The following is a 107,438-nucleotide window of genomic DNA, read 5'->3' on the forward strand; positions in this document are numbered from 1 at the left end:
CGGCCGCCAGCAGGACGAGACCCACGGCGAAGGTCGCGACAGCGCCCAGGAGGTCTCGTCTCATCCCCCCATCTCACCATCGGTCGCAGGGGTGTCGATGGCACCTGGGGCTGGGCTGTGGATACGCCGAAGGTTGTACACAGGGTCATCGGAGCGGACTAGGCGGCGAATTGGTTCGAGGCATGGCTCCGGGTCCGCTATGCTTGCTTACGCAGCGAGCGGCCGTAGCTCAATGGATAGAGCATCTGACTACGGATTATCTCCCCTTAAGCAGCGTACGACAACCCGTTTGACCAGGTCCGGGTGAAGCAGCGTACGAACCGAATCAGACGCTTAATCTCTGATCAAGAAACCGGGCGAAAGTATAGAAAAACCCCCCACGAGTGTCGCTCGTGTGGGGGTTTCGGCAGATCAGTCCTCGTCGGGAGGCTCGGGGCCGACGAACGAGCCCAACCGTATCCGGGTGTACAGCAGCTCTTGTTCGCGGAGATTAGCGAACGCCTTTCTCACCGTATTTCTGGCGACGCCGAATTCCTGAGCAACGCTATTTTCGGAGAGAAAGTGACCGGGTGGATATTCGCCTTCCCTGATTCGTTTCCGAATCTCGTTGGAAATCTGGCGCCATACCTCCATGTCTTTGCGCCATTGAGGCTGTCCATCCCGGAAGTTGATCATGTGAACGAGCGTAGACGAGTGTGAACGTGCCCCCTCATCCCGCTACATGCACGCTGTAGCGCGCTACAGCACGCACAAGCGTGCACAAGCGCATGCATGCGTGAGCCAGGAACTGGGTATGCCGGTCGCATCGCGGTCGGTGCGGCGCCACCCGCGCCGCCCGCGGCCTACTGCCCGCCGTCGGACTGGAGCTTCTCGGCGGCGGCGGGCAGCACGTAGCTTCCCGTGCCCGGCTCCGTCTCCGTCAGGCCCGCATCGCGGAGAGCCCGGTGCACCTTCTGGGCGACCGTGTTGCTCATCTCGAACTCGACCATCAGCTCGTGCACGGTAGGCACGCGGTCGCCGGCGGCCAGCTCGCCGCTGCGGATCCGCTCCACGATGGCGGCGTACGCCTGACGCCATTTCGATCTACTCGGGTGCACCACGGACCAACGACATCAGGGCGTACCTGGGCAAACATAGGTACACCCTGATGCGCTGTAACACATGTAGGGATGGTTTAAGACACCTTGACGTGGCACACTCGGGGCAGGACTGCACATAGATCGGGCCCGGCAGGCGTGCAACCGCCTGGACCCGGGCCCTTGATCGCACGTGGAGGTGCGACCCGTGACCGAGCCTACGGCCGCCGACGTCGAGGAAGTGCCCGCCGACGATGCGCTGGAGCACCCTCTGGCCGATCTGATCATGTGGATGATCCCCGGCCGCTCAGTCGGGATCAGCATGCCGCGCCAGGAGTCATACGACTCGCCAGTGAAGCGGCGCCCCTAGACGCGCTGCAGCTTCACATGCAGCGCAGGGCGGCTGGACGGGGAGGGCCTGGACCAGCCGCCCACTTCCCCCAAGACAAGAAGCGGCCCCCGGTCGGCGACTGCAACGCCTCCCGAGGGCCTTGACCGGACTCTGGAGGTCCGACCCGTGAAGAACGATAAGCGCCAGAACGGCGATGTACCAGCGCCGAAGAAGAGGAAGCTGACGGCCGCCGAGAAGCTCGCCGCCGCCGCCCAGGCCGCCGCCGACGTCCGCGCCTACGACACCAACCCCGACGTCATCGCCTACCGCATCGAGCGGATGCGCGCCCGCGTCGACAGGCTCATGTGGGTCGGCGTCATCCTCGGCCTCGCGTTCACCGCGGCGAACGTGCAGCAGTTCGCCGCGGGGAACGCCGAGCCTTGGTCGATCCTGTGGTGCATCGCCTGGCTGCTTGACCCCAACGTGTCCCTCATCCTGCTCGGCACCCTGCTCGGAGAGCAGGTCATCGCCCGCCATCAGATCGTGGCCGGCCCATGGATCCGGCGCACCAAGTGGACCGCGCTCGCGCTGACATACGCGATGAACACGTGGGCGTCCTGGGTGGTTCTCGACCCGGCGGCGATCCTGCTCCACTCCGTGCCGCCCGCGATCGTGTTCTGCGGGGCGGAGGCGCTCACCACGCTCAAGCACCAGATCACCGAGGCCGTGCACAAGGCGTACGAGGCGGCCGCCGTACGGGCCGACGCCACCACGCCCGCGCCCGCCCGTACGGCTCCCGTACGGCGGGCCCTCGTGTTCCGTAGGGCGCCCCGTACGGACGAGCCGCGCACGGTCCGCCTTGCGCGGGTGATCTCCTTCCAGCCCGCGCCCCGTACGGAGCCCGTACGCGTCGTACGGCACGTACGGAGCTTCGCCTTCACCCGGGCGGCGGCCGCCCCCGTACGAGCCGTACGGAGGGTGTTCACCTACCGGCCCGGAACTGCCCGTACGGAGCCCGTACAGCCCGGCGCGACCCCGGCCGAGCGTGACGTGTTCGTGAAGGACTTGACGGCCGAGATCCTGGCCGCCGCCGAGCGGAATGAGAAGTGGGGGCCGGACTACGAGGCGCTGATGGGCCGTACGGGCCGCAAGCGGTCGTGGTGCGAGAAGGCCGTACGGGATGCCCGCAAGGCGGTCTTCGGTACGGGCGCCCGTACGGAACAGGCGGTCGCGTGACCCAGCACGACGAGCGCCCCCCGCTCCTCGCCGACGGCGAGGAGCGGGACGCCGAATCCATATACGAGGCCACCGAGATCGTCACCGACCGGCCCGTCGATCTCCCCGACGACGAAGACGACGACGACCCGGTGCAGGTGTACGCCACCATCACCGGCCGGCCCGACGAACGGCGCCCCATCCTGCCCGCATGGGCGCGCTCGCGCCGCGACCTCGAGGCCGCAGCCCGCTGGTGGGCCGGACACGCCTGGTACGTCTCGCGGTATCACGCGTGGCACTCGCCGAAGTACGCCGCCCGGGTCCTGAAGTGGACGCCCCGCGGCATGTGGATCGTCGTGCGCGAATCCTGGCGATGGGCCTTCGACGCCGAGCAGAAGCCGCTCCGCAAGGAGCAGATCGCCAAGGGCGACGTCGAGAAGTACCTGCAGCTCACCAAGGTGCGCGATGCGCACGTACGCCGCCGCCTCCCCGTCTTCCTCGGCAGCGCCGCGGCCACGCTGACCGCGTCGGCCAGCGCGGTGCTCGCGCTGCCGGGCCCCGGCCAGATGCTGCTCGGCAGCGGTCTCACCCTCGTGCTCGGCCGCGTCGGCCGACCCGCCGACCGGCCGATCGTCGGCCCCGCGGTCGTCACCACCAAGTACCGGCGGCTGACCGCGGAGATGGTGCGCGAGGCGCTGTGCTCGATCGGCGTGGCCGGCATCAAGGACCCCGAGAAGATCACATTCCCGTTGGAGATCCACCGCGACGGGCCCGGTCAGCTCGCCCGCGTCAACCTGCCTCCCGGCGTCGAGGCGGTGGCGGTGTGCGAGGCCCGCCGCAAGATCTCATCCGCGCTACGGCTCCCGCAGGACCAGGTGTGGCCGTCGGTCGGCCCCGACCACGAGGGGCAGCTCGACCTGTGGGTGGGCTATCTGCCCGCGTCCAAGATGAAGCAGCCGAAGTGGTCGCTGCTCGCCGACGGCGCCCGCACCTCGGTATTCGAGCCGGCCGAGTTCGGCGCGGACCAGCGGCAGCGGCCGGTCGCCGCCGAGCTGTTCGCCCGCAACTGGCTGATCGGAGGCGTCCCCGGTTCCGGCAAGTCGTACTTCGCCCGCGCCCTCGCCCTGGCCGCCTCCCTCGACCCCACCGCCGAGTTCAAGATTGCCGAGTTCAAGGGCACCGCGGACTTCGGCGACTTCGACGAGCACGGCCTCTGCTCGGAGTACTACTGCGGGGTCGACGACGAAGCCCTCGCGGGCGGCGCCAGCATCATCGCGTGGGGGCTGGCCGAGGCCGAGCGGCGCGGCAAGCGGATCCGCAAGTTCCGCGCCCAGGGCCTCGCCCCCGAAGGCAAGGTCACCCCCGAGCTCGCCGCGGCCGGCGTCGGCTTGCACCCCGTCGTCCTGCTCATCGACGAGGCGCACGAGCTGCTGCCCGACAAGGAGGTGGCCGCCGCGGCGGAGCGGCTGATCAAGCGCGGCCGAGCGCTCAACCTGATCGTCATCCTGGCCACGCAGATCCCGGACAAGAAGAGCGTGCCGCCGAACATCACCCGCTGCGTCACCATGCGCGCCTGCCTGGCCGTGCAGGACCACGTCGCCAACGACATGATCCTGGGCACCGGCGCCTACCGGGCCGGGATCACGGCCACCGGCTTCCGGCCCGGCATCGACGCCGGATGGGCCATGGTGACCGGCCTCGAACGGCCCACGGCGGTCCGCTCCCAGTTCCCGACCCAGGAGGGGGCGGCGAAGATCCTGGCCCGTGCCCGGCAGCTGCGTGGCGGCCAGCCGGTCGCGGGCGGCGAGGAGGAGCGGCAGCGCCTGGACGTGATCGTCGACGTCGAGCGCGTCTGGCCTGTCGGCCGGCCCGGGGTGCAGTGGCAGCGGCTGGCCGAGCTGCTCGCCGAGGCTCGCCCCGAGCTGTACGCCGGCATGACCGCCGAGACCATCAGCTCCCTGCTTCGCGGCTTGGGCGTGCCGAGCGTGGACGTGAAGGCCGACGGCAGGCCGCTCAAGGGCTGCCGCTGGGAGGCCGTCGAGGCGGTCCTGCAGCGGCGGGAGCTCGTCCGTGGGTAGCGGCAATCTCTCACCCTCGGCCCCCGCCAGCAGGCCCGTAGCAGCCTGCTGGCGGGGGCGCGCTACCCGCGACCTTTCAATATTTCCGCAGTCCAGACAGGTCGCGGGGCAGGGTCGCGGTGCCGCGACCTTCCTGGCGGCCGCGACCCCCGGAGGAACCCCGTGTCCGAGCTCGCCGCCGTACTCTTCGCCGCCGCCATCACCCTGGCCGTCCTCTACACGAGCAGCAGCCGGCACCCGCTCACCCGGTGCAAGCGGTGCCACGGGAACGGCATACTCCGGTCGGTCGTGCTGCCCTGGCGCTACCGGCCGTGCCCGCGGTGCGGGCGGTCAGGGGAGATCCGCGGCCGGTTCGGACGCAAGTAATGGGCAGGCCAGAGCGCGTCGCGCTGGCGTCCGCCCTGGCGTCGGTCACCGTGTACCGGCAGTACCAGGACGACCGCGAGCAGCGCGACAAGGTCATCCGCGACATCCTCCAGGACACGAGCAAGGAGGAGATCGTGGCCGGGCTCGCTGTGATCGCCCTCCTCCTCCTGCAGAACCTCGCCGACGCCCGGGGAACGCGGGCCGACGAGATTCTGCGGGAGCTCGGGTTGGCCATCGCGAAGGGCGGCGAGTGATGACGGCCGCCGCGGCGTGCTACTGCTCGTCGGCGAGGCGCTGCACGAGCGTGACGGCGCGCGCCGTCTCCCGCTGCAGGACGTCGAGCGCGCGGAGCGCCTCCTCGAGCGACGGCTCGGTGGCGGTGTCCGCCGCGATCCAGATCTGGTCGGCGATCCCTTCGGCCGCGTGCCGTACGGGGTGGAGCACGCTGACGAGGGCGACGCGGTCCTTGCCGTTCATGCAGGTCAGCCTACACCCACAGCTCGAATGATTGTTCGATATCCGGGAAAGGAGTCTGTCATGCCGAGCGCATATGTAACACGAGCATCATCAACCACGGATTTACCTGGAACGTCCCAAAACGCATCCTTACCCCACGCGGAGGCTCCGATGGCGCAACCCCCGTACGGCACACCCCCGCCAGGACCCCACCCGCAGCAGCACACGCAGCCCGGATACATCCCCCAGCAGTACCCGCCCCACGCTAGGCCCGGCTACGGGTACGCACCGCCGCCCCCGCCGCCGAGGAAGAGCAACGCGCCCATCGTCTTAACCGTCGTTGGCGTCGTGCTGCTGTTGCTGTTCGGCGGCTGCGCCGTCCTCGTCGTCAACCTCGGCGACGCCAAGCGGACCAGCACGTCGAAGGCCAGCGCGGGAGCGGTCGGCGAGCTGGTGCAGGACGGCGACTTGGCCTTCACGGTGATCAAGACGGAGCGCGCGGATCGTGTCGGCAGTCTCCGGTTCGGCGAGGAAGCCCAGGGCGTGTTTCTCCTCGTCCATCTTCGCGTGACGAACATGGGAGACAAGGCCGAGTCGTTCTTCGGCAGCCGGCAGAAGCTGATTGACCAGGCTGGCCGGGAGTATGAGGCGTCGACGAAGGCGGCCATCTACCTGCGCGACTCCAACAGCCTCTACGAGAAGATCAATCCGGGCAACACGGTCGAGGGCGTCGTCGTCTTCGACATCCCGACAAGCGCGACGCCGACGCTCGTCGAGCTGCACAGCTCGAGCTTCTCGCGGGGTGCCAAGGTGAAGCTCGACGGCTGACTCTGGACATGACGAAGAGGCCCCCGCCTCCTCCGCAGTGGGAGGAGACGGGGGCCTCTTCGCGTCGTGCTACAGGCCGCGCAGGTCGCGTCCGGCGTGCTCGCCCGGGTGGTAGCCCGCCGTACGCGACGCCGACGGCGCGCTGTACGAGGGTGCGGCCTTCCAGCCGAGCAGAACCCCGGCGCCCGGCCAGCGCGACTCCAGGAGCCGGGCGAGCGTGTAATAGCCGGAGACGAGCAGGGAACCGACGGCCAGGGTGCTGGCCTCGACGGGCAGCTCGATCCCGAATCCGGCGAGCCAGGCGGCGATGGTGGGGATCCAGGCGGCGACATTGGTGCGCAGCCAGGACACGATCCAGTCGGACAGAGACATGCTTCCTCCCGAGGAGGGGATGAGGATCCAGTCGCGTATGCGCTGGTCAGGCCCGGCCTGGTATTTCAGCCGGTATATCGTCGGGCTCTTTTCCCCGACAGGAGGTCAGGAGCTGGGCGTCGGCGACGGGGTCGCGGTCGGCGTCGGCTTGGCGCACGCGTAGGCCGGGACGCCGGCGGCCGCGTCGGCGCCGCGCGAGCAGAGCACCGTGGTGCCGTTGTACGAGAACTGCATCTTGGCGGGCATCGTGAAGGGCTTCGGCACGCCGTCGATGCCCGGCAGCAGCACGCGGCGCTCGGTCGCCTTGCACCGGCCGTACCGGGACGCCTGCAGATTCCGCGCCTCCAGGACGCGCACCGCGCCGGTCTTCGAGACGCACAGCCCGTACGTCTTCGCGGGCTCCTTGGCGGCGACGGACGCCGCGGCGACGCCGACGCCTCCCGCCAGGAGAAGACCGGTGGCGGCGATGGCGGACAGCTTCTTGAACACGGAATCTCCTGTGCTCGGGGACATGAAAAAGCCCAGCCACCTCGGGCTGGGACGACTCGGGATGGTGTGCGGGCTACCAGGCGGCCGCCCACGTTCGCGGCCCCACCACGCCGTCGACGGACAGCCCCTTGGCGCGCTGGAAGACTCGGGTGGTGGCCGACGAGGTGGGCCCGTAGATGCCGTCGGCGGCGATCGTGTAGCGCAGCTGCGCCAGCCGCCGCTGCCACGCCGTGACGTCCTGGCCGCGCTGCATCGGCGCTCCGTGCCGGTACTGCAGGTATCGGCCGGGCCAGCGCGGCGCGGACGGCTGCCGGGGGATCGGCGTGGTGTCGTCGTGGCCGGGGAGCGGCATGCCCTGCTGCAGCCACGCGTAGAGCACGGGCCCGGGGCAGGTGGTGGAGTAGCCGTCGCGGTGGCCGCGCACCTCCCGGCCGGCGCCGCGCGCCAGCAGGTAGGCGACCGCGTCGTGCAGGCCGCGCAGCATGGCCGCAGTGGGCTGGACGAGGCCGCGGTCGCCGAGCAGGGCGCAGATCGCGTAGTGGCCCGTGTTGAGGCCGGGCCCGTTGGCCGCCGAGAGGATGCGGGCGCCGCGCCCCTCGAACACGCGACCGTGCGGGCAGACGAGCAGGTTGTACGCGATGTCCGACCACCTGTTGGTGTCCTGGTGGTAGGCCTGGATGCCCTGGACCGTGTCCAAGCAGCGGGCGCAGGACTTGGCCAGGTCGGGCGACACGAACGAGCCGACGTAGTGGAGCTTCGTGCCGCGCGCCGACGGCAGCGCCGTGAGGTCGCCGCGCGGGGAGCGCGCCCGCCATTCGGCTCGAGTCACAAGGTCCATGGGGTGCCTCCTCGGTGGTCAGCGGACCAGGAACGAGACGAGCGTGATCACCGTGCTCACGGCCGCGAACATGAGCCCGATGACGGTGAGCAGCCGCCGGTTCCGCTCGGCCAGGTCCTCCCGTGTGACCGTGGTGCGTTCCAGCGTGTCCAGCCGCCCCTCCGTCTTCGTGTGGGTGACGGCCGCCGCCGCCCGGTCCTCATCGACCCGGCGGACCAGGTCGGCGTGCCGCGCGTCGACGTGGTCCAGGCGCTGAATGACGAGCGCCACCTGGCCGTCCAACCGAGCGAATCCGGTCTCGACGATGCCGCGCAGGGCGGCGAGGGCGACGTCGACCTGGCCGGTGCCGGGCTCGTTCACGGGCGCTCCGTTCATTGGTACGGCTCGCGCCGCGGTGGAAGGTCAGAAGCTGGAGATGAGGCCAGCGCCGCGCAGCGAATCGAGCAGCGCGATGAGCTTGTTGTGCTTCTCGTTGATCGCCGCTGACTGGGTGTCCGCGAAAGTGGAGTCGTAGCTGCCGGGCGCGTTGCCGACGACGAGAATGGGGTCGCTGACGGCGACACCGGAAGGCACATCGGGCGGGATCGCGCTGTAGTCGCTACCGTCCGATCCCCGCCAACGAAACTCGCTGCCAGAGGCGTACAGGTAGACGCCCGACGCCGGCGTGCTCCCGGCAGACTCCGGGATCTGAAAACCGCTGGAGGCCCGGGTGATGGGCACACCGCGCGCTTCCCGCACCTGCGCCTCGAGGGCTGCTACGCGCTGCGACAGCTCCTGCAGGATGCGGTTCGGGTCGCGGACGCCGGTCCCGCCGAACGGGTCCATCGGCATACTCATGACGCCACCTGGTGTTCGGTGATAAGGGTTAGCCGGTCCTTGCCGCGGCCGCGCTCGTTGGGTTCGAGAGACCAGCCGATCAGACGCATCGTCTTGTCGAAGGTGGCCTGGCCGTCGCGGATCGGGTAACGCGGGTTGTTGAGGGTGATGCGGGCGTAGTCGCCGAGCCCGTTCGGGTCGAAGCTGCTGCCCTTCCCGAGCAGCACCGTGGTGGAGAACACTCTGGGAGCTCCTGGGGTCCGGGACGCCCAGTAGGTGGCGTAGTCGTCGATCGTTGTCTGATCAGTGGAGTTACCTGGGTGGGTGATGCGCTTGTCGATCCACGGCCAGCCGGCGGCTCGGTGCGCGTCCGCGGTGAGGACACTGGAGCGGGTCGGCGACTGGGATTGTGTGGCGTCGGTCTGTTGCGGGGTGCCGCCGACAACTCGTAGCCGGGTGTGTCCGGACAGGGCGGAGATGGTGCGCGACCAGGTGACGATGTCGCCCCCCGTCCGCGACTCGACGAACTCATGCGTCACATTCGGGCGGTCGATCTTCGGGCTGCCCCACTCCCATGACCTCAGGATCGACCCGTCAACCAGCCGCGGGTTGATCACGTGCTCGAAACCGCCATCGGTTCTGGCGTAGTTGGCCAGGACCTGGCCGACGAACGCGTCGATGTCGCCGATGAGCGGCCGGTCGATGCTCGACAGGCCCGCCTGCAGGGTGAGCCCGAGGTCGGATCCCGGGTCGGCCTGCACCAGCTGCAGGAGCGCACGCGCGTTCGCGATCTGGTCGCCCTCGTTGAGGGTGATCGCCTCGAGCAGGGCGACGTGGTTGAGGTAGCCGTCGAGCGTGGTGGCCTGCAACTGCAGCTCGACGTTGCCGCGATCATTGCGCTGCTCGACCGCGGTGTGCAGCCAGTAGACGCCCCACAGCTGGTCGTCACGCCAGCAATGGATGACAGTCCGGCCAGGACCGGAGTGGAGGTCATCCTCGGCTTCGGGGATGATTTCCCGGATCTTGGCTGCCTCGAGGTCGGAGGGGAGCGGGATGGTGCCGGACAGGGCGCCCTGGTCGCCGATCCGCCGGTCGAAGGTAACCCTGGACAGGGTTGGCAGGTCGCCGCGGAACTCGCCGGTGAGCAGGTCCTGCGCCGTGTAGGTGACGCGGGCAAGGCCCTTGACGGGCGCGAATGGCGGGAAGGGGACGGGTGTCGGCGTTCCGCCGCCTTCGGCGGAGCTCGGGATGAGAATGGTCAGCGAGTGAGCCGGGCCCAGCTCGTTGGATCGCACCAGCGTGCGCGCGGGCAGCTGGGCGTTGGAGGCGTAGGTGCGGACCGCGATCGTCGCCGACGTGAAGGACCCCGACTGCAGGTCGAGACCCGAGTAGCCGGGCAGCTGCTCCCAGGTGACGGCCTCGCCCGCCCCGTTGGCGGCGCCGTACCGGATTTCCAGGCCGGACGCGGTGGACGGGGTGGCGGCCGGGCACGTGGTGTCCAAGGCGCTGGGTTCGACGACGATGCCGGAACGGGTGGCGCCGCGCACGGCGAGGATGATGACCGTTCCATCCGCTGACGAGTTCTGCCCGATCTCGTAAGCATCCGGCTCGCCCGCTGTGACGGTGCGGATCCACACCTTGGTGCCGGCGAACCCGTCGCCTGCCAGGCTGGTAAGCGGCTGCCAGCCGCCCTCAATGCTCATGTCTGGCAGGGCTCCGCTGTCGGCGGAATGGATCGCAAGCAGTACGTCGCCCGGCTGGGCGGTGTCGCGTTCAGCCGTGCCCGGCGTCCCTGAGATCGGCGTGGCGGCCACTGACCGGCTGGAGGCAGGCATCAGCTCACCTCCGATCGGTTACAGGTAGGCGTGCTTCCATAGGGCGACAGCTGGTGGGGCCGTGCCGCTGAGGGTCTCGTAGGCGATGGTGGAGATGCCCTTGCCGAACACCATGTCCGGGATGGAGACGGATGCGTTGGTGCGTGCCTGGGCTTGAGAAACGCCGCCGATCGACACGGTGCCCAGCTTGGTGTCGATGATCAGCGCCTGCCCGGCGGGAACCTCCAGGTCGTACTCGATGACGCGGATGTCCTCCGACCCGTCTGGCAGCATGCGGGCGATCTCCAGCAGCGGACGCTGGGCCGGGCCGGGGCAGCGCAGAATCGGGTAGGTGGTGGTGTTGCCGGCGTTGAGCACGTCGACATTGCCGCCGTCTGGGATGGTGGCCGACAGTAGCTCCCGCGAGTAGAAGCGGGGGTCGGCCATCGTGAACTGGGCTGAGGCGGGGACGAGGCCGAGCGGGGTGCGCTTCTCGACCGGGGCGTCCCGTTTGGTGCAGGCGCCGAACCCGATGTAGATGGTGTCGAGCACCTGCAGGGCGATCGGCAACTGCTCGTCAGCGTCCGGGACTGGCAGGCCCGCAAGGAAGGCGTTGGCGGCGTCTTCGACCTGCTCGCGCGGTGTCTTGATGAGCGTCTCGACGGTGAAGATGCGCGCCTGGCTGTGTTTCTGGCCGGGCAGTGATCCGTGCGCGCTCGGGTGGGGAACGTCGCCGTTGTCGAGCGCGGGCATGTCCCACGGGGTGCCGATCAGCCGCTGCAGGCTGTAGACGGTGCCGCCGCCCATCTTGAATCCGTTGTAGGAGATCTGCCCCTTGCCGTTGAGGTCGTCGCCGGGGTTGATCGGCACGAACACGTCCGGCATCGGCACGCTTGCGATCGCCGCGATGACAGGCGGCGTGGCGGACACGTTCTTCACCGTCGACACCGACGGTGTCGGGACGGACGCGCTGCCCTGGATCACTGTCGGCTGCACCGGTGTGACCGCGCCGCCGGTGAAGATGTCCGGGGTTGGGATGCTGCTGGTGGCGGTGATCAGATCTGTTTGGACGTTGGTGCCCAGCGAGATGCCGGGCGTGGGGATGCTGCTGGTGGCCGTGATCGTGTCGGCGAGGACCTCGACGGGGATTTCGCCCGGGATGAGCGGTGAGCGGCGGTGCTGGCGCCACGCCAGCGGCGGCCCGTCCTCGAACGTCGCCCCGGTGCCGCCCGACAGCGTTTGGGCGTTGCCGCTGTAGTCGATGGCTTCGCGGGTGAACGGGTGCCATCGCCGCAGGTTCGCCGTCCGGCGGGGCAGGTTGGACGCGTACTCGGCTTCGACCTCGGCTTGCGATAGTGCGACGCCGGACCAGTGCTTGAACGAGGCCATGGCCCCGTTGACGGGTTCGCCGCCGAACAGGTCGTTGCCTATGACCAGCGTGGCGTGGTCAGTGCCGCCGCTGTTCAACCCCGTCAGAGCTTCAACGGTGAAGGACGCGTCGTTGGGTGCACGGCTGATCAGCTGTCCTGTGGTGCCGTTGACTGACACGGCGACGAAGTACCAGGTGCCGGCGGTCAGCGTGCGACCAGTGACGCTGGCGCTGCTGCCGCCCTGCTGCTGGAACAGCAGCGACAGTCCGTCCGTACTCAGCCTCAGCCGCGAGAAGGTGGCGCCTTCGGCGTCTGTCAGTTGCCACAGGCAGCTGATCGCGTTGAGATCTACTGAGATCTTGAACCAGAAGGCGACCGTCCACGCGGAGACCGTGCCGAGGCTGATGGTGCGGGTGTACTGCTGGCCGTCCGCAGTGAACCTGACCGCCATGTCCTACCTCCTGTCAGTCGGAGTAGGCCAGCCGGACAGAGGAAAGAGCGGCGTCGTTGGCCAGCGTGTCGGCGGCGTTGTTGGCGACCCGACGCACCAGCAGCCAGCACTCGTCCCCAACCCCGACAGAGTCGAGGTTGGAGATGGTGATGGTCGCCTTGTGCAGCCGCTTGGAGGTGGTGCCCAGGTGGGTGTCGTCCACCGATTGGGCGGTGGCGAATGCCTTGGTTTCGACGTCCTGTGAGTCCGTCTCAGGGGTGATCGCCGCCAGGGCGACCTCCCATCGGACCACTCCGGTGGTGGCGTTGACCGCGTACCAGATCAGATCGCACGTGATGTTGCCTGATCCGTAGTTGACAGCCTCGAGCTTCCAGTAGGCGGTCTCGGCGGTGGAGGCGTCGTATAGGAGTCGCGATACCGGGAAGTTCGTGCCGTTGATCTTGTCGTAGGCGGGGAACGCTGAGCCGAGGAACTGCGCCTCTTCGGGCTGAAGGTAATGCTTGATCGTCGCCACGGCACCCCCTACGGCGTCAGATCGAGGCTGTAGATGCCGGACGGGTCGTGCGTGACGAGGAAGGTCCCGTCCTGGGTTTCCTCGAGGCTGCCGAACCAGGTGGCCCACAGGGCGCGGTCGGAGTGGGCGTCGTCGTAGCCGAGGTAGCCCTCAGCGGCGATCGTCGAGTTGGGGATGGAGATGTTGTTGGCGTCGAACACCGCCGAGCCCGAACCGGCCAGGAACGTCGTGGTGGTCAGCAGCACCCCGCCTGCGGTGTAACCCGCGCCGGAGGACTCGTTGGCCAGCAGCCAGGTGTTGGCGTTGTAGGCGGTGTCGGTGGTGAAGTTGGGCGTCACCCCGGCGCCGAAGAAGGCGGCCTTCAGGTCCGTCTCCGACGTCATGTCGGTGGCCAGCTGGGTGTCGTCCCACTTGTCGACGTAGGAGGCGACCATGATGCCGCTCGCAGTCCAGGCCATCAGTTGCCCCTCCCAACGCGGGTCCGCGCCTTGATCGTCTGAGGCGACACCTGGACCGACCCGTCCGGCAGCGGCTGGTCTGACGCGGTGGCAGCGCCTGCGGCCAGCTGCTCCATCGCGGCCAGAAGCGGACCGAATTCGCGCGGGATGCGCTCCAGGTCGGCTTCGGCGCGGGCCCGGATCGCTACCTTCTTCGGATCCGTCGCGCCGGCGTACTCCTGGACCTCGCGCTGGGCTTCCTCGAGGCGGGCTTTGGCGCGCAGCCAGGTGCGGGTTTCGGCGATGGACGCCATGGCTTGCCGCTTGGCCAGCCTGGACTCCGGTGTGCGCTGCTCGGCGTGCAGGTTCTTGGCGTCCTCCAGCGCGTCCATCTCGTCTTCGAGGGCGAGCTCCAACTCCAGCCGTGCCCGCTGCCGGGCTCGTGCTCTCACCACTGTCGTACTCCTCCCACGCCCTTGATCAGGGGCACGCGTACGGTGACGTCTTTGTGCTGGTCGTGCACCCGGTGGTATTCGCGGGTGAGTACGACCGCTCCCGAGTCGGTGAGCCGCCGGATGATCCGGATCCGGCGGCCGTTCACGATCGGCTCACGCCGGCGCACCGCGGTCCGGCCCGCGTTCGCCTGCACGCTTCGTAGCCGCGCCAGGTCGGCCGCGGTGTATCCCTGCAGCCCCATCAGGGCCTCCTTATGCGTTGGCTGGGGCCCGCAGGCCGTACTCGAATCCGAACTCGGCGCCCACCCGCTTCACGTCGGCCTCCTCGCGGATCACCGTGTCGTTCATGATCACGGTCACGCCGCTCGACGGCGGCGCGGCCTGGGCTGCAGGCTGGCCGTAGCCGTGCTGGGACACGTCGCCGACATCCCGCAGGCCGCCGCTGAACGATGTTCGGCTGGGGGCGAGCAGGTCGTCGGGCAGGGATCCCTTGGTGAGGGTGCCGCCGATGACTCCCTTCAGGGCGTCGGTGGCGGCGCCGGCCATGGACTGGACGCCGACGATCCATCCGGCGATGGTGTTGACGCCGATGTCGGCCATCACCTGCGACGGACTCTTGATCTTGAGTTCCTTCTTGATCGCCCGCACCAGAGCTTGGACGATCTTCGTCATCTCCGCGTCCAGCTTCTTCAAGCTGTCCTGCAGACCCTTGAGGTAGCCGTCACCGGCCCGCTTGCCGACGTCGTAGAGGGCGTCGGCGCCGGTCTTGCCCAGCTGCTTCGACATGTTGTCGATCTGCTTCTGAGCGGTGTTGATGGCCTTGATCTCGCTGCCTGGGGCGCCGACCAGCATGTCGGCGATCGACGCGCCCTTCTCGACACCCGCGTCGATGATCTGCCGCAACGTGGTCTTGTTCAGGCCACGCTCGGCCAGCCGCTTGATGTCGTTCGCGAAATCCTTGATCGCCTGCGCTCGATCCCTCAGCGAGCCCGAGAAGTCGCCCGCGTTGAGCTCTTCCTCGGACAGGCCAGTGATCGCCGCCCACTCCTGGGCCGACCCGGCGACCTTCTTCGCGTACTCCTTCGCGTCCGCCAGCCGCTTGACGAGGTCCTCACGCTGCTTGGCCAGAGAAGCCAGGGAGTCGTTGCCCTTGGTGATGAACGTGAGAAGGTGGTCAGCCACATCGGGCTTGGACCCAAAGGCGTCCTTGATCTTGGACACCATCTGTTCGGCTGCGGAGACAGCGTTGCCCTCTTCGTCTGCCAGGCCCTTGATGAGTCCCTTGACGGTCCAGCGGCCAACCTCGGCCATCACCGTGCTGGGGCTGTGGATGCCTAGGAAGTCCTTGGCTCCCTTGAGAGCTGCCGAGGCGAGACTCTTCGCCGCCGCGATGGCGTCGCCGATCATCGATCGGATACCGGCGGTCAGGCCGGACCCGAGATCCTGGCCGGCCTTGTGGGCCTGGCCCTTGAGGCCGTCGAGTCCGCTCGTGACCTTCTTGACCTCGGACACCGCCTGCTTGGTGTCGGCGTCGACCTTGACCTTCTTGTCCTTGACCTCGTCGGTCTTCTTCTTGGTGTCGGCGAGCCCGGTGAGCGCCTTCGCGGTGTCGGCGTCGATCTTGATCCGCTTGCCGTCCGGCAAGGTCACGACCGCCTTGCCGAACTTGTCGATGGCGATCTTGCCTTCGTCGGTCCGGCCGATGGTGACGCCCAGGCTGTTGCCGAGCCCGACGATCGCGTCCTTGGCGGCACCGTTCTTGCCTGCCAAGTCGGCCAACGTGGGCAGCTGACGGGCGAACGCGGCCGAGGCCTCCTCCGTCTTCCCCGTCCTCTCGTGCTCGGCCGTAGCTGCGTCCGCGAGAGCGTTCGTGACGTCCCGCACCGTCTTGAGCCGGTCGAGGTTGGTCAGCTTGCCTTCCTTGGCCGCTGCGGCAGCCTCGTGCAGCGCGTCCTTCAACCGGATTTCGGCGTTCAACGCCGCGCTGGCCGGGTCAAACAACTCCTCAAGGGAGTCGCTGAAGTTGCGCACGCCGGCCGCCGCGTCGTCGCCGGCGCCGCCCACGCCCTGCATCGCGGTGGCTGCGTTGGCCGCGGCCTCCTTCGCGCGGGCGAGCGCGGCCGGCAGATTCTCCATGTCCTGCTGGAGCTGCTCGGGGCTCGCCCCGAACATGGCCTCGAACAGCACGTTGCCCGCATTGCTCGCGTCGATCGGCAGGGTGAGCACGGCCTTGATCTCGTCAGCCCAGGCCAGCACGTCAGCGCCCACGCTCAGCAGCGCGGTGGCGTCCTCGACCAGGTCGGCAAGCATCTGCGGGTCTTCGTTGGCGATCTCGGCGAGCTTGTCGAGGGTGTCGGAGATGTTGTCGATGATCGCGGGCATGCGGTCGCCCAGCGCGCGCAGGACGGTGCCTGCGGCGTCGCCGAGCCGCTCCAAGGTCGGGCCGAGAGACCCGACGCCTTCGCCCACCTTCGCGATGAAGTGATCGACGTCGGGTACGAGGTCCGCGAAGATCCGCTTCAGGGACGGCTTGAGCCGGTCGAACGCCTTCTCGGCGACCTCGGCGGCGCGGATCGCACTGCCCTCGAAGGGCTTGGCCACGTCGGCCAGCTCGCGCTTGATCTCGTCCGCAGTCTCCGACCAGGCATGCCGCACAGCGTCGGAGGTAGCGGCCGCCTTGAAGCCGACGGCGGCCAGGCCGGCGCCGAGGGCGGCCACGATCCCGCCCGCCGCCACTGAGGCGATCAGGGGCAGCGCCTCGATCGCCGCCGCGGCGATGGCCACGTTGGCGGGCCCGGCCTTTCCGAGCACGGACATGCCGCCCTCGAACGCCTTGCCGGTCTTGTCCGCGGCCTCCTCTGCCCCATCCGCGAGCCCGTCGAACAGCTGCTTGCCTTCGGCGACGAACCGGCCACGCGCATCCCGCAGGCGTCCGTCAGCGCCGCGCACGAACCGTTCCCCGGCCTGCTCCCCGCTGTCCTCGGCCGCCTCCTCCAGAACGCCGAGAGCGGCGAGCGCCTGGGCGATGTCGGCGTCGATCTCGACCTCAAGCTCGCCGCGGCGGTGCTGGTCGAGGTCGTCGAACGCCTCATCCACCGCGCGCTCAAGCTCGGCGGCGAAACGGTCGGCGTCCTCCTCCATGTCCTTGAAGGCCTGTTCGAGGGAGGCTTCCAGCCGGTCCAGATCAGCGATGGCTGACGCGGGGTCGAGGCCGTCGGCGATCGCGCGCTGGATGTCTGCCAGCGACCGGACAACCGAGCCCTCCATGCCGGCCATTGAGCTGGACGTCTCGGACTGCAGGGATCGCAGGTCGGAAGCGATCTCACGGGTGCCACGCGTGAAGTCGGAGCGGTCGATCTGGGCGTAGGCGACGAGCTCGCCGACGGTCAACGCCATGAGGAGGTCACCCCCTCACGTCAGTAGTCGTCGAAGCTGGCCTCATCGAGCGGGCGGCCAGGGCCTTGTTGTTCTTCGCGGGCGCGGAAGACGCGGAACAGGCGGGTGCGCGGCTCGCTGAGCAGGCCGATGATGCGCACCCTCAGCCAGTGGCCGGTGCGCTCCTTCAGGAGGCCGGGCCTGCCCAGGTCGATGCCGTACAGCTGGTGGAGGTCAGCTTCTACGAGCGCCCAGCGGTCGAAGATGTCCGCCCACGTGATCCCCGCGCCCTCTTCGGGGTCGGGGTTGTACCACTCTCTGAGCCCGGTGACGGGGTCGATGGGGCCTCCGCCGGGATCTCCGTCGGCTCGGCCGTCTCCGACGTCGATCGTCGTTTTGGGATGCCGCCCTCCCAGATCTTCAGTGCGGCTTCCTCGCCGTACACGTGCCAGGACAGGGCGGTGAGGCCGCAGCGGCGGATCTGCTCCAGGCCAGCTCTGTCGGTCTTGAGCTGGTCCAAGACGGGGCCGAGGCAGTGCCCGTAGAGAGCCATCTCGGAGGTGTCATCGACGGTCTCGTCGTCACCGGCCGCGCCGAACCGTGTGGTCAGCCACGTCCAAGTCTCGGCGTCGACCGGCGGCACCGAATAGGTCTTCACCTGCCCGTTCGGGAGAGGCACGGGCAGGTCGAGGGTTTCGCCGAGGCTGGCGTCGAGTTCGGGGAATCGGGGCATGGCTCGGTACGCCCTCCTGTCAGGCCGCGGGGTTGGTGATCGGGACGCGCTCGCCCTGGCCATGCAGGGTGAATGAGAATGGTTCGAGGTTCTTCACCTCACCGCCGCCGCCCTTGTACTCCACGGAGACGTACCCCATCCACGCCTTGGGGTCTCCATCCCGCCGGTAGTACCGGATCTGGACGTTGGATCCCACCCCGACCAGGTTGCCAGCGTCGAGGATGAACTGCTGGCCCGCATCGGGGATGAAGGTGGGGCTGCCGGTCTGCTTCTTGCGCTTCGCCTCACAGTCCAGCTTCCACGTGCGCTGCGTAACCTGGGACGATCCCCAGCCGTCGTTATCGAAATCGCTGTCGTCTTCCATCGACGACTCGATGTTCTCCTTGAGCGAGGAAAGGCCCTTCACGGCTGTCCAGACGGGCGCGGCCTCAGTGCCGGTGTTGACATCGAGGGCCCATGCTGAGGCCAACATCGATTCGAGTGCCATTGATGGTCTCCCTTATCCGGGGCGGAGTGTGGTGGGTCGGTGGACGAGCAGGTGGTAGGAGTCGGCCCGCTCCCAGCGCTGATTCGCATCAACGCCCATGGCGGCGTTGATGCGGCGGGTGCAGAGCAGGATCCCGGCCGCCGGCGCCTGCCACCCCTGGAGGGCGTCGAAGCAGTTGTCGGCGATGTCGTCGGCGCTGCGCGGGTCGAGCGGGATGCCGCGGATGCGCAGCTGCACGCCCTGGGTGCCGTCGGTGTTGACGGGGTCGTCGGCGAACTGGTCGACGCCGTACGCGGCGAGCGCGATGGCGCGGTCGGGTGTGGTGGGGAGGCGGGCGAACACGATCGCGGTCTCCGCCGCGGTGTAGCCGCCGCTGGGCTTCCACGCTCCGACGCCTTGGGCGGCGAGGTGTTCGGCGATCGTGGTGAGCAGGTTCGTGGTCCAGCTCATCGCAGGGACCGTCGTATCTCGGCGGCGATCAGCTCCTGCATGGTCTGCTGCTCGGCGTCGAACGGATCCTCCAGGTATTTCGCCTTCCGGCCAGCGTCGTGTTTGAAGGTGAGGTCCTCGTGCTGGATGACCGCGTACGGGCCGTCATAGGAGACGGCGCCCCGCAGCTCGGACTCGTCTACCGATGGGGTGCCGGACAGTTCGAGCGTGCCTTCCTCGTGGGGGACTTCCTCGCGGCTTACCTGCAGTAGGTGCTCCATGGCGACCTTCAGGCCCTTCGCGGCGCCCTCCTGCATGCGCGTGTCGAGCTGGCCGGTGTCGAGCTTGAGCGTGGACCGCTGAGCCACCGCGACCACCTCCTTACTGGAGTGCGACCTCGAGATGATCGGGCGTGGGCAGACCGCCGCCGTCTCGCCTGGACGCGGTGATGACGTAGGAGGTCCGGCCGTTGACGGTGACCCGGCTCCCGGCCGGGCATGTCGCGTCGAGCCGCATGTAGACGGTCGTCTCGGAGACGACCTCGGCGCCCTGGGCGTCGCGGACGAGGCGGCGTTTCTCGTCGATGAAGGCGCGCTCGGTGGTGGCCGTGCCGAACTGGGGGCCGTACGGGCCCTCACCGATGAGGGGCTCGACCAGCACCTGGTGGCGGAGCAGGTAGGCCGGGATGCTACCCATCGGCCGCGTCGCAGGCCTGGTAGGTGTACGGCTCGTGCCCGGTGAGCTGGGCCTGTTGCAGGATGAGGAGGGCTTGGGGGGCGAGGCGGGCGGCGGCCGAGCCTCCACCGCCCGCCCCGGTCTCAGAGCCGCGCCCGCCGCGTGCCAGCCGTACCGAGCCGATCTGCACGTCCCGGTACTCGGCCGCGGCGCCGGTGCCGGTCTCCCCGGCCTCCAGCCACGCGGCCACCTGCTCGCACGTCGCCTCCTTCAGGGCGGTGACGTGCTGGGCCTCGGTCGGTAGTCCGTTCTCGTCGACGGGGTAGACGGCCGTGAGGAGGGCGCCGTCGACGAGGCGGGACGCGCGGGCCAGCAGTAGCGCGGCGCCCGCGGGTTCGGGGTCGACGTAGGCCGGGACCAGATCAGCGATGGTCGCGTACGCCATGCACACCTCCTCGAAAGTTGAACGCGGGCGGGCTCAGCACCCCCCAGCGAGGCCCGCCCGCGCGCTCAGGGACCCCTACTTGGGGGTGATCTCCACGACCTCGTACGTCACCGAGGTCGGCAGGGACACGTCGATGTAGACCGACCCGTCGTCCTGCGTGTAGGCGCCCGGCCAGGGGCCGAACCACTTCGTCGCGGAGGCGGCGAGGGGGATGACCCGGTCGGCGGGAGCGACGCCGTCGACGGCGGCGGCCGGCCCGAACTTCTCCGTGATGTTCACCGAGGCGCCACTGCTGTTGGTGACGCGCACCGCGCGCTTGGCGGCGTTCGGGATCGCGATGCCGTCGACCGTGAAGTTCGTGGGCGTGACTGCGACGCCGGCGGTTGACGGGACGGTGGGGCTGGTGATGACGACGCGCGCCATGCCCTACTCCTTGTCGAGTTGGTCGGCCAGCTCGATCAGCTGGGCCTTGGTCAGGTCGTCGGCCTGTTCACGGTCCATGCCGTGCGCGGCGGCCCACTCGACCCATGCAGCCTTCGGGGCGGACTGCGGTGGCCGGCCAGACTCGACCGGCTCAGGTGGAGCGGAGGGGACGGAGCCGCGAGTCTCCGCCCCCTCCACGTCTTCGATGCGCCGCCACCCCGACTGCGGGTCGGCGGCCAGCTCCTCGAGGCGGGTCTCCTCGTCGCTGCCGGGCTCCGGCCGGACCCGCTCGGCCGCATGCGCCCCGGCAGCGCGCACGAACGTGGGCATTAGAGCTTGAGCCCGGTCATGACGGCGTGGGCGCGCTCGTTGCCGAACTTGAGCCCGATCTCGCCGTACAGCTGGACGTTGTCGCTTGCGCCGGTCTTGGCCAGGGGCTCCTCGAAGAACACGCCCTTGCCCGGGATGCTGAGGAAGACCGGCATCAGCTGCTCGAGTGAGACAGCGACGATGGTGTCCTGCGGCATGTGCCGGTCGAGCATGATGTTGAAGGTGCCGAAATCGGTCGTCACCGTGGTGACGTTGACGCCGCCGACGTTGCGGGACGTCTCCTGGAACTGGCCGTAAGCCGAGGCGTAGGCCTTGGTGATGGCCCGCTTCTGGGCGCTGTTGACGAGCAGGGTGGCGGTGGTCTGCTCGGAGAAGCCGCCGTTGTCGTAGCCGAGCTGGATCAGGTCGTTGACGTGGTCGCTCGTCAGCGTGGTCGCCCAGGGCTTGGTGAAGGCGATGCCGGTCGCGGTGCCGAGCGTGATCGCTGTGCCGCCGAGGCTGCTGGACACCTTGAAGGTGTTGGCGTCGAGCTGGTCGACGTAGTAGAGGCGGCCGGGGATGATGCCGGTCGCCGCCCCGACGGCGGTGAACACGATCTTGTCGCCGTCGGCCAGGCCGTGGCCCGTGCTCGTGATGGTGTCGGTAGCCGAGGTGGCGCCGGACACGGTGGTGCCCTTGGCGATGCGGTTGGTGGTGATGGCGGCGAGCAGGCCCTTGGTCTGGCGGGCGGTCGCGTTGGTGGCGGGCTTGACGTGCTGGCCGTTGATGAAGGACCAGTTCACGTCCAACGCGATCGACTTGATCGCCTGCTGTACCTGCCAGTCCAGCTCCGAGGTGATCGGGTTGGGTCCGCCGCCCGGGTGGTTGAACGGCGCGCTCTGGGGGCTGGCGAGCTGGCCGGTAGCGGCCTGCTTCGTGTAGGAGACGGACACCGTCTCCTGGTGGATCTGCACCACGTTGGTGACGTTCGCCCGCAACCGCTCCTCAGCGGTCGGCGCCGTGGCGCCTTCCACCTTGGTCCGCTGGCCAGGGTCGCGCAGGTCGAACGTCTCCCACTCGAACTCCGTCGAGATGGCCTGGCCGCCGCCTGTGAGGCCGCCGATCGAGGAGAGCAGCGGGGTGTCGTCCGGCGTGAGCGCGAACAGCTCGCCCGTGTAGTTGGGCAGGTTGAAGGTAGTGCCGAGGCCGGTGATCCCCGCCATGGTCTACTCCTAGGTTGTCGTCGGGTTGTGTCCAGCGCGCCGGCGCTTGAGAGCGATGGCGAGCGCGAAGTTGCGGTTCTTCTCTGCCTCGGCGATCTGTTCGTCGAGGCTCCGGGCCGGTGTGCCGCCGCCGTTGCCGCCTCCGAAGTCGCCGCCGGACTGGCCGGGACCGCGCGAGGTTGAGATCTTGGCGAGCTTGGTGACGGCCTTCTTGATCTCGGCCTCGTCGACGTCGCCCTGCTCGTCCACGAACTTCGTCGTGTCGATGAGGTCGAGCGCCTCTCCCAGGTCGAGTCCCTTCGCTGCGACCGCGGCCTTGAACTCGGCGGCGGCCAGCTTGGCGCCGAAGGCCTTCGAGGCCTCGGTGGCGCCTTCCGCCTTGGCGGCGGCGACGGCCTTCTCCTGCTCGCTCATGGCTGCGGCCTTGAGCTTGGCCAGGTCGTCGGCGGCCTTGCTGTTCTCCTTGGCGCGCTTCTCCCACTGGCGTGCCATGGCCTTCCAGTCCGTCTCCTGTGCAGGAGGTTCGGCCCGCTGGCCTTCGGGCGTGGTGGGTTCGCCGGCGCCGTCGGTGGGCGTGGTCGGCTCAGGGGTGGTGTCGGTCATGCTGTCTCCCGTGCGGGATCGGTTGGTGCCCGTGCGGGCACATGAAAAAGGCCCGCACGGTGGCGGGCCCAGATCGGGGGGAAGGTCAGGCGCTGAGTACGTAGTCGGGCATGTAGAGGGCCGGGTCGAGCAGCTCGGACGCGGGCACGTCGCGTGCGGCGCACTCCGTCATCAGGACCCACACGTAGGAGGCCGCCGTGGTGCCGGCCGCCGTCTCGGTGGGGAGGAAGCCGGCTGCGGCCTGGTTGTCGGTCCAGACGTGGCCGACGAGCCGCCCGTCGCGGTCGCGCAGCTGGGCGCGCCGTACCTGGCCCTGGGCGATCGGTGAGTACGCGGGCGGCGCCGACGTCTCCTCAGGTTGGAGCGAGCCGGGCCCCCAGCGGGCGTGCGAGTACGGCTGATCCGTCACCGCGCCTCCGTTTCGCTGCCTGGGCCGTCGTCAGGGCCGTACGGGTCCGGCCGCCAGCCCGGCGGCCGTTTCCAACCGTCGGGGACGATCTCGACTTCGAGCACCCACGAGTCGAGCTGCTTATACACAGCATGCACGACGTAGGTGGCGCCGCGCTGGATGAGCACCTCCAGCTCGGACTCTCCGTACTTGGAGATGGGCATGACGTCGAGCATCGGGTAGCCGGCGGGGACGCGGATCATCAGGCTGATCTGGCTGCCGTCCCGCTCGCCCTTGCCGACGCTGGTCGACCAGTAACCAGCCTCGGTGAAGGTCTTGCCCACCAGCGCCAACATCGTCTCCGGTTTGAAGACATCGACGCCGAGAGCACGGCCGTAGTCGCTGTCGGCGCCGCGGTGGACGAGCACCGGCTCGGGTGTCCTTGAGGATGCGATGGCGGCGTCGATGTTGGGCACCAGCCGGTCGAACCGCATCTGCTCGGCCGGGGTGAGCTTGCCCGTGCGGAGCCCGTTGTTGATGAGCAGGTAGTCGTAGCCGGTGTAGTTGACGACGGCGTCCCGCTGCTCGGCGGGCAGGTCACGGATGTTGGGCAGGCTGCTGTGGGCCCAGTCGATGCCTTCCCGATTGGTGCGGTGCCGGACGCCGTGGCGCATGCCGGGCGTGGCCGCGCGCGCAGCCTCCTCCTGGCGTGCCTTCTCGACGGCGGCGCGGCGGGCAGCCTCGGCGGCCTCCCGTTTGGCCGTCTCGATTGCGGCCTGGCGCTCAGCCTCCTCGCGCGCCTTCCGTTCGGCTTCCCGCTTCGCCTGTGCTTCGGCAGCTGCTCGCGCCTCGGCCTCTTCGCGAGCCTTGCGCTCGGCTTCCTGCCTGGCCTTCAGCGCAGCGAGGGCCCGCGCCTGGTCGGCGTCCGGCGAGGATGGCGGGGCGGGCAGCTGGCCCTGGACGGGCGGCTGCAGCGGTGTGATGGGCCCGCCCGACGGCTCCCCCTTGGGGATGTTGCCGGCGCCGATGGCCTCCCTGTAGGGGAGGCGCTTCAGCTCGGGGTTGGCCTTCAGGTGGGCGCGGAGGGCGGCCTGGGCGGCGCGCACCCGGGCGCGGGCGGCCTTCTTCGCGGGCTCGTCGAGCGCGCCGACCTCTTCCAGCTTGGCGGCACGGATCTTCCGCTCGAGCGCGCGCTGCTTCTGCCGGGCCTTGTCCCCTTCGGGGTCGGCGGTGCCCGTCTTCAGCTTGGTGATGCCGGGCAGGTAGGCGCTGGAGCTGTGGCGGCAATTCGGATGAAATAGCCCCTTCGTCATAGCACCGGGGAGGGTGTCGACGACGTGGACGGTGACGAGCTGGCCGTCGCGGGTGGCGTGCTCCACCCGGATGTCGCCGATCGGGCCCGCGTCGCGGCGCAGGACCTTGCTCTCGAACGGCCTGCAGACCTTGCACTCCTGGACGTTGTCCGAGATGTAGACGAGGTCGATGCCGATCTCGGCGAGCCGGTCGGTCTGGCCTTGCACGGCGGCGCGCTGCGCGTTGGTGCGGGCGATCATCTCCACGTAGCTGGAGAGCTTCCAGCGGCGGCCGGCGCGGTCGGTGAAGTCGACGATGCCCCGGTCAATCAGCGCCCGCCACGCCGCCTGTGAGGCTTCCCGCCTGGTGTAGCTGCCGGTGATGATGCGTGCGGCGGCGCCGGCCTGGACCGCCCGGTAGGCGTCGACGGGCGCCCTCAGGATGTTCTGGTCGACGCGGCCGACGTCGCGGTGCAGCGCCTGGGCGATGTTCTCGATCACCCTGGCGTTGGGGATGACGGTGGTGGCCTGGCGCGCGGCCTGGCCGGCACCGGAGCGAGGGAACCAGGACTCGGGGAGGTCGGCCACCGCGGCGTCGCCGCCGGATCGGTAGGCGTCGGCGATGGCCTGCCTGATGATCCGCGCCCGCGTGGCCTGGAGGCTGGCCAGGATGAGCCGGGCCGACGCCTGCAGCTTGCGGATCGCGTCGAGCTTCTCCTCCTGCACGGGGCTCGGGAGGGGAAGGTCGGCGCGGAGACGCTGCGCCACGGTGCGGACGAGGGCGGTCTCCACCTCGCGGTAGAGGTCGGCGACGGTGGCGGCGATGCGGTCGAGGAGGTCCTGGTCGACGGCCACCGTGGACCTCCCCGCGCGTTAGACGTGGCAGACGAAGGTGCACACGTCCGAACCGCTCTCGTAGCAGTCGCCGTTGCAGCCGTGGCGGCAGTCGTGCTCAGGCATTCTGTTCCTTCTCGGTGGGCGGCCCGTCCTGCCCTTCACCCTTCGGATCCTCATCGCCGACCATCTCGCCGGGCAGCGCGAACGGGTCCTCCATCGGATCCGGGCGGGCGTCGGCGATCGCCTGCACCTCGGCCTGGATCTGCTCCTCATCCCAGTCCGGGTGCAGCATGCGGACGAGGGTCTCGTCGGAGGCGGCTTCGGCCCGGCGCATGAGTTCGGCGGTCTGGGCCAGCTGCATCATGTCGGGGGAGACGCTGTCTCCGAAGACGACGGTCGGCAGCTCGGGGGTGACGCCGGTCTTGAAGATGCTGGCCTCCAGCTGGAGGAGCATCTCGATCGCGTTCGCGAGTTCGGGCGCGGTGTAGAGCGCTTTGCGCCCGCGGGTGACGAGCGAGCGGCGCTCCTTCGCGGCCACCTCGGTCGCGGTGATGGCCACCTCGCCGGACAAGCCGAAGGACTGGGCGCTGTAGCCGGTGGCGCGGAGGATCTCGGCCATCAGCTCGGCCGCGGTGTCGCGGTGCTCGACGACCCGGATCGCGAACTGGGTCGCCGTCAGCTCCATGCGATCGTCGCCGCCGAGGACGTTGAGCGCCTCGTAGATCTCCCGGTCGGGATCCCAGTAGGCGCCCTGGCCGGGGCCCAGGTTCTGCAGGTAGCTGGATGGGACGTGGACGCGGCCCTTGCCGATGCGGATTTCCCGCATCCACGACGTCCACACCTCGTCGAGCGCGTCCATGAGGCCCAACACGGGGCCGTCGAAGTCGCTGCGTCCGAGGTTGGCGCCGGCGGGGAAGTTGCGCCACTGGCGTTGCGGCCGCATGTTGGGCACGTAGACGGCGGTGCAGCGTGTGAGGCCGGTCTCGATGACGGGCTGCAGGTTGGCGGTCTCGGGATGCTGCGTGAGGGGCAGCTGCTGGCCGAGGTCGCCGGGCCCGCCCCGGTACAACCCGTTGAGGATGGCGCCGGGCTCGTGCCGCTCCAGGTGCCAGAGGCAGGTCTTGTCGTCGAGCTCGATCACGCGCCAGAAGGTGACCGCGTACAGCTTGCCCCAGCGCCACTCGGGTACGGCCGCGTCAGCGTGCACGGCGGCCAGCCAGGGCTTTTCGGCGACGTCGGTGTCCCAGACGGCGCGCAGGTAGTAGCCGCCGAGCGCGGCGCCGACTTCGGACCCTTCGAGGAGGGTGGCCTGGAGGCTGGGCAGGAGTTCGTCGATGCGGGCCTGCGTCTGCTCGTTCTCCACGGTGATGGAGGGCGGCTCGGAGAAGAGCAGGTCCGAGCTCATGGTGGCGATGTCGGACGCGATCGGCACGTGCAACTTGGTGGGCTTCTCCCCGGCCGGGGTCGGCGCGCCCCAGAAGGTTCGGGCGAACGCGCCCACGATGCCGCCGCGGTACTGCGACGGACGGTTGGCCGGCGCGGTGGAGGAGGTGCCGCGGGCGTCGCCGTACAGGGCGGCCAGGCGTTCGGCGTCGCCCTGGTACCAGGCGTCGAGGGTGTTGTAGTGCTGGTAGATGGGGGCGAGGTGTCGGGGCGGCCAGATGCCGCCGGTGGGGAGACCCATCGGACCTCCCTTTAGGTCACGGGATTCGGACGACGACTGGCCCATTCCGATGGACCAGGAGGCGGATGTGGTCAGCGCCGTACGGCCAGCGGGCAACGGCGCCCTCCTGGAGGAGGTGCAGCAGCGTCCGTGAGGGCGTGGTTGCGCCGATCTCCAGAGGCGCCCAGCCAGGGGCGACGGTGCTGATGGTTGAGATTGGTTGCTTCACCGCGTTGCAGCAGTTGTCGATGAACACGCAGCCGCTCGCGCCGTCCATCTTGATCGCTTGATCCCACTTCAGCGTGCCGTCGTAGTCGGCGCCATGCTGTTGAAGGTCAACCTTGGCCTGGAACGGTACGGGTAAGTAGCGCAGCTTGGCTTCGTTGTCGCTACGGCGGGAGTCCGCGAGTGGGCCACCGTCCATGCCCTCTGCGCTGATGAGGACTTGCAGGATCTCTCCAGCGCAGATCTTGGTGTGCACGGCCACGAAGGCGGCCACCTGCTCCATGGGCCAGATGGATGGGCTGGAGCGGAAGATCTGGCCGATGGCGGCCGCATAGTCCTCGTCGAAGGCGTTGGGGTGGCCTGATGGGAGCTTGAAGCGGCGACGGGTCTCGGCCAACGTCCGTGATGCACCGGGGTGATCGAGCATCCGGTCGAGCAGTTCTTGGACGCCTTGCTCGTGAACTGTGGGCATGCCGAAATGGCCCTCTCGGGACGTCATGAGTGAAGCATTCCGAAGCAGTCTATTACTCATGTGCCAGAGATGGAGCATTGTGAAGCATTTGGTGAGCGTTACGCCGCCAGAAGCGTCGGCTCACGCAACTGGTACTGCCACACCGACCGCGTCGTGTGAACCGCATACCGGGCAGCGTCCAACGAGTGGTCATCGACCTTGACGGGCACGTCCTCGCCGTCCTTCTCCGCCTTCTCGTCATCCCACGAGTAGCCCGGCACTTCGTCGACGAAGCCCTGACAGGAGCGGTGCACCTTCAGCCGGTCGGTGGCCAGCAGCGACGACATGGTCATGATGCCGGGCACCACCTCGTTGTCGCCCAGCCGTGATGCGATCCCGTACGGCGGCTGATGCAGCTGCACACGGAACGAGGCGGCCGACGGGTCGACGACGACGTATGTGGGCCGCGGGTGGCCGCCGGCGTCCATCCACTGCACGAGACGATCCGCGTACTCGATGTCGGTCAACGAGCGGCGCTGCAGCTTCGAGTCGTACCGCCATTCGCGCGTGAAGTAGAGGCGGCCGTCGGCGCCCAGGCCGAGCATGAGCGCGGCGAACGGGTTGACGGTGCCGTAGTCGACGCCGGTCGCGATCCATTCGACGATCGGCGGGAGGATGTCGACGACGTGCGTGGCCTCGTCCCACGTGTCGTAGATGGCGCCGGAGGCGAGGCACCATTCGCCCTTGATGAAGCGCCGGTACCAGAGGCCGACGTACTCCGCCTTCAGCGCGGCCACGTACGCGGGGTCGAGCGCGGGGTTGTCGTCGAGGGTGAAGTGCCAGTACCTGAGGTCGAGGGCGCCCTGGCGGAGGATGAACTTCTTGCGCACCCAGTGAGCGGGCCCGTCCGGGTTGGTCGTGCAGAACACCTTCGCGCCGGGTACCGATAGGCGGGCGAGCAGCTGCGTGAAGAAGCTCTCTGGGATGAGGGTGAGCTCGTCGACGTAGGCGCCAGCTGCGGTCAAGCCTCGGATGCGCCCTTCGGCCTTCTCGTCGTTGGCCGTGACGACCTCGATCGTTCGGCCGAGGATGGTGGCGGTGCCGGCGCCTCGGGTGTACTTCACGTGCTTGGCGGCGGGCCCGGTGATGGCCGGGTCCTGGAGCGGGCCGAAGACGTTGCGGGCCACGGTGTCGTAGGTCTTGCCGGAGACGACGAGGGCGCCGCCGCGGGGCGCGGTGGCGACGTACATGAGCCACCGCAGCAGGCTGCTGATCGTCTTCCCGGAGCGGACGGCGCCGGACCAGATGTTGATGCGCGCGGTGCTGTGGGCGATGGACCGCTCTTGCAGGTCACTCAGGCGCAGTGCCATGCCGGGCCTGGAGGTCTGTGAAGAGGGAGTCGAGCAGGGACGCGGTCTGCTCGGCGCCGGTGGCCGAGTCGTGGCGTTCGATGACGAGGTGCTTGTCGATCGCGACGGCCGCGGCGGTCATCAGGTTCCGCTGATCTGAGATGGGCGGCCTGGGCAATGTCTTGCTGTTGAAGGTGTTGTCCTTCCCGCCGAAGTTGAAGGCGACGTGCTCGGCGTCCATCTGGTCGAGAAACTCGTTGGCCTTGACGAGCAGCCGGTGAGCGAGCGCGGTGCGCATTGCCTTGTTGTCGGCCTGCTTCGCCAACGTGGCGTTCTTCGTCTGCGTCCGGTCGAAGGCGTGGTCGTTCTCGCGGGCCAGCTTGGTCACGCTGGAGGGGCTGACCTCGTGGTCGCGGGCGATCTCGTTGCGCGTCTTGCCGGCCTTGATGTCGTCGAGGATGGCGTCGCGCTTGTCCTGTGGAAGGGGCTTGGGCACACGCGCTCACCCCCAAAACGACTACCGTGACGCGAATGGTGGAGAAGACCGGCCGACCGGCCTATCTGCAGATTGTCGATGACCTGACGGGGCAGATCCGCGCTGGCACGCTTCCGCCTGGTGCGGCGCTGCCGTCGATCGCCCAGCTCGGTGAGCGCTACGACGTGTCGGCGAGCGTGGTGAAGTCGGCGATCAGCGTGATGCGCACGCGCGGCCTGGTGATCGGCCAGCAGGGCAAGGGCGTGTTCGTCCACGAGACGCCTGCGGTCGAGGCGCCGGCGGATGAGGTGCTTCAGCAGTTGGCGGCGATCCAGGAGATGCTCCAGGACTTCGGCGACCGGCTGGCGGCGCTGGAGTCGGCGGTCTTCCCTGGGAAAAGCAAAGGCCCCACCGAGGCGGGGCCTGCACCTACTCACCGAAGCGGGTAGGGGAATCCGGGCGTGCTTCGCCCACTGCCTGTGGATAATACCCGCCCCTGCAGGTCGCTGCAATGATCGCGGAAAAGAGTCGGGCGGACGGCGCCATTCGCAGCATCGAATGGGGCCGTCCGCCCGTGGGGGTCCCTGATGTGGTTTCGGCTCAAAACCACCGAGCTTATGCGCCTGCAAGCACCTTCAGCACAGTCAGAAACATGCCCCTAATCACCTGGTGTTTCGAGGCTATCGGATAGGAGCCACGGTTTCTGGTGCTTTACGCGATTCCGAGGCTTGGATGTGGCGGGCGAGCCGCTCCCAGTCCGTGATCGGCCATACGGGTTGGCCGCCCCACCAGGTGCCCACCTCCTTGGCTGGGGGCTCACACACGCCCTCGCACACGATGGCGACCATGCCGCCGGGCAGCTCACGCACCCGCCACACGTCCGTCCCGTGGCACCAGGGACATTCCACGTCGAGATGCTGCCCTGCGTAGACCATGCACAGGCTGTGGGCAATCCTGTCGACAAACCGGCGGGCGATCGGCTGGGCGTACTCGACCAGCCCCTCAGGCAGGTGCCTGGCCACGTAGAGCAGGTACGGCCGGGCGTCCATGTCGCCGGGCCCGGGTGGCGGGAGTTCGGTGTGGTCGTGGTGGCTGGCCACCGTGGCGGCGAGGTCGTCGGCCTGGACGAGGAGGTCGAGCACGGTCTGCAGCACGCTGATGTCGAGCGGGGCCGGGGAGGCGCCGAGGGACAGCATCGACCGCTCGAACCGTTCGATCCTGTCGCGTTCGTCGCGGGCGGCGATCGCCTCGGGGGTGAGCTCGGTTTGCCGCCATGGCCGGCGGGTGCCGGGAATTCTCATCTCGACGAGGTCGGGCCAATATTCGGCCGCCCACATGAGGTCTGCCACAACTTCGTCTCTCAATGCGGTCTCCTCAGAATGGCGGGATATCGGGGCTGGCCGAGGCGTAGGGAATGACGAGGGGTGTGGGCGGTTGGCGAATGGTGGGGTGGTGTGGTCCGGGTGGGCATTTGTGGGCGGCGACGACTTTCCATTCGCCCTTTCCGTTGGCGATGCGGAATGAGTGCCGGTACATCAGGTACGGCTTTCGGGGGAGTCCGAGGGGCTGCACGTCGTAGGTCATGCGGCCGTCGAGGATCGCGGCCAGCTCCTGCTCGGGGCTGAGCGGGGCGGCGTCGGCGCGGGCGGGGATGCCCTCGGACTGGCACACCAAGATCAGCGCCCCGCATCGGCATGTGTCGAGCACGGCCGGGCTAGAGATCATCGCCGCCGCCCGATGACAGATGACAGTTCCCGCCGCATTGGCTGACATTCATGCGGGCGCGCATGTACGCCCGCGCATACACGTACGCGCGATAGGCGTTAATGCTGGAGAATCTGTCATCCGTCATGGCCTTGAACGTGGGCGGCGAATCCTTGCAGGTCAGGCGGCGGATTCTCGAGATGACGGATCTGTCATCGGCGCGGCGATCCGTCACGGGGCTCGCCGGGCTCACCATCCCGGCCCGCCGATCTTGTCGCCGTCGTCCGGCTGGGCGAACCGCGGCTGTGACGGATCCTGGCTCGCGCTCCCCGATCTGTCATCACCCTCGCGGTCATCGGTGAGGAGGGTGATGCGGGTGTAGTAGCGGGTGGTGGAGGACCGGGACTGGCCGACGTTGAAGCGGCGCGCGAGCTCCTGGGTGAGCTTCTTCGGGGAGACGGGCGTCTCGCCAGCGTCGAAGCACCAGCGTTCGTAGGCTTCCCGCAGGGTGGCGGTCTTGATCTGGACCTGCTCGGAGTCGGCGGTGTGGCAGGCGTCCTGCACGAAGCGGAAGACGGTGTCCTGGTCGGCGGCGTAGTGCTCGGTGGCAACCTTGACGGCGTCGGGCTCCAGCAGCCCGGACTGGTGGTAGGCGGCCGCCCCGGCGACGATCCAGCCGAGCAGGGCGGGGCCGTGCTCGCGGGCCAGGAGGCCCTGCAGGTCGTCGACCATCTTCTCTTCCGGCACCTCGTGCTTGAACGGGATCAACCTGAGCCTGCGCCAGAACGCCCGGCCGCCCGCGCGCACGGACGGCTGGTGGTTGCCCATCAGCCACAGGTGGTGCGTCGGCTTGAAAGTGAAATGGTCCTGCCTCATAAAACGAGCCGTCAAAGTATCGCCGCCAGTGAGCTGCTTAACTTTCACTTCGTCAAAACGGTCGTCGTCCGCGACTTCTGAGCAGACGACCATTCTCATGCCGGCCAGGCGCGCAATCTCGGTCTCATGCTGGACGCTGGCCTTGGCCATCAAGAAACCGCTCGGCGCTGTGGTCGCGTAATCGCCAAGAACCGCGACAAGGCTCTCCAAGAACACGCCTTTGCCGTTGCCGCCGGTGCCCTCGCAGAAGGGCAAGACGTGCTTGGCGACGGATCCAGTCGCCGAGTAGCCGATGAGGCGCTGCAGGTAGGCGACCAGCTGTTCGTCGCCGCCGAACGTGTCGGCCAGGAACTCATGCCAGCGTGCCGGGTCGGCGTGCGGGTCGGGCGAGCAGGCGGTGACCTTGGTGTGGAGCCGGGTGGCGTCGGCCGGGCCGAGCGTGCCTGTGCGCAGGTCGACGATGCCGGCGGGCGTGTTGAGCTCCCACGGCTGCGCGTCGAGCTCGTCGAAGCTGATGACGATGCGGATGTCGGTCTGGGCTTGGGTGAGCATGCTGCCGGTGCCGAGCGCGGACAGGGCCTTCTTCTTGTGGCCGACGGCGGCCTTGTCGCTCTCGTCGAGGCCGCGGGCGATGCGCTTGCCGTACTCGCGGACGAGGCCGCCGCCGATCGGCTGCCACTCCCAGCGGACGCCGGTCCAGGCGAGCCAACGCCCGCGCTCGGGGCAGTAGCGGATCACGTCGCCGAACCTGTCGACCAGCTGCAACGCGTTGCCGTCGTCGGACTGGGCATACGTCCGCTCCTCGACCACCCGGAGGGGCGGGGGCCCGTCGGGGTGGAGTTCGACGACGGGGGCGAGGTTGCCGACGACGGGCGGCGGGGCGACTGCGGGCGCGGGGATGGTGCGCTCGACCCGCACGCCGTATCCCTGGGCCTGGAGGGCTTTCGCGGCCGCGGAGTGGTCGCCGCCGTAGTCGAGGTGGGCGATGGCGCCGAACCGGTCGTAGGGCCTCTCCGTCACGAACTCGGTGGAGCTGGACCACACGTAGAGGTTGTCGCCGTCGTTGCGGCCGGTGGTGGCTGAGATGCCGCGCGTCTTGCCGGGACGGCACCAGTACGTGACCCCGGCGGAGTCGGTGTAGAGCCGCGTCCAGCCGCGCGGGGTGAGGATGTCATCCCACGAGGTGCGCGCGTTGTAGTCGTCGCCGGGGCTGACGCCGTCCTCGTCATCCCAGGCCGGGGCGGGCTGGGTGAAGGGGAGCGCGCCCGCGGCGGGCTGCTCGGCGGGGGCGGTCTTGGCGGGCATCTGGTCGAAGACGGCGGCCAGCTGGTGGAGGGCGTCGCGCTCTTCGGAGGTGATGGTGGGGATCGTGGCGGGTCCGCCGGCGAGCAGCTGCCAGGATCCGCCCTCGGGGTGGGAGCGGCCACCGGAGGGGGCGACGACGACGAACCCGCCTTCGGCCCTGGTCTCGGCGAGCACCTGGGGCAGCTGCTCGCCGCGGGTCACCTTGTCGAGCGCCTCTTGCCGCTTCGCTTGGCGCGCTAGGTCCGGCTCGGCGTCGACGAGGGCCTGCTGGTCCGCTTTCCACGCGGCCAGTTCCTCTGGGGTGGCGGGCCGGGAGGCGAGCTTCGCGTTGCGGGCGTCCGCGCCGGCCACCTTGTACAGCAGGTGGATGCCGCCGGAAGGGGTGAGCTCCATGTAGCCGGTGGAGACCCGCCGCCACAGTTCGCCGAGCCCGGACGCTTCGGCCAGCGCGGTGAAGTCAGCGGCGACGTTCTCGCGGACGGCGCGGCCCTCGAACTCGAACAGCTCCAGGTGGCCGGAGGCGGCGCCGCACACGATGCCGAGCCCGTCATATCGGCCTGGGGTGAACCAGTCGTCGAGCTGGGCGAGGTCGGGCCGGGGGTGGCTGCCGCCGACTGCGGTGTAGTGCTTCCACTTGACTGCGGGTGCCTTGAGCCCGGTGGGGGCGACGGGGATGACGCAGAGCCCGGCGGCGTGGAGCTCGTGGGCGGCCCGCAAGATGTCGTTCAAGTGCGCTTCCCTCGATGGTTCCGGGTGGTGGGTGGGGGCGCGAAAGCCCCGAGACGATCCGCGCGGTCGTCTCGGGGCTGTTCATGGGCGCGTTACGCGGCGGGCGCCGGGGGCGGGGCCTGCATGCCGAGCGCCTGCATGGCGGCGAGGGCCTCGGCCTGGTTCGCCGCCACCTGCGGGGCGGCGGGGACCGGAGCGGCGGCCGGAACGGGCACAGCTACCGGAGCAACCGGGGCCGCCGCCACCGGCGCCTGGGCGACGGGAACGGGAGCCGGGGCGGGAACAGCGGCCGGCACGGGGACCGGGACGGCAGCAGGGGCCAGGGCGGGCGCGGGGGCGGCGGGGGTGAACGCGGGGAACGGGTTGCCTCCGACCCCGTTCAGGTACTGGGTGGCGTAGGCCGCGTCGGCGTCGTTGAACTGGTCGAGAACGTAGGGCGCGGTCTGGCCGGGCTTGGCGATGCCTCGGCCGAGGCGGCCGAGAACGGGGTCGCGGCCGATCGAGTTCTTCAGGCTGCCGATGAGGACCTTCTGGAAGATGAGGACGTTGGTCTCGGCGCGCGGCCCGGCCGGGTCGGTGAGGAGGACGACGTCGGCGACGATCGGGTCAGCGGGGCCGTTGGACGTGATCACTCCGTGACGCTGCTCGCGGGGGTAGATGAGGAACAGGTGGCCGACGTAGTCGGCGATCTTGAAATCGGAGCTGGGGGCGGCGGGCTGGGCGAAGGACATGAGACGGGTTCCTTTCGTGAACCGTGGTGGTGAACCGTGTACTGGAAACGGTACAAGATGAAGCACTGTGAAGCAATATGGAGCTTGCGCGGGTTTGTGTAGATCCGACTACGAGGCGCCTGGACACCCTCTACTCGCGTCCGTCGACCCGGGCGCGAACCAGGGGCAGAACGTGCAGTAGGACTCGGTGGCCGGGAACGCGGCCCAGTTGTGCGGGTTGGTGGGCGGGTCGAGCACGGTCAACGCGGTGAGCACGTGGTCCATGCGCTCCAGCGCGGCCTCGGCCACGCTGCGGTCGTACGGCTCGCACCAGACGTGCAGTCCGTCGATCCGCCCGCCGCGCGGCAGGAACACGATCGCCACGTGCTCGGGGGTTTCGCCGGCGTTCTCCTGGCCGAGCCCGTACAGGTGGGCCTGGATCCGGTACTGGTCGCCGGGCCCGTCCTTGGCGTACTTCTTGACCCGGTCGGCGCCCGTGACTTTCCAGTCCATGTTCGTCCTGGTGTCGCGGTCGTACAGGTCGGCGGAGCCGTAGATGTTGCCGCGGATGTGGAGTCGCTTCTCGATCAGGTAGCGCTCCCGGCCGAGCCGGGCGTTCTCGGCGTCGTACGTCTGCTCCATCCAGGCGTGGACGCTGGTGCCGATGATGGACGCCCACGGGTCGCCGCCGACGTTGGTCTCGGGGTGGTCGCACAGCTTGTAGGCCAACCGGCGGACGCAGGGCATGCCGATCTCGGACGGGCCGATCGTGCGCTGCAGGGACCTGGGGGCGTGCTCGCCAGCGTGCTTGACGGTGGTGACGACGTTGGTGGCGATGGTGGCGGCCAGCCCGGACAGCGGGGTGGTGGCCCACCCCGCGTCCGGCTGCGAGAAAGCGACCGTCACGCTGCTACCGCCTCGACCGGGTCCAGACAGCTGCAGCCGAGCTTGTCGCAGGCCCGCGGGTTCGGCTTCGGATACTTGCCGACCTCTCCAGACCACAGGCCAGAGTGCTCATTCACGAAGAGGTGGCCGCACACGCACTTGGCGCGCTCGTCCTCGGCGTCGAAGTCCTCCGCCTTGTCGCTGGAGATGACCTCATCGACGCTGTAGCCGGTGCATTCGCCTTCGCCCGCGTCGCCTTCGTTGAGCATCTGCTCGGCCTCGTCGGCGTCTTCTGCGGTGACCCGGTACTCGTAGTAGTGGGCGGCGCGGATGATGAACTCTTTCTGGCTCATGTCCAGTCTCCGGTCAGCTTGAAGGGGCGGGCGGCCTTCTTCTCGATCAGGTAGGCCGCGTAGATGTCGGGGTGGTCCTTCTGCAGGCGCTTGCCGTCGAGCTGGGTACCGGCCTTCGACTGCTTCCAGGTGACGGCGGGGCGCCCGGCGACAGTGGCCTCGTCGATTCCGCGCGCGTCGAGGTGGTCCTTGACCTTCTGCTGCGCCTGCTCCTTAACGGCCTTCCACCCGGCCTCGTGGTCGGCGGCGTCCTTGGCGAGCTGCAGCCAGCCGACCAGCTCGGCCGGGAGGTCCGTCTCGACCCGCTCGGGGTCGGGGGTGAGGGTGTCCACGGCGGTGGAGTCTCCGACGGTCGGGACCTGCTGGGCGGGGTCGAGCGAGGTTCTGTGGATGGGCGAAGGCTCGTCCGCAGTGGCGGGCCCCCAGGTGCCCTCCCACGGGTCGCCGCCACACGCCTTGCACATGCAGTCCTCGTGATGCGGCTCCTGCTCGGCCTGACGGGCGCCGAGCGTGCGGCAGTCGAGCACCTGCTTGGCGCGGGTGACGGCGACGTAGGCGAGCATCGCCTCGGCCGGGATGAGGTGGCCTTCCTGGTCGTACGGCTCGGACCAGTCGGCGGCCAGGCGGACGGTCTCCCACTCGCGGCCCTTCGCGCGGTGCGCGGTGGAGATGACGACGTCGGCGTTGTGCTCGTCGACCAGCTGGTCGACGACGCGGAGGATCCGCTCGGGCCCGTGCGAGTCGACCAGCTTGACGAGGGTCTTCAGGTCCTGGCCGCCGGCGTCGTGCTCGGCGTACTCCTTCACCTCCGCCCAGCTGCGGAACGCCATCAGCTCCGGGTGCTCGGTTCCCTTGCCGTTGCGCAGGTCCTGGCAGGCGAGGGCGAGGCGGCGGATGTCGTCGCCGCCGCCGACCAGCGCGGGCCGATGCCCGGCCGTGATCGCGGCCATCGCCTGCCCGAGCGCCCCCGCGTTGGTACGGCACAGCACCGCGGCCGGCGAGTCGACCCGGTCCAGCCGGGAATCCTTGGCCGGGTTGCCAGTGAGGCGAAGCGGCGCGCCGAGCAGGTCGAGCCAGACGTTGGCCTCGTCGGCGATGCGCTGCCCGAAGCGGAACGACTGGGAGAGCTGGAAGCGGGCGCCCTCGAAGCCCTCCATCGCGTCGACCGCGCCACGCCATCCGTAGATGGCCTGGGACTGGTCGCCGACCAGGATCGTCTGTGAGGACTGGTTCTCGACGATCTGGGCGATGACCGGGTTGGCGTCCTGGGCTTCGTCCAACATGACGAAGTCGGCCGGGAGGACCGGGCGGCCCAGGGCCCACATTTTCAGGTAGTGGTCGTGGGTGAACTTCAGCTTCCCGTCGAGGGAGATGAGGTCCTCCCAGGCGCGGTAGAGCATGGGCACCAGCTGCTGGCGTAGCTCGGTCATCGCGCCCGGGTCGACGTCCAGACCGGGGATGTCGTGGATGTGCCACCAGGCCGGTTCGTCGCTGGAGGAGTGGCAGAACGCGGCCACCGCGTCCATGACGATCCTGGCGGCCTTCACCGAGGTGAGGGCGTGGGCGCCGAGGTCGAGCACGGCCGGGATCTTCAGGAAGCGCGCCACCTCCCGCGCGGGCAGGCGCGGCCCGTTGAGCCGGTGCGCGAACTGGTGGCCGACCGCCCGGAACGCGAGGCTGTGGGCGGTGGCGCACTGCACGTTGGCCGGGAACGAGGCGCGGGCGTCTTCGGCGATCGCCCGGTTGTAGGCCAGGTAGAGGCCGCGCCTCGGCGTGCTCGCCGCGACCATCTTCAGCGTCGAGGTCTTGCCGGTGCCCGCGCCCGCCTCGATCACCAGGTCCTGGCCCTGCCGGGCGGCCTCCAGGATGGCGGCCTGCTCCGGGGTGGGCGGGTGCTCGAACACCGGTGCGGCGGCCGCGACAGGGGCGGTGAATGCGGGCGCGGTGAAGGCGCCGGGCTGGGTGAACAGGGTAGTCATCGGTTGGCACCCGCCCGGCGAAGCTGCTTGATCATGTCCGCAGCGAATGCGAAGCCCTTCGGCTCGTACCCGGAGAGTATGTTGAGCATCGAGCGCATCTCCTGCTTCGTGCAGGTGTCGAGGAAGGTGTCCGCCTCGTCGTCGTTCATGGCTTCTTTCTTCTTTCTCGCTCGGTGGCCTGTGGGCGTCTGGAAGGTCTGCGGGATGGCCGGACCCCCGATGGCCGGCCATCCCGCGCACCCGTCAGCTCGTCCGCTTCTCCAGCTCGGCCCAGTACTGGCGGTCCTCGGCGTCAGCCCGGCCGGACGCGATGAGCGCCTTCGTCAGGCCGACCTCCAGGTCGAGCTCCTCCCGCGTCATGCGGTCGAGGCGGGCGATGTCCTCCGCGAGCTCCTGCGTCATCTGGCTCTCTCCCCTCACTCCGTCTTGCTCCGTTCTGGTAGCTAAGACGTTACAAGACGGAGCATTACGAAGCAAGAGGAGATTGCCAGATTTGAAGCACAGTGATTCAGCGCTGGTGAAGGCGCATGTTCGCCGCCTGCAGCAACTCCACCCGCGCAGCGAGCGCGTCGGCGCGCGCCTTCTCTCTCAGCACCTGGCTGCGTAGCGATCCCGGCCTGATGAGTTCGGCGAGCTGCTCGTGAGCCTGATCACGTTGCGCGGCCACGGCTATGGCCTGCTCGCGGGCCTCCTCCAGCTCGGCGAGCAGGGCGGCCTTCCTGCGGAACCAGCCGATCATGAGCCCTCCCGCAGGTTGACGACGTACGTGCTGCTCGGCTCACCGAGGAAGCTCCGGACGAACCCGGCCACGCCGACGCACGTGGTCCAGGTGGTGACGGTGACCTTGTCGCCGTCGTGCATGGTCACGGTCACCATCGCCGCACGCTCGCGAACCTCCAGCTCGGGGAGGTCGGCGGCCATCGCCTGGCCTCCCATCAGGAGTCCCTGATCGACATGACGATGTGCTGGTAGGTGTCGTCGTCGGCGCGCTTGAACAGGCACGGCTTGCCCGCCTGGGACACGCCGACCTGCACCAGCCCGCCAGTGAACGCGTTGAGCGCGTCCACCAGGTAGGCGGCGTTGAACGGGATCGTCACGTCGGCGCCGTCCAGCTTGCAGTCGACCACCTCGGCGGCGCGCCCCTCTTCGCCGCCGGCCTCGACGAGGACGCGGCCCTGGCCGAACGACAGCCGCACCGGCGCGCTCCGCGGCGCCATCAAGGCGACCCGTTTCACGACCTTGACCAGCTCGCCGCCGTCGACCGTAGCGATGCTGGTCGGCTCCATCTTGGCGAACATCGCGCGGAAGTCGATGAACTGGGGGTCGAGCAGCCGCACCGTGGTAGACCGGCCCTTGCAGGTGAACGACGCCAGCCCATCGCTGAGCCCCACCTCGACGTCCCCCTCGGGAAGGCTGCGGGCGATGTCCTGCAGGACGCGGGCGGGGATCAGCGCCTTCACATCGTGGGGGCCGTCGAGGACGGGCGACCAGGCGAGGGTGCGCCACGTCAGCCGGTACCGGTCGGTGGCGGCCAGGTCGATGAGGCCGTCGCCTACGTCGAGCCGGACGCCGGTCAGCTGTGGTAGCGAGGTGTCGGTGCTGGCGGCGACCGCGGCCTGGGCGACCGCGTGGGCGAGCATCTTCGAGTGGACGGTGCCGACCGCGGCCGGCCGCGTGGGCAGGTTCGGGTAGTCGTCGACGTCCATGAGCGGGAGCGCGAACTCGGCCCGGCCGCAGCGGATGACCGCCTCCTTCTCCTCGACCGCGACGTCGACGAGCTCGCCCTTCGGCAGCGCCTTCACCAGCTCGGCCAGGACACGGCCAGGCAGCAGAGCCCGGCCCGGGTCGATGGTCGAGTCCAGCTCGATCGTGATCTGCCGGGAAGTGTCGTAGTCGAAGGCCGACAGCGCCAGCCCTTCCCACTCGCCGACGTCGCCAGCTTCGATGAGGATGCCGCCGAGGACGGGCGCGGCTGGCCGCTTGGGGAGGGCGGGGGAGACCCAGCCGACGGCGTCGGCCAACTCTCCTGCCAAGAGCGTGAATTTCATAGGAGGGCTCCCTGGCCTTCGTGGATGTGGGTTGGCTCCTCGTCGAGCCAGACGACCTTGGTGGCACCCGCGTGCCCGTGCACGGCCTCGGCGTCGTCGAGGTTGTCCCAGCAGACGGTGGACGGCCGGTCGCCCCGCCAGCGCAGGGTGACGGTGCCGTCGGGCCACTGGACGCCGTCGGCGACGATCCCGATGCCGGAAACCCCGGAGACGTCGGTGTAGCGCTTGAGTTGGAATCGGCGCGTCACGACACCCACCGCCGGACCTTGAGATGCTTCGGGTGGACGCCCTGGCTGACCAGATACTCGGCCAGGAACTCGGCGTCGTCGCGGCCGGTGTAGGGGCCGATCTCGATGATCTCTCCTGGCACGATCGCGTCGAGAACGCGGACCTTGCCCGACGTCTCGAAGCGGTGCCGGTAGGGGATCCACCAGGTCATGACGTCGGGCGTCACCGCCGTCATGCCGATCTCGGACAGCCATACACCCCACTCAGGTGCAGGCTTCTGAGTCGCCTCTCGGGGCTTGAAGAGGACGAGTTGCGTCACGACGCCTCCTCGAAGAGTTCATGGATGTGGAGGACGAGCTGGCCGAGCCCGACAGGGCCGAGCCGCATGTCCGGGCCGACAAGGTGGGTGTCGTCGTCGTCTTCGAGGACGCCCGCGTCGACGAGCCCGTCGATGGCCGCCTTGAACGACGGGTACAGGTTGGCGACGTCCCGCCGGCGCCGGTCGGGCGGCCGGAACTCGCCGATGATGTGCGCCCGCGCCAGGAGAGGGATCTTGGCGCCGCGGGCGAGGATCTCGGCGGTGGACCGGATGCGCTTGGTGCGTTCGGCGCGGACCCGCCAGTGGCAGCGCTGGTTGGAGTTGAGCAACTCCATGCCGGCGGGCAGCTCGATCGTCCACGAGCGCGGCCCGCGCGTCATCGCGGCCTCGGAGGCATCGGGTCGGCCAGCGCGAGCGCGGTGAGGGCGCGCACCTTGTCCAGAGCGGCGTGCAGCCCGATCTCGGAGACGCGCTCCTTCTCCAGCACCTGGGCGATCGCCTTCAGTGTCTGCTCGAGCTGCCGGCCGCGCTCCAGGAGAGGTTTGACGCGGTCGACGTAGAGCGCGTGCTTCACCTCCATCTCGTTCACGACCGGCCACCCTTCCTGCCGCACATCCACGCCGTCACGGCCAGCCAGCCGGACGTCGGGAGGACGAGAAGCGCGGCGGCCGCGCTGACCCACATCGGCAGCTGGAACTCGGCGGCCGGGCCGGTCAGGTAGATGGCGACGAACAGGGCGAGGAAGCTGCATGCGCCGGCGGCGAACGCGTGGGTCCACCAGCGGCGGCGGGCGGCCGCCGTCCCGAGGAGGGCGGCCGCGAGCGCGACGAGCAGGGCCAGGATCACGGCCATCAGTCGTCCCATCTCGCCCGGAACGGCGACAGGACCAGCCCGGCCAGAACGACGGTGAAGAACGCGGTCCAGTACCCCATGGTGGGCACAGCCGACGACCACTCGTCGTGCAGCATCTCGAGCAGCCGCATCAACCCCCACCCGGCGAGCAGGTCCAGGAGGATGATGCCGATCAGCGGGACGATGAAGTTGCCGATGGTCTTCTTCTTGGTCATGGCCGCCGCCCGCGCTGCTGCTCTTCCTCGGCGGCCAGCTCGTCGTGCCCCGCCTCGAACGCCTGGAACGCGCCTTCCTGCTTCGGCGGCAGCTCGTTGAACTGGGTCGGCTCGTACGGCGGGCGGCCCGCGGGCGGGGCCGGCCAAGGCGCGTTGAGGGGCATCATCGGGTCGGGCAGCACCTGGCCGACGCGCGCCTCCTGCTCGGCCAGGAGCAGCATGCGCTCGAAGCCCGCCAGGTCGCGCCTGGCCTGCTCCACCTGGTCGCGCAAGTGCTGGATGTGGGTGTCGCGGATCACGGGGACTCCTCGGCGGGGGTGATCTCGATGACCTGGAAGTCGGGCTTCCGGTGGTAGTAGCGCTCCTGCTCGCTCTCCACGTCGTGCGCGACGACGTCGAGAGCGGCGCAGGTGCGGACCCCACACCGGGTCGGGACGTGGTCGATGCGGACCGCGGGCGGGAGCGGGTCGCCGGGCTTTGCGTTCACCTTCGGGACGCGGGCGATGGTGCCCTCCCGCATGTCGGCGAACCGCATCGCCTACTCCGCGGAGGTGTTGACGGGGACGCCGGCCAGGAGGGCGCGGACCTCGGTCTCGCGGTAGCGGCGGTGGCCGCCGATGGTGCGGATCGAGGAGAGCTTCCCGGCCTTCGCCCAGCGGGTGACGGTCTTCGGGTCGACGCGGAACATGGCGGCGACCTCGGACGGGGTCAACAGGGACTCGTGCTCGAACTTGGTAGCGTTGGACATGGTGTCCTACCTCTCGTGACGTGGGGTTTTGTGGATGCTGGGCCCGTCACCCGCTGCAATCGAGTGGCGGGCCGTCCAGCGTCAGGCCGACTCGGCGAGCTGCCTGAGCGCCGCCTCGCGGGCGGCCTTGTTGCGGGCCCGCGACGCGGCGGACTTGAGCGCCCGCCGGCGCATCTCCGCCGACCTCGCGTTGACGGCCGCGGCGGGGATGTCGGCCTCCGAGACGACACCCTCAGCACGCAGCCGGTCCTCCCAGTACTCGAGCGAGACCGGGGAGGCGATGGTCGCGGCCTGCGTGCGCTCGCGCCTGTCCGGGGTCCGCGCCCATGAGGCGTGAACCGCGAGCTTGGCGATCGCCGACCGTCGCTCCGGACTGGCCGCCATCAGCCGGCCTGCTTCATGGCCTGGAGACGCACCTGCACCGGCTCCTCGTCCAGCGCCCACGTGCCCTGCTTGCAGGTCTCGGGGGAGCCGCACGGGGTGCCACATGCGTGCTTCTTCGTGCCGGTCAGCGTGCCGGAGTTGAGCATGCGGAGGACCGTGGAGCGGCCGATGCCGAGCCGTTCCTGGACCTCCTCGACGGTCAGTGTCATGGAGCCTCACTGGATGTTGCGTTGTGGAGCATTGCGAAGCTGACGATACACAGAGACGTCTAGTGACGCAATACGAAGCATTGAGGAGCATGGGGCGGCAACGTAATGCAACGGGAAGTAAGGGTGACCAAACTATGTCTCGCCCGATTTGAAGCACCGTGATTCAATACGGTGCATGAGCAGCGAGGGACAGCACGACCGCACCCCCGGCCGGCCCCTATGGCTCGCCGCAGAACGCGCCCGAGGCGCTAAAGACCTGTCCAAGGTCGACTGGGTGAAGAGAATCGGGATCGGCCGCGTCAGCTACGACCGGCTCGCCACCCAGGCCAACCCGCCCATCCTGCGAACCGTCAAGAAGATCGCGAACGCGATCGGCATGGAATTCGAAGATGCCATGCGGCTGGCCGGCCACGGCCAGGAAGCCGACAGCATCGTCGAGACGACGCTCACCCGCATCATCTACACCGCGCCCACCGGCCCCATCCGCCTGGAGCTCCGCGGCTTCGACCACGACGCGGCCGAACGCCAGATCTCCATACTGCGCGCGGCTGCGGAGGCGGCCAACCTCACCCTCGGGGAAACCCTCATCATCACCGGCCTGGCCGAACCGGAAGACCTCGCGCTGACGCGCGAGCCCCTCAAACGGTAGGGGAGGCCGCCCCCGAGCGGCCCCCCGGCAACGTCACGCGGCCCAGTCGTGGCCCTTCACCTGCGGCATGGCCGCGTTCAGCCGCGCCATGAGCAGCTTCGCGTGCTCGGTGATCTCGTGATCCCGTCGGCACGCCTTGCCCACCTCGGCCACTGCTTCGTGCAGCTCGTCGGCGGCCTGCGCCACGGCGGCGTTGAGTTCTTCCGCGACCTGGGTGACCGCGGCCCGGATGTCTGCCGAGGCCTGCGCGGCGATCGTGTGAGCATCGGCGATGGCGCGGTCGGTCGAAGCCTTGATGACCATGAGGCCGATCACGGTGAGACTGGCACTCGCTACCAGGAACGATCCGACGAGGAGGGTCAGGTGGAGGCGGTCGCTGCCGTACTCGGTCAGCGCCAAGGTGATCGTCGCCGCCCACAGCAGAGCGGTTGCTGTGCTGCCAATGACGACGGTGCGGACGATGGACGGATGTGCCATTTAGGGTTTTCCTTCCCCCAGTGACCCGTTGGCGCAGACAAGGGCCCTTTGCCGTAGTTTCCAGGCGACGGCGAAGGTTCACTCTACGTGTGCGATGTGTGAGAAAGAAGGGGCGTTCTGCAACGTTTTCTGCGCCGGTTCATGCATACCGACGTTGAGATGTAGACAGGTAGCTGTCTGTAACGGATCGCCCTTATTTGTGCCCGCAGATGTCACGAAATGCCGCAATGGCCGGAATTTGCGCTGGTGAATGGAGGTAGGGGAACCTATCCACCACGGATAGGTCCCGTACATCTACCTTCGCCAAGGAAGGCCCTGCTTCGACCTCTCGCCACCGAGGTCGAAGCCACAGGCGCCCGCACGGCGGGAGCCGTCGCCTGGATGCAACTTCCCGCCGTGCGGTGCTCACGGGGTTTGCTGTCGCCTAGCGTGAGGCTCCACTCGCGAATCGTAGTTAATCGCTCGCGCTAGGTCACGTCTCCGGTGAAAGATCTTCACATTTGGTGGTAAAAAGTTCAACCCTGATTCGGGTGCGTGACACATGCGCGGAACTGTCATCGCGAGGAAAACGCCGGACTACCAGCGGAAACGCGCCCGGCGACGATCATGCGATGACGGATGACAGATTTTCTCCCATTCCCCTCCCACGTACGTATACGCGCCCGCATGCGCGCGCACGCGTAAGAGGGGAACGATGGGAAAACTGTCATCCGTCATCGGGGAATGTCGGGCGAGAGTGTTTTCGCAGATCAGGCCACGAATTCAAGCGATGACAGATCCGTCATCATCCGAGCCGATCCGCCGGCGAGAACCTCGCGTGCACCTCCCGGGCCCGCTCGTCGGCCAGGTCGTCGGTGTAGTGCTCGACCATGTCGGAGGTCTTCCAGCCGAGGATCCGCTGGACCGCATCCTTGCTCGCGCCCGCGCGCAGCAGCTGGTGCGCGGCCGTGCCCCGATATCGGTGTGGGGTCACCTTGTCGTCGATCCCCGCGAACTCTCCGCGCCGCGCCAGCATGTCCCTGAGGCCCTCGGGAGTCATGTGAGAGGTGTTGCGGCCTTGGATGCCGAGCCACAGCCACGGGCTCGTGAGGGCCTTGCTGTGGGCGCTCCTGGCGCGGATGTAGCGGTCGAGCGCCGCGGCCGCCTTCGAGCCGAGCGGGAGCCAGTGCTCGTCACCGCCCTTCAACCGGATGCGCAGCCGCCGGCCTTTCAAGTCGACGTCGTGAGTCTCTGGATCCCGGGGCGTGTAGCGGACGCCCATGATGCCGCTCGCTCGAGGCCCAGCGTCGTACAGGAGCGTCAGGAGTGCGGTGTCGCGGCGGTCCTCGAAGGTGTTGCCCCGCGCGGTGGCGAGGATCTTCCGCTGCTCGTCCTCGGTGATGTACTTCTTCGTCTTCCGCGCGACTTGGGGGCGGTCGCCCTTCAGGACGGGACTGGCGGTGGTGCGTTCGGGCCCGCCGTCTTCGGAGCAGAGCCAGCCCCAGAAGACGCGCAGGTTGCGGAAGTGGCAGTCCGCGGACGCCGGCGAGGTGCGGAGCCGCTCGTGGACGAGGAAGGCGCGGACGTGCTCGGCCTGGACGCCCTCGGCGTCGCCCGGCATGTCGTGCTCGGCGAGGTAGGCGATGAACGCCTTTACCGAGTCGGTGTAGCTCCTGAGGGTTTTCGTGGAGAGGTTCTTGGATTCGAGGCTCAACGTCCACGATTCTAGGCAGGCGGGGAGCGCGGCGCCGCGTGGGATGGGGATTGCGCGGCTGGCCGCGCTGGTTCGTCGCCGGGGGCGGGAGCGGTCGAGGGGAATGACGTTGTCGGCCACTGTCAGACCTTCCAGCTATGGAGCTACGGCGGCTTTAGAATTCCGCACTGCTTCGCGGTGCTTCATTCTGCTCCATTCGCCTGCGGTGGGGCAACCGGCGACCCGCGATTAGAACGGCTAAATGCACCGTACGAGTCTGGTAGTCTTCTACCTGTCGCCCGGACCCGCAGGTCAGGCGGTATGCAGCGAGCGGCCGTAGCTCAATGGATAGAGCATCTGACTACGGATCAGAAGGTTAGGGGTTCGAGTCCTCTCGGCCGCGCTCACTCGAAAGGCCCGCTACCAGGGACAACCTGGTAGCGGGCCTTCGTGTTTGTCAGGACAATCTCGGGATCTTGCTAACACCGCTGCTAACAGCGTGGCTCCCGGGTGGCTCCCGCTACTCGCCGATGGCTTGAGCGAAGACGTCTGCCGCTGAGGCTTCGGCCGTGCGGATCACGTGTGCGTAGACGCGCAGCGTGATGGACGGGTCAGCGTGGCCGAGGCGGGCCGCGACGACGTGGACGGGCACGCCTGCCAGGAGGAGCGTGGTCGCGTGAATGTGTCGGAGATCGTGCAGCCGGGCATGCGGTAGCGGGGTTTTCGGGTGCATTTCGTTGTAGCGCTTGACCAGCGTTGGGAAGAGCGAGCTGACGGTGTCCGGGTGGATCGGTTCGCCCCAGCCTGTCGTGAAAACGTAGTCGCCGCCTCCCCGCCATTCCGGGCCGACCTTGAGCTTGTCGGCGGCCTGCATCTTGTGTTGGTTGCGGAGGACGTGGATCGTGCCGTCGTCGATGCTGACGATGCGCTTCCTGCCGCTCTTGGTGGTCCCCTCGATGCGCTTGCCTCCGATGAACGACGCCGAACCCCTGATGACGAGCTGCTTGTCGTCGAGGTCCACGTCGGACCAGCGGAGGTGGAGAAGTTCGCCACGTCGGGCACCTGTGTAGGCCGCGACGTGGAAGAAGGCCCAGAGCCGGTGATCCCGGGCGCCCTGGAGGAACGCCTTGAGCTGGTCCGCGGTCCAGACGGTTCCCGGCTCACTGACCTCGCGGCGCGGGCGCTTGGCCTTCTCGACCGGGCTGGAGGAGAGCAACTCGTCGACGTCCACCGCGTCGCGGAAGGCCTTGCGGAGGACGGCATGGACATAGTCGACCGTCCGGGAGGAGAGAGGCCGGCCGTTCTTGCCGCCGCCGGCCATGAGATCCCGGTACAGCTTCGTGATCGTGGACGGGCGTACGGCTTGCAGTCGCAGGCTCCCGATGTGGGGCTTGATGTATCGGTCGAGGATGTGCCGGTAGTCCGCGAGCGTCTTGGGCTTGATCTCGACGGCGTGAGCCTCGATCCACTCGTCCAGGTACTCGCCGATGGCGATCGTGTTGCGGTCGACGTACTCGCCGCGCCGAGCTTTGATCCGCGCTTCGTCCCGGGCGGCTTTCGCGTCGTCCTCGGTTGCGAACCCGCCCACCCAGCGGGGTCGGCTCTCGCCGGTCTCCGGGTCCTTGACCCGGATGACATAAGACCAGGTGGTTCCGCGCTTCACTACGCCGTCACGTAGCTTGGGCGTCTTCTTCTTTCGGGCCGGTTCGTCTGCGCTTTCTACGATGGTCTTGGTCACGCTGCGTCCTCCTTCGCGGTGAGGTGGGTGATGTAGTCGTTGAGGGCGGAGACAGGAATGCGGCGTGAGCCATCGATACGCAGCGAGGAGATCGCGCCGGAGGCGAGCAGTTGATAGAGCTTGCTGCGCGAGATGGCCAGCGCTTCGGCAGCCTCGGGGACGGTGAGGAGGAGCCGGGTCATGGGCGACTCCTTCCGCCGGTCAACGCGGCGGCGAGGAGTTGATCTCCTGCGGAGTGGCCCTTGCCCGTGTAGGTCCATTCGCTGATCACGAGGACGGTGTCCTCGTCGAAGAGCGGCAGGCGTCCGGTGGTGATTTCGTGGTCGCGGGCGTGGTCTTCGCGGGCGGCGCGGAGGTCGCCGAGGGTGGGGCCGTAGTGGCGGGATCGGGTGGAGAAGTGGCCGCGGAAGCCGAGCATGTGCGCCCACTGGGTGAGCCGGAGGTCGGCCAGGCCCTCGATGGCGCCCAGGCGTAGGCATTCGGCGATCAGGCGTTTGGCGTGGTCACGGAGGTTGAAGGCGTCGAGGTTGTCGAGTGGGTTGATGCGGCGGTCGAGGGTGCCGACGCACTCGGCCGCCTTGGTGGCGTATTTGGCGATGTAGCCCGCGACGGCTTGTTCGGTGAGGTCGCCGTCGAGAGTGATGGGACGGACGTCGAGTTGGGCGCCCCACTTGAACAGGCGGACCGGTTGGTCGTCGACGGCGGGAACGAGGGCGCTGACGACGCGGGTGGCGTGCCGTACGGCTTGCTCCAGGGTTTCGGCGGTGGCCCAGGACGGCGGTGGTGTGGTGGGGCCGTCGGGACCGTCGAGGCGGATGACGGCGTGGAAGTGGACGACGCCGCGGCGCTGGTATTCGGCGACCTTGGCGAAGGAGACAGTCAGGTGGTCGCGCAGTTCGCGCAGGGCCAGGCCGCCGAGCTTGGCCAGGTGCCGGCGGAGGGAGTCGGCCAGGCGCTTCCACAACAGCGGGGCCAGGGCGTTGAACAGGACCGAACCGGTGTAGTCGTAGCAGTCCGGGCACAGCGGTTCGCCGAGACGTGGGTCGTGGGGGCCGTGTTTGGCTGTGCAGGACATGACGGTGCCGTGTGGGCAGGTCGGGGCGTTGCGGCGGGCGTGGCAGGTTCCGCTGTCCCGGCGGGTGTGGACGGGGCCGAAGGACGGGGCGGTGAGGGTGACGAAGAGCGTGGGGTGGTCGGTGACGGTCTCGGGGACACCCTTGCCGCCGATGAGGCCGGCGCGGATGAGGTGGTAGGTGTCGGCGCGATAGATCTCGGCGCAGGCGGGGCAGCGGGAGGCGCGGCGGGTCTTGCACGGCAGGCGCAGGACGCCGTCGGGTTCGTGGCGGGTGGTGTAGCGGTGCAGGAGTCGGCCAGTTGTGGCGTCGTAGTGGTCGACCTTGCCACGAAGGTGGATCGGCTGGCGGCATCCGCCGGTGGCGCGGATCTGGGCGGCCCACCGGTCGTAGTCGGGCGCGTTGAGTCGGGTGATCAGGCCCGTGATCGCATGCGGATGGGTGTGGCTTGCGGGCAAGATGGAGACCTCCTTTCACTCGTTCGGGTGGAGGGATGGCCCCCGACCTGGCAGGTGTCTTGGCGGATGTACGGCCAGGCCGGGGGCGCCGCGCGTTAGGCGCCGTGGTTGTCGACGCCGGTGCCGTGGCAGTCGGCGCAGGACTCGCTGTCGCTGTCGAGGCCGGTTCCGTTGCAGGTGCAGCAGCGGTAGCGCGTCATGGGGGTCACCTCCCTTCGCGGGGTGTGGTGTTGACGTAGACCCGCCAGTGGTGCGGCTTGGCGCGGTCGGGGTAGGCGCGGGAGACGCCGGAGACGGTGAAGTTCAGGCGCAACCGGAACAGGGCGTCGATGATCTCGGCACGGGTGCCGTCGAGGCGGATTCGCATGATCGTTCCCCCTGTCAGGTGATCGCGATGTTGTCGCGGTAGCTGTTGGTGGCCTCGTGGCGGGCGCGGGCGTCGGCCAGGACGGCGAGTGCCTCGTAGCGGACGGGGCCGAAGCTCAGCGCCGCCTTGTAGTGGCCGAAGAGCAGATCCTCGGGGTCGATCTCGGTGCCGAGGAGCGCGGCAACGCGGTCGATGTCGGCCCGCATCGCCGCGTCGTCGGCCGTGGCCGGGAAGTACTGCACGCTGATGCTGTGCCGAGGCAGCGGGATGTCCGGATTGGCCTCGAAGTAGGCGGCGAGGTCACGCAGCCCGTTGATCACAGTGGTTCGGCGGTCGGTCATCGGTGTTCTCCCTTCGGTCAGGCGGTTCGCAGGGTGTGGAGCAGGTCGGAGGCGAGTTGGTTGGAGACGCCCAGGCGGGCGCGGAGGGCGTCGCGGGTGATGGGTTTGCCGTGCCGGGCGTGGTGTTCGTCGGCGACGCGGCGGGCGTAGTCGAGTAGTGCGGGCGCGGGGCCGGCCTCCGGCTCGTCCTGCTGGTCGTCCTCGGTCTCTGGGAGGGGCGCGAGTTCGTGGACGGCGGCCGGGGACGGCTCGGGACGGGCGGCGGTCCGGCGCTCCAGCATGGAGACGGCGATCAGGAACGCGGCGGCCGGGGTGGCGGCGGTGATCCAGCCCCAGACGCTCGGGTTGGCCTGGGCCAGGTTGGCGGCCAGGGACAGGACGACGCCGCCGGACAGGACGAGGACGGGCCAGGTGATCCGGCCCCGCCGTACCCTGCCGGTCGTCTTGTCACGCTGGCGTTCGCGGGCGGCCATGACGCAGGTGAGGTCGATGCAGACGGCCACCGCCCAGGACATCCAGCCCGTTTGGCCGTGGTCGGCGGCGGTGTCGCGGATGTGGGTGAACGATCCGGCACCCGCGATGACGGCCAGGACGATGACCGGGCCGGTGTCGAGCAGTCGGCAGGCGAAGCGTCGCATCGTCGCACCCCCTTTCCTGGGTTCAGGCGTTGACGGCTTGCGGAAGGTGGGCGGTGATCTCGTCCCAGGACGGGGCGAGGTGGGCGTGGGTGCGGGCGGCGTGTTCGGCGGCCTGCTCGCTGACGTGGAAGGAGCGAGCCCGGTACCACTGGCCGTCCTGGGAGGCGACGATGGCGACGCCCGGTGTCTCGGCGGCGATGGCGCGGGCGGAGACGAGCGCGGCCGGGTCGAGGTCGCCGAGGGTCATGGTGGCGGTTTCGGGGTCGTTGACGCGGTGGCAGATGCGGCCGGAGCACTGGGCGCGCAGGGCGGTGACGCCGGGGCCGAGGTCGGAGCCGATCCGCTGGCCGCAGCAGAACAGGTAGATGCCGAAGGCGCGCCCGAGCTGAGCGACCCGCAGGAGCGCGGTGGAGGTGCGGGCGACCTCGTCTTTCTCGCTCTTGTCGGCCATCAGGTACAGCTCGGCGAGCTCGTCGACCAGGACCACGACGGGAACCGGGCGGACGCCGGGCGGCAGTTGCCAGATGTTGCGGGCGCCGGCCTGACGGCACAGGCCCATCCGGTCGACCATCAGCGCGACGAGGTCGTCCAGGAGCGTGAGCGACTCGGCGCGGGAGGTGGCCAGCGCTGACAGTCGTGGGCTGTACGGGGTGAACTCGACGCCGCCCTTGAGGTCGAAGCCGACCAACGCCACCGGTTGCGGGGACAGGCCGACGATCAGGGCGTTGGCGAGGTTCGACTTGCCGGACTGGGTCGCGCCCGCGTTGAGCCAGTGCGGGACGGTGCGGAAGTCGACTACCCATGGCTTGCCGGTCTCCAGCCGTCCCACGGTGACCTTGAGCAGTTCGGGCGAGGGCGGCAGGTGGTCGACCTTGACCAGCGGGTCCCGCATGGTCGCCATGAGCACGACGCGGCCGGGCCGGGGCGAGGAGACGCGGACCGCGTGGACGCCCCAGGAGTGGGCGAGGCGTTCGGCGGCGTCGGCGAAGTCGCCAGGGATCTGCCCCTCCAGCGTCCACAGCGTGACGCGCCAGCCGTAGCGGGTGGGCAGCGGCAGCCACATGAACGGCTTGGTGTCGACGGCGACGCGTTGAAAGCGGCGCCGTACCTTGACCAGGCCGGTGGAGGCGACCGCGCCGGGGGTGAGGGTGAACCACCAGCGTTGCCGCTTCTTGGTCAGCCCGCAGCCCAGCGCGACCCGCCGCCAGGACGCCCGAACGGAGATGGCGATCAGCGGGAAGCCGACCGCGAGCCAGAAGGACGGGTAGTGGTAGCGGCGCCAGGCCCACAGCCCGGCCGCCGTGGCGGCCAGGACTGCGAGGATGACGGGCAGGTCACGCATGGGCGGACTCCCGAGCGGGGAGCAGGGCCGAGGCGCGGTAGGCGATGCCCCACCGTCCGGCGATCTCCCAGACGTAGCCGAGCAGGCCGACGACGTTGACCTGGTCGCCGGTCGTGATGGGCGGTTCGCCGGTGGTGCCGATCTTCACGAGTTCGATGCGGCCGAACTCGTCCTCCACCGAGACGGTGACTTCGAAGACGGTGTTGCCGTTCTTGTCGGTCTTGATCTCTCCGGTGTCGCGGTTGAGGACGCGCGGCTGCGGGGCCTTGACGCAGGTGATGGCGAGCTTGGTGGTGTCCACCGGGATGGGAACGGAACGCATAGGTGCTGACCTCCTTGTTTGTCTTAGCCAACATAGTCAACCTAGTTTCCTCAGTTGTCAACGTTGGCGTAGGTGGCTTGGTGTGGTGAGATGAAGGGTGATGGTCCAGAACACCGGGCGGCCCGGCTACCTCCAGATCGCGGACGATCTGCGCGCGCAGATCCGCAGCGGTGTTCTCGCGCCCGGAACCCCGTTGCCGTCGACGACCCAGCTCGCCGAGCAGTACGACGCGTCGTTGTCGCTGGTGAAGATGGCCGTCGGGGTGCTGCGCACCGAGGGCCTGGTCGTCGGCCAGCAGGGCAAGGGCGTGTTCGTCCGCGACACCGACGCCCCCGCTTCTGGGGATCTCGCCGGCGAGGTCGCGGACCTGCGCTCCGCCGTACAGGAGCTGTCGGTACGGCTGGCAAAGGTGGAGGAGCAGCTGGCTACGTCCACGACACGCCCTTCTCGGCGTGGAAGCCGGTGACCCGGCGAGCGAAGGCGCTCTTCGGCGCGTGACCGAGGCTCATGGCCTTGTCGTCGCGGTGGATGCTGACGACGATCGTCACGAAGCCAGTCAGTACGGCGAGGCCGAGGAGTGCGGTGATGGCGAGCACGATCATGACCACACCACCCCGGCCTTGAAGCTCTTGCGCGGGCCGCGCGGAGGCCGGCGGGTCTGACGACGACGCGAACGCTTGCCCGCTTGCTTCTTCGCCCAGCGGTCGCGAGCCACGCACTTGAGGCAGCGGGTCTGCCCCTCGTTCGGAGCCGCGCCGCATTCACACGCAGGGGCCGGATAGATCTCGTTTGTCATGTGATCACCTCTCCTTTCGCGCTGACGGATCTTGCTTGTGATCCGAGAATGCGACGGAGTGCGAGGACGCGATCACTACAGGACGGGACATGTTCAGGACGTCCGGCTTACGATGTCGAGGTCCCCGGACGTCCTCCCGGAGCAGGTGAGATGGCGAACGAACGGCTACGCGCGGCGCTGCTGGAACGTGGAGTGAGCATCGCGGATCTGGCGGATGCGATTCGGGTCGATCCGAAAACGGTCGAGCGGTGGATCACCAAGGGGCGCGAGCCGTACCGGAAACACCGATATGCGGTGGCTTCCTACCTGGGCACGGACGAGACCTACCTGTGGCCGGAGGCCCTCACCCGAGATCAGGTGGCATCGGCCTCCGAAAGCGAGGTCGTGCGCGTCTACCCGCACCGCTGGGCCGTACCGCGGGACGCGTGGGGACGTCTGTTCGCCGAGGCTTCCCAGGACATCGGCATCCTCGTCTACAGCGGACTCTTCCTCGCCGACGACGCGGGCATCGTGCGCATGCTCGGCGAGAAGGCCGGCGCCGGTGTCAGGGTCCGCATCCTGCTCGGCGACCCCGACTCCGACGAGGTCGCGCAGCGCGGCGCGGACGAAGGCATCGACGACGGCATGGCGGCCAAGATCCGGAACGTCCTCGTGCTCTACCGGCCCTTGCGCGGGCGGGAGAACGTCGAGATCCGGCTCCACCGGACCGTGCTGTACAACTCGATCTACCGCGCCGACGACCAGTTCCTCGTCAACACCCACGTCTACGGCACGCCCGCCGGCAACGCCCCGGTGTTCCACCTGCGCCGGGTGCACGGCGGCGACATGGTCAACACCTACCTCGACAGCTTCGAGCGGGTGTGGGCAGGGGCCGTCCCGGTAGGCTCCTGAGCATGGGCCGCCGCATCGACTTCTACGACGATCCTGACGCGCCCAAGCCGAACAGCCTCGTCCCGTCGGTGAACGTCGTGGTCACCAACGAGGCCGGGGACGTCCTGATGATCCGGCGCTCCGACAACGACAACTGGGCGGTCCCTGGCGGGGCCATCGACCTGGGCGAGTCGATCCCGGCGGCAGCCGTACGGGAGACCGTCGAGGAGACGGGCATCCTGTGTGAGATCACCGGCCTGGTCGGTACCTACAGCGACCCTCGCCACGTGATCCTCTACACCTCCAACGGCGAAGCCCGGCAGGAGTTCTCGCTCGTCCTCACCGCGCGAGCGGTCAGCGGGGAGCCGACGCCGAGTGACGAGTCGCGCGAAGTTCGGTGGGTGCCCCGCGGTGAGGTGGCTGCCCTGAAGATGGATCGGTCGATGAGGATGCGGATCGAACGCTATCTCTCCGGGGCGTCGTCGCCGTACATCGGCTGAGCCCATCGCTCCATGAAGAGTCGCCGGCGCGGCAACCACTTCTTCACCGTGCCGGTCATGCAACTCTCGGCAAAGGCGCACAGCTCGTCCATGTACGCCTTCTCCTCAGCAGGATCGACCTCTCGCACCGCCGAGCTCTCCCACAGGCCCCCTGGGGCAAGGAATCGAGCGGCGTGGCTTGTTCCGTGGCGCTCATCGAGGTGGAGGAGAGCCCCCATCGCGTCGTCCTGGTCGTAACGACAGTCCAGCTGAGGAAGGTACCGATCCAGGTAGGCGACCAGGAGCGCGGCGTCCTGTTCTTCGGCGAACCTGGCGAGCGCGAAGCAGTACGCCCCACCCGCGTAGACCATCTCGCTCTCCAACAGCAGCGATCCCAGCCGTTCCCGGAACCGCGTCCGCCGGTCGAGACCGATCAGCCAGGCGGCGGTCATCCGGGACCGCCATTCGAAGGCCAGCAGCCTGTCAAGGTCATCATCGGTGATGTGCCGCGCATGTCTGGCCAGGGACCGCCCGAACCGGATCAGCTTCCGGTCAGGCAAGTTCATGAAGGAGCCCATGAGATGCAGGTACCGCGGGTACTCGCCTGTCTTCACGCCGACATATCGTCGGACGACGGCTATCCGCTTGAGCTCGGACAGGGGCGGTAACCACATGAGGTGATCATGCCGGGATCGTTCGGTCCGGCACACCCCCCGCCTCCACCGCAAGGGCCGCCTCCACCGCCTTGACCGCGGCCAGAATGGAGGGCGTCGAGGTCGCGATCGAGCGAGAGACGAGATGCTCGGGACCGTAGCGCGTGTGGATCTCGGCCAGGCGCTCGGTGACCTCCAGGTGCCGGCCGTCCGGGCCGGTGGTCATGTCGCAGTAGGTCAGCGCCTCCACCAGCTCGGGACGTTCCTCGTCGAACTCTGAGGTGAGAGCGTCGTACAGGTTCCGGTTGAGCGCCTCGTTGACCGCGCAGGAGTGATGCGCCACCAGACGGCAGAGAGTGTCGTCGGCCTTGACGACATCGCGCAGGTAGCGCGCCCCGTCGAGCGGGTGAAACCCGGTGTCGACCAGGTCGGGCGCGTATCCGATGTCATGCAGGTAGGCGGCGGCGATCAGCGTGTCGGCCTCGTCGCCGAGGATGGGCACCAGGGACGCAGCTCTGCCCGCGACCCCTTGCGTGTGCGCCCAACGCCGGGGCAGTGTCGGCTCCAGCAGGCGTTGGGCCAGGTCACGGGCCCATTCAGCTTGTCCCACAGCGTTCACGATAGCCAGCGGGCACGGGGGCCGATCCAGAGGCGAAGCCTGGACGTCCCAGGACGTCTCGGCTCAGCGCCGCACGAACCGGCCCCGCCCATGCTCGGCGATCACCAGACCCTCGCGTTCCAGCACGGCGAATGCCTGCCGCACGGTGTTGCGCGAGGCGTCGTAGCGCTGCCGTAACTCGCTCTCACTCGGTACGGCCGCGCCCGGCGCGAGGGCGCCTGTGGTGATCTGGTCGCGCAGATCGGCAGCGATCGCTTGATAGCGGTACGGCGCTGCCTGGGCGCCTGACACGACGCGTCCCTTGGAGGGGATGGTCACGATCAGGCCCTCGTCCTCCAGGACCGCCAGGCCGCGCCGGGCCGTGTTGCGGGCGACGCCGAACTCGGCGCACAACTCCGCCTCAGACGGCAGCGCGCTCCCTGCCGGGTACTCACCCGCCACGATGCGCTCCCGGAGCCGGTCGGCGATCTGGATGTAGACCCGCCCACCGGTGAGCCATCGCGATTGCCTCATGGTCACTGGGTCAGGAGCGGTAAGCGTTGACGATCTGGCTGACGTCGACGCTGATTTCCCGCTGCTCGCCGTCGTTCCAGCCGTTGGCGACGACTTCCGCCAGGCGCTCGACGGCGGCGAGCAGGCGCAGGCACGTCACCCGCTCGTCCTGCTGGTCACCCCAGTAGAACCAGCAGAACGCCAGGTGCACGAAGACCCGTCGGGTTCGGAACCGGCTGTCGACGACGTCCAGGCCGGGCCGGCCGTCTTCGGCGATGATGAGGACCGCGGGGATCGTCCGGGCACGCAGTTCGTCTCGCAGGGCGGTCAGGAGTCGCTCTTGGTAGGCGAGTTGCTGGGGCCGGGTGTTCACCATCAGGGCTGTCCCTTCGACGTGGTGCGGCTTGTCCATCGAGGGTCTCCGGAGGACAGGAACCTCTACACCGCAACTCTGGGACGTCTAGGGACGTCTCGTGTTAGCGTCCCTGGCAAAGAGCGGTTTTGCTTGAGGGGCGGACCGAATGAACCACCACCTGCGTTACGCGCTCGCCAACGCCAGGCTCCACCCGACCGACCTCGCTGCGCGCCTGGCGGTGGACCCCAAGACCGTTGAGCGGTGGCTGCAAGGCCGCGTTCCGTATCCACGACACCGGTGGGCCGTGGCCGACGTCCTCCAGGTCGACGAGGCCGACCTTTGGCCCGAGGTGGCCGGCTACCGCCGAACGATCGCCAGCGAGGTCCAGGCGGTGTACCCGCACCGCCACGCCGTACCGCAGGCAGTGTGGCGACAGCACTTCGCCAACGCGGCCAGAGAGATCGACATCCTGACCTACAGCGGACTGTTCCTCGCCGAGGACACCGCCATCATGCTCGCGATCGCTCAGCAAGCCCGCTCAGGAGTGAAAGTGCGGGTGCTCCTCGGCGACCCTGACAGCCCAGAGGTGGCAACCCGCGGAGCGGACGAGCACATCGGGCCCGACGTCATGGCCGCCCGGATCCGAAACGCCCTGACGCTCTACCAACCCCTACGTGACGTTCCCGGCGTCGAGATCCGCCTACACAACACGATCCTCTACAACTCCATCTACCGCGCCGACGATCAGCTCTTCGTCAACACCCACGCCTACGGCATCCCAGCCGCCCAGGCTCCCGTCACCCACCTCCGAACTGGGGAGGAGAACGGGCCCGCAGGCATCTACCTGAGCAGCTTCGAACGCGTATGGGCCAACGCCAGGCCGTATCAGAGCAAGATCGACACGCTCAACAAGCACGCCTGAAAGCAACTTATCTACACGTCATCAAGGCCGCCCGCCTGTGGCGGTCGGCGGCGCGTCTGGGCGCCAGCTGGCCGCGCTGCGGCTCTCCGGCCGGTCGCGGCCAGCGCGCCCACGCGCCCCAACTACCACAGGAAACGTCTTTGGCCGATCGAGACACACCACGGGGTACGCCAACATGACGACGCAAAGCCACAGCCCGCGGCGGTCTGATTACGCCTTTCGCGAGGCCCTTCGGCCCCGTAGGGATTCTCTTGCTCCGGTTGAGCCCAGTGGGGTGGCTGGGTAGAACCTGATCACCTTGCACACCGTCGATCGTTGATCCCTGTGCATGATGCATACTTCGGATCATTCACCACGCAGGAATATCTCGATGCTTCTGGACAGCTCTTCCGCCTCGCGCATATTAGCCGGACTGGAATGCCAGATACTAAATGCAGAGCGTAGACAGTGCTGCCAGTCCTGTCCTGTGCGATTAGACAGCAAGTTCAGCCACCGATGATGCTCCAGACCTGCGAGCTCGGCAAGGTAGATATCAATCGAAGCTTCGGAGCAATTCAGCCGCTCCGCAAGTTCCTCTGGATATTGAGCCGCATATTCCAGTACAACCTTCTCGGGCGGAGCGTTTCCCGGAAGGAAAAAGATCCCAGTAGATGGTGCCAGCGTGGCTTTGTTGCCTCTCTGATCTCCGTCCAGGACAGCGGCGGACCGAACTCGGCGCGACGTAGAGAGCCCAGAAGCGGTAGTTATAGCGTCACGCCAGGAACCGACCTTCAGGATTTCCGTTTCACTCAGGGTTGGAAATCTGTGGGCGATAAGAATCATCCTCAATATGGCTTCGGCTACAATATCTTCAACAACGATAAAGTAATTGAGTGGGCTCTCCACGCCAAGAACATCACGTAAATCCGAAACGCGGCTCGGGGTAAGCAGGGATGCGCTCTTCCCTCTGCGAACGCAGATCCTGATCCAGTCTTGTGGAACTCGATTGATAAAAGCGGGCGAATGGGTGGTCGTGATCACTTGTACATTGGCTGCCCTCGCCAAGCGAGCTAGCTCATCCAGAAGAGCCGCGTGACCTCGGGGCGCGATATTTGCTTCGGGTTCGTCGAGAAGGATCACAGTCCTCTCGTAGGGGTATCGAACTTCCCAGCGCAACTTATGGATGACCAGTTCCCCGTAACTCATCGAGGAGGAGTCGAGCCATGCATCGCCAACCCGAGCTCTCACGTAGGGAAATATTGGCGCGCCGTCTTCTATATGGGAAGGAACATAAATCACTTCGTCATATGGCATGCCAAGTATCTCTCGAAGGGCATCCAAATCCTTTCGAGTCTGAACGACCTCTGCTCCCGCTTGCTCGATATTGCCCAGTTTGAAGTTATGGTGATCAAAAAATTCCGGAAAGAGCGCGGAGTCGAACGGGGTGAAGAGGAATGGATAGCATCGCTTAAACCTGCCACCAGAAATGACCACCTGGGACTTAGCGGTGTCGGCCAGGCTTAGGTTCTGCTGTAGGACATAGTGCGTCTCCCCATCTCGAATCGTGAGCTCTATATGGCCGCCTAGGTAGCCAGCCTGGTCACGTCTCCAACTGCGACGCCCAACGAAGGGTGGATTGTCGGGGTGCGTGCTTTCTCTTTCCAAGCACTCTGCGATGTAATGAAGGAGAGTAGATTTCCCCGACCCATGGGCTCCGCACACTACCGTGAACGGTTCAACCCGTATGCTTTGGCCAGCGAAGGCTGCATCATCCGCAAATTTCACGCTGGTTAATTGCGTCGTAGGTTTAAAGTCCTTCATGGCGTTCCATAGTTTTAGCTTTGACTGCGACAAACCAGGCATGTTACTCCCCTATGAGAGCAGAGCTGTGTTCTGTCTTCGGAGTGAGCAGATTTCAAAGCCTAGAGGGCCAATAGGCTGCTTCGCCAGGTACTTCCGCATGTCTCCTCTGCGGTCCAATTACCGGAGGTTCCCCTGGCTGCCATCTATCCCTGTCTGAACAGGGCCCGGAGTACGTGAACAGGGTGGGTGTCCGGCCTCAAGGGTAGACAGTCGGGCTGCCGCGCCGCTTCCGGTGCTCGGGCCTGGCGGCCCTGCGCTCCGGGTCGGCTTGCCACCGGATACGCGGGTTGCTGTGGTCTGCTGTACAGCAGGGAAGTACAGCAACGCCGACTTACGCAGCCTGATCGTCTCGTACGGCGTCACACGGTTGAGCAGCCGCGTCGGCCTTCGACCACGTCCTACGCGTCACTGTGTGGGTCTGGGGAGCTTAGTCACGCAAGTAGCCACGCAGAGGCCCTCGCGATCATGCGAGGGGCCTCTGACTTGGAGCCGCCTTGGGGATTCGAACCCCAGACCCTTCATTACGTCCTAAGATCCAGTGCTCGGATGCGTTCCTATGGATCGGAGCTGATCTGCTTCGTCGACTTGCCCTGTCATGGCCGTGCTGCCTGCTCGTTCTGATGTCATCGCGACACCGGTCGACCACGGCGAAGTCGGTCGGATGTCCTCTGCGGTGGCGGTGAACTCTCTTGCGCTATCGGGGCAGAGCGTCTGCGGCGCATAGCCGTGTCGGGGTCGTCACGGCGCCGTGACGATGCGCTTTGACCGCACCATCGGCCGGTGTGCACTGAATCCGCATCGATCTACACCAACGCATCATGGGCGTAGCGTTGAGGAACTGGCGATCAAGACCTTCTGTGCGAGCAGATGCACAAGATCTATGTCTGGGCCCAGATAGTCCGCCTCCTCGGAAAATGGAAGCAGCATTTCCGAATAGCGTGCGCCTGCATCGTCCTTTGAGTGGACGATTCGACAGCGCAAATCATAGATGCGATCGGCCACTTGATCGCGTAGGTCGACCTTATTCTTCTCATCTAGATTAATTAAGGTCACATCGCTTATGTACTTGCTTTCGAAATGATCGAGGCGTTTGGGGTCCTCATTGAAAAACTCGCGAAGCTGGTCAACGGTGACACATGCTCGGATGGTAGCCTTTAACTGCTCGCGCTCTTTTCCGTATCCTTGGCTGAATTGGCTGGCGAGGGTTATTAGCTTTGCCACATGCCGATCATCTTCTCTTTTGAAGCGCGGATCGCGTAGCTCGTTTCTTACGCGTTCTAGTGCCTCGCGGTGAGAATATGTTGGGAAGTGGTATTCGAGCACTTGATAGAAGGCTAGAAATTCCAGTAGAGGCATCCCGTATGCGGATCGCGCATACCAGTAAAGACTGAGGGGTCTTTCTAGATATTGGTTCTCTGGGGTGCATGGTGTTTCATTGGACGGGATCGCGCGTCGCCTTCGTCCATGTAGGTGAGCAGTCAGGCGTGCTCGTCGTATGTTTAGGGATATACCGTACTTCAAGTCAAGCTCGAAGAATATGGCGCCAGCCACCCGACTCAGGATGTCACAAGCCTCATCGTGGCGAGAGGTTGGCAGCCCGTCTATTTTCAACGTTGCCCTTTGCCCGCCCAGGCTGTCTCCTACGATGGCAAATCGAGGACTAGCACTACCTATTGACAATCCATATGGAACGTTGCTGGACCCAGTGAATGAGAGGGTCCATTCGGCCTCGGCTTCAGGTCTAGTGCGCCCCTCGGAATAGCCGCGCTTATTGAAGATCGGCTGGTCTGGCTCTGCATCGAGCTCGAGTTCTACCTGTGGCGACAACTTCTTTTGCACTTTGACGCCAGGTAGTTCAAGGAGGGCAGGGGATGTGCGACCTAGTCGCCCCAAGGGGTAGACGGACGCTTCGATGGTACCTTCGTCGGCAAAGTAGTAGGCATCTAGATCGCCAAGGGCTTTTAGGTCGCGAAGGTTAAAGCTTGCCCACGAGCGCGCCTGCTGTGAGGAAATGTAGCGCCATCTCTTCTGTCGGCCGTTTGCAAGGCCAATTCTCAACGAAACGGAATTGATATCGAAGACTCGCCACTCGTACGGGATGCCTAGCTCCTGGCACCTTGCCTCAACGAGCAGGCGAGGATCGTCCGGGGAGAGTCGGGACCGGACTTGCTCGACAGTAGGCTTGAGACTGTCCCCCGGCGTATCACTCTTACTCACGAAGAGACCATATACGTCACGAGTAACCGTGTCATGCCTTTGCAGGGACTAGGAATCGAATCCCACATCGGCTCCAACGCAAAGGCCCCTCGCGTGATCACGAGGGGCCTAGGGTGAGCGCTTTTCATCCTGCTTCGCGGAGTTGCAAGACGAGGATGGCTTTGACGAGCTTACCTGCAAGAAGTGGGCAGCAGCGTAGCTTGCGGAGGATGCGCCAGGTTTTCAGCTGCGCATTCGCGCGTTCCCCCGGTCCACGGAGCCTGGCGTGGGAGGAGTTCGCGCTTTTCTGTGAGGCTGGCTTGCTCTTCCCCTTGTACGGCACGCGCACGGGCTCACCAGCGCCGACGTAACCCTTGTCGGCCAGGGTGATCAGTCCGGCGGTCCTCAGCCGGCGCACGATGCCCCAGATCCGCGCTGCCTTCAGGTCGTGCACCGAGCCTGGCAGGGAGCCGGAGGTCCACAGTGGAGTGCCGTCCGGGGCGGCCAGGACCTGGATGTTCATGCCGTGTTTCTTGTGCTTGCCGGAGTAGTACGGCCGGTCGGCAGCCTCGTGCGGGCAGGTTCAGCAGGCTAAACAGCTGGGCCAGGTCGGCCGGTATGCCGGTTGTCGGACGCCTTGGCGTTGCGCGGCGGTGTGGTGCCCGGGATGACGTCGATGTTCAGGTGCCTCTTGATGAGGTGTTTGAGCTCGGCACCGTTGATCAACGTGATCCTGTTGCGCTGGGCGAATTGTTCGCTGGCTCGTCCGAACCACGACGTCGTGACCAATACGCCCGTGGTCGCGTTGTGATCGGCCATCACGCCCGTGAGCGCGTGGACCGCTTCCAGGCCGACGAGCCCTGCCCATCGTTTCGCCTGGATGAGGCAGACGCCGCCGAAGAACAGGTTGTTGCTCGTCGCCACGGCGTCCACGCCGCCGTCCTTCGATGGAATAGTAGTCCAGGCTTCGGCTCCCATCGCCACGAACAACTCCCGTACCAAGTGCTCGAACTCGGTGGGTGAGAGCTTGAGCAGGTTACGGCGTGAGTCCAGTCCAGACACGACGTCCATGTCCTCGGAGAACCGGAACCTTTTGAGGTCGAAGGTGATGAACGGTTCGACGGCTTCAAGATCGTACGGGTTCGGCGAGACGAGGGCGTTGAGCCGCTTCAGGCATGCCACCGGGTTCACCTCGACCAGCACGAGATCCTCGAACTCGCTCCGTTCGGCCTCCACACTCAGCAGATGTGGGCGTACCTTCTTGCCGGTCGCCTGGTCGACGGTGTTGACGCGGCCGTTGAACACCACCGCCTCGACGAGATCGCCCGGTGTGGAGGCGAAGATTTCGTGGAGCGTGCGGAGTGCCACGCAGGCCAGAAGCTTGGCGTACCGCTGCCTGACCTCGATCTGTGCTCGGGGCACCGGGTCGATGGCGTCCCTGGTCTTTACGTACTTGTACGCACGGACGGCCGGGATCACGCTCTGCGGCGGAAGCTCGAACTCGACGACGAGGTCACGATTCTCCGGGCGGTATGCAACCTGGAAGAGCTTGGGGAAGCCCTTGGGATACGCCGATCGTTCCAGGACCCTCGCGGTGAACCACTCCAGAGCTTCCGGCCGGCCCGCCTCGAAGTCGGCACGCATCCGGTTCAGGTGGGCGTTGGCTTCCGCGACCCTCTTCGAGTCGGCGGCGGCCTGACGATCATGAGCCGTACGTGCCGCATCGAGGTCGCGGAGCCGCTGCTCTTCGCGCTTCTGGTTGGCGGCCATGGCGCTGTCGAAGCGTCCGCGGGCATCGGCCAGTTCTCGCTGATAGCGGGCGTTGCCGCCGAAAAGCTTCCCGAAGCTGGATGGTGGAGCCGGTTCGTAAGCGGCCCAGTCGGGAGCCGGCGCGGCGGCGGCCAGGTGGCCCGGAGGCTCGAAGAGGCGCACCGCGCTGAAGACCTGCAGTTGATCGAAGGACAAGGGGCGTACCGGAAGTGCCACGAGCAGAACCCGGTCGAGTTCTTCGATGCATTGAGCCATCTCGGCGCTCTTCCGGTCTGCCTTGGCCTGCTGTTGTTCCAGCCGTCTGCGCTGGCGTTCGCGCTCCTGCTCCTTGGCGATCCTCGCCGCCTCGCGCGCCCGTCGTTCGGCTTCGCGGCGATGAGCTGCCTGCTGCCGCTCCCACTCGCTACGACCACCCGCCACCTGATCAAGCCTCCGTCCGTGTCGGGGACTGGCAGTCGCAGGCCGTGCCGTCGGAGAAGGCCTGCCGCCTACTGTGACGTCTAGTTCAGAGTAGATCGACAGTCTGTGTTCGTCATGGGGTGCGCTCACGTTGATATCCGGGCGGTTCTCGGCGATTGTCCGTCGTCGCTGCCGTTCCTGGCCTTGTGGAACACCCTCGGTGCCTGGAGCTGCGCCGGTGACGGGCCCTGACTGTCACCTGACCGTGCCGACTCGTCGCTCGATGAGATAGCGCGATCTGGCGGCACTATTCATCACGCTACGTAATCCTCTGCTGTCCATAAGCGGAGCGTCGGGAGCGACTTCTGTTCCGTCGCCGTTCCGTGAGAGGGCGAAAGGTGCTGCAGAGCAATGGAGGACACTCCAAGCTGTTTTCGCTGCTCGTGGCCATGATCGCCGCATCGCCCCTGGTAGGCGGTTTAAGGGACGAAGATCACCCAGATCTACGAGGGCAGGGCACACTCAGGACACAGCAAGGTCCTCGAAACCCGGGACGATTCAGTCACTGGCGTTCGATTGGATGGGCGTATGACTGCTCATGATGTGGCCCGTCTGCTGCCCGGTGTCCCGATGCTCCGCGACCTGTGCCGGTCCATGGCGGTGCTGGAGGCCATCCTGAGCCCGGAGTGGGCGAGCCGCTACCACTCCTTCGACGCGGGTTGGAGCCCGAGGGAGGAGATGGCCTCCATGCGCAAGGGCTCTGGAGATGAGTACTCCATCGTCTTCTCAGCGGCGGGTGCGTACATCCGCGGCTTCGATCACGAGGCGGTGATGAGTCCGTACAACAACGACGGGCCGTGGCCGGGGGTGCTCGACTCGGTCCCCGACATCTTCCGCCACTGCGTCGAAGAGCCCGCGTTCTGCGACGAGGACGGCATGCCGATCGTGACCGCCTGCCTGTGGCGCGAGGCCGGCGACGACCGCTGGCGGGTGGGTGAGATCGAGTATCCGGACGGCGAGAGCGATCCCGACGGAGCGGCGCACCTGTTCGGGCTGCTCGTCGATCCGTCCGCGGAGGCGTTCCGGTGGTTCGCCGAGGACTACTACGAAGTGCCCGTAGACCTCGACGCGGTGCGGCACGTCCATGCCCTGCGTCCGCTGACGCAGGCGGTGGTCACCGCGCTGAACGCCGACCTCACCTTGAAGGATCTTGCCGAAGACCTTGCGGCATCCCGGTATCCGTCTGCCGCCGATTGAGAGGCCAGAAGACCGCTGCCGATCCTTCCACCCAAGCGGTGAATCTGGTGGCAGCAGCACCGGAGCGCGCCGAGCGGAGTCCCGTACAGCAGCCTCATACAGCAACCCCGCCTTACACGATCACACGCCACCGACCCGCAACCACCACCTGAGCAGGGCGAGATGCCACTGACGAGGTATCTGCCCTTCCCTACGTGTCGTACGAGCCGTCCCAGGGTTCGTAGAAGCCGAGGTCGTCCGGGTAGAGCTCGGCGTGCTCGGTGCCTTCGAAGGTCTCGATGACGAGACCGAAGAGCACGTCGTCGACTTCGTGGCGGAAGGGCCGGATGGCGATGTCGCCGAAGCGGAGGCCGGGGAGGGCATTGAGCCACTGCTTCAGCCGCTGCTGCGCTGCGTCGACGGCGGCCCGGTAGTTGTCGTCGGTCCCGGTGCGCTCGATGCGGGAGTCGAGGTGGTGGCCGGCGGCGTCGAAGGTGTGCAGGACGGCGTGCCAGCGTTTGTGCGCCTGCCAGTCGTCGGTGTGCGTGTAGCCCTCTGGGAAGGCGGCGACGACGGAGCCGAGGAACTGCCCGCCCTCCCAATGGCCGATGGTATCGGTGCGGTAGCAGGGTTCGTAGCTGATGGGAATGATCTCGGGAACTGCCATGTGCGGGAGAGTAGAGATTGGGTCCGACAGAGCCTTTGCACTGCGCGTGACCTTGCTAACGGAAGTGCTAACACCGTCCCTGGACGCGAGTGGACATCCACAGAAGAAGATCAAGTACGAGATGGCTTTGAGCAGGGCTTTCTGATACCTGTGGACGTCGGTGGACGTTCTCGAACTGGCTACGGATCAGAAGGTTAGGGGTTCGAGTCCTCTCGGCCGCGCTTCACGAAGAAGGTCCCTGAGCAGGCATTACGCCTCCAGGGACCTTCTCGTTTTCCCGGCTCACCCGGTCTCTTCTCCCTCCTTGGGAGCCGCCCGCGCTTCCCAGGGCTCCCAACCGGGGCCGATCATGCGATCGCGGTGTCCCGTTCCGCTGGCGTGCCATCGGCCGGGCGAGTTCCCACGTAAGGGGGAGTGGGATCACCCTCGGGTGGGAGGGGCGGCGGCATCCCGGTCGCGAGCCTGGTGGTGTTACGAACAGTTGAGATCAAAGGGATTCTCGATGACCATCACACGACTGGCCCGCCGGAGCCGTGTCGCCCTTGCCGGGCTCGCCGCCGGGCTCGCCGTACTCACAGTGACCGCGCCGGCCGTACAGGCCGACCCCGGACCGAAGCCCGCCGCGCTGCCGGACTTCCTCCTGTCCGGGACCGGTGAGGGCACTCTCGACATTCTCGGGGCCGGGTGGAAGGGGCACAAGGTCCGGTTCGCCATCGAAGCCAAGGGCTTCGCCACGGAGTCCCAGGGCACCTTCCGGGTCCAGCACTGGTTCCCCGACGGGAAGGTCTTCGCGGACTTCCAGGGGAAGATCGACTGCCTCAACGTCGGCGGAGACGTCGCGGTGGTGACCGGAGTTATCGAGAAGGTCAGCGCGTCCCCTGCGGAGATCGAGATCCCGACCGGCAAGCGGGTCGGGTTCACCGTCGACGACGAAGGCAAGCGGGACCGGCTCGGCTGGAGCTGGGCCGTCCTCGGGTTCGAGCAGGAATTGCCGATCTGCATGGGCACGGCGCCGATCCTGCCCCTGAGCAAGGGCGGCTACACCGTTCGCGACTGAGCGCATGACAGAGGTCTTCGCCTCAGCTGACGGCAAGTGTCGTACAGCAACACCGCCTTACCGGCACTGGCCCGCATCTACCGCCTGACCAGGCCGGGATGCTCCTGACGAGGCGCATGCCCTTCCCTACGGATCAGAAGGTCAGGGGTTCGGGTCCTCTCGGCCGCGCTCACTCGAAAGGCCCGCTACCAGGGAAAACCTGGAGCGGGCCTTCGTGTTTTGTCAGGCCAGTCTCGAGATCGCTGACACCAACAGCCAGTTGCTTGGCGATGGCCTGAACGAAGATGCTGCCGCTGAAGCTTCCGTCGTCGCGGATCACATGGGCGTAGACCTGCAGAGTGATCGACGGGTCGGCGTGACAGAGATGGGACGACATGGACACCAGGCCAAGGTGAGATCAACCATCCGTACGGCGGGCACGGCTGTTATATCGACGACCCGGACGGCTGGGATATGGCGATCAACACCGCTCCCTGCAGCGAGGGTTAATATTACGGCTTGGCATCAAATGGTATCCCAACCACCTGGAGCGATTACCCAGAGCGACGCCTTTCGGTCGCGTCCGGAACTCCCTCTGGACTGACTGTTTCCCCATATCAGTCGGCATCGCCACACATTCGAACGCTTGTTCAAGATCTACGCTGCGTAGATCTTGACCGAAAGCGCCTCTTTCTGGGTTGATCAGGGCGATTTCCTTCACCCCTCACACGCGGAGTGCATGTGCGCCCCCTGCCACTCGTCACACTGGCCTTCACTGTCGCGCTCGCCCTTTTCCCGGCCGCCCCGGCGGCGGCCGCCGACAGCACAACCTCGCTTGGCTACCTCGGTCGTGGCGGTGACATCGTCACGGGCGGCGGCAAGGTCTTCGTAGCCGCCGACGACCGCATCATCGCCGTCGACAGCACTGGTACGGTCACCGGCACCATCACCGGTCTTTCGGGCGCGGTCGGCCTGGCCCTGACGCCGGACCGCTCCCGCCTGTACGCCGCACTGACCGATTCGAACCAGATTGCCGAGATCGACCCCGCGGCCCTCACCATCGCCCGCCGCATGGACCTGGCCTCCTACGCCTGCCCGGAGCACCTGGCCCTGTCCGGCGATCGCCTGTACGTGGGGCACGGCTGCCAAACCTCGTGGGGCGGCGGCGTCATAAGCCTCGACCTGACGGTGACCAGCCCGCAGCCGGTCATGGTTGCCTCGAACATCAACGGCGCGCCCCTGGTGGCCGTCGCGGGCGGCACACTGGTCGCCGGCAGTACCAAGATCAGCCCCGCTGACCTACTCGTCTACGACGTGAGTGGCATGCCCGCCCTGCGCGGAACCATCGACGCCAACGGCTCCTACCTGCGCGACTTGGCCCTTACCCCGGACGGCTCCTCAGCGATTACCGCCTACGAGCACCCGTGGATCTTCAACGCCTGGGACACCACCACGCTGACCAAGACAAAGACGTACGGCACCGGCCCCACCGTCGAAGGCATCCCCGCCGCCCTGGCTGTCAGTCCGGACGGCACCCAGGTCGCCGCCTCGATGGACTCTTCCCTCCGCTGGCCACAGACGGGACCTGACATCACGCTGTACGACGAGGAGGCCGAGGCCAGGGGCAAGACTTACGACAACCCCCTCGACTCGGTCACCCCGCAGGGGCTCGCCTTCTCCGGCTCCGACCTGTTCGCCGTGCTCAAGCGGGGCTATCTCTGGCGAATCAAAGGCGCCCTCCTGCCCGCCTCGGCGCTCAGCGTAGCCGCCCCCGCCACCGGAACCGCGCTCGAATCCCTCACCCTCACCGGCCGCCTTACCCTGTCCGAGAGCACCGCCCCCGGCACTCACCCTCTCAAGATCACCCGTCGCCATCCTGACGGCACCACCGCCTCGCTCCCCGAGGTGACCACCGCCGCCGACGGCACCTTCACCCTCACCGACACACCCCCCGTGGGCGGGAGCGTCTCCTACGACGTGCTCTGGGACGGCAACTCCGCCTTCCGCTGGAGTACGGCTACCGCCACCGTCCAAGTCGCCAAGCACTCCGCCTCGCTCACCCTCACCGGCCCCTCCACTGGCGTGGTAGGCAAGGAACTCCAGCTCACCGGCATTTTGAACGCCGCCGGCAAGCTCATCCCCCCTGGCACCACCATCTCGGCCACCCGGACGGTCACCGGCCGGGACGGCACCATCACCACCCCCCTTCCTCCCATCTCACCCGCCGCTGACGGTTCCTTCAACCTCGTCGACACCCCTGCCGGGGGTGGCGCCCACGCCTACACCGTCCGCATCACGAACAGCCCCACCTTCGAACCCGCCGAAGCCTCGCACACCTCCACCATCCACGGCCCTCTCGACTAATACCCCAGTGGCACTTCGCGATCATGGTCGGTATCTATGCTGGTAGCGGCGTCGGCTAGCCGCGACTTGGCGGCCGTGGGGATCTTCACGAACGGCTACGGCGGGCTCGGCGAAGAAGCTCCTTGCATCGACAGCGGGTCGGTCTGTCCGGCCAGTTCCAGCAGTCTTGCGGTCAACGCCGACCAGCATGGCGCGGATATCGTCGGCTGGCGTGCAGCGTGGTTCGACTCGGCCCGAGTCTGCCGGCGACGTGGGCGAGCGGGTCGTTGAGCATGGCGATCCAGCCGTCAGGATCTACGTTTTTGCGTACGGCCACTGTGTGGTCTTGCGTGGCCGCCAACCTTCGAAGATCGCGAAGTGTCACTGGAGCCTTGAGTGGTGTTGGCCGGAGTGGGACGGCAGTGAGACGGTGGCCACCCTGGCGCAGTTCCCGAAATCCCATGTCCCGTGCTTGCTGGCCGAGATCCGCCGCCTACGCACTCTTCTGGAGAGCGCGCGCACCACATTGACGCCGATAATGGCCGTACTTGCTAACGCCATTGCTGACAACGCCTCTGGATACCGATCCCGGAGGGCCTTTCGCGTGGTTGCGCAGCAGCGTTGTACAGCAACGGGGGCTCCACGCAGACGGTCTTCTACGACATCAGCGGCTCGTGTCCACTGGACGCTGGGGCCACTCTGCTCAGGCGCCGCCGAGGCTCTCTCGCAGGCGGTGAACCCAGTCCGCGGGGAAGACCTGCTCAAGCCGCTCCCTGCTGGTCTCCAGCATCCCCTCTTTCGCCAAGGGGAGAAGAGCGCTGTTCTGGACGGCCGCGTGATCCTCGGGCGCCGGGCAGATCAGGACGGCGAGGATCCGGCACGTCCGCTGAAGCTCCTCGATCCCGGTCGTGCGAAGCATGCTCTTGATGTGCTCCCATGCCGTCCGTACGGCAAGACCCACCAGCGCTTCGAGGAGAGGGCTGCGGCGCTCGGCCTTGCGAGACTGCATGATGACCGTCGTCACGTGCTCCGGTATTTGGTCCATGGCTTTCGAGAACTTTTCGATAGCCTCGGCCAAGGCTGCGAGGAGATCGCACCAGAAATGATTGGTGAGTCGTCTTCTGGCCTCTCGTGGCTTGCTGCCACCGAACCTCTTGTCCAGCTCCTGGATCACAGGGCCAGCGAGAATATCTCCGACCCCCTGGATGCGTTCGATGGTGCCGGGATTTCCGGACAGCCAGTCAACGAGATCGACGGTGGCACTATCAGTGGCCGCTGCCTTTCTACGACTGGATGGCTCTCGCCGCCCTTTGGGAGGCTGGGTTGCGGCCCAGTCGGAGTCGCTGCGGTCTCTCGCCTCTTGACGGGCAACGGGAGACGGGTCACGAGCCAACGAGAGACCGTAGGTCCAGCCGTGCTGCGCCCCGCCACACGAGGAGCATCCGCAGGCATGCCCCTTGGCACGCTCGCAATTCACAGGGTGCGTCATTCGCCCTCCGCTAGTTCGGCACGACAGTGGACCGACGACTCGCCAGAAGCTCCATTCCTTTGAATCACAAACAACGAAAATCAAAATGGCCGCCACAGCTAGTTCGGCATATCTCTTCGGCTACCAGAGGAGATCGGGCACACGCAAAGGCCCTTTGGGGTGATCCCAAAGGGCCTTTGCGGTATCGAAAGATTGATTACGTCTTGCTTGTTCGGTCGAGGCTTTGGTTGAGCCGATCGAGTGCCGTCGGTTTCGGGTTGTGCATATGGGTGTAGACGTCCATGCTCATCGAGCGCTGCGAGTGTCGCGGGATGCGCATGGCCACGCGCTTTCGTGTTTGTCGGGACAGTCTCGGGATCTCGCCAACGCCTCTGCTAGCGGGGTGGCGTCTGCTTGCCGGCGGCTTGAGCGAAGACATCTGCGGCTGAGGCTCCCGCGGCACGGATCACGTGGGCGTAGACGCGTAGGGTGATCGATGAGTCGGCGTGGCCGAGGCGCGACGTCCGGGCCGTACCTCTGGGTGAGGCCGGTGGTCTTCTCGGCGGAGATGGGGATCGACGGCCGGGACCGGGATCTGATGGGGGACCACCTGACGCTGCGCTCGATCAGGTCGGTCAGGCGGGCTATGGCCGAGGTGCGCTGTCGTTCGTCGAGGCGCTTCCAGACCGCGGTGCCTGTTCACGCTGGACGCGAATGGGCCGTGGTGCGCGGGACCGGATCGACGTCGTGGCGACCAAGGACAGCGGTTGCGCGGCGAACGTCTCCCAGTAGCCGGCCGTCCCGAACTCGGCCTGCCGGTGATCGTCGTCCAACGGCCCGAGCGGCCCGCCGGGGTCCCCACCGCTTCCTGGCGTCTCCATCGCCCGAGACGTCCTCTACGCGGATGTCTCCACCGCCGGGACGTCCCTGCAGACGTCCCCGCCCCTCCGGGCGTCCCGGCCGGCCTTGGCTGGGTTGTCGCGCTTTGCCGGCCAGACTCCCCTCAGCCGCGTTGTACGGCGTGGCGGTCCGGTTTCAGCTCACCGCTCGCTTCACGAGCTCGCCGATCATCGCCTCGTCGGCGGCGGTGAGCTCCTTCAGGGCGTAGGAGGTCGCCCACATGGCGCCTTCGTCGAGGTTCGCCTGGTCGCTGAAGCCGAACGTCGCGTACCTCGCGTTGAACTTCTGGGCGCTCTGGAAGAAGCAGACGACCTTGCCGTCCCTGGCGTACGAGGGCATGCCGTACCAGAGCTTCGGCGCGAGGCTCGGCGCGCTTTCCTTGACGATCGCGTGGATCCGCTCGGCCAGGACCCGGTCGGCGTCCGGCATCTCGGCGATCTTCGCGAGCACGGCGGCTTCGTCCTCGGCGGCCTTGTCGGCGCGCGATCCGCGGCGCGCGGCCGCCTTCAGCTCCTTGGCGTGCTCCTTCATCGCGGCGCGCTCATGCTCCGTGAATCCGTCGAACGTCTTGTCGGCCTGCTTCGTGTCCTTCATTGGGAGCTTCCTTCCGGTATGCGGCTTTGATGGTCAAGGGTGTCATGGACGCCGCTGCGGCGGCTTCTCCGAAACTGACGTTCGACGCGACGTGTTTCCGGCGGGCGAGCGCGCTCCCGGCTTCCGGCGGGCGGGCGCGGGACCGTCAGCCCCAGGCGCCGGCCAGCTGGCGGGTCGTGGCGTTGAGCCGGTTGAACAGGTTGGTGACGCCGATCATCAGGATGATCGCGGCCAGCTGCTTCTCGTCGAAGTAGGTGGCGGCCGCGTCCCAGATCTCGTCGTTCACCGCGTCGGGACGGTCGGCCAGCCGCGTCGCGGCCTCGGCCAGCGCGAGCGCCGCCCGCTCCTCGTCGGTGAAGTACGGGGTCTCCCGCCAGGCGACGACCGTGGCCAGCTTCTCGTCGCTCACTCCGGCCTTGCGGCTCGTCTTGACGCCGCCGTCGACGCAGGCGCTGCAGCCGTTGATCTGGCTGACCCGCAGGTGCACCAGCTCCAGGATCTGCCCGTCCACCCCGCCGGAGTGCACGCTCTTGAAGAGCTCCTGGATGGGCTGCATCGCACCGGACAGGACGACGGCGGGGTTCTGCATACGGGACTGCATGTCGGTGTTCTCCTCTTCAGGTTCGGCGCCCGTCCTTGCGGGGCGTGGGTCCATCACAGCCCAGCGGGTTTGCCAGGACGAGGGAGATGGGACACGCTGGGACAGCTGAAACGGCCTTGACCAGCGCAGATCCGGCGCGGAAAGTCAGTGCCGGAGCGGGACAGAGAGGCGGAGAACCGTGGGTGTGCAGCAGCGGACGACGACGGCCGATCCCCAGGATGAGCTGGCCGCCCGGCTGCGGATGCTCCAGGAACTGTCCGGGCTCGGCGTGCGGGCCCTCGCGCGGGACACGGGTCTCAGCTCGTCCTCGCTGTCGCGCTACCTCAGCGGCCAGACGGCACCGCCCTGGCCCGCGGTGATCGCGCTCTGCCGCCTCGTCAAGCGTGACCCCCGCCCGCTGCGTCCGCTGTGGGAACGCGCCTCGAGCCCGCTGCCGGCGCCCCCGAAGAGCAGCCGCCAGGTGCAGCCGCCGTCCCCGCCCGCCGGGGCCCCGCGCCCGCCACGCAACGATCTGCCGCGCGACGTGCCCGACTTCACCGGACGCCAGGCCCCGCTCGCCGCCGTGCTCGCCGCGGTGGACAGCGGCCGGGTGGTCGCCGTCGACGGCATGGCGGGCGTCGGCAAGACCTGCCTGGCGGTGCACGCCGCGCACCTGCTGGCCGCCGATTACCCGGACGCCCAGCTCTATCTGGACCTGCACGGCTTCACCGAGGGGCGTCAGCCCCTCGATCACGACGCCGCGCTGCGGACCTTGCTCGCCGCGCTCGACGTCCCCTCCGAGAAGATCCCGCAGGAGGGCGGCATCGAACCGCTGGCCGCCTGCTGGCGGTCGGAACTGGCGAGCCGGCGGGCCGTCGTGGTCCTCGACAACGCCGCCGACGCCGACCAGGTCCGCCCGCTGCTGCCCGGCGCCGGCGCCTCCGTCGCCCTGATCACCAGCCGTAATCGGCTGCTGGGCCTGGACGAGGTGCCCCCCGTCTCGCTGGACGTGCTGACCCCCGAGGAGAGCGCGGAGCTGCTGGCCCGCGCCAGCGGTGACCCCAGCGGCTCGGACGGCCGGCTGTCCCGCGAACCGGAGTCCGCGGCCGAGGTGCTGCGGCTGTGCGGCCACCTGCCGCTGGCCTTGCGGCTGGCCGCGGCCAGGCTGCGGCACCGGCCGGGCTGGACCGTGGGCATCCTCGTCGAGCGGATGCGGGAGGGCGCGGACGAGTTCGACACCGCGTTCGCGATGTCGGTGCGGCAGCTGGACCGGGGCCAGCGCCGCCTGTTCCGCCTGCTGGGCCTGCTGCTCGGGTCCTCCTTCGACGAGTACGTGGCGGCGGCGCTGGCGGACGTGCCGTTGCGCAGCGCCCGGGCGATGCTGGAGGACCTGCTCGACGCGCACCTCGTCCAGCAGCCGGCGGCCGGCCGGTACCGGCTGCACGACCTGGTGCACCAGCACGCGCGCCGGGCCGTTGAGGAGCAGGACTCAGCGGAGGAGCGGGAGCAGGCGCTCGGCCGGGTGCTCGACTACTACGTGCACGCGGCGGCCGCCGCCGACGCCGCGATGCCGCTGCTTTCGGGCAGCCGGGCGGCCTCCGCTGGCCGGCCTCCCGCCGAGCTGCCGCGGTTCACCGACAAGAAGGCGGCCCTCTTCTGGTTCGTGACGGAGTACTCGAACCTGATGGCCGCCTTCGAGGTGGCGGTCGCCACCGGAGCCGACGCCCATGCGTGCGAGCTGCCGCGCTTCATGCGCACCTTCTTCGCACGGCGCTGCGGCACCACGCACCTCAATGTCCTGTTCGAGCGGTCGCTGGTGGCCGCGCAGCGTCTGGGCGATCCGCTGCAACTGGCCGAGGCGCACAGCGACCTGGGTTTCGCCCGGTACAACGCGGGCCGGATGGCGGAGGCCGAGGCCGCGTACGAGGCGGCGGCACCGCTGGTGTCCCGGACGGGGGACGCCCGGTTCGAGGCCGAGCTGGCCATGCGCCGTGCCTATCTGCGGTGGGACGAGGGGTACGTCGAGGAGCCGCTCGAGCTCTTCCGGCTGGCGGGAAGGCTGTACACGGCGGCTGACTGCCCGATGGGCGCGGCCCATGCGACCGCGTGCGAGTCCTGGGCGATGCTGCAGCTGGGACACCGCGAGGAGGCGGCGCGGCTGGCCCGTCAGGCGCTGGACATCCCGCACACCGACCCCGCGTCGGCATCCCCCCTGACGGCCCGGATCACCCTCGGCGTGGCGGTCGCCCCCGAGGAACCCGGCGACGCGGTGAGGCACCTGCAGGAGGCGCTGACGCTGGCCCGCGAGGACGGGCACAAGCACAACGAGGCCTGGTGCCTCAACTGCCTGGGCGTCGCGCTGCGGCAGATGGGCCGGTACGAGGAGGCGCTGGCCAGCCATCGGGAGGCGTTCGCGCTGCTGGACGAACTCTTCGAGGAACACTGGAAGATCCGCTTCCTCAACGGCTACGCCGAGACCTGCCGGCTGGCGGGCCTGCCCGAGGAGGCCCTGCGGCTGCACCGGCAGGCGCTGGAGCTGGCCCCGAGACTGGGCAACCGGTACGCGGAGGCGCTGGCCCACGAGGGGATCGCGGTCGTGCTCGACGGGACGGATCCGGCCGCGGCCGCCGAGCATCGCGCGGCGGGGCAGGCCGTCCTGAAGGAGCTCAACCCCGGGGCCTACTGATCACGCCACCGGTCGGGACGCCGCGGATCCGCCGGGCCGCGATTGACGCACCGTTCGGCCGACCGGGTGCTGGAGACGGGGCAGGGAGCGTGCGGGAACCGAGGGGGTCAGCGTGTCTTGGGGAAGGCGGCGCGCAGCCGGGATCCGTTGACGACGAATGCTGCCGCGGCGACGGGGAGGGCGCAGACGGCCTGCGTCATGACGAACCACGCCGGGAGCATTCCGGGGATCATGTCGATGGCGATGATCGCGATCGGCATGATGACCGTGATGACGCGCATACGGAGATAGGCCCATCGTGCTCCCCGCGCGGCGAGGACGGTCAGCCAGTAGGCCACCGCGGCGCTCGCGAGCACTCCGGCTGACCGGCCCCACATGAACGAGGTCACCGCGTGTCCGGTGGTCGCGAGGACGGCGACCGTGACGAGGACCGCGGCGCTGAGCGCGCCGTAGGCCGCGACGAGGATCTTCGCCGTGGCGAAGGCTCGTCGCGTGTGCGGACGGTCGGGGCGGGCGGTCTCGGCCGTGGTGCGGTTGGTGGTTTCCATGTCGCTATCTCCCCTTGCGTCGGCTCGCGTGGTGCCGACCTTGCGTCGGCTCGCCTGGTGCCGGCCTTGTGTCGGCTGGCGTGGTGTCGACGTTAGGGAGCGCGACGGGAGGGGCGGTATGCGCCTGGACGTACGGGTTGGTGGGTCCAGCCCCACTTCAGCGCCGATCCGGGGGGTGTCAGACTCCGTGCGGTGCACTGTGGAGACACCAGCCCGCCGCGGGTACCGCGGGTGCCGCGGTCGGCTGCTGGTGAGTCGGGGTGCCGGAGTGAGAAGGGGAATCATGCGACAGCTGGTGTCGTGGGTGGTGAGTGCCTGTGTGGGGTTCGGGCGAGCGTGCGTCGTGGCGGCCGTCGCCATGCTGGTCCCGGCCGTGTGGGCCGCTGCCGTGGCGGTGTGGATCTGGTGGTGGGACGGAGACCCGTGGTCGGGGACAGTGCCGTTCCTGTGGGCGTGTATCGGCACGCTCGCCCTGTCCCGCCCGGTCTGCCGGATGTTCCGCTCCCTCGTCGCGAAGTGGACGGGCACCGTCATCCCCGGCGGATACCGGCAGCCCGGGGCGGTGACACAGATGTCGACCGGGTACTGGTGGAACGGGTACTCCTACGAGCGCACCAGCCGGGACGCCCGCATGGACCAGCAATGGCGGACCAGGTGGCGCGATCCCGCCACCTGGCGTGACCTGCGGTTCACGGCGATCGCACCGGTCACCGTGGGCGTGATCTGCGCGATCCCGCCGGCCGGACTCGTGGCGGCGATCCTCGGGTTGTCCCAGCCGACGTTCTTCGCGCGCCTGATCGGGGTGCTCGGCCTGGCCGTGGCGATCGGCGGCGCCTCGTACGCCTGGCGGTCCGCCGAGCCGGTAGCCGTCCGCTTCCTGGGCCCGTCGCCCGCGATGACGATGGCCGAGCGGGTGGACGAGCTGACGGCCCAGCGCGCGGACACCACGGTCGCGCAGGCCGCCGAGATCCGCCGGATCGAGCGGGACCTGCACGACGGAGCGCAGGCCCGCCTGGTCGCGCTCGGTATGTCCCTGGCGACCGCGGAGAAGCTGATGGAGACCGATCCCGACCAGGCCAAGGCGTTGCTGCGACAGGCGCGAGCCGGCGCGACCACGTCCCTCACCGAGCTGCGCGAACTGGTCAGGGGCATCAGCCCGCCGGTGCTGAACGAGCGGGGGCTCGTCGACGCCGTCCGCGCTCTCGCCCTGGACAGCCCGCTCGAGGCGACCGTCAGCGCCGACGTCCGGTTACGCCTGGACCCGCCGATCGAGTCCGCCCTGTACTTCGGCGTGGCCGAACTGCTGACCAACGCGGCCAAGCACGCCCGTGCGACCCGGGCGCGGATCTCCGTCGTCCGCGACGACACCGGCATCGCCGTCGAGGTCGAGGACGACGGCAGGGGCGGGGTGAGCGTGCGAGCCGACGGCGGGCTCGCGGGGCTGCGCCGCCGGCTGTCGGTCTTCGACGGCACCGTGGAGATCACCAGTCCGGCGGGCGGTCCGACCCGTGTGAGGATGGTGGTCCCATGCGAATCGTTGTAGCCGAAGACCTCTACCTCCTGCGCGACGGGATGATCCGCCTCCTCGAGGCGTACGGACACCAGGTGGTGGCGACCGCGACCACCGGACCCGAGACGCTCGACGCGTTGCTGACGTGGCGGCCGGACGTTGCCGTCGTCGACGTCCGCATGCCGCCGACCCAGTCGGACGAGGGCCTGCGGGCGGCTCTCGCCGCCCGCCGCGAAGTGCCCGGACTGCCGGTCCTGATCCTTTCCCAGCACGTCGAACAGCTGTATGCCCGCGAACTCCTGGCCGACGGCTCCGGCGGCGTCGGCTATTTCCTCAAGGACAGCGTGTTCGACGCCGACCAGTTCATCGACGCGCTGGAGCGCGTCGCCGGCGGCGGGACCGCCATGGACCCGGCCGTCATCACCAAGCTGCTGTCCAGCGGGTCCTCGGACCGGCGACTCGGAGGGCTCACCGAACGCGAACACGCCGTGCTCGGCCTGATGGCCGAGGGGTTGTCCAATCAGGCCATCGGCCAGCGGCTCTTCCTCAGCGAAAGCGCCATCAGCAAGTACACCACCTCCATGTTCGGCAAACTCGGCATCACCGATGACGACACCAACAACCGCCGGGTCCTCGCCGTCCTCGCCTACCTGAACAACCCCTGACACGGCGGGGCGTGCGGCGGGCTGCCTTCGAGGCGCGTCAAACTGCTTCCTTCGGGCCGGGCGACCTCCCCTCGTGGGCGCGGCCGGCCGGCACCCACCGGCGTACGGCATCGAGCGTGCTCTCCGGGGAGGTGTTGAAGCAGAACCGGATGCCCGGGGCCGCCGAGACCAGCACGTTGATCAGCCGTTCGAGGAGAAGGGTGTGCTCGGGTGTCATGCGCACACCACCGCCGATCACGGCCAGGTCGAAGGATGCTTCGGCCAGCCGGTCACGGACGGTCTTCTCAGCCGCGTCCGGGTCGGCGTCGACCAGGCACGGCTCCGCCTCGAAGCCGGCCGTCCGCACGGCCGCGAAGCCCTGCTCGATCCGGGCGGCGAGCGTCGCCTCGTCGAGCCCCGGATGCCTGCCGAAGTCGATCGCGCCAGGATGGAGCCCGATCAGAAGGATCTTTGTCATGTCGTCGCTCCTGCCACGGGGACGGGGCCGCTCTCCGGGCCCGGGAGGATCAGCGCTGCGCCTCGAGCTCGGCGTGAACGCGCAGGACGGCCTGACCGGACGGGCCGGCCCAGTTGTCGGCGAGCTCGGCCAGCAGCGGCCGGGTGGTGTTGAGCACGGCGCCGGCGCGCTCCATGCGGCGCAGCGCCATCTCGTCGCTGACCGTGGTGAGTGACCCGGAGGCGTCCACGACGACCTGAACCTCGTAGCCGCCGGCGAGGGCGCTGAGAACCGGGTAGACCACGCACACGTCGGTGGTCACACCCGCGACGATCAGCCGGCGGCGGCCGGTCTTCTCCACGGCGGCGGAGAAGGCGGGGTCGGCCATGGCGTTGACCACTCCGGTGCGCTGGATCCGCGCGGCGTACTCGGCAGGCATGATCTGCCCGAGCTCGGGGATCAGCGGCCCCTGGACCTGGTCCTCCATGCTGGTGGTCAGCACGGTCGGCATGCCCAGCGCCTTGACGGTCCTGGCCAGGCGGACGGTGTTGGCCCGCAGCTCGTCGTGGTCGGCCGAGCCGACCCAGCCGATCGTCCCGACCTGGTGGTCGATCAGCAGCACGGCGGCGTCGTCCGGGGTGAAGGGCACAAAGCTCATCTCAAGCTCCTGTCAGCAGGTGATCGCGGGGTGTCCCCCGCACCGCCAACTCTGATCGACGGTGAATCGCCCAACAACGCCGCGACCTGGAACAATCGTTCAGTCACAGTGAACGGCGCAGGGGGAGCAGTGGGGCTGGAACGGCACGAGATCGCGGCATTCCTGGCCTTGGCCGAGGAACTGCACTTCGGCCGGACGGCCGAGCGGCTGCTGGTGTCCCGCTCACACGTCACCCAGACCATCCAGAAGCTGGAGCGCCGGATCGGCGCCCCGCTGTTCGAACGGACCAGCCGCCGGGTGAACCTCACGTCGATCGGCCGGAGGCTGTACGACGACCTGGCGCCGGCGCACGCGCAGATCCAGGCGGGGCTGGACCGGGCCATCGCCGCGGCCAGAGGGATCAGCGGCCTGCTGCACCTCGGGTTCGCCGGAGCGGCGGCCGGCCAGGTGGCGCTGGAGGCCGCCACCACGTTCCGCGGACGCCATCCCGACTGCCAGGTCCGGCTGCACGAGCTGCACATGTCCGACTTCCTGCACCGGCTCCGGACCGAGGAGGTGGACGTGGCGATCGTCTGCTTCCCGGTCAGGGAACCCGACCTGGCCACCGGCCCGGTCCTGTTCACCGAGCCGCGCATGCTGGCCGTCTCCGCCGGACACCCCTTCAGCGGCCGCGCCTCGGTCACCCTGGAGGACCTGGCCCGCGACGTCCTCCTGCAGCCGTCCGCCTCGCTGCCCGGCTACTGGCGTCTGGACCGGGCGCCGCAGACCACCCCTTCAGGCAGGCCCATCCGCCAGGGCCAGGTCACGGAAACGGTCCAGGAAGCGCTCGCCCTGGTCGGGGCGGGCGCCGGGATGCTCGTCGTGGGTGCGCAGGCCGTCCACTACTACGCCCGTCCTGACGTCGTCTACCTGCCCATCGATGACGCTCCGCCGTTCGAATGGGGGCTGATCTGGCGTACCACCGGCGCCACCGCCCGGGTCGACGCCTTCACCCACGCCGCCGTCAACGACAGAGGCCCGCTGGCCGGCCGGCCGGGCTGACCGCGCCGATCGTCTCGAGATCGGTCAGCTCCAGGCCGTCCGGTTACGAGCCCGTCGCGGCTCTCCTGGACCCCGAGGTGGTCCTTCACCAGGCGCGGGGCTGCCGTTCACCGGCACCGGGACCTGGCGGGGACATGCCGAGATGGAGCGGTTTCTGGCCGTCTTCAGCGACGTCTGGGAGTCGATGGAGTTCCTGGAGCAGGAACACCCGACACCGTCATCGTGCGGAACCGGGTGCGTTTCCTGGCCCGTGCCACCGGCAGGCACGTCGACACCTTGATCGTGCAGCTGATCAGGGTGCGGGACGGGCGCATGCTGGAGTGCCGTCCGTTCTACCGGGATCCGCGCGCCGGATGAGCGGGGTCAGGGCCGGCGGCCGGATGGGCCGGGTCGGCAGGGTCAGGGGCGGCGGCCGGGGACGACCAGGCCGGTCTCGTAGGCGGCCACCACGGCCTGCGTCCTGTCACGCAGGCCGAGCTTGTTCAGCACGCGGCTGACGTGCGTCTTGACCGTCTCCTCCGTCACGGTCAGCCGGCCGGCGATCTCCGGGTTGGACAGTCCTTCCGCGATGAGCCGGAGCACCTGCGTCTCGCGAGGGGTGAGCGCGGAGAGCGCGGCGGTTTCGGTCCGGCGGTGCAGCTGGGCGAACTCGCTGATCAGGCGGCGGGTCACGGTGGGTGCGAGCAGGGCCTCGCCGCCGGCGACGACGCGCACGGCGTCGAAGAGCCGTTCGGCGGTGACGTCCTTGAGCAGGAACCCGCTGGCGCCGGCGCGCAGCGCGTCGTAGACGTACTCGTCCAGGTCGAAGGTCGTCAGGATGAGGACGCGCGGCCCGCCGTCGCCGGCCAGCCGCCTGGTGGCGTCGATGCCGTTCGTGCCCGGCATGCGCACGTCCATCAGGACGACGTCGGGTGAGAGCTCGCGGCAGAGCCGTACGGCCTCGGCGCCGTCGCCGGCGGTGCCGACCACGGTGAAGTCGGGTTGGGTGCCGAGCAGCTCGGCGAATCCGGTGCGCACCACCGGATGGTCGTCGGCCACGACGATCCGCACCGTGCTCATGGGCAGGTCGTCCCCTTTCCCGGCATGCTTCGTGCCGCGCTCATTGACTGGTCGCCGATCTTCTCCGTCGGCGCGGCTCGCGGCTCGGTGCCGCGCTCACCGGCCGGCCACCGATCTTTTCCGTCGGCCTTGCTCGCTGCTCGGTGCCGCGCTCATTGGCCGGTCGCCGATCTTCCCCATCGGCGCGGCTCGCGGCTCGGTGCCGCGCTCACCGGCTGGCCGCCGTTCTGCCCGGCAGGCGGGCCTCGACGAGGAAGCCGCCGCCCGGGGCGGGGCCGGTGGACAGTTCGCCGCCGACGGCCGCCGCGCGCTCGCGCATGCCGGACAGCCCGTGGCCCGTGGTCGGCGCGTCCGGTGACGGGCCTGGCCCGTTGTCGCGGACGCGCACGAGCACCCCCTGGCCGGTGTAGCGCAGCTCCACGTCGACGGCGGCGCCCGCCGCGTGTCGCCTGGCATTGGTGAGGGCCTCCTGGATGATGCGGTAGGCGGCGAGTTCGACACCGGGATCGAGCTCGACCGGGTCCCCACGCAGGATGAGGCGGGTGGCCGTCCCTGACGCCTGCCGCGACTCGTCGACCAGCTCGTTGAGCTCGGACAGGCGCAGGCCCGGCTGGGGGTGCCAGTCCGCCGAGGTGGTCTCGGCGTCCTCGCGCAGCACGCCCAGCAGCCGCCGCATCTCGGTCAGCGCGGCTCTGGCGGTGTCGCCGATCGCCGAGAGCCGTTCGGCACCCGCGGCCGGCATGCCGGGGGTGGCCAGCCGCGCGGTCTCCGCCTGCACGGCGACCAGGGAGATGTGGTGGGCGACGACGTCGTGCAGCTCGCGTGCGATCCGCGCGCGCTCGCCGCGCGCCGTGTGCTCCAGCAGGGTGTCGGCGATGGCCTGCCGGGCGACGCCGCTCTCGCGCGCGTCGCCGCGCGCCCGCCAGGCGACGCCGGCCAGGGCCGCCGCCGGGGCCAGACAGGCCAGCAGCAGGACGAGCAGGTACGGGTAGCCGCCGGCGGACATGCCCGCCGCGTCGTGCAGCCCGAACCCGCCAGACACGAACCCGCCCGTCCCGAGCCCGCCTGGCCCGCCCGTCCCGAGCCCGCCCGTCCCGAGTGCGCCCGCCTCAAGCGCGCCCCGCGCGGGTGCGACGTCGCTGACCGCGCCGGTGCCGAGCAGGGCCAGCAGCGGGAACGGCGCGGCCAGCACGAGCGCCAGCCACCGCCGCCCGTCGCCGCGCCCGAGCCGGAAGCCCGCGACCAGCTGCGCGCACGCCCCCGCCACGGTCAGGGTCTCGAAGGCCGTCAGCGACAGCACCGCCGTGCCGGAGACGACGACGGCGGCCACGGCCGGCTGCGCCCGCAGCAGCGCCAGCGGCAGCGTGGTGGCCAGGCCGAGCAGGACGAACACCGGTAGCCCGGCCGGCCGGTCGGCGGTCAGGCCGCGGGCACGCAGGATCGACTCGGCCACCGCGACGAGCGTCAGCAGCGCGCCGACCACGATGAACGCGTGCGGAAACTCCGCGCCCCTGCGATGCACCCATGCCCGAACCACACAGGTCATTGTCGCCGCAGGCCGGGTCGATGGCATCCCTCGTGTGAGGGACCCGGTGTCGCTCGGCCCAGCGACGGGGAAGATCGCTCGGCGGCGTGACGACTCGCGCCGCCGCCGCTGCCTAATCTCCCGGCATGCGAGCAACGATCGAGGTCGCCGGGCTGCGTAAGCGGTTCGGCCGGACCATGGCGCTGGACGGGATGTCCTTCACCGTACGGCCGGGCCAGGTCACCGGGTTCGTCGGCCCGAACGGCGCGGGGAAGTCCACCACGATGCGGGTGGTCCTCGGCCTGGACGCGGCCGACGAGGGTCACGCGCTGGTCGGCGGCCGGCCGTACCGGAGCCTGAGGCACCCGCTGCGCCACGTGGGCGCGCTGCTGGACGCCGGGGCGCTGCAGCCCAGCCGGAGCGCGCGCAACCATCTGCTGTGGCTGGCCCACTCGCAGGGCATGGGCGCGCGGCGGGTCGACGAGGTGCTGGAACTGGTCGGGCTGGCGTCGGCGGCGCGGCGCAGGGCGGGCGGGTTCTCGCTGGGCATGCGCCAGCGGCTGGGGATCGCCGCGGCGCTGCTGGGCGACCCGCCGGTGCTCATGCTCGACGAGCCGGTCAACGGCCTCGACCCGGAGGGCATCGTGTGGATCCGCGGCCTGCTGCGGTCGCTGGCCGCCGAGGGGCGCGCCGTACTGGTCTCCAGCCATCTGATGAGCGAACTGGAGGACACCGCCGACCATCTCGTGGTGGTGGGCCGCGGCAGGGTCGTGGCCGACACCGGTACGGCCGAGCTGATCGCGGCCGCCTCCCGTGACCGGGTCACGCTGCGCACCTCGGCACTTTCCGAAGCGATGCGGACGCTGGCCAGGGAGGGCGGCGCCGCGGTGGCCGCCGCCGGCCGCGACACGCTCACCGTCTCCGGGCTGGCCCCCGAGCGGGTCGTGGCGCTGCTCGGCCGGGACGGCGTGCCGTTCTCCGAGGTGGCGGCGCACCGAGCGACGCTGGAGGAGGCCTACATGGAGCTGACCAGGGACACCGTGGAGTTCAGGGGGGCGGCGCGATGAGCGTGCTGCGCGCGGAATGGACAAAGTTCCGCACGGTCCGCGGCTGGGTGGTCGGCCTGGTGGTGGCGGCGCTGGTCACCGCGCTGCTGGGGCTGCTGGCGGCGTCGGGCAGCCACACGTCGTGCAGCGCGGGCCCGGTCGAGGTTCCCTGCCCCGAGCCACCGCTGGGGCCCGAGGGCCAGGCGGTGAACGACAGGTTCTTCTTCGTGCACCGGTCGCTCGCGGGGGACGGCAGCATCACCGCCCGCGTGACCTCCTTGAGCGGCAGGATCCGCCTGCCGGACGTCACGCCGGGGGTCAGGAACGAGGCCGCCGGACTGACGCCGTGGGCGAAGGCCGGGATCATCGTCAAGGAGAGCACGCGCCAGGGCTCCACCTACGCGGCGGTGATGGTCACGGCCGAGCACGGCGTCCGGATGCAGCACGACTTCGTGCACGACGTCGCAGGACGTCCTGGCGGCGTCTCGAAGGAGTCGCCGCGCTGGCTGCGGCTCACCAGGACCGGCGACTCCCTCACCGGCTACGAGTCGGCCGACGGGCGGCGGTGGACCACGGTCGGCACGGTCACCCTGGCCGGGCTGCCGGACACGGTGCGCGTCGGGATCTTCGCCACCTCTCCCGGCGCGGTCACGACGACGCGCGGCGACTTCGGCGGCAGCATCACGGCGGCGCGCTTCTCCGAGGCCACCGCCGTCTTCGACCAGGTCGGCGTGGACGGTACGGCGGGCGGCGCGTGGAGCCACGACGACATCGGCGTCACCGTGGGGCCCGACGGCAAACCGCACCATCCGGGCAGGGTCGAGCGGTCCGGCGGCACGGTCAGCGTGACCGGCGTCGGCGACATCGGCCCGAGCGACGAGGGCAGGACCATCGAGAGCACCCTGTCCGGCGTGCTGGCCGGGCTGATCGGGGTGGTCGTGGTGGCGGTGCTGTTCGTCACCGGCGAGTACCGCAGGGGGCTGATCCGCACCACGCTGATCGCCGTCCCCCGGCGCGGCGGGGTGCTGGCGGCGAAGGCCGTGGTGATCGCCGTGGCGACGTTCGTGGCCGGGCTGGCCGCCGCCACGGCGACGGTCCTGATCGGCACGCGCGTCCTGCGCGCCAACGGCAATTACGTCCTTCCGGTGCCCGTGCTCACCGAGGTGCGCGTCGTCGCGGGCGTCGCGGCGCTGCTCGCCGTCGTCGCCGTCTTCGCGCTCGCCCTGGGCGCGCTGTTCCGGCGCAGCGCCGCGGCGGTCACCGTCGCCCTCGCGGCGATCGTCCTTCCGCACATCCTCGCGACGTCCTCCGTCCTGCCCCTGGGCGCGACGCAGTGGCTGATGCGGCTCACTCCGGCCGCCGGCTTCGCGATCCAGCAGAGCCTTCCCGAGTACGCGCACGTGGTCGGCAACATCTCGCCGCAGGCCGGCTACTACCCGCTGCCACCCTGGGCCGGCCTCGCCGTGTCCTGTGGCTACGCCGCGCTCGCGCTCGGCCTGGCCGCAGTCCGGCTGCGCCGGAGGGACGCATGAGGCAGGCGCTGCACGCCGAATGGACCAAGCTGCGCACCCTGGCGGGTCCCGCCTGGCTGCTGCTCGCCCTCGTCGCGCTGACCCCGGCGCTGAGCGCGGCGGCGGCGGCCACCGTGTCCTGCCAGGCGACGGGATGCACCGACGACGTCACCAAGCTCAGCCTCATCGGGGTCCAGGCGGGCCAGGCGGTCGTCGCCATCCTGGCCGTCCTGGCGATCACCGGCGAGTACGGCACCGGCCTGATCCACGTCACGCTGGCGGCGATGCCGCGCCGGGCCACCGTCCTGGCCGCCAAGGCGGTCGTCCTCACCGGCGTGACGCTGGCCGCCGGTGCCGTCGCCGTCCTGGGCTCCCTGACGGCCGGACGGCTCATCCTGCCGGGCAACGGCTTCACCCCGGCGAACGGCTTCCCGCCCCTGTCGCTCGCCGACGGCCCGACGTTGCGCGCGGCGGCCGGCTCGGTGCTCTACCTGGCCCTGATCGCCCTGCTCAGCCTGGGCGTCGCGACCGCCGTACGGGACTCGGCGACGGCCATGGGGGTGCTGTTCGGCCTGCTGTACGTGCTCGCGGCCGTCCCCTTCCTGATCAACGACCCGGACTGGCAGCGGCTGCTGTGGCGGATCTCGCCGATGAACGCGGGGCTCGCCGTCCAGGCCACCGCCCACCTCGACAGCCTGCCTCTCAGCCCGTGGGCCGGCCTCGGCGTCCTCGCCGCGTGGGCCGCCGCGGCGCTGCTGACCGGCGGCCTGCTCCTGCGAGGGCGCGACGCGTGAGTGACACGACTGCCCGGCGGGACGTGGGGGACGCGACTGCCCGGCGGGAAGGGACTACCGGTCGGTCCCCGGCTGGACCAGCGGCACGAAGCAGGCGGGCAGCAGCAGGCGTTGCTGTCTCAGGCGGCCGTGCCGCTTGACGAACAGGGTGACCATGTCGGCCTCCCGCGTGCGGATCGGCATGACCAGCCTGCCGCCCTCGGCGAGCTGCGCGGCCAGGGCGGCGGGCACCTGGCGCGCCGTCGCGGAGACGACGACGGCGTCGAAGGGCGCGTGCTCCGCCAGGCCCAGACTGCCGTCGCCCACCACGATCTCGGCGTTGCGCACACCCGCCGACCCGAGGTTGGCCCTGGCGTGCGCCGCCAGGTCCGCGTGACGCTCGACGGAGTACACCTGCCGGGCCAGCCGCGCCAGCAGGGCCGTCTGGTAGCCGTATCCCGTCCCGATCTCCAGGACCCTGTCGGTCTCCGACAGCCGCAGGGCCTCGACCATCCGGGCGATCAGCGTCGGCTGCGAGGTCGGCTGGTCGTGCCCGATCGGGATCGGCTCGTCCCGCTCGGCCCGCGCGGCGAACTCCGGCGGCACGAACCCCTTGCGCGGGGTGGTGCGCACGGCCTCCAGCAGGCGCGGGTCGCGCACCCCTGCCTCCTGGACGGCCCGCACCAGGGTCCTGGTCACCGAGCGTAGGTCCCGACCAGGGTTCCGGCAGCCAGCGTGGTGGCATCGATCCGCAGCTTGAGCTCCTCGAAGTCGAACCCGTCCGCCAGGTTCGTCGGGGCCGACAGGGCGTAGACGCGGAAGAAGTAGCGGTGCCGGCTGCCGCCCGAAGGCGGGTGCGGCCCGCCGTACCCCGGCTCGCCGAAGTCGTTGCGTCCCACGGCGTACTGCTTCAGGTCGGCGCCGGCGTCCAGCCCGGTGGTTCCCGGCGGAATGCCGGCGACCAGCCAGTGGATGAAGGTGCCGCTCGGGGCGTCGGGGTCGTCGCAGACCAGCGCCAGCTCGGCCGTGTCGTCCGGCACGCCCGACCACTGGAGCTGGGGGGAGACGTCGCCGGCCGCGCGGGAGTGGTCGCGCGGGATCTCCCCGTGATCCTTGAACGCGGTGCTCCGTATTGTCATCCCAGTCATGCCCACCTGCTGCCCAGGCCGCCCGAAGGCTATCCCGGGTGTCCGGCTCCACCTGTCCGCCCTGGCCAGGCGGCCCCGTCCTGCTCGGCGAACCGCGCCTTCCGCTGGGCCCGCGCCTGCGCCCGTGCCTTCCTGGGCCTGTGCCCCGTCTTCCGCTGGGCCCGCGCCTGCGCGCCCTGGATCGGCGTCCGTATCTTCCTCCGGGCCCGCGCCCGCCCCTTCGTCCGCGGATCAGCCTTCGTCGTGTCTCTCTCGGGCTGTGGCAGGACCGGGCCGAGCCCGGCCGCCTCCAGGGAACCGGGCCCGGCCTTCGTGAGCGGTCGCCTCCGGGAGCCGGGCCTCGCCCTAGTCGGCAGGTGTCAGAGATGGTCGAGGAGTTCGGGCAGGTGGGAGACCAGCCCGGTCGCCCCGGCGTCGACGAGCCGTTGCGCGGGGGTCAGCGCCGTGTATCCGAGCACGTCCATGCCTGCCGTACGGGCGGCCAGGACCCCGTTGGGGCTGTCCTCGACCACCAGGCAGTCGTCAGGAGCGACGCCGAGCGTCGCCGCCGCGTGCAGGAAGACGTCGGGCGCCGGCTTGCCCACGCCGCCGACGTCCTGGGCGCTGAAGACGGCCTCGGCGGGAAGCAGGTCGCGCAGCCCCGCCCGGTCGAGGGTGAGGTCGATCCAGGCGTGGTCCGACGAGGAGGCCAGGCAGTACGGGACGCCGCGCCGGCGCAGTTCCGCGAGCACCTCGGCCGCGCCCGGCACGGCGGCCACGCCCTCCTGGAAGGCGGCGAAGACGCGCTCGTGGCAGCGGGCGGTGAAGTCCTCCGGCAGGACTCCTCCGTAGCGGTCGGCGATCACCTGGTGGACGTTGCGCCCGGCGTTGCCCAGGAAGTGGTGCAGGGACTCGTCCACGGTCATCGGGTACCCCAGCTCGGTGAGGTAGGCGGACATCACCCGGTGTGCCGTGGGCTCGCTGTCGACCAGCACGCCGTCGTTGTCGAAGATCACCAACTTAGACGACATTGCGGTAATGGGTGGTCAGTCGCCCCTCGTCGTCGAGGATGTGGAAGGCGAGCGCGGGCGGCTGGTCGAGGTGGACGTGGTCATCGGGACGGGCCCGCCGCTCCCATGGCAGCCGGAGGGTGGACACCACACCCGGTGCCACCAGCAGGGGCCGACCGGCGAAGGTGGTCGCCGCCGCCGTGTGCGCGTGCCCGGAAAGGAAGGCCACGATGTTGTCGTGGCGGTCCGCGAGCGCCGCCAGCCGTTCGGCGCCGAACTGGCGGAGGCCGTCGATGAAGGGGTCGTGCAGCAGGGCCGGCGGGTGGTGGAAGCCGACCAGCACCGGCACCGTCCTCGGTGTGTCGGCGAGCAGCCGCTCCAGCCAGGAGAGGGTCTCGTCCTCCAGGAAGCCCTCGTCCTTGCCCGGCACCGAGGAGTCGCAGAGCGCGACGACGGCGTCGCCGACGCGGAGCGACTGGTTGATCGGCGCGGCCGACGCGGGCCGCTGGAGCAGGTGCTCGCGGAACGCGGCGCGGTCGTCGTGGTTGCCCGGGCATATCAGGACCGGGTGCCGCGAGGCGAACAGCCGCCGGGCGCGCTCGTACTCGGCGGGCAGGCCGTGGTCGGCGATGTCCCCGGTGATCAGGACGGCGTCCAGGTCGTAGGGAAGGTCTTCGAGGTGGCGCATGACGGCCGCGGCGCGTTCGAGGCTGCGCTCGCCGTCGTCGATGTGCGTGTCGCTGAGGTGCGCGATCACTGTCAAGGCGGGCATCCCTTCGAGGCGGTGTCGTCGCCCGGCACGCTGGTGCCCGCCGCGTCCCGGGCTGTCGAGCTCAGAGCCTAGGAAGCAACCGGACTACAGATAAGATCCAGTCCTGTGCCACTTTCTTGGACCAGTTCGGGGATCGACCTGTATCTCCGCGTCGAGACCGGCACCGGAAGGCGCGCCGGCCTGGAGTCCGCCCTGCGCTCGGCCATCCGGGAGGGACGGCTGCCCGCGGGCACCCGCATGCCGTCCACCCGGGGGCTGGCCCGTGAACTCGGCCTCTCGCGCGGCACCGTCACCGCCGCCTACGACCAGCTGGTCGAGGAGGGCTTCCTGGTCACCCGCCCCGGGTCCGCCACCACGGTGGCCGAGCTGCCGGCGCGCGCCCCGGCCGCCCCGCGGCCCGCGTCCGCGCCGCCGCCTCCCCGCCACGACCTGCGTCCCGGCCTGCCTGACATCAGCGCCTTCCCCACCCGCGCCTGGCTCGCCTCCACCCGCCGGGTCCTCACCGGCGGCCCGCCGGAGATCTTCGCGTCCGGCGACCCGCAGGGCGACATCGCGCTACGGCGCGCGCTCGCCGACTACCTCGGCCGCACGCGCGGCGTCATCGCCTCCCCCGACCACATCGTCATCACCTCCGGCTACTACCAGAGCGTGACCCTGCTCGGCGCCGTGCTGGCCGCGCGCCACGCCACGACCGCGGCCGTCGAGGACCCCGGCCACAACCACTTCAGGAACGTGGTCCGGCGCGCCGGGCTGGCCACCGTCCCCCTGCCGGTCGACGCGCACGGCGCCCGCGCCGACGCGCTGGTGCCGGGCACCGCGGCGGTGTTCCTCACCCCGGCCCACCACTACCCGACCGGTGTCCCGCTGCACTCCAGCCGCCGCCAGGCGCTCTACGCGTGGGCCCGCGACACCGGCGGCCTCCTGATCGAGGACGACTACGACGGAGAGTTCCGCTACGACCGCCAGCCCGTCGGCGCGCTCCAGGGGCTGGCCCCCGACCACACCGTCTACTGCGGCACCGCCTCCAAGACCCTCGCCCCCGCGCTCCGGCTGGCCTGGATGGTGCTGCCGCCCCACATCCTCCAGGAGGTCGTGCTGGCCAAGCGGGAAGCCGACCAGTACACCGAGACCCTCAACCAGCTCGTCCTCGCCGACCTGATCGCCACCTACGCCTATGACCGCCACATCCGCGCCGCCCGCCTGCGCTACGCCCGCCGCCGCGCGCTCCTGCTCGACCGCGTCGCCGCGATCCCGGGCCTCACCGCCCACGGCGTACCGGCGGGGCTCCACACCCTCGTCACCCTCCCTGACGACGGCCCCACCGAGCGGGAAGTCCTGGACCACTGCGCCGCCCACGGCCTCGCGCTCCGCGGACTCACCGAACTCCACCACGACCCCGCCGGCTCCCCGTCCGGCCTGCTGATCGGCTTCGCGGCGTCGTCCGAACGCGCCTACCCGGCCGCCCTCGACGCCCTGTCCACAGCCCTGACCTCCGCGCTTCTCCCGTAGCCCGCACACCGCGGGAGGCGGCATCGCGGCGAGGGGCCGGTACTCCCGCGTTGTCTCGGCTGCTAGGCCAGCGTGTGGTCGAGCAGGGCCTGCAGGGTGACGGCACCCAGCAGCCTGCCGTCGTCCACCACCGCGACCAGGGGGCTGCGGGTGCGGGCCATCAGCGCGGCCATCTCCAGCACCGTCGCCTTCCCTTCGGCGATCGGCAGCTCACGCTGCCGTTCGGGCAGGCACGCGCGGACCGTCCGGTCGCCCAGCCGGCGCAGGAACAGGTCGGCGTGCGCCTCGTCCACCACGCGAGCCAGCGCCGGGTCGTCCTGGCAGTAGCGCGGTACGGCCAGCAGCAGCACCTGCGTGCCGGGCAGGATGGTGAACGGGCGGCCGCTCTCGTCGAGGACGATCAACCCCGGCAGGTCGCGGTCGGCCAGCAGGCGGGCGGCCTCGATGGCGGGGGTGTCGAGGGTGACCGTGGGGAAGTCGCCGGCAAGGTCGCGCGCTCGCATGCCGTCAGCGTAACGCGCGGCAGTGTCGTGGATCAGGACCGGCCAGGACGGTCACATGAGGTAGCGCAGCCACAGGTACGGCGTGGCGAGAACGATCGACACGACCGTGACCACCAGGCCGTAGCGCGTGAACTGCCAGAAACTGATCGGGGTGCCGTTGCGGGCGGCGATGCCCACCACCACGACGTTGGCCGCGGCGCCCACCGCGGTCGCGTTGCCGCCCAGGTCGGCGCCGAGCGCCAGCGCCCACCACAGGACCTGACCGCCCTCGCCGCCGTTGGCGTTGACGAGTTGCTCGACGATCGGGCTCATCGTGGCCACGTAGGGGATGTTGTCCACGATGGCCGACAGCGCGGCCGAGCCCCACAGCAGCACCATCGTCGCCGGCCCGAGCTGTCCCTGGGTGGCCTCGACGGCCAGCCGCGAGATCTGCGCGACGACCCCGGTGTGCACCAGCGCGCCGACCATGACGAACAGCCCGGCGAAGAACACCAGCGTGGGCCACTCGACCTCGTCCAGCGCCTCCGACGTGGTCACCTTGGTGGCGGCCACCAGGACACCCGCGCCGAGAACGGCCACCACCGACGGCTCGTACAGGTGCAGCACGAAGACCGCCATCACCACGGCCAGGACGGCGAGCGACTGCCAGAGCAGCCGCCGGTCCCTGATCGCCGCACGCTCGTTCAGGCTCATGATCTCGGCGGCGCGTTCCGGGTCGTAGGAGAAGGACTCGCGGAACAGCAACCGGCACACCCCGACGAACACCACCAGCAGCACCACGATGAACGGCGCCAGGTGGACGAGGAAGTCGTTGAAGGTCAGCCCGCCTCTGCTGGCGATGATGATGTTCGGCGGATCGCCCACCAGCGTCGCCGTACCCCCGATGTTGGACGCCATCGCCTCGACGATCAGGAACGGCGCCACCGGCAGCGCCAGCCGTTCACAGACCAGGAGCGTCACCGGCGCGATCAGCAGCACCGTCGTGACGTTGTCGAGCAGCGCCGAGGCGCCCGCCGTGATCAGGATGAGCAGGACCATGAGCCGGAACGGCCGGCCGCGTGCCCGCTTGGCCGCCCAGATGGCCAGGTACTCGAAGGCCCCGGTCTGCTTCAGCACCCCGACGATGACCATCATGCCGAGCAGCAGGAAGATGACGTTCCAGTCGATCCCGGTCGACTCGGAGAAGAACGCGGCCTCGGCGTCGGTGGCGTGGACCAGCAGCATGATCCCCGCCCCGCCGAGCGCGGCCGCGACGCGGTGGATCTTCTCGGTGGCGATCAGCGCGTAGGCGCCCAGGAAGACCGCCACCGCCAGCCAGGCGGTCACCGCCATGCGCAGCTCGCCCGGCCCGCCGGCGCCGGGCAGGCGGCCGGGAACGTGACAGTGAGATCATCAGCGCGCATGTGTCAGCCCTTCAGCCGCATGACCTGAAAATGCCGACCAGACTTCCCGGCGCACCCGTAGGAAACGTATCAAGACCCGTCGGGATCCCGCACCCCCGCCCATGACCCGTCGGGATCCCGCACCCCCGCCCGCACGCCACTCTTCGGCCGGGAGCGCGGGCTGGCGTCGCGGCACGTTTACGGGCGGGCCCGCACTCACGATCGGGGAGATTCCTAGCAGTCCTTGTCGCGGTCCGGCAGCACCCCGGTCGTCAGGAAGTCGGTCACGGCCTGGTCGCCGCAGGTGTTGCCGTTGGCGAGGTAGACGCCGTGGCCGCCGGAGTCGACGCTGACCATGCGGGCGCGCTGCCCGAGCGCCTGGCGCATCTTCAGCGCACCGCTGTACGGCGTCGACGGGTCACGCAGGTTCTGGATGAGCAGCACGTTGGCCGGTCCGCGCGAGCTGACCCGCACGGGCCGCTCGGCGGGCTTGACGGGCCAGTACGCGCACGGCCCCATGTTGACCGGCATGCCCGCGGTCAGCGGGTGGGCGGCCCGGTCGCGCGACACCTGACGCTCGTGCTGGGCCACCGAGTCCGGCCATTCGACGTCGTTGCACATGGTCGCGCCGGCGTGGGCGGCGGTGTTCTGCAGAGCCTCGGGGGACGGCGTGTTCGGCGGGGGCAGCTCGTCCGGGGTGGTCAGAGCGGCGCGCATGAGTCCGGCCAGCATGGGGAAGTTCGCGTCGGAGTAGAGCGCGTTGAGCATGATCTCCCGCAGCAGGTTGCCGTTCAGCTGCCCGGGGTTGGCGCCTGGCCACGCCAAGGGGCTGCGGTCCAGCTTCGCCGCGAGGTCGAGGAAGGTGCGGCGAACCGCGGCGGCGTCAGTGCCGAGGCCGTAGTCGCCGTCACGGGCCGCGGCCCAGGAGGCGAAGTCGGGGAAGCGGTCCTCCACGCCGACGGCGTAGTTGGCCAGCCACTGCCGCGCCACCCGGCGCGGATCGGGATCGTCGTTGCTGTCCAGAACGACCCGGTCGGTGCGGTCGGGGAACATGGTGGCGTACACGGCGCCCACGTAGGTGCCGTAGGAGACGCCCCAGGCGGAGATCTTCCTCTCGCCCAGCGCCGTACGGATCCTGTCGATGTCCCTGGCCTCGTTGCGGGTGCTGATGTGCCGGACGAGCGGCCCGCCGTTGCGGGCGCAGGCCTCGGCGATCCTGCGTGACCAGGCGACGTTCTCCGCGATGCCGCCGTCGGCGTCGGGGTACGGCTTGAGCCTGGTGAGCGAGAGATCGCTGGACTCGAGCCCGCACGAGACCGGCGAGCTCCTGCCCACGCCGCGAGGATCGAACCCGACGATGTCGAAGCGGTCGAGCACCTCCTGGGGCAGCCGCTTGACCAGCACGCTCGGCCGGTTCAGGCCAGGGCTGCCCGGCCCGCCCGGGATGATCAACAGGGCGCCATGGCGCAGACCGGGCTTGGCGGTCCTGATCCGCGACACCGCCAGCGAGATCGTCGGCCCACCGGGCGCCTGGTAGTCCATCGGAACCTGGAGGGTGGCGCACTCCTGCCGCGCGTCGACTCCGCGCTCGGCCGGACAGGGCGCCCACGAGGTGGCGGCCGCCTGCGCGGGCGTCACCAGGCCCGCGGCAAGCACGGTGGCGGATGCTCCGACAGCGGCCAGTCTCGCAAGATTTCGCATGGTGGGTCCTCTTCAGTGATCGTTCGGCCTGTGTCGTCGACTCTGCCGAACCGCCGATCTCCGTCCCAGAGACCGCGTCACCGATCACCCATGACCTCGTCATGAAACGGACAGGAGGCTTCGAACCGACCACGGGAGCTCCGGGCGATCAGCGCGCGGGCCGCGCGGATCCGCCTGCCCATGCCGATAAGACGCCTATGACCAGGCCGGCTCGACGCGCTGCGGCTCACACCGCGTTCGACGAGAGCAGAGCCTCGATGGGCGCCGTCGTCACCAGCCCTTTCACGGCCTGAGCGAGCTCCGCATCGAGCGTGACGAACACGTCGGCCTGGAGCTGGGTCAGGGCTATGTACTCGGCGGCGTACGTGTCATCCCACCCGAGCCGGTCGGCGACCTTCCACGCGGTGCTCTGCAGGACGCGGTCGCCGAGCAGCCGGATCCGTAGCCCACGTACGTGGTCGAGCTGCCGGGCGGCGTCCTTCTTGGTCGCCTCGCCGCAGCGGACCGCCTGGTAGAGGAGCGACAGCAGCTGTGAGCGAAGCAGCGTCGGAGCCAGGATCTGGTGCTCGTCGGGAATCACGGCCTCGTCGCGGGCCAGTCGAAGGGCCACGTCCGGCCCGATCACGTACCTGGTCAACGCGACCATCTCCTTCGCGACATGGGGACGAGCAAGGAACCTGGTACGGCACCGTCCTGCGCGGCCTGGAGGTGCCGTCCCCGCACGAACGCCCCACGCCATGATCGGCGATGGGGCGTTCGTCGAGGCGGAGCCTGTCGTTCGGGAGCAGCTCGGCCAGTTCGGTCAAGGCGGGCGATCTCGCATTGCTCCGGCATCACGTTCGACAAGCGTCGAGGAAGGGTCGCTGATGGCCCGCCCGCCTTGGCGTTCCGCTCACCGCCGGCACGCCGGCGTCAGTGACCGGCTCCGACGAGTTCGCCGGAGTTGTTCGCCCGGGCCGGCAGGAGCAGGGCGGTGACGACCACGGCCACGGACAGCACCGCGCCGATGATGAAGGCCAGCCGCATGCCGTCGAGGGTCGCCAGAGCCTCCGGGGCTCCCGCCGATCTCAGGGCATCGGCTCGCGCGCTCATCACGGTGATCACGAGCGCGGTGCCGAAGGCCGCGGCGACCTGCTGCAGCGTGCTCAGGATCGAGCTGCCGTGGGAGTAGAGGTGCGGGGGAACCGCGCCGAGCCCGAGCGTGAACACCGGGGTGAAGGTCGCGGCCAGACACACCATCAGCAGCGCGTGCAGACCGAGCAGCTGCCAGTACGGCATGGTCATCGTGACCTGGGTGAAGCCGGCGAGCGCGATCATGATCCCGATCGCGCCGGGGATGACCAGGACCCGGCCGCCGAACCGGTCGAACAGGCGGCCGACGGTCGGACCGAGCAGCCCCATCGCGAGGCCGCCCGGCATCACCAGGAGTCCGGTCTGCAGGGCGCTGAGTCCGCGGATGTTCTGCAGGTACAGCGGCAGCAGGATCATCGAGCCGAGCATCGACATGAAGGCCACCGACATCATGATCAGTGCGACCGTGTAGGTGCGGTGGCGCAGGGTACGCAGGTCCAGCAGCGGCACACCGCGCTTCTGCAACTTCAGCTGGCGGACGACGAAGACGGCGATGAGGAGCAGGCCGGAGGCCACGATCGCGGCGGCGAGGCGGACGTCACCGCCCTCGAACCGGCTGAGCCCGTAGACCAGGCTGCCGAAGCCCGCGGCCGCGGTCACCACGCTCAACCAGTCGACGGTGCTGAACCGGGGCTCTCCGACGTTCTTGAGCTGCTTCAGCCCGCCCCAAGCGATCACTGCGGCGATGGGGAGCACCACGGCGAACAGCAGCCGCCAGGACCCGAACTGGAGGATCACTCCCGAGACCGCCGGCCCCATCGCGGGCGCGACCGAGATGGCCAGGGTGACGTTGCCCATCACCCGGCCCCGGTCCGCCTCGGGCACCACCTGCATCAGCGTGGTCATCAGCAGCGGCATCATCACGGCCGTCCCGGACGCCTGGACGATGCGGGCGCCCAGCAGCACCTCGAACGTCGGCGCGACCGCGGCCAACGCCGTGCCGAGCAGGAACAAACCCATCGCCGTGGTGTACGCGCGACGGGTGGACACCCGCTGCAGGAACCAGCCGGTGACCGGGATGACCGCGGCCATGGTCAGCATGAAGGCGGTCGAGAGCCACTGCGCGGTCTGCTCGGTGATGTGCAACGCGCCCATCAGCTTCGGGATCGCGTTGATCATGATCGTCTCGTTGAGGATGACCACGAAGGTGGCGAGCACCAGCAGCCGGATCACGGGCGGAGTGCGGCCCGCAACGGCGGGCGCGGATGTGGCGGGTGAGTCGAGCTGTGGGCTGGACACGGATACCTCGATCGGGGTCGTCGGACATGATGGTCATGGCTGGGGCCCAGCCTCGGGTCGCACTAGCAGTCGTGGTCATACAAAGACTGACCGACACCACCGACAAAACTCATCGACCGCGCTCCACCTTGCGGCAAGTGACGCGAAATGTCACCCGGTTTTCACCTGTGGTCACCCTCGAGTCAGGGAACCTCTCCGGCTGGCCTTCCCCTGGTCAGGCCGGCTGTCCCGGGGGTCTGGCCGGTGAGATACCGCAGTCGCTTCGCGCGGGGCCGAAGCTGCCCTCGCGCAAGGCGAAAGTTCACGGCGAACCGGGCACGCGCCAGATCTGTCGCTCCGACAAGCACGAAGTCTTGGCCATGACGTTCACCCGACCAGAACCTCAGGGCCGGCGGTTCGCGTCCGAGGGGACACTCGGGCTGCCAAGGCTCCACCCACGTGATCGTTGCTTGGAAATGGGGCGTTCATGAGCGGGTTCTCCCTGCGGCGTCCTGATCGCTGCCCGAAGCGGCTTCGCTCGTTTCCCGCACTTCTGGGGCAGAAGGCCCGCGACGGGACCAGGCCTCCTGGATCATCCGGTAGTCGATGACGGTGATGTTCTGTTGGCGGAAGAGATCGCGGGTGGCGGGCGAGGTGAGGAATTCGTGATCGGTTCGGCGTACGCGCCACCCAGGGTCGATCGCCCGGGTCGGTGGGGTGCCGAGGCTCGGATGCACCGCCCATTCACTGAGCCCGGCCGGCAACTCGCACAACAGGCGTGTGTAGCGAGCCGTCTTGTCCTCCAGGGGAAGGGAGAAGCTGTCGAGGAAGGGGTTGTCGATGACCGGCAGACCCTGTTCGCGCATCCTGCGCCGCCCCGATTCCAGCCATACCCGAACGGCCAGGCCGTACTCGGCGGCCAGCATCACGGTCATGTCGAGAATGTCGTCACGCCCTCCGTCGGCCAGGCAGTGGAAGTCCAGATGCGTTGGCGCGAGCCCGGCGTCCAGGACGGTGTCGATCTGTGCCCGGAACTCGCGTTCGACCTCGTCGAGGCGGGCACGGGCGAGCAGCGCGGCACGTCCGTCGGGTGTGGCGACGAACAGCCGGCCCTGATCGTCGACGAGCGAGCGCGCCTTCTCCGGTGCGGTCAACGGTCCCCACCGGTAGGTGGCTGCATCACAGACCAGGGTGAGGTGGATGCCGAAGGGGATCTCCGGTCGCCGGCGGAGCTGGACCATGGCATGCCGCGCGGCCGGGCACGGGACCATCAGGCTGCAGGAACTGGCGATTCCCCTGTCGATCGAGTCGATCACCGCGATGTTGATGGCCTCGTTCATACCCAGGTCGTCGCAGTTGACGATGAGCACGCGAGCATCAGGGGGAAAGCCCAGCAGTTCGCTGGAGAGGATCGGCTCCGTGGGATGCCCATGCATGGGCAAAGCATGGCTGTTCGAGATCGCCCGGTGCACGCGGATTTCGCGCCTTTGCTCCATTCGGGGCAGTGCAAGATCCTTTCACCTACCTTGTCGGGACGCCGGTCCGGCCGCGCCGGCAAAGATCGCCTTCGATGGGAAAGGCGCATGTCACCGACCGGCTAGTGTGACCGTCCGATCACGCTCGGCTACCGTCCGCGTCTGAAGGATCACATAGCGCGACAGGTTTCGATCGGAGTCCTCTCATGTCCCTCCCCCCGCGGGCACTGCCGGCCGCCGTGGCACTGACACTCCCTCTCGCCCTCGGCGTCACCCCCGCGAGCGCCACACCGCCGCTCTCGGCGTCGACGCAGAGCCAGGCCCACGGCCCGCAACCGCTGTCGCGGGAAGCCGTCGCCTCTCTCCCCGGGAGCGGCCTCGCTGAATCGGCGAAGGTCCGCTCTTCCTCACGGCTGACCGCGGATGACGCCTACCAGCAGGACTGCCTCAAGGCGCACAACACCTATCGCGCGCGGCACGGGGTACCCGCGATGTGGACTGAGCCGGAGGGCCTGGAAGCGGCCAAGAAATCCGCGGCCTACTATGCCGACAAGGGAGCCATCGACCACAGCTCACCTTTCAAGAACGGCCGCGGGGAGGCGCTGTCCTTCTTCTCGACCGCCAACTCCGGCACGGTGACCTCGTGCGCTGACACCGTGAAGGGCTGGTACGACGGGATCAGGCACTACGACTTCAACAAGCCCGGGTACTCCTTCGACACCGGCTGGTTCACGCAGGTGGTGTGGAAGTCCTCAACCCAGCTGGGCTGCGCGCATGCCACCAGGCAGGCATCCGGCCGGTTCGACACGTACGTCGTGTGCCTCTACAACCCGCCCGGCAACCTCCTCGGGAACGACGGGGCCCACTTCAGGGACAACGTCCCTCGGCCTGTCAGGTAACCCGTCCGGTCCACGAACGGCCCGCCGCTCCCCGCCTGCCGACCGCCTGGCGCCGCTGCGTACGAACGAGAGCACCCCCGTCCATCGGCGAGAGGATGGGGGCGCTGCGCTTCTCCGCGTTGGTCAGGCCGCGAGGTCGTAGTCCGGCCGCGCTCAAGCGTCGGCTCGCCGAGAGCGACCGGAGCTCAACCAGCACCGCAGCATCGGAAGCCGGCGCGGGACTTGAACTCTCGGGATCAAGGGGGCGGGGACACCCGGCGATCAAACGTGAGGCCGCCGACTGGTTCGCGGCCCTGGTCGCGAGTGCGTGATCGTCGTGCTCGGCCCCACAAGTATCAGCGGAGTGTCACGGCTCGTTCCGGAGGCGGAAATGAAGCTGCCCTGAGCCTGTGACTCGCACATTCTCAGGGCCTTCGTGGTGTCCGAGGGGGGACTTGAACCCCCATGCCCCGCAAAGGGCACTAGCACCTCAAGCTAGCGCGTCTGCCTATTCCGCCACCCGGACTTGGTGCCTGCACGCGGGACCGTCATCCCGCGTCGGCTCAGTAAGGTTAGCAAACTCTGCGGGGTGCGTCATACCGTGTTTCCTCGAGACCTGATCGAAGGAGTCCGCATGACCGCGCGCACCGGCGAGGACGAGGTCGCCGACCTCTGCCGCGACCTGATCCGCATCGATTCGAGGAACGCCGGCGACAACGCCGGTCCGGGTGAGAGGAAGGCCGCGGAGTACGTGGCCGAGAAGCTCGCCGAGGTGGGCCTGGAGGCGCTGATCCTCGAGAGCGACGACCGCAGGGCCAACGTGGTCGCCCGGATCGAGGGGGAGGACCCGGGCAGGGGCGCGCTGCTGCTCCACGGGCATCTGGACGTCGTGCCGTTCGACGCGGGCGACTGGCGGCACCACCCGCTGTCGGGGGAGATCGACGACGGGTGCGTCTGGGGCAGGGGCGCCGTCGACATGAAGAACATGGACGCGATGATCCTGGCCGTGGCCAGGCAGCGGGTGCGGGAGGGGCGCAGGCCGCCGCGTGACGTGGTGCTGATGTTCACCGCCGACGAGGAGGCGGGTGGCGCCTACGGCGCCAACTGGCTGGTGGACAACCATCCGGGGCTGTTCGAGGGCGTCACGGAGGCGATCGGCGAGGTCGGCGGGTTCAGCGTGTCGCTGGGCGACGACCGGCGCCTGTATCTCATCGAGGCCGCCGAGAAGGGCATGGCCTGGATGCGGCTGACGGCCAAGGGCCGCGCGGGTCACGGTTCGATGCTCAACGGCGACAACGCCGTCACCGAGCTCGCCGACGCCGTGGCGCGCATCGGCCGCCACGAGTGGCCGGTACGGCTGACGCCGACCGTGAAGCGGCTGCTGGAGGAGCTGGAGATCGGCCCGGAGGACGTCGACAAGCTGGGCCCGATGGCGCGCATGATCGGCGCGGTGCTCCGTAACACCGCCAACCCGACGATGTTCCAGGGCGGCTACAAGGCCAACGTGATCCCGCAGAGCGCGGAGGCGGTGGTGGACGGGCGGTTCCTGCCCGGGTTCGAGGAGGAGTTCTTCGCCACGATCGACGAGCTGCTGGGGCCGAACGTGTCGAGGGAGTTCGTGCAGCACCAGGTGGCGCTGGAGTTCCCGTTCGAGGGACGACTGGTGTCGGCGATGGCCGAGGCGCTGGTCGCGGAGGACCCGGCCGCGAAGGCCGTGCCGTACGCGCTGTCGGGAGGCACGGACCTGAAGGCCTTCAGCCGGCTCGGCATCTCCGGGTACGGCTTCGCGCCGCTGCGCCTTCCGGCGGACCTGGACTTCTCCGGGATGTTCCATGGGGTGGACGAGCGGGTGCCGGTCGATTCGCTCCAGTTCGGGGTGCGGGTGCTTGACCGATTCCTGGGACTCTGCTGAAAAGCCCTTGCGACCACCTTGGGTGCTGCTACGGTTACGGACCGTTGAGGGGTGAGTCCACGGACCGGCCTCACAGATGAGGTCGGTTTCTGGCTCGGGAGGTCACGTGGCACGCATGCCGGTGCGGCAGTGGAGGGCGTATGCCCTCCCTGCTCGGCGCGTGCCCGTGACTGTTTCAGAGGAGCGCGTGACCACCGATCGGGCCGCCCGGATGGCGCGGTTCGCGGCCGGCGCCTGCTCGGTCATCGCACGAGCGCTGACGGTGGGCGGCCTGCTGGCCGCCGGTTGGCTGCTCGCCACGCTCTTCGGTCTGCTCACCGCCACTCCGGCGGCCGCGGAGACCACTCCGGCTGCCGCGGATGTCACGTCGGCAGCGCAGACCACTCCGGCTGTCGCGGATGTCACGTCGGCGGCCGCAGGGACCACTCCGGCTGCCGCGGATGTCACGTCGGCAGCGCAGACCACTCCGGCTGCCGCGGAGACCACCGCGGCGACAGGAGCCGACATCCCTCAGGCCGTCGCCGGATTCCCCACGGCAGGCGGCACCGCCTTGGTGATGGACACCGCCGAGGCCATGGCCGGAGCTGAAGTCGACGGGCTGACCAGCCAGTCGAAGCCCGGCTTCCCCGCACCTTCCACCGCGGGCAAGAGCATGGGCGCCAAGGGTTTGGCCCCCAACAGCGGTGGCAACGGCCCGTTCGGGCCGGGCATGGGGGACCTCGCGCGGTCCTGTGTCGACCCGCGCGAGACGGCTCAGCGCGCCCCGCTGGCGTGCGTGCTGCCCCCGGTCTTCCGCACAGCGGCGGACGACCCTTCGTTCTCACCTGACTGATTCCGCTCGAAGCCGGAGCGTGGGCCGAGTCCCCTCCGCGGAGCGTGTGCTTTCACCGGTCAGATCTGGTTCGCGACCTTCCCGAGGTCTCCGCTGTGCGCGGTCGTCGTCACGACCTCGCTCGGCCTCGGCTGCCCGCGAACTGTCAGGTAATCCCCCCAGAACCACTAGGAGCATTCATCATGCGTACGTGGGCCAAGGCTTCGACTCCCGCGGCTCTGCTCGCGGTGGCGGTCATGTCCTTCGGTGGCGGCACCGCCGCCGCCGACACCTCCGGAGACTCCTCCATCGGTGGTGGCAACCAGGTCAACCTGCCGATCTCGCTTCCCGTCGACATCAGCGGCAACTCGATCGCCGCGGCCGGCGACTCGACCGCGACCTCCCAGGGCGGGGCGTCGGTCGAGAACGTCGGGAACACCGGCATCCCGAACAGGACGTCGGGCAACAGCAGCATCCTCGGCGGCAACCAGGTCAACGCGCCGATCAACGCCCCGATCAACGCCTGCGGCAACGCGCTGTCGCTGTTCGGCAGTTCCCAGGCGGGCTGCAAGGGCGGCGCCTCCGTCAAGAACGTCGGCAAGGGCGGCGCGGGGGGCAACAGGACCTCCGGCGACAACAGCATCCTGGGCGGCAACCAGGTCACCGCGCCGATCAACGCGCCGATCAACGCCTGCGGCAACGCGCTGGCCATCTTCGGCGACGCCACCGCGGGCTGCAAGGGCGGCGCCTCGGTGAAGAACGTCGGCAAGGGCGGCGCGGGGGGCAACACCACCTCGGGCCGGAGTTCCGTGCTCGGCGGCAACCAGGTGATCGCGCCGATCAGCGGCCCGATCAACATCTGCGGCAACGCGGTGGCGGTGTTCGGCCAGGCGTTCGCCGGCTGCAAGGGCGGGTCGAGCGTCACCAACCGCCCTGGCAAGCCGGGCCACGGCTACCACAGGACGCCGGGCCGTCCTGGCTCCTCGGGCAACGACACCGACGGGCGCTTCAGCGCCGGCAGCGGCAACCAGGTGATCGCCCCGATCAGCCTGCCCATCACCGCCTGTGGCAACGCGGTCGGCAACGCCGCCGCCGGTTGCAAGGGCGGCAGCTCGGTCGAGAACACCGCCGCGGGCAGCGGCGCCGGTGGCAACACCACCTCGGGGCGCTCGGGCGTGCTGTCGGGCAACCAGGTGATCGCGCCGATCACCGCTCCGGTCAACGTCTGCGGCAACGCGGTCGCCGTTCTCGGCCAGGCCTTCGCCGGTTGCAAGGGCGGCGTGTCGGTGAAGAACGGCGGCAGGGGCGCGGGTGGCAACACCACCTCCGGACGCTCGGGCGTGCTGTCGGGCAACCAGGTGATCGCGCCGATCACCGCGCCGATCAACGCCTGCGGCAACGCGGTGGCGGCGCTGGGCCTGTCCGAGGCCCAATGCAGGGGCGGCGCGTCCGTCTCCCCGCACAACGGCGTCGGCGGCGGCGGCAACACCACGTCCGGCCGGTCCGGCGTGCTGTCGGGCAACCAGGTGATCGCGCCGATCACCGCTCCGGTCAACGTCTGCGGCAACGCGGTCGCCGTCCTGGGTGACGCCGCGGCGGGGTGCCTCGGCGGCGCCAGGGTGGGCCGGCCGGTCGGCGACGGCCCCAGCGCCTTCGGCTGGACGCGCACCAGCGGCAGGATGGCCGGCGCGAAGGCCGGCGGCCTGCTGCCCGCCATGCCTGCCGTACCCGCCATGGCCGGTGTGAAGGATGTGGGCAACCTCACCCAGCAGATGAGCGGCTCGGGCCTGCCCGCTCTGCCGGTGGTCGGTGACCTCACCGGCACGCTCGGCCTGCCCGCGCTGCCTGGTCTGCCCGGCCTGCCGGGGCAGCCCGCCACGCCCGCCATGCCCGCCGTACCCACCGTGCCCGCTCTGCAGCAGGGCGAGGGCGCTCCCGCCGGCACCAACCCCGGCTCGGCTCTCGGTCCGGCCGGCTCGCTGGTCGCCTCCACCCCGGTGGGCGGGGCGGTCGGCTCGGCCGCCAAGTCCCTGCCCGTCGGCGACCTCGGTCTGATGAGCGCCGCTCAGCCGGCCGGCGTCACCGGGATGACCTCCAACGCGCTGCTGGCGCTGGTCATGGGCGCCATGTTCGCCGTCTCCGCCACGCTGTTCGCGACGACCCGCCGTATTCGTTTCGGCAAGAAGTAGCCATCGCACCACCCGCGTCCGGCGGGTGAACACCAAAGGATCGTCTGCCCGCTCCAAACCGGGGGCGGGCACAGGTCCGTCGTCCCCTCGCGGGACCCATGACACTTTGCCCGGCCGTGCCAGCGGGAACGGGCAAAGGCGAGACGCTTTGCCCGTTCTGGGGGGCGCGGCCCCAGGGCGGGCAAAGCCATGTCACAACGTGCTGCGGACCCGGATAACCTTGCGACGGAGCCGCACATGCCGGCTGCCATCGGGGTGCAGCCGCACTCTGGCGAGCTCCCACTGTCCGTATTCAGCATGTTCGGTCAGCAGCTGACGTGCGGCTTCACGCGAAGTGTCGCGTGGGATATAGACGTCCATGTAGGAGTAGGCCAGCACAGCGATTAGTCTCCAGGGTGAGTTAGGGAGCGATGGCACTCACTCGGCCTTATTCTGCGTCCTTGAGTGAGACGGTGGCCCCCGGGGAAGGAAAAACCCTCGGCACGGGTTACCTTTCAGATCTGTGCCCGCTCCCGGCAGGGGGATACGCAAGCGAACAGCGAGGTAGGAAGCAGCGTGCCAGCCAACAACGGCAGCGCCGGCGGAAATCGCCTGGTGATCGTCGAGTCGCCGGCCAAGGCGAAGACGATCGCGGGCTACCTGGGGCGCGGATACATCGTCGAATCCAGCATCGGCCATATCCGTGACCTGCCGGAGAAGGCGGACGACATCCCCGAGAAGTTCAAGGGGGAGGCCTGGGCACGCCTCGGCGTCAACGTCGACCACGGTTTCGAGCCGCTGTACGTCGTCAACCCCGACAAGAAGGCTCAGGTCAGCAAGCTCAAGCAGCTCCTGAAGGACGCCGACGAGCTCTACCTCGCCACTGACGAGGACCGCGAGGGCGAGGCCATCGCGTGGCACCTGCGCGAGGTGCTCAAGCCGAAGGTGCCCGTGCACCGCATGGTGTTCCACGAGATCACGCCCCAGGCGATCCGGGAGGCCGTCGCCAATCCGCGCGACCTCAACCTGCGGTTGGTCGACGCCCAGGAGACGCGCCGCATCCTCGACCGCCTCTACGGCTACGAGGTCAGCCCGGTGCTGTGGAAGAAGGTCAAGCCCCGCCTGTCCGCGGGCCGCGTGCAGTCGGTGGCGACGCGGCTCGTGGTGGAGCGCGAGCGCGACCGGATGGCGTTCACCGCCGCTCACTACTGGGACCTTTCCGCGCTGTTCGACTCCAACAAGCCGGAGGAGACGCCGCGCGACTTCACCGCCACGCTGACCGGCGTCGACGGCAAGCGCGTCGCGCAGGGCCGCGACTTCGGGCCCGACGGGCGGCTCAAGAACGCCAGCGTGCTCCACCTGTCCGAGCAGGCCGCCGCCGAGCTGGCCGGACGGCTGCGCACCGCGTCGTTCGCCGTCGAGTCGGTGGAGCGCAAGCCGTACACCCGCAAGCCGTACGCGCCGTTCCGGACGACCACGCTGCAGCAGGAGGCCAGCAGGAAGCTGGGCTTCTCCGCGAAGTACACGATGCAGGTGGCGCAGCGGCTGTACGAGAACGGCTTCATCACCTACATGCGTACCGACAGCATCACGCTGTCGGAGACGGCGGTCGCGGCCGCCAGGTCGCAGGCCATCAAGCTGTACGGCTCGGCGTACGTGCCCGACAAGCCCCGCGTCTACGCCAGCAAGGTGAAGAACGCCCAGGAGGCGCACGAGGCGATCCGCCCGTCCGGTGAGGAGTTCCGCACGCCCGGCGAGACCGGGCTGAGCGGTGACATGTTCCGCCTGTACGAGCTGATCTGGCAGCGGACCGTGGCCTCGCAGATGAAGGACGCGGTCGGCGAGTCGGTCACGGTGAAGGTGGCGGGCGGCGGCGCGGAGTTCACCGCCACGGGCCGGACGATCACCTTCCACGGCTTCCTGAAGGCCTACGTCGAGAGCGCCGACGACCCGTCGACCGACCGTGACGACTCCGAGAAGCGGCTGCCGAACCTGGCGGAGGGCGACGCGCTCGGGCTGACCAGGCTCGACGTGTCGGGTCACTCCACCAAGCCGCCGGCCCGCTACACCGAGGCGTCGCTGGTCAAGGAGCTGGAGGATCGGGAGATCGGCCGTCCTTCGACGTACGCGTCGATCATCGGCACGATCCTCGACCGGGGCTACGTGTTCAAGAAGGGCACCGCGCTGGTGCCCTCCTTCCTGGCCTTCGCCGTGGTGAACCTGCTCGAGCAGCACTTCGGCAACCTCGTCGACTACGACTTCACCGCCGAGATGGAGAAGGTCCTCGACGACATCGCCAACGACCGGGCCGAGCGCGTTCCCGAGCTGCGCCGCTTCTACTTCGGCCACGAGGGCGACGAGGGCCTGAAGGAGATGGTCACCGACCTCGGCGAGATCGACGCCAAGGAGATCAGCTCCTTCCCGATCAAGGGCAGCGACATCGTGATCAGGGTGGGTCGCTACGGCCCCTACCTCGACCGCGAGGGCGTGCGCGTCAACATCCCCGAGGACATGACGCCCGACGAGCTGACCGCCGAGAAGGCCGAGGAGCTGTTCGCCAGGCCGACCGGCGACCGCGAGCTGGGCAGGGACCCGGTGACCGGCAACATGATCGTCGCCAAGGACGGGCGTTTCGGGCCGTACGTGACCGAGGTCCTGCCCGAGGCCAACGACGACGCCAAGAAGCGCACCAGGAAGGCCGACGCGCCCAAGCCGCGCACGAGCTCGCTGTTCAAGTCGATGTCGCTGGACACGGTCACGCTGGAGGACGCGCTCAGGCTGCTGTCGATCCCGCGCGTGGTCGGCGTGATCGACGACGAGGAGGTCACCGCGCAGAACGGCAAGTTCGGTCCCTACATCAAGAAGGGCACCGACTCGCGGTCGATCGGCTCGGAGGAGGAGCTGCTCACGATCACGATCGAGCAGGCCAAGGAGCTGTTCGCGCAGCCCAAGCAGCGCGGTCGCCGTACGGCTGCCGCCGCGCCGCTGCGCGAGCTGGGCGAGGACCCCAACTCCAAGAAGCCGGTCGTGGTCAAGGAGGGGCGTTTCGGGCCCTACGTCACCGACGGGGAGACCAACGCCTCGCTCCGCAAGGGCGACACGGTCGAGGACATCACCATCGAGCGGGCCGCCGAGCTGCTGGCCGAGCGGCGTGAGCGGGCGCCCGCGGCGAAGAAGGCTCCGGCCAAGAAGAAGACGACCACGACGACGAGGAAGAAGCCTGCCGCCAAATCGTGACCGGTGAATTGTCGGTCACCGATCGTAAGCTGACGGGGTGATCCGGCAGCCGGTCAGCAGAGCGGTTTCAGCCGGGCATGGCGCGTGCCGTGCCCGGTTCGTCGTTCCGTCGTTCACCGTCAGTGGGCGGGTGCCGCCTGGGCGTGCAGGTGCGCGCGCGAACGGGGCCGCGGGGAGCGGGGGCGCGCGTGGGCCGACACCGCGCGATCTCCCCGGCCGAACCTGCCTGCGCGGGGAGTCCACAGGTATTACCCTCAGGCCACGAACAGCCGGGCATATCAGACTCCCGACCTCAACCCCCCTGGATACCCTGACACCATGACCGTCCGCAGACCGGCGCATGTGCTGGACATCTCATCTTTCCGCAGGCTGTGGATGGCCATGTCCGCGAGCAGCCTGGGCGACTGGCTCACCCTCCTCGCGTTGACCGTGCTGGCCGCGCAGGTCACCGCGGCGAACGGCTACCAGTCGCAGGCGACGGCCGTCGGCGGGGTGTTCCTCGCCAAGCTGCTGGCCGCGCTGCTGCTCGGCCCGCTGGCGGGCCCGATCGGCGTCCGGCTCGACCGGCGCATGACGATGCTCGTCGCCGACCTGGCCAGGCTCGCGCTGGTGGCGTCGGTGCCGCTGGCCGGCAGCTACACGTGGGTGGTGGCCGCGGCCTTCCTCGTCGAGTGCGCGGCCCTGTTCCGGGGGGCCGCGAGCGACACCGCGGTGCCCGCGCTGGTGCCCACGGAGCGGCTGGAGGAGGCGACCAGGCTCGGCGTCCTCGTGACGTACGGCACGGCGCCGGTCGCCGCGCTGCTGTTCACCGTGCTGACCGCGGCGGGGCAGTGGATGGTGGCCGGGAGCGCGCTCGCCTACCTGGTGTCGGCCACGCTGGTGTTCACGCTGCGCGGGCTGCCCAGGCGCGGCGGCGCCGTCGCGACGCCTTCGGTGCGCGAAGGCTGGCGGGCCGTGGGCGCCGACCGGCGCGCGCGCGGTGTGCGCGCGGGGCTGCTGGCCACGGTGGCCGCGGGCGGC

125 protein-coding genes, 2 tRNA genes and 1 pseudogene (2 of these 128 only partly in view) are annotated in these 107,438 nt (G+C 68.9%); 31 read left to right on the forward strand and 97 right to left on the reverse strand.

The window, feature by feature from the left end; translation table 11 throughout:
- From ACWENQ_RS08220 to ACWENQ_RS08230, 3 genes are all read right to left on the reverse strand, one after another.
- Positions 1 to 64, reverse strand: the 5' end (the start) of a protein-coding gene (locus tag ACWENQ_RS08220) for a sensor histidine kinase (RefSeq protein WP_452413245.1). 1,076 nt of this gene lie to the left of the window's left edge; only the first 64 of its 1,140 coding nucleotides appear in the window; its start codon is at positions 62 to 64; its stop codon lies beyond the left edge, outside the window.
- A gap of 347 nt (positions 65 to 411) precedes the next feature.
- Entirely contained in the window at positions 412 to 675 is a 264-nt protein-coding gene (locus ACWENQ_RS08225; RefSeq protein WP_452413246.1) for a GntR family transcriptional regulator, read from the reverse strand.
- Positions 676 to 842: 167 nt separating this feature from the next.
- The gene (locus tag ACWENQ_RS08230) at positions 843 to 1,100 is read right to left on the reverse strand and encodes a GntR family transcriptional regulator (protein WP_452413247.1); all 258 of its coding nucleotides are present in this window, start codon (positions 1,098 to 1,100) and stop codon (positions 843 to 845) included.
- A 184-nt stretch (positions 1,101 to 1,284) separates the two neighbouring features.
- Between ACWENQ_RS08230 and ACWENQ_RS08235 the strand changes: the two genes are divergently transcribed.
- The 5 genes from ACWENQ_RS08235 to ACWENQ_RS08255 all read left to right on the forward strand — a co-directional run bounded on the left by ACWENQ_RS08235 (position 1,285) and on the right by ACWENQ_RS08255 (position 5,320).
- Positions 1,285 to 1,446, forward strand: coding sequence for a hypothetical protein (locus tag ACWENQ_RS08235; protein WP_452413248.1), 162 nt, complete (start codon positions 1,285 to 1,287; stop codon positions 1,444 to 1,446).
- Between the two features lie 147 nt (positions 1,447 to 1,593).
- Positions 1,594 to 2,643, forward strand: coding sequence for a hypothetical protein (locus tag ACWENQ_RS08240; RefSeq protein ID WP_452413250.1), 1,050 nt, complete (start codon positions 1,594 to 1,596; stop codon positions 2,641 to 2,643).
- Entirely contained in the window at positions 2,640 to 4,700 is a 2,061-nt protein-coding gene (locus tag ACWENQ_RS08245; RefSeq protein WP_452413252.1) for a hypothetical protein, read from the forward strand. Before ACWENQ_RS08240 ends, ACWENQ_RS08245 begins: the two co-directional genes overlap by 4 nt.
- 162 nt (positions 4,701 to 4,862) lie before the next feature.
- The gene (locus ACWENQ_RS08250) at positions 4,863 to 5,066 is read left to right on the forward strand and encodes a hypothetical protein (protein WP_452413253.1); all 204 of its coding nucleotides are present in this window, start codon (positions 4,863 to 4,865) and stop codon (positions 5,064 to 5,066) included.
- Entirely contained in the window at positions 5,066 to 5,320 is a 255-nt protein-coding gene (locus tag ACWENQ_RS08255; protein WP_452413255.1) for a hypothetical protein, read from the forward strand. Before ACWENQ_RS08250 ends, ACWENQ_RS08255 begins: the two co-directional genes overlap by 1 nt.
- A gap of 19 nt (positions 5,321 to 5,339) precedes the next feature.
- Here ACWENQ_RS08255 and ACWENQ_RS08260 read toward each other — a convergent pair whose 3' ends face one another.
- Positions 5,340 to 5,543 carry a hypothetical protein gene (locus ACWENQ_RS08260; protein ID WP_452413257.1) on the reverse strand — a complete coding sequence of 68 codons (204 nt, stop codon included), beginning with the start codon at positions 5,541 to 5,543 and terminating at the stop codon, positions 5,340 to 5,342.
- Between the two features lie 327 nt (positions 5,544 to 5,870).
- Here ACWENQ_RS08260 and ACWENQ_RS08265 point away from each other — a divergent pair, with 327 nt between their 5' ends.
- Positions 5,871 to 6,350, forward strand: a complete 480-nt coding sequence (locus ACWENQ_RS08265; protein ID WP_452413259.1) for a DUF4352 domain-containing protein — start codon at positions 5,871 to 5,873, stop codon at positions 6,348 to 6,350.
- 69 nt (positions 6,351 to 6,419) lie between these two features.
- Here ACWENQ_RS08265 and ACWENQ_RS08270 read toward each other — a convergent pair whose 3' ends face one another.
- The 28 genes from ACWENQ_RS08270 to ACWENQ_RS08405 form a co-directional block, all read right to left on the reverse strand.
- Positions 6,420 to 6,722 carry a hypothetical protein gene (locus ACWENQ_RS08270; protein ID WP_452413260.1) on the reverse strand — a complete coding sequence of 101 codons (303 nt, stop codon included), beginning with the start codon at positions 6,720 to 6,722 and terminating at the stop codon, positions 6,420 to 6,422.
- A 105-nt stretch (positions 6,723 to 6,827) separates the two neighbouring features.
- On the reverse strand, positions 6,828 to 7,211 hold the full coding sequence (locus tag ACWENQ_RS08275) for a hypothetical protein (protein ID WP_452413262.1): 384 nt from the start codon (positions 7,209 to 7,211) through the stop codon (positions 6,828 to 6,830).
- Positions 7,212 to 7,284: 73 nt separating this feature from the next.
- Positions 7,285 to 8,049 carry a peptidoglycan recognition protein family protein gene (locus ACWENQ_RS08280; RefSeq protein WP_452413264.1) on the reverse strand — a complete coding sequence of 255 codons (765 nt, stop codon included), beginning with the start codon at positions 8,047 to 8,049 and terminating at the stop codon, positions 7,285 to 7,287.
- 18 nt (positions 8,050 to 8,067) lie between these two features.
- On the reverse strand, positions 8,068 to 8,409 hold the full coding sequence (locus tag ACWENQ_RS08285) for a hypothetical protein (RefSeq protein ID WP_452413266.1): 342 nt from the start codon (positions 8,407 to 8,409) through the stop codon (positions 8,068 to 8,070).
- A 42-nt stretch (positions 8,410 to 8,451) separates the two neighbouring features.
- The gene (locus ACWENQ_RS08290; protein WP_452413267.1) at positions 8,452 to 8,886 is read right to left on the reverse strand and encodes a hypothetical protein; all 435 of its coding nucleotides are present in this window, start codon (positions 8,884 to 8,886) and stop codon (positions 8,452 to 8,454) included.
- The gene (locus ACWENQ_RS08295; protein WP_452413269.1) at positions 8,883 to 10,568 is read right to left on the reverse strand and encodes a hypothetical protein; all 1,686 of its coding nucleotides are present in this window, start codon (positions 10,566 to 10,568) and stop codon (positions 8,883 to 8,885) included. Before ACWENQ_RS08295 ends, ACWENQ_RS08290 begins: the two co-directional genes overlap by 4 nt.
- Before the next feature lie 150 nt (positions 10,569 to 10,718).
- Positions 10,719 to 12,500 carry a LamG-like jellyroll fold domain-containing protein gene (locus tag ACWENQ_RS08300; protein WP_452413271.1) on the reverse strand — a complete coding sequence of 594 codons (1,782 nt, stop codon included), beginning with the start codon at positions 12,498 to 12,500 and terminating at the stop codon, positions 10,719 to 10,721.
- A 13-nt stretch (positions 12,501 to 12,513) separates the two neighbouring features.
- Positions 12,514 to 13,014 (reverse strand): hypothetical protein, encoded by a 501-nt coding sequence (locus ACWENQ_RS08305; RefSeq protein ID WP_452413272.1) that lies wholly within the window; start codon positions 13,012 to 13,014, stop codon positions 12,514 to 12,516.
- Between the two features lie 8 nt (positions 13,015 to 13,022).
- On the reverse strand, positions 13,023 to 13,472 hold the full coding sequence (locus ACWENQ_RS08310; protein WP_452413274.1) for a hypothetical protein: 450 nt from the start codon (positions 13,470 to 13,472) through the stop codon (positions 13,023 to 13,025).
- The gene (locus ACWENQ_RS08315; protein ID WP_452413275.1) at positions 13,472 to 13,867 is read right to left on the reverse strand and encodes a hypothetical protein; all 396 of its coding nucleotides are present in this window, start codon (positions 13,865 to 13,867) and stop codon (positions 13,472 to 13,474) included. The genes ACWENQ_RS08310 and ACWENQ_RS08315 overlap by 1 nt, the downstream gene beginning before the upstream one ends.
- 32 nt (positions 13,868 to 13,899) lie before the next feature.
- On the reverse strand, positions 13,900 to 14,148 hold the full coding sequence (locus tag ACWENQ_RS08320) for a hypothetical protein (protein ID WP_452413276.1): 249 nt from the start codon (positions 14,146 to 14,148) through the stop codon (positions 13,900 to 13,902).
- Positions 14,149 to 14,158: 10 nt separating this feature from the next.
- Positions 14,159 to 17,302 (reverse strand): hypothetical protein, encoded by a 3,144-nt coding sequence (locus ACWENQ_RS08325; RefSeq protein WP_452413278.1) that lies wholly within the window; start codon positions 17,300 to 17,302, stop codon positions 14,159 to 14,161.
- A gap of 220 nt (positions 17,303 to 17,522) precedes the next feature.
- Positions 17,523 to 18,014 carry a DUF7426 family protein gene (locus ACWENQ_RS08330; RefSeq protein ID WP_452413280.1) on the reverse strand — a complete coding sequence of 164 codons (492 nt, stop codon included), beginning with the start codon at positions 18,012 to 18,014 and terminating at the stop codon, positions 17,523 to 17,525.
- Positions 18,015 to 18,033: 19 nt separating this feature from the next.
- Complete coding sequence (locus ACWENQ_RS08335; RefSeq protein WP_452413282.1) at positions 18,034 to 18,501, reverse strand: phage tail tube protein; 468 nt, start codon at positions 18,499 to 18,501, stop codon at positions 18,034 to 18,036.
- Between the two features lie 12 nt (positions 18,502 to 18,513).
- On the reverse strand, positions 18,514 to 18,951 hold the full coding sequence (locus ACWENQ_RS08340) for a minor capsid protein (RefSeq protein WP_452413283.1): 438 nt from the start codon (positions 18,949 to 18,951) through the stop codon (positions 18,514 to 18,516).
- Positions 18,948 to 19,298: a hypothetical protein gene (locus tag ACWENQ_RS08345; RefSeq protein WP_452413285.1), complete on the reverse strand. Its 351-nt coding sequence runs from the start codon at positions 19,296 to 19,298 to the stop codon at positions 18,948 to 18,950. Before ACWENQ_RS08345 ends, ACWENQ_RS08340 begins: the two co-directional genes overlap by 4 nt.
- A gap of 13 nt (positions 19,299 to 19,311) precedes the next feature.
- Positions 19,312 to 19,626, reverse strand: a complete 315-nt coding sequence (locus ACWENQ_RS08350) for a hypothetical protein (protein WP_452413287.1) — start codon at positions 19,624 to 19,626, stop codon at positions 19,312 to 19,314.
- A complete protein-coding gene (locus ACWENQ_RS08355; protein ID WP_452413289.1) occupies positions 19,619 to 20,050 on the reverse strand; it encodes a hypothetical protein in 432 nt (143 codons plus the stop codon). The genes ACWENQ_RS08350 and ACWENQ_RS08355 overlap by 8 nt, the downstream gene beginning before the upstream one ends.
- A gap of 75 nt (positions 20,051 to 20,125) precedes the next feature.
- The gene (locus tag ACWENQ_RS08360; protein WP_452413291.1) at positions 20,126 to 20,473 is read right to left on the reverse strand and encodes a hypothetical protein; all 348 of its coding nucleotides are present in this window, start codon (positions 20,471 to 20,473) and stop codon (positions 20,126 to 20,128) included.
- A gap of 3 nt (positions 20,474 to 20,476) precedes the next feature.
- Positions 20,477 to 20,791, reverse strand: a complete 315-nt coding sequence (locus ACWENQ_RS08365) for a hypothetical protein (RefSeq protein WP_452413293.1) — start codon at positions 20,789 to 20,791, stop codon at positions 20,477 to 20,479.
- Positions 20,792 to 20,802: 11 nt separating this feature from the next.
- On the reverse strand, positions 20,803 to 22,005 hold the full coding sequence (locus ACWENQ_RS08370) for an SU10 major capsid protein (protein ID WP_452413294.1): 1,203 nt from the start codon (positions 22,003 to 22,005) through the stop codon (positions 20,803 to 20,805).
- 9 nt (positions 22,006 to 22,014) lie between these two features.
- A complete protein-coding gene (locus ACWENQ_RS08375; protein WP_452413296.1) occupies positions 22,015 to 22,608 on the reverse strand; it encodes a hypothetical protein in 594 nt (197 codons plus the stop codon).
- A gap of 85 nt (positions 22,609 to 22,693) precedes the next feature.
- Positions 22,694 to 23,017, reverse strand: coding sequence for a hypothetical protein (locus ACWENQ_RS08380; RefSeq protein ID WP_452413298.1), 324 nt, complete (start codon positions 23,015 to 23,017; stop codon positions 22,694 to 22,696).
- A complete protein-coding gene (locus ACWENQ_RS08385) occupies positions 23,014 to 25,143 on the reverse strand; it encodes a phage minor capsid protein (RefSeq protein ID WP_452413299.1) in 2,130 nt (709 codons plus the stop codon). Before ACWENQ_RS08385 ends, ACWENQ_RS08380 begins: the two co-directional genes overlap by 4 nt.
- Before the next feature lie 97 nt (positions 25,144 to 25,240).
- The gene (locus ACWENQ_RS08390; protein ID WP_452413301.1) at positions 25,241 to 26,809 is read right to left on the reverse strand and encodes a hypothetical protein; all 1,569 of its coding nucleotides are present in this window, start codon (positions 26,807 to 26,809) and stop codon (positions 25,241 to 25,243) included.
- 16 nt (positions 26,810 to 26,825) lie between these two features.
- Positions 26,826 to 27,512 (reverse strand): hypothetical protein, encoded by a 687-nt coding sequence (locus ACWENQ_RS08395; RefSeq protein WP_452413303.1) that lies wholly within the window; start codon positions 27,510 to 27,512, stop codon positions 26,826 to 26,828.
- Between the two features lie 71 nt (positions 27,513 to 27,583).
- Positions 27,584 to 28,834 (reverse strand): PBSX family phage terminase large subunit, encoded by a 1,251-nt coding sequence (locus ACWENQ_RS08400; protein ID WP_452413304.1) that lies wholly within the window; start codon positions 28,832 to 28,834, stop codon positions 27,584 to 27,586.
- Positions 28,815 to 29,309: a hypothetical protein gene (locus ACWENQ_RS08405; protein WP_452413306.1), complete on the reverse strand. Its 495-nt coding sequence runs from the start codon at positions 29,307 to 29,309 to the stop codon at positions 28,815 to 28,817. Before ACWENQ_RS08405 ends, ACWENQ_RS08400 begins: the two co-directional genes overlap by 20 nt.
- A 35-nt stretch (positions 29,310 to 29,344) precedes the next feature.
- Here ACWENQ_RS08405 and ACWENQ_RS08410 point away from each other — a divergent pair, with 35 nt between their 5' ends.
- Positions 29,345 to 29,737, forward strand: coding sequence for a GntR family transcriptional regulator (locus ACWENQ_RS08410; protein ID WP_452413308.1), 393 nt, complete (start codon positions 29,345 to 29,347; stop codon positions 29,735 to 29,737).
- 231 nt (positions 29,738 to 29,968) lie between these two features.
- Here ACWENQ_RS08410 and ACWENQ_RS08415 read toward each other — a convergent pair whose 3' ends face one another.
- The 23 genes from ACWENQ_RS08415 to ACWENQ_RS08525 all read right to left on the reverse strand — a co-directional run bounded on the left by ACWENQ_RS08415 (position 29,969) and on the right by ACWENQ_RS08525 (position 42,832).
- Positions 29,969 to 30,652 (reverse strand): hypothetical protein, encoded by a 684-nt coding sequence (locus ACWENQ_RS08415; protein WP_452413310.1) that lies wholly within the window; start codon positions 30,650 to 30,652, stop codon positions 29,969 to 29,971.
- Between the two features lie 10 nt (positions 30,653 to 30,662).
- Positions 30,663 to 30,995: a hypothetical protein gene (locus ACWENQ_RS08420; RefSeq protein ID WP_452413312.1), complete on the reverse strand. Its 333-nt coding sequence runs from the start codon at positions 30,993 to 30,995 to the stop codon at positions 30,663 to 30,665.
- A 246-nt stretch (positions 30,996 to 31,241) separates the two neighbouring features.
- Positions 31,242 to 33,902 (reverse strand): phage/plasmid primase, P4 family, encoded by a 2,661-nt coding sequence (locus tag ACWENQ_RS08425; protein ID WP_452413314.1) that lies wholly within the window; start codon positions 33,900 to 33,902, stop codon positions 31,242 to 31,244.
- Between the two features lie 92 nt (positions 33,903 to 33,994).
- Positions 33,995 to 34,633, reverse strand: a complete 639-nt coding sequence (locus tag ACWENQ_RS08430) for a hypothetical protein (RefSeq protein WP_452413315.1) — start codon at positions 34,631 to 34,633, stop codon at positions 33,995 to 33,997.
- Between the two features lie 108 nt (positions 34,634 to 34,741).
- Positions 34,742 to 35,518: a hypothetical protein gene (locus ACWENQ_RS08435; RefSeq protein ID WP_452413317.1), complete on the reverse strand. Its 777-nt coding sequence runs from the start codon at positions 35,516 to 35,518 to the stop codon at positions 34,742 to 34,744.
- Positions 35,515 to 35,850, reverse strand: a complete 336-nt coding sequence (locus tag ACWENQ_RS08440) for a hypothetical protein (RefSeq protein WP_452413318.1) — start codon at positions 35,848 to 35,850, stop codon at positions 35,515 to 35,517. The genes ACWENQ_RS08435 and ACWENQ_RS08440 overlap by 4 nt, the downstream gene beginning before the upstream one ends.
- A complete protein-coding gene (locus ACWENQ_RS08445) occupies positions 35,847 to 37,829 on the reverse strand; it encodes a UvrD-helicase domain-containing protein (RefSeq protein WP_452413319.1) in 1,983 nt (660 codons plus the stop codon). The genes ACWENQ_RS08440 and ACWENQ_RS08445 overlap by 4 nt, the downstream gene beginning before the upstream one ends.
- Positions 37,826 to 37,978 carry a hypothetical protein gene (locus ACWENQ_RS08450; protein WP_452413321.1) on the reverse strand — a complete coding sequence of 51 codons (153 nt, stop codon included), beginning with the start codon at positions 37,976 to 37,978 and terminating at the stop codon, positions 37,826 to 37,828. Before ACWENQ_RS08450 ends, ACWENQ_RS08445 begins: the two co-directional genes overlap by 4 nt.
- Positions 37,979 to 38,072: 94 nt before the next feature.
- On the reverse strand, positions 38,073 to 38,231 hold the full coding sequence (locus ACWENQ_RS08455) for a hypothetical protein (RefSeq protein ID WP_452413322.1): 159 nt from the start codon (positions 38,229 to 38,231) through the stop codon (positions 38,073 to 38,075).
- A gap of 106 nt (positions 38,232 to 38,337) precedes the next feature.
- Positions 38,338 to 38,568, reverse strand: a complete 231-nt coding sequence (locus tag ACWENQ_RS08460) for a hypothetical protein (RefSeq protein ID WP_452413323.1) — start codon at positions 38,566 to 38,568, stop codon at positions 38,338 to 38,340.
- Positions 38,565 to 38,765: a hypothetical protein gene (locus ACWENQ_RS08465; protein WP_452413324.1), complete on the reverse strand. Its 201-nt coding sequence runs from the start codon at positions 38,763 to 38,765 to the stop codon at positions 38,565 to 38,567. The genes ACWENQ_RS08460 and ACWENQ_RS08465 overlap by 4 nt, the downstream gene beginning before the upstream one ends.
- Complete coding sequence (gene dnaN / locus ACWENQ_RS08470; RefSeq protein ID WP_452413326.1) at positions 38,765 to 39,877, reverse strand: DNA polymerase III subunit beta; 1,113 nt, start codon at positions 39,875 to 39,877, stop codon at positions 38,765 to 38,767. The genes ACWENQ_RS08465 and dnaN overlap by 1 nt, the downstream gene beginning before the upstream one ends.
- Positions 39,874 to 40,125, reverse strand: coding sequence for a hypothetical protein (locus ACWENQ_RS08475; RefSeq protein ID WP_452413328.1), 252 nt, complete (start codon positions 40,123 to 40,125; stop codon positions 39,874 to 39,876). The genes dnaN and ACWENQ_RS08475 overlap by 4 nt, the downstream gene beginning before the upstream one ends.
- Positions 40,122 to 40,424 carry a hypothetical protein gene (locus ACWENQ_RS08480; protein ID WP_452413330.1) on the reverse strand — a complete coding sequence of 101 codons (303 nt, stop codon included), beginning with the start codon at positions 40,422 to 40,424 and terminating at the stop codon, positions 40,122 to 40,124. Before ACWENQ_RS08480 ends, ACWENQ_RS08475 begins: the two co-directional genes overlap by 4 nt.
- Positions 40,421 to 40,804, reverse strand: coding sequence for a hypothetical protein (locus ACWENQ_RS08485; RefSeq protein WP_452413332.1), 384 nt, complete (start codon positions 40,802 to 40,804; stop codon positions 40,421 to 40,423). The genes ACWENQ_RS08480 and ACWENQ_RS08485 overlap by 4 nt, the downstream gene beginning before the upstream one ends.
- On the reverse strand, positions 40,801 to 41,013 hold the full coding sequence (locus ACWENQ_RS08490) for a hypothetical protein (RefSeq protein WP_452413333.1): 213 nt from the start codon (positions 41,011 to 41,013) through the stop codon (positions 40,801 to 40,803). The genes ACWENQ_RS08485 and ACWENQ_RS08490 overlap by 4 nt, the downstream gene beginning before the upstream one ends.
- Complete coding sequence (locus ACWENQ_RS08495; protein WP_452413335.1) at positions 41,010 to 41,276, reverse strand: hypothetical protein; 267 nt, start codon at positions 41,274 to 41,276, stop codon at positions 41,010 to 41,012. Before ACWENQ_RS08495 ends, ACWENQ_RS08490 begins: the two co-directional genes overlap by 4 nt.
- On the reverse strand, positions 41,276 to 41,491 hold the full coding sequence (locus ACWENQ_RS08500) for a hypothetical protein (protein ID WP_452413337.1): 216 nt from the start codon (positions 41,489 to 41,491) through the stop codon (positions 41,276 to 41,278). Before ACWENQ_RS08500 ends, ACWENQ_RS08495 begins: the two co-directional genes overlap by 1 nt.
- Positions 41,488 to 41,790 carry a hypothetical protein gene (locus ACWENQ_RS08505; protein ID WP_452413339.1) on the reverse strand — a complete coding sequence of 101 codons (303 nt, stop codon included), beginning with the start codon at positions 41,788 to 41,790 and terminating at the stop codon, positions 41,488 to 41,490. Before ACWENQ_RS08505 ends, ACWENQ_RS08500 begins: the two co-directional genes overlap by 4 nt.
- Positions 41,787 to 42,026, reverse strand: coding sequence for a hypothetical protein (locus ACWENQ_RS08510; protein ID WP_452413340.1), 240 nt, complete (start codon positions 42,024 to 42,026; stop codon positions 41,787 to 41,789). The genes ACWENQ_RS08505 and ACWENQ_RS08510 overlap by 4 nt, the downstream gene beginning before the upstream one ends.
- 3 nt (positions 42,027 to 42,029) lie before the next feature.
- Complete coding sequence (locus tag ACWENQ_RS08515; protein WP_452413342.1) at positions 42,030 to 42,239, reverse strand: BldC family transcriptional regulator; 210 nt, start codon at positions 42,237 to 42,239, stop codon at positions 42,030 to 42,032.
- Positions 42,240 to 42,320: 81 nt separating this feature from the next.
- Positions 42,321 to 42,623 carry a hypothetical protein gene (locus ACWENQ_RS08520; RefSeq protein ID WP_452413344.1) on the reverse strand — a complete coding sequence of 101 codons (303 nt, stop codon included), beginning with the start codon at positions 42,621 to 42,623 and terminating at the stop codon, positions 42,321 to 42,323.
- Complete coding sequence (locus tag ACWENQ_RS08525; RefSeq protein ID WP_452413346.1) at positions 42,623 to 42,832, reverse strand: helix-turn-helix domain-containing protein; 210 nt, start codon at positions 42,830 to 42,832, stop codon at positions 42,623 to 42,625. Before ACWENQ_RS08525 ends, ACWENQ_RS08520 begins: the two co-directional genes overlap by 1 nt.
- Positions 42,833 to 43,007: 175 nt before the next feature.
- Here ACWENQ_RS08525 and ACWENQ_RS08530 point away from each other — a divergent pair, with 175 nt between their 5' ends.
- On the forward strand, positions 43,008 to 43,481 hold the full coding sequence (locus ACWENQ_RS08530) for a hypothetical protein (RefSeq protein ID WP_452413348.1): 474 nt from the start codon (positions 43,008 to 43,010) through the stop codon (positions 43,479 to 43,481).
- Between the two features lie 33 nt (positions 43,482 to 43,514).
- Here the strand turns inward: ACWENQ_RS08530 and ACWENQ_RS08535 are convergent, their stop codons facing one another.
- Positions 43,515 to 43,880 carry a hypothetical protein gene (locus ACWENQ_RS08535; protein WP_452413349.1) on the reverse strand — a complete coding sequence of 122 codons (366 nt, stop codon included), beginning with the start codon at positions 43,878 to 43,880 and terminating at the stop codon, positions 43,515 to 43,517.
- 862 nt (positions 43,881 to 44,742) lie between these two features.
- Entirely contained in the window at positions 44,743 to 45,771 is a 1,029-nt protein-coding gene (locus tag ACWENQ_RS08540; protein ID WP_452413350.1) for a tyrosine-type recombinase/integrase, read from the reverse strand.
- 189 nt (positions 45,772 to 45,960) lie between these two features.
- Between ACWENQ_RS08540 and ACWENQ_RS08545 the strand changes: the two genes are divergently transcribed.
- Positions 45,961 to 46,033, forward strand: a tRNA-Arg gene (locus ACWENQ_RS08545).
- Between the two features lie 117 nt (positions 46,034 to 46,150).
- Here ACWENQ_RS08545 and ACWENQ_RS08550 read toward each other — a convergent pair.
- From ACWENQ_RS08550 to ACWENQ_RS08585, 8 genes are all read right to left on the reverse strand, one after another.
- Positions 46,151 to 47,368, reverse strand: a complete 1,218-nt coding sequence (locus tag ACWENQ_RS08550; protein ID WP_452413351.1) for a tyrosine-type recombinase/integrase — start codon at positions 47,366 to 47,368, stop codon at positions 46,151 to 46,153.
- Positions 47,365 to 47,550, reverse strand: coding sequence for a helix-turn-helix domain-containing protein (locus tag ACWENQ_RS08555; protein ID WP_452413352.1), 186 nt, complete (start codon positions 47,548 to 47,550; stop codon positions 47,365 to 47,367). The genes ACWENQ_RS08550 and ACWENQ_RS08555 overlap by 4 nt, the downstream gene beginning before the upstream one ends.
- Complete coding sequence (locus ACWENQ_RS08560; protein WP_452413353.1) at positions 47,547 to 48,899, reverse strand: replication initiator; 1,353 nt, start codon at positions 48,897 to 48,899, stop codon at positions 47,547 to 47,549. The genes ACWENQ_RS08555 and ACWENQ_RS08560 overlap by 4 nt, the downstream gene beginning before the upstream one ends.
- Before the next feature lie 205 nt (positions 48,900 to 49,104).
- On the reverse strand, positions 49,105 to 49,266 hold the full coding sequence (locus tag ACWENQ_RS08565; protein WP_452413355.1) for a hypothetical protein: 162 nt from the start codon (positions 49,264 to 49,266) through the stop codon (positions 49,105 to 49,107).
- Between the two features lie 14 nt (positions 49,267 to 49,280).
- On the reverse strand, positions 49,281 to 49,607 hold the full coding sequence (locus ACWENQ_RS08570; protein ID WP_452413357.1) for a hypothetical protein: 327 nt from the start codon (positions 49,605 to 49,607) through the stop codon (positions 49,281 to 49,283).
- A 17-nt stretch (positions 49,608 to 49,624) separates the two neighbouring features.
- Positions 49,625 to 50,245 (reverse strand): DUF2637 domain-containing protein, encoded by a 621-nt coding sequence (locus ACWENQ_RS08575; RefSeq protein ID WP_452413359.1) that lies wholly within the window; start codon positions 50,243 to 50,245, stop codon positions 49,625 to 49,627.
- A 22-nt stretch (positions 50,246 to 50,267) separates the two neighbouring features.
- On the reverse strand, positions 50,268 to 51,587 hold the full coding sequence (locus ACWENQ_RS08580; protein WP_452413361.1) for an FtsK/SpoIIIE domain-containing protein: 1,320 nt from the start codon (positions 51,585 to 51,587) through the stop codon (positions 50,268 to 50,270).
- Positions 51,580 to 51,909, reverse strand: coding sequence for an SCO3933 family regulatory protein (locus tag ACWENQ_RS08585; RefSeq protein ID WP_452413363.1), 330 nt, complete (start codon positions 51,907 to 51,909; stop codon positions 51,580 to 51,582). Before ACWENQ_RS08585 ends, ACWENQ_RS08580 begins: the two co-directional genes overlap by 8 nt.
- 100 nt (positions 51,910 to 52,009) lie before the next feature.
- Between ACWENQ_RS08585 and ACWENQ_RS08590 the strand changes: the two genes are divergently transcribed.
- The gene (locus ACWENQ_RS08590; protein WP_452413365.1) at positions 52,010 to 52,375 is read left to right on the forward strand and encodes a GntR family transcriptional regulator; all 366 of its coding nucleotides are present in this window, start codon (positions 52,010 to 52,012) and stop codon (positions 52,373 to 52,375) included.
- On the opposite strand, the gene ACWENQ_RS08595 is transcribed toward ACWENQ_RS08590, so the two are convergent.
- Complete coding sequence (locus tag ACWENQ_RS08595; RefSeq protein ID WP_452413367.1) at positions 52,335 to 52,511, reverse strand: hypothetical protein; 177 nt, start codon at positions 52,509 to 52,511, stop codon at positions 52,335 to 52,337. The two genes, ACWENQ_RS08590 and ACWENQ_RS08595, sit on opposite strands and share 41 nt — an antisense overlap.
- Positions 52,508 to 52,705, reverse strand: coding sequence for a hypothetical protein (locus tag ACWENQ_RS08600; RefSeq protein ID WP_452413369.1), 198 nt, complete (start codon positions 52,703 to 52,705; stop codon positions 52,508 to 52,510). Before ACWENQ_RS08600 ends, ACWENQ_RS08595 begins: the two co-directional genes overlap by 4 nt.
- A gap of 150 nt (positions 52,706 to 52,855) precedes the next feature.
- Between ACWENQ_RS08600 and ACWENQ_RS08605 the strand changes: the two genes are divergently transcribed.
- Entirely contained in the window at positions 52,856 to 53,596 is a 741-nt protein-coding gene (locus ACWENQ_RS08605; RefSeq protein ID WP_452413371.1) for an XRE family transcriptional regulator, read from the forward strand.
- A 2-nt stretch (positions 53,597 to 53,598) separates the two neighbouring features.
- Positions 53,599 to 54,075 (forward strand): NUDIX hydrolase, encoded by a 477-nt coding sequence (locus tag ACWENQ_RS08610; protein ID WP_452413373.1) that lies wholly within the window; start codon positions 53,599 to 53,601, stop codon positions 54,073 to 54,075.
- Here ACWENQ_RS08610 and ACWENQ_RS08615 read toward each other — a convergent pair.
- The 4 genes from ACWENQ_RS08615 to ACWENQ_RS08630 all read right to left on the reverse strand — a co-directional run bounded on the left by ACWENQ_RS08615 (position 54,039) and on the right by ACWENQ_RS08630 (position 56,230).
- Positions 54,039 to 54,728, reverse strand: coding sequence for a DUF6000 family protein (locus tag ACWENQ_RS08615; RefSeq protein ID WP_452413375.1), 690 nt, complete (start codon positions 54,726 to 54,728; stop codon positions 54,039 to 54,041). The genes ACWENQ_RS08610 and ACWENQ_RS08615 overlap by 37 nt on opposite strands.
- Before the next feature lie 7 nt (positions 54,729 to 54,735).
- Positions 54,736 to 55,317: an HD domain-containing protein gene (locus ACWENQ_RS08620; protein WP_452413377.1), complete on the reverse strand. Its 582-nt coding sequence runs from the start codon at positions 55,315 to 55,317 to the stop codon at positions 54,736 to 54,738.
- A 72-nt stretch (positions 55,318 to 55,389) separates the two neighbouring features.
- Positions 55,390 to 55,839: a GntR family transcriptional regulator gene (locus tag ACWENQ_RS08625; RefSeq protein WP_452413379.1), complete on the reverse strand. Its 450-nt coding sequence runs from the start codon at positions 55,837 to 55,839 to the stop codon at positions 55,390 to 55,392.
- Between the two features lie 10 nt (positions 55,840 to 55,849).
- The gene (locus tag ACWENQ_RS08630; protein WP_452413381.1) at positions 55,850 to 56,230 is read right to left on the reverse strand and encodes a hypothetical protein; all 381 of its coding nucleotides are present in this window, start codon (positions 56,228 to 56,230) and stop codon (positions 55,850 to 55,852) included.
- 109 nt (positions 56,231 to 56,339) lie between these two features.
- Here ACWENQ_RS08630 and ACWENQ_RS08635 point away from each other — a divergent pair, with 109 nt between their 5' ends.
- On the forward strand, positions 56,340 to 57,095 hold the full coding sequence (locus ACWENQ_RS08635) for an XRE family transcriptional regulator (RefSeq protein WP_452413383.1): 756 nt from the start codon (positions 56,340 to 56,342) through the stop codon (positions 57,093 to 57,095).
- 345 nt (positions 57,096 to 57,440) lie between these two features.
- Here ACWENQ_RS08635 and ACWENQ_RS08640 read toward each other — a convergent pair whose 3' ends face one another.
- The 4 genes and pseudogenes from ACWENQ_RS08640 to ACWENQ_RS08655 form a co-directional block, all read right to left on the reverse strand.
- Positions 57,441 to 58,895 (reverse strand): AAA family ATPase, encoded by a 1,455-nt coding sequence (locus ACWENQ_RS08640; protein ID WP_452413385.1) that lies wholly within the window; start codon positions 58,893 to 58,895, stop codon positions 57,441 to 57,443.
- 858 nt (positions 58,896 to 59,753) lie between these two features.
- Positions 59,754 to 61,154, reverse strand: a complete 1,401-nt coding sequence (locus tag ACWENQ_RS08645) for a hypothetical protein (protein ID WP_452413386.1) — start codon at positions 61,152 to 61,154, stop codon at positions 59,754 to 59,756.
- A 124-nt stretch (positions 61,155 to 61,278) separates the two neighbouring features.
- Positions 61,279 to 61,701: pseudogene (locus ACWENQ_RS08650) on the reverse strand (transposase family protein); the annotation flags it as partial.
- A 23-nt stretch (positions 61,702 to 61,724) separates the two neighbouring features.
- Positions 61,725 to 63,323 (reverse strand): restriction endonuclease, encoded by a 1,599-nt coding sequence (locus tag ACWENQ_RS08655; protein ID WP_452413387.1) that lies wholly within the window; start codon positions 63,321 to 63,323, stop codon positions 61,725 to 61,727.
- Between the two features lie 633 nt (positions 63,324 to 63,956).
- Between ACWENQ_RS08655 and ACWENQ_RS08660 the strand changes: the two genes are divergently transcribed.
- The gene (locus ACWENQ_RS08660) at positions 63,957 to 64,559 is read left to right on the forward strand and encodes a hypothetical protein (protein ID WP_452413389.1); all 603 of its coding nucleotides are present in this window, start codon (positions 63,957 to 63,959) and stop codon (positions 64,557 to 64,559) included.
- 190 nt (positions 64,560 to 64,749) lie between these two features.
- Here ACWENQ_RS08660 and ACWENQ_RS08665 read toward each other — a convergent pair whose 3' ends face one another.
- Positions 64,750 to 65,205 (reverse strand): hypothetical protein, encoded by a 456-nt coding sequence (locus ACWENQ_RS08665; protein ID WP_452413391.1) that lies wholly within the window; start codon positions 65,203 to 65,205, stop codon positions 64,750 to 64,752.
- A 502-nt stretch (positions 65,206 to 65,707) separates the two neighbouring features.
- On the opposite strand from ACWENQ_RS08665, the gene ACWENQ_RS08670 reads away from it, so the two are divergent.
- Positions 65,708 to 66,262, forward strand: coding sequence for a hypothetical protein (locus ACWENQ_RS08670; RefSeq protein ID WP_452413393.1), 555 nt, complete (start codon positions 65,708 to 65,710; stop codon positions 66,260 to 66,262).
- Positions 66,263 to 66,431: 169 nt separating this feature from the next.
- Here ACWENQ_RS08670 and ACWENQ_RS08675 read toward each other — a convergent pair whose 3' ends face one another.
- Positions 66,432 to 66,638: a hypothetical protein gene (locus ACWENQ_RS08675; protein ID WP_452413395.1), complete on the reverse strand. Its 207-nt coding sequence runs from the start codon at positions 66,636 to 66,638 to the stop codon at positions 66,432 to 66,434.
- Positions 66,639 to 66,982: 344 nt separating this feature from the next.
- Between ACWENQ_RS08675 and ACWENQ_RS08680 the strand changes: the two genes are divergently transcribed.
- Positions 66,983 to 68,605 carry a YncE family protein gene (locus tag ACWENQ_RS08680; RefSeq protein ID WP_452413396.1) on the forward strand — a complete coding sequence of 541 codons (1,623 nt, stop codon included), beginning with the start codon at positions 66,983 to 66,985 and terminating at the stop codon, positions 68,603 to 68,605.
- Between the two features lie 682 nt (positions 68,606 to 69,287).
- Here ACWENQ_RS08680 and ACWENQ_RS08685 read toward each other — a convergent pair.
- From ACWENQ_RS08685 to ACWENQ_RS08695, 3 genes are all read right to left on the reverse strand, one after another.
- Positions 69,288 to 69,758 carry a hypothetical protein gene (locus ACWENQ_RS08685; RefSeq protein WP_452413398.1) on the reverse strand — a complete coding sequence of 157 codons (471 nt, stop codon included), beginning with the start codon at positions 69,756 to 69,758 and terminating at the stop codon, positions 69,288 to 69,290.
- Between the two features lie 1,329 nt (positions 69,759 to 71,087).
- Positions 71,088 to 71,546: an iron chaperone gene (locus ACWENQ_RS08690; RefSeq protein WP_449922129.1), complete on the reverse strand. Its 459-nt coding sequence runs from the start codon at positions 71,544 to 71,546 to the stop codon at positions 71,088 to 71,090.
- 145 nt (positions 71,547 to 71,691) lie between these two features.
- Complete coding sequence (locus ACWENQ_RS08695; protein WP_354909156.1) at positions 71,692 to 72,147, reverse strand: carboxymuconolactone decarboxylase family protein; 456 nt, start codon at positions 72,145 to 72,147, stop codon at positions 71,692 to 71,694.
- 178 nt (positions 72,148 to 72,325) lie between these two features.
- Here ACWENQ_RS08695 and ACWENQ_RS08700 point away from each other — a divergent pair, with 178 nt between their 5' ends.
- Positions 72,326 to 74,812: a tetratricopeptide repeat protein gene (locus ACWENQ_RS08700; RefSeq protein ID WP_452413400.1), complete on the forward strand. Its 2,487-nt coding sequence runs from the start codon at positions 72,326 to 72,328 to the stop codon at positions 74,810 to 74,812.
- Between the two features lie 107 nt (positions 74,813 to 74,919).
- Here the strand turns inward: ACWENQ_RS08700 and ACWENQ_RS08705 are convergent, their stop codons facing one another.
- Positions 74,920 to 75,360: a hypothetical protein gene (locus ACWENQ_RS08705; RefSeq protein ID WP_452413401.1), complete on the reverse strand. Its 441-nt coding sequence runs from the start codon at positions 75,358 to 75,360 to the stop codon at positions 74,920 to 74,922.
- Positions 75,361 to 75,643: 283 nt separating this feature from the next.
- Between ACWENQ_RS08705 and ACWENQ_RS08710 the strand changes: the two genes are divergently transcribed.
- Both ACWENQ_RS08710 and ACWENQ_RS08715 read left to right on the forward strand, forming a co-directional pair.
- The gene (locus ACWENQ_RS08710; RefSeq protein WP_452413403.1) at positions 75,644 to 76,903 is read left to right on the forward strand and encodes a sensor histidine kinase; all 1,260 of its coding nucleotides are present in this window, start codon (positions 75,644 to 75,646) and stop codon (positions 76,901 to 76,903) included.
- Positions 76,888 to 77,535: a response regulator transcription factor gene (locus ACWENQ_RS08715; protein WP_449922121.1), complete on the forward strand. Its 648-nt coding sequence runs from the start codon at positions 76,888 to 76,890 to the stop codon at positions 77,533 to 77,535. Before ACWENQ_RS08710 ends, ACWENQ_RS08715 begins: the two co-directional genes overlap by 16 nt.
- Before the next feature lie 37 nt (positions 77,536 to 77,572).
- Here the strand turns inward: ACWENQ_RS08715 and ACWENQ_RS08720 are convergent, their stop codons facing one another.
- Entirely contained in the window at positions 77,573 to 77,992 is a 420-nt protein-coding gene (locus ACWENQ_RS08720) for a hypothetical protein (protein ID WP_452413405.1), read from the reverse strand.
- A 49-nt stretch (positions 77,993 to 78,041) separates the two neighbouring features.
- Entirely contained in the window at positions 78,042 to 78,629 is a 588-nt protein-coding gene (locus ACWENQ_RS08725; RefSeq protein ID WP_452413406.1) for an isochorismatase family protein, read from the reverse strand.
- Between the two features lie 129 nt (positions 78,630 to 78,758).
- On the opposite strand from ACWENQ_RS08725, the gene ACWENQ_RS08730 reads away from it, so the two are divergent.
- Both ACWENQ_RS08730 and ACWENQ_RS08735 read left to right on the forward strand, forming a co-directional pair.
- Positions 78,759 to 79,670: a LysR family transcriptional regulator gene (locus tag ACWENQ_RS08730; RefSeq protein ID WP_452413408.1), complete on the forward strand. Its 912-nt coding sequence runs from the start codon at positions 78,759 to 78,761 to the stop codon at positions 79,668 to 79,670.
- A 222-nt stretch (positions 79,671 to 79,892) separates the two neighbouring features.
- Complete coding sequence (locus ACWENQ_RS08735) at positions 79,893 to 80,027, forward strand: hypothetical protein (RefSeq protein WP_452413409.1); 135 nt, start codon at positions 79,893 to 79,895, stop codon at positions 80,025 to 80,027.
- Positions 80,028 to 80,069: 42 nt separating this feature from the next.
- On the opposite strand, the gene ACWENQ_RS08740 is transcribed toward ACWENQ_RS08735, so the two are convergent.
- Complete coding sequence (locus ACWENQ_RS08740; RefSeq protein WP_449922112.1) at positions 80,070 to 80,729, reverse strand: response regulator; 660 nt, start codon at positions 80,727 to 80,729, stop codon at positions 80,070 to 80,072.
- Positions 80,730 to 80,937: 208 nt separating this feature from the next.
- Positions 80,938 to 82,266 carry a sensor histidine kinase gene (locus ACWENQ_RS08745; RefSeq protein WP_452413411.1) on the reverse strand — a complete coding sequence of 443 codons (1,329 nt, stop codon included), beginning with the start codon at positions 82,264 to 82,266 and terminating at the stop codon, positions 80,938 to 80,940.
- 134 nt (positions 82,267 to 82,400) lie between these two features.
- On the opposite strand from ACWENQ_RS08745, the gene ACWENQ_RS08750 reads away from it, so the two are divergent.
- The 3 genes from ACWENQ_RS08750 to ACWENQ_RS08760 are packed head-to-tail and all read left to right on the forward strand — an operon-like array spanning position 82,401 to position 85,605.
- Positions 82,401 to 83,321: an ATP-binding cassette domain-containing protein gene (locus tag ACWENQ_RS08750; RefSeq protein ID WP_452413413.1), complete on the forward strand. Its 921-nt coding sequence runs from the start codon at positions 82,401 to 82,403 to the stop codon at positions 83,319 to 83,321.
- Positions 83,318 to 84,832 carry an ABC transporter permease subunit gene (locus ACWENQ_RS08755; RefSeq protein ID WP_452413415.1) on the forward strand — a complete coding sequence of 505 codons (1,515 nt, stop codon included), beginning with the start codon at positions 83,318 to 83,320 and terminating at the stop codon, positions 84,830 to 84,832. The genes ACWENQ_RS08750 and ACWENQ_RS08755 overlap by 4 nt, the downstream gene beginning before the upstream one ends.
- Positions 84,829 to 85,605 carry an ABC transporter permease gene (locus ACWENQ_RS08760; RefSeq protein ID WP_452413417.1) on the forward strand — a complete coding sequence of 259 codons (777 nt, stop codon included), beginning with the start codon at positions 84,829 to 84,831 and terminating at the stop codon, positions 85,603 to 85,605. The genes ACWENQ_RS08755 and ACWENQ_RS08760 overlap by 4 nt, the downstream gene beginning before the upstream one ends.
- Before the next feature lie 54 nt (positions 85,606 to 85,659).
- On the opposite strand, the gene ACWENQ_RS08765 is transcribed toward ACWENQ_RS08760, so the two are convergent.
- The 4 genes from ACWENQ_RS08765 to ACWENQ_RS08780 form a co-directional block, all read right to left on the reverse strand.
- Positions 85,660 to 86,283, reverse strand: a complete 624-nt coding sequence (locus tag ACWENQ_RS08765) for a protein-L-isoaspartate(D-aspartate) O-methyltransferase (RefSeq protein WP_452413419.1) — start codon at positions 86,281 to 86,283, stop codon at positions 85,660 to 85,662.
- Positions 86,280 to 86,723: a YbhB/YbcL family Raf kinase inhibitor-like protein gene (locus ACWENQ_RS08770; RefSeq protein WP_449922101.1), complete on the reverse strand. Its 444-nt coding sequence runs from the start codon at positions 86,721 to 86,723 to the stop codon at positions 86,280 to 86,282. Before ACWENQ_RS08770 ends, ACWENQ_RS08765 begins: the two co-directional genes overlap by 4 nt.
- A 368-nt stretch (positions 86,724 to 87,091) precedes the next feature.
- The gene (locus ACWENQ_RS08775; RefSeq protein ID WP_452413420.1) at positions 87,092 to 87,742 is read right to left on the reverse strand and encodes an HAD family hydrolase; all 651 of its coding nucleotides are present in this window, start codon (positions 87,740 to 87,742) and stop codon (positions 87,092 to 87,094) included.
- On the reverse strand, positions 87,732 to 88,478 hold the full coding sequence (locus tag ACWENQ_RS08780; RefSeq protein WP_452413801.1) for a metallophosphoesterase: 747 nt from the start codon (positions 88,476 to 88,478) through the stop codon (positions 87,732 to 87,734). The genes ACWENQ_RS08775 and ACWENQ_RS08780 overlap by 11 nt, the downstream gene beginning before the upstream one ends.
- A gap of 120 nt (positions 88,479 to 88,598) precedes the next feature.
- Between ACWENQ_RS08780 and pdxR the strand changes: the two genes are divergently transcribed.
- The gene (gene pdxR, locus ACWENQ_RS08785; protein WP_452413422.1) at positions 88,599 to 90,002 is read left to right on the forward strand and encodes a MocR-like pyridoxine biosynthesis transcription factor PdxR; all 1,404 of its coding nucleotides are present in this window, start codon (positions 88,599 to 88,601) and stop codon (positions 90,000 to 90,002) included.
- A 62-nt stretch (positions 90,003 to 90,064) separates the two neighbouring features.
- Here the strand turns inward: pdxR and ACWENQ_RS08790 are convergent, their stop codons facing one another.
- The 6 genes from ACWENQ_RS08790 to ACWENQ_RS08815 form a co-directional block, all read right to left on the reverse strand.
- The gene (locus ACWENQ_RS08790; RefSeq protein ID WP_354909186.1) at positions 90,065 to 90,505 is read right to left on the reverse strand and encodes a CBS domain-containing protein; all 441 of its coding nucleotides are present in this window, start codon (positions 90,503 to 90,505) and stop codon (positions 90,065 to 90,067) included.
- Between the two features lie 51 nt (positions 90,506 to 90,556).
- A complete protein-coding gene (locus tag ACWENQ_RS08795) occupies positions 90,557 to 91,837 on the reverse strand; it encodes an ArsB/NhaD family transporter (protein ID WP_452413424.1) in 1,281 nt (426 codons plus the stop codon).
- Between the two features lie 284 nt (positions 91,838 to 92,121).
- Positions 92,122 to 93,588: an alpha/beta hydrolase gene (locus tag ACWENQ_RS08800; protein ID WP_452413425.1), complete on the reverse strand. Its 1,467-nt coding sequence runs from the start codon at positions 93,586 to 93,588 to the stop codon at positions 92,122 to 92,124.
- A gap of 226 nt (positions 93,589 to 93,814) precedes the next feature.
- Positions 93,815 to 94,234: a hypothetical protein gene (locus tag ACWENQ_RS08805; protein WP_452413427.1), complete on the reverse strand. Its 420-nt coding sequence runs from the start codon at positions 94,232 to 94,234 to the stop codon at positions 93,815 to 93,817.
- A gap of 266 nt (positions 94,235 to 94,500) precedes the next feature.
- Entirely contained in the window at positions 94,501 to 95,892 is a 1,392-nt protein-coding gene (locus ACWENQ_RS08810) for an MDR family MFS transporter (protein WP_449922090.1), read from the reverse strand.
- Positions 95,893 to 96,422: 530 nt separating this feature from the next.
- Positions 96,423 to 97,433: a polysaccharide deacetylase family protein gene (locus tag ACWENQ_RS08815; RefSeq protein WP_452413429.1), complete on the reverse strand. Its 1,011-nt coding sequence runs from the start codon at positions 97,431 to 97,433 to the stop codon at positions 96,423 to 96,425.
- Positions 97,434 to 97,618: 185 nt separating this feature from the next.
- Between ACWENQ_RS08815 and ACWENQ_RS08820 the strand changes: the two genes are divergently transcribed.
- Positions 97,619 to 98,311, forward strand: a complete 693-nt coding sequence (locus ACWENQ_RS08820) for a CAP family protein (RefSeq protein WP_452413431.1) — start codon at positions 97,619 to 97,621, stop codon at positions 98,309 to 98,311.
- 416 nt (positions 98,312 to 98,727) lie between these two features.
- Here ACWENQ_RS08820 and ACWENQ_RS08825 read toward each other — a convergent pair.
- Positions 98,728 to 98,816 (reverse strand) — tRNA-Leu (locus ACWENQ_RS08825).
- A 108-nt stretch (positions 98,817 to 98,924) separates the two neighbouring features.
- Between ACWENQ_RS08825 and ACWENQ_RS08830 the strand changes: the two genes are divergently transcribed.
- From ACWENQ_RS08830 to ACWENQ_RS08840, 3 genes are all read left to right on the forward strand, one after another.
- Positions 98,925 to 100,202 (forward strand): M20/M25/M40 family metallo-hydrolase, encoded by a 1,278-nt coding sequence (locus ACWENQ_RS08830; RefSeq protein WP_452413432.1) that lies wholly within the window; start codon positions 98,925 to 98,927, stop codon positions 100,200 to 100,202.
- Between the two features lie 115 nt (positions 100,203 to 100,317).
- The gene (locus ACWENQ_RS08835; RefSeq protein WP_452413803.1) at positions 100,318 to 101,034 is read left to right on the forward strand and encodes a hypothetical protein; all 717 of its coding nucleotides are present in this window, start codon (positions 100,318 to 100,320) and stop codon (positions 101,032 to 101,034) included.
- Positions 101,035 to 101,216: 182 nt separating this feature from the next.
- Complete coding sequence (locus ACWENQ_RS08840) at positions 101,217 to 103,202, forward strand: chaplin family protein (protein WP_452413433.1); 1,986 nt, start codon at positions 101,217 to 101,219, stop codon at positions 103,200 to 103,202.
- Positions 103,203 to 103,394: 192 nt separating this feature from the next.
- Here the strand turns inward: ACWENQ_RS08840 and ACWENQ_RS08845 are convergent, their stop codons facing one another.
- Complete coding sequence (locus tag ACWENQ_RS08845) at positions 103,395 to 103,580, reverse strand: DUF5703 family protein (RefSeq protein ID WP_354909235.1); 186 nt, start codon at positions 103,578 to 103,580, stop codon at positions 103,395 to 103,397.
- A 177-nt stretch (positions 103,581 to 103,757) separates the two neighbouring features.
- Between ACWENQ_RS08845 and topA the strand changes: the two genes are divergently transcribed.
- Both topA and tmk read left to right on the forward strand, forming a co-directional pair.
- Positions 103,758 to 106,418, forward strand: a complete 2,661-nt coding sequence (gene topA, locus ACWENQ_RS08850; protein WP_449922079.1) for a type I DNA topoisomerase — start codon at positions 103,758 to 103,760, stop codon at positions 106,416 to 106,418.
- A 318-nt stretch (positions 106,419 to 106,736) separates the two neighbouring features.
- Positions 106,737 to 107,438: the beginning of a dTMP kinase gene (gene tmk / locus ACWENQ_RS08855; RefSeq protein WP_452413435.1), read on the forward strand. 1,182 nt of this gene lie beyond the right edge of the window; only the first 702 of its 1,884 coding nucleotides appear in the window; it begins with the start codon at positions 106,737 to 106,739; the stop codon falls past the right edge of the window.

It is taken from the genome of Nonomuraea sp. NPDC004354 (assembly GCF_053602555.1).

What these genes read in the sequence shown, in the direction of transcription:
- ACWENQ_RS08225 (WP_452413246.1), bottom strand. Translation starts at nt 675, where the DNA reads ATGATCAACTTCCGGGATGGACAGCCTCAATGGCGCAAAGACATGGAG.
- ACWENQ_RS08255 (WP_452413255.1), top strand. Translation starts at nt 5,066, where the DNA reads ATGGGCAGGCCAGAGCGCGTCGCGCTGGCGTCCGCCCTGGCGTCGGTC.
- ACWENQ_RS08260 (WP_452413257.1), bottom strand. Translation starts at nt 5,543, where the DNA reads ATGAACGGCAAGGACCGCGTCGCCCTCGTCAGCGTGCTCCACCCCGTA.
- ACWENQ_RS08270 (WP_452413260.1), bottom strand. Translation starts at nt 6,722, where the DNA reads ATGTCTCTGTCCGACTGGATCGTGTCCTGGCTGCGCACCAATGTCGCC.
- ACWENQ_RS08280 (WP_452413264.1), bottom strand. Translation starts at nt 8,049, where the DNA reads ATGGACCTTGTGACTCGAGCCGAATGGCGGGCGCGCTCCCCGCGCGGC.
- ACWENQ_RS08290 (WP_452413267.1), bottom strand. Translation starts at nt 8,886, where the DNA reads ATGAGTATGCCGATGGACCCGTTCGGCGGGACCGGCGTCCGCGACCCG.
- ACWENQ_RS08295 (WP_452413269.1), bottom strand. Translation starts at nt 10,568, where the DNA reads ATGAGCATTGAGGGCGGCTGGCAGCCGCTTACCAGCCTGGCAGGCGAC.
- ACWENQ_RS08300 (WP_452413271.1), bottom strand. Translation starts at nt 12,500, where the DNA reads ATGGCGGTCAGGTTCACTGCGGACGGCCAGCAGTACACCCGCACCATC.
- ACWENQ_RS08310 (WP_452413274.1), bottom strand. Translation starts at nt 13,472, where the DNA reads ATGGCCTGGACTGCGAGCGGCATCATGGTCGCCTCCTACGTCGACAAG.
- ACWENQ_RS08320 (WP_452413276.1), bottom strand. Translation starts at nt 14,148, where the DNA reads ATGGGGCTGCAGGGATACACCGCGGCCGACCTGGCGCGGCTACGAAGC.
- ACWENQ_RS08325 (WP_452413278.1), bottom strand. Translation starts at nt 17,302, where the DNA reads ATGGCGTTGACCGTCGGCGAGCTCGTCGCCTACGCCCAGATCGACCGC.
- ACWENQ_RS08330 (WP_452413280.1), bottom strand. Translation starts at nt 18,014, where the DNA reads ATGCCCCGATTCCCCGAACTCGACGCCAGCCTCGGCGAAACCCTCGAC.
- ACWENQ_RS08335 (WP_452413282.1), bottom strand. Translation starts at nt 18,501, where the DNA reads ATGGCACTCGAATCGATGTTGGCCTCAGCATGGGCCCTCGATGTCAAC.
- ACWENQ_RS08340 (WP_452413283.1), bottom strand. Translation starts at nt 18,951, where the DNA reads ATGAGCTGGACCACGAACCTGCTCACCACGATCGCCGAACACCTCGCC.
- ACWENQ_RS08350 (WP_452413287.1), bottom strand. Translation starts at nt 19,626, where the DNA reads ATGGGTAGCATCCCGGCCTACCTGCTCCGCCACCAGGTGCTGGTCGAG.
- ACWENQ_RS08355 (WP_452413289.1), bottom strand. Translation starts at nt 20,050, where the DNA reads ATGGCGTACGCGACCATCGCTGATCTGGTCCCGGCCTACGTCGACCCC.
- ACWENQ_RS08360 (WP_452413291.1), bottom strand. Translation starts at nt 20,473, where the DNA reads ATGGCGCGCGTCGTCATCACCAGCCCCACCGTCCCGTCAACCGCCGGC.
- ACWENQ_RS08370 (WP_452413294.1), bottom strand. Translation starts at nt 22,005, where the DNA reads ATGGCGGGGATCACCGGCCTCGGCACTACCTTCAACCTGCCCAACTAC.
- ACWENQ_RS08375 (WP_452413296.1), bottom strand. Translation starts at nt 22,608, where the DNA reads ATGACCGACACCACCCCTGAGCCGACCACGCCCACCGACGGCGCCGGC.
- ACWENQ_RS08390 (WP_452413301.1), bottom strand. Translation starts at nt 26,809, where the DNA reads ATGGGTCTCCCCACCGGCGGCATCTGGCCGCCCCGACACCTCGCCCCC.
- ACWENQ_RS08395 (WP_452413303.1), bottom strand. Translation starts at nt 27,512, where the DNA reads ATGACGTCCCGAGAGGGCCATTTCGGCATGCCCACAGTTCACGAGCAA.
- ACWENQ_RS08400 (WP_452413304.1), bottom strand. Translation starts at nt 28,834, where the DNA reads ATGGCACTGCGCCTGAGTGACCTGCAAGAGCGGTCCATCGCCCACAGC.
- ACWENQ_RS08410 (WP_452413308.1), top strand. Translation starts at nt 29,345, where the DNA reads ATGGTGGAGAAGACCGGCCGACCGGCCTATCTGCAGATTGTCGATGAC.
- ACWENQ_RS08430 (WP_452413315.1), bottom strand. Translation starts at nt 34,633, where the DNA reads ATGTCCTTCGCCCAGCCCGCCGCCCCCAGCTCCGATTTCAAGATCGCC.
- ACWENQ_RS08440 (WP_452413318.1), bottom strand. Translation starts at nt 35,850, where the DNA reads ATGAGCCAGAAAGAGTTCATCATCCGCGCCGCCCACTACTACGAGTAC.
- ACWENQ_RS08445 (WP_452413319.1), bottom strand. Translation starts at nt 37,829, where the DNA reads ATGACTACCCTGTTCACCCAGCCCGGCGCCTTCACCGCGCCCGCATTC.
- ACWENQ_RS08450 (WP_452413321.1), bottom strand. Translation starts at nt 37,978, where the DNA reads ATGAACGACGACGAGGCGGACACCTTCCTCGACACCTGCACGAAGCAG.
- ACWENQ_RS08455 (WP_452413322.1), bottom strand. Translation starts at nt 38,231, where the DNA reads ATGACGCAGGAGCTCGCGGAGGACATCGCCCGCCTCGACCGCATGACG.
- ACWENQ_RS08460 (WP_452413323.1), bottom strand. Translation starts at nt 38,568, where the DNA reads ATGATCGGCTGGTTCCGCAGGAAGGCCGCCCTGCTCGCCGAGCTGGAG.
- ACWENQ_RS08465 (WP_452413324.1), bottom strand. Translation starts at nt 38,765, where the DNA reads ATGGGAGGCCAGGCGATGGCCGCCGACCTCCCCGAGCTGGAGGTTCGC.
- dnaN (WP_452413326.1), bottom strand. Translation starts at nt 39,877, where the DNA reads ATGAAATTCACGCTCTTGGCAGGAGAGTTGGCCGACGCCGTCGGCTGG.
- ACWENQ_RS08485 (WP_452413332.1), bottom strand. Translation starts at nt 40,804, where the DNA reads ATGACGCGCGGGCCGCGCTCGTGGACGATCGAGCTGCCCGCCGGCATG.
- ACWENQ_RS08495 (WP_452413335.1), bottom strand. Translation starts at nt 41,276, where the DNA reads ATGGCCGTGATCCTGGCCCTGCTCGTCGCGCTCGCGGCCGCCCTCCTC.
- ACWENQ_RS08500 (WP_452413337.1), bottom strand. Translation starts at nt 41,491, where the DNA reads ATGACCAAGAAGAAGACCATCGGCAACTTCATCGTCCCGCTGATCGGC.
- ACWENQ_RS08510 (WP_452413340.1), bottom strand. Translation starts at nt 42,026, where the DNA reads ATGCGGTTCGCCGACATGCGGGAGGGCACCATCGCCCGCGTCCCGAAG.
- ACWENQ_RS08515 (WP_452413342.1), bottom strand. Translation starts at nt 42,239, where the DNA reads ATGTCCAACGCTACCAAGTTCGAGCACGAGTCCCTGTTGACCCCGTCC.
- ACWENQ_RS08520 (WP_452413344.1), bottom strand. Translation starts at nt 42,623, where the DNA reads ATGGCGGCCAGTCCGGAGCGACGGTCGGCGATCGCCAAGCTCGCGGTT.
- ACWENQ_RS08525 (WP_452413346.1), bottom strand. Translation starts at nt 42,832, where the DNA reads ATGACACTGACCGTCGAGGAGGTCCAGGAACGGCTCGGCATCGGCCGC.
- ACWENQ_RS08530 (WP_452413348.1), top strand. Translation starts at nt 43,008, where the DNA reads ATGAGCAGCGAGGGACAGCACGACCGCACCCCCGGCCGGCCCCTATGG.
- ACWENQ_RS08555 (WP_452413352.1), bottom strand. Translation starts at nt 47,550, where the DNA reads ATGACCCGGCTCCTCCTCACCGTCCCCGAGGCTGCCGAAGCGCTGGCC.
- ACWENQ_RS08565 (WP_452413355.1), bottom strand. Translation starts at nt 49,266, where the DNA reads ATGCGAATCCGCCTCGACGGCACCCGTGCCGAGATCATCGACGCCCTG.
- ACWENQ_RS08570 (WP_452413357.1), bottom strand. Translation starts at nt 49,607, where the DNA reads ATGACCGACCGCCGAACCACTGTGATCAACGGGCTGCGTGACCTCGCC.
- ACWENQ_RS08575 (WP_452413359.1), bottom strand. Translation starts at nt 50,245, where the DNA reads ATGCGACGCTTCGCCTGCCGACTGCTCGACACCGGCCCGGTCATCGTC.
- ACWENQ_RS08580 (WP_452413361.1), bottom strand. Translation starts at nt 51,587, where the DNA reads ATGCGTGACCTGCCCGTCATCCTCGCAGTCCTGGCCGCCACGGCGGCC.
- ACWENQ_RS08585 (WP_452413363.1), bottom strand. Translation starts at nt 51,909, where the DNA reads ATGCGTTCCGTTCCCATCCCGGTGGACACCACCAAGCTCGCCATCACC.
- ACWENQ_RS08590 (WP_452413365.1), top strand. Translation starts at nt 52,010, where the DNA reads ATGGTCCAGAACACCGGGCGGCCCGGCTACCTCCAGATCGCGGACGAT.
- ACWENQ_RS08595 (WP_452413367.1), bottom strand. Translation starts at nt 52,511, where the DNA reads ATGATCGTGCTCGCCATCACCGCACTCCTCGGCCTCGCCGTACTGACT.
- ACWENQ_RS08600 (WP_452413369.1), bottom strand. Translation starts at nt 52,705, where the DNA reads ATGACAAACGAGATCTATCCGGCCCCTGCGTGTGAATGCGGCGCGGCT.
- ACWENQ_RS08605 (WP_452413371.1), top strand. Translation starts at nt 52,856, where the DNA reads ATGGCGAACGAACGGCTACGCGCGGCGCTGCTGGAACGTGGAGTGAGC.
- ACWENQ_RS08610 (WP_452413373.1), top strand. Translation starts at nt 53,599, where the DNA reads ATGGGCCGCCGCATCGACTTCTACGACGATCCTGACGCGCCCAAGCCG.
- ACWENQ_RS08615 (WP_452413375.1), bottom strand. Translation starts at nt 54,728, where the DNA reads ATGTGGTTACCGCCCCTGTCCGAGCTCAAGCGGATAGCCGTCGTCCGA.
- ACWENQ_RS08625 (WP_452413379.1), bottom strand. Translation starts at nt 55,839, where the DNA reads ATGAGGCAATCGCGATGGCTCACCGGTGGGCGGGTCTACATCCAGATC.
- ACWENQ_RS08630 (WP_452413381.1), bottom strand. Translation starts at nt 56,230, where the DNA reads ATGGACAAGCCGCACCACGTCGAAGGGACAGCCCTGATGGTGAACACC.
- ACWENQ_RS08635 (WP_452413383.1), top strand. Translation starts at nt 56,340, where the DNA reads ATGAACCACCACCTGCGTTACGCGCTCGCCAACGCCAGGCTCCACCCG.
- ACWENQ_RS08640 (WP_452413385.1), bottom strand. Translation starts at nt 58,895, where the DNA reads ATGAAGGACTTTAAACCTACGACGCAATTAACCAGCGTGAAATTTGCG.
- ACWENQ_RS08660 (WP_452413389.1), top strand. Translation starts at nt 63,957, where the DNA reads ATGGCGGTGCTGGAGGCCATCCTGAGCCCGGAGTGGGCGAGCCGCTAC.
- ACWENQ_RS08665 (WP_452413391.1), bottom strand. Translation starts at nt 65,205, where the DNA reads ATGGCAGTTCCCGAGATCATTCCCATCAGCTACGAACCCTGCTACCGC.
- ACWENQ_RS08670 (WP_452413393.1), top strand. Translation starts at nt 65,708, where the DNA reads ATGACCATCACACGACTGGCCCGCCGGAGCCGTGTCGCCCTTGCCGGG.
- ACWENQ_RS08675 (WP_452413395.1), bottom strand. Translation starts at nt 66,638, where the DNA reads ATGTCGTCCCATCTCTGTCACGCCGACCCGTCGATCACTCTGCAGGTC.
- ACWENQ_RS08690 (WP_449922129.1), bottom strand. Translation starts at nt 71,546, where the DNA reads ATGAAGGACACGAAGCAGGCCGACAAGACGTTCGACGGATTCACGGAG.
- ACWENQ_RS08695 (WP_354909156.1), bottom strand. Translation starts at nt 72,147, where the DNA reads ATGCAGTCCCGTATGCAGAACCCCGCCGTCGTCCTGTCCGGTGCGATG.
- ACWENQ_RS08705 (WP_452413401.1), bottom strand. Translation starts at nt 75,360, where the DNA reads ATGGAAACCACCAACCGCACCACGGCCGAGACCGCCCGCCCCGACCGT.
- ACWENQ_RS08710 (WP_452413403.1), top strand. Translation starts at nt 75,644, where the DNA reads ATGCGACAGCTGGTGTCGTGGGTGGTGAGTGCCTGTGTGGGGTTCGGG.
- ACWENQ_RS08715 (WP_449922121.1), top strand. Translation starts at nt 76,888, where the DNA reads ATGCGAATCGTTGTAGCCGAAGACCTCTACCTCCTGCGCGACGGGATG.
- ACWENQ_RS08720 (WP_452413405.1), bottom strand. Translation starts at nt 77,992, where the DNA reads ATGACAAAGATCCTTCTGATCGGGCTCCATCCTGGCGCGATCGACTTC.
- ACWENQ_RS08725 (WP_452413406.1), bottom strand. Translation starts at nt 78,629, where the DNA reads ATGAGCTTTGTGCCCTTCACCCCGGACGACGCCGCCGTGCTGCTGATC.
- ACWENQ_RS08740 (WP_449922112.1), bottom strand. Translation starts at nt 80,729, where the DNA reads ATGAGCACGGTGCGGATCGTCGTGGCCGACGACCATCCGGTGGTGCGC.
- ACWENQ_RS08750 (WP_452413413.1), top strand. Translation starts at nt 82,401, where the DNA reads ATGCGAGCAACGATCGAGGTCGCCGGGCTGCGTAAGCGGTTCGGCCGG.
- ACWENQ_RS08755 (WP_452413415.1), top strand. Translation starts at nt 83,318, where the DNA reads ATGAGCGTGCTGCGCGCGGAATGGACAAAGTTCCGCACGGTCCGCGGC.
- ACWENQ_RS08760 (WP_452413417.1), top strand. Translation starts at nt 84,829, where the DNA reads ATGAGGCAGGCGCTGCACGCCGAATGGACCAAGCTGCGCACCCTGGCG.
- ACWENQ_RS08770 (WP_449922101.1), bottom strand. Translation starts at nt 86,723, where the DNA reads ATGACAATACGGAGCACCGCGTTCAAGGATCACGGGGAGATCCCGCGC.
- ACWENQ_RS08775 (WP_452413420.1), bottom strand. Translation starts at nt 87,742, where the DNA reads ATGTCGTCTAAGTTGGTGATCTTCGACAACGACGGCGTGCTGGTCGAC.
- ACWENQ_RS08790 (WP_354909186.1), bottom strand. Translation starts at nt 90,505, where the DNA reads ATGCGAGCGCGCGACCTTGCCGGCGACTTCCCCACGGTCACCCTCGAC.
- ACWENQ_RS08795 (WP_452413424.1), bottom strand. Translation starts at nt 91,837, where the DNA reads ATGGCGGTGACCGCCTGGCTGGCGGTGGCGGTCTTCCTGGGCGCCTAC.
- ACWENQ_RS08800 (WP_452413425.1), bottom strand. Translation starts at nt 93,588, where the DNA reads ATGCGAAATCTTGCGAGACTGGCCGCTGTCGGAGCATCCGCCACCGTG.
- ACWENQ_RS08805 (WP_452413427.1), bottom strand. Translation starts at nt 94,234, where the DNA reads ATGGTCGCGTTGACCAGGTACGTGATCGGGCCGGACGTGGCCCTTCGA.
- ACWENQ_RS08815 (WP_452413429.1), bottom strand. Translation starts at nt 97,433, where the DNA reads ATGGAGCAAAGGCGCGAAATCCGCGTGCACCGGGCGATCTCGAACAGC.
- ACWENQ_RS08820 (WP_452413431.1), top strand. Translation starts at nt 97,619, where the DNA reads ATGTCCCTCCCCCCGCGGGCACTGCCGGCCGCCGTGGCACTGACACTC.
- ACWENQ_RS08830 (WP_452413432.1), top strand. Translation starts at nt 98,925, where the DNA reads ATGACCGCGCGCACCGGCGAGGACGAGGTCGCCGACCTCTGCCGCGAC.
- ACWENQ_RS08835 (WP_452413803.1), top strand. Translation starts at nt 100,318, where the DNA reads ATGCCGGTGCGGCAGTGGAGGGCGTATGCCCTCCCTGCTCGGCGCGTG.
- ACWENQ_RS08840 (WP_452413433.1), top strand. Translation starts at nt 101,217, where the DNA reads ATGCGTACGTGGGCCAAGGCTTCGACTCCCGCGGCTCTGCTCGCGGTG.